This is a genomic window from Falsochrobactrum ovis (assembly GCF_003259955.1).
GTDB lineage: Bacteria > Pseudomonadota > Alphaproteobacteria > Rhizobiales > Rhizobiaceae > Brucella > Brucella ovis_A.
Genome location: NZ_QLMK01000004.1, coordinates 1 through 114401, shown reverse-complemented (window position 1 = coordinate 114401; position 114401 = coordinate 1). Strand labels below are relative to the sequence as shown.

Genomic DNA, 114401 nt, shown 5'->3' with positions numbered 1-114401 from the left:
TATGCGGTTGGTGCATATAGCTACGCAATTCTTTCGAGCTATTTCGGTTGGTCCTTTTGGGTATTGCTGCCCGTCGCCGGCTTGCTGGCTGCGACCTGGGGTGTCATTTTAGGTTTCCCAGTGCTCCGTCTTCGCGGAGACTATCTGGCAATTGTGACGCTTGCATTCGGTGAAATTATTCGGCTTGTGCTCATAAATTGGACCGATCTGACCCGCGGTACTTTCGGAATTTCAGGCATTGCAAAAGCAACGTTTTTTGGATTGCCTTTCAATGCCAGCAAGGATGGATTTGCGGCATATTTCGGACTCACATTCTCTGCTGCTCATTATAAATTCTTCCTCTATTACATCATCCTTCTGCTTGCATTGCTAACGGCGTGGGTGACGATTCGCTTGCGTCGCATGCCGGTCGGACGAGCATGGGAAGCGTTGCGTGAAGACGAAATTGCCTGTCGCTCGCTGGGAATAAACACCACCACAACAAAGCTGACTGCTTTTGCGATTGGTGCGATGTTTGGCGGATTTGCCGGGTCTTTCTTCGCAGCCCGTCAAGGGTTTGTGAGCCCTGAATCCTTCATCTTCCTTGAATCAGCGGTCATCCTGGCCATCGTGGTGCTTGGCGGTATGGGGTCGCTTGTGGGAATTGCCGTTGCCTCGGTCGTTATGATTGGGGGTACAGAAATTCTTCGCGAAATGAGCTTCCTAAAAGCTATTTTCGGGCCGAACTTCACACCGGAACTCTATCGTATGCTCATTTTCGGTCTGGCAATGGTTGTTGTCATGGTCTGGAAACCACGTGGTTTTGTCGGAAGCCGAGAGCCAAGTGCGTTTCTCAATGAGAAAAAGATGGTGTCGGGTGCCTTTACCAAGGAGGGGCACGGCTGATGGCGGAGACGAAAATAATGCCTGACAATGGTTCGAAAGACACCATTCTCGCGGTAGAACATCTATCAATGCGATTTGGAGGACTTGTCGCGATTAATGATCTCAGTTTCGAGGTCAAGCGCGGCGAGATAACAGCAATTATCGGACCGAACGGAGCCGGTAAAACAACAGTGTTCAATTGCATCACGGGTTTCTATAAACCCACCGGCGGCATGCTGACTATGCGACTGAAATCGGGTGAAAGTTTCCTTTTGGAACGTCTCCCAGATTTCAAGATAACCCAGCAGGCGAGGGTAGCAAGGACTTTCCAGAATATCCGGCTTTTTTCCGGGCTGACGGTTTTGGAAAATCTGCTTGTAGCACAGCATAATCCATTAATGCGTTCTTCTGGATATACAATAATGGGTTTGCTTGGCCTGCCAGCCTATAAAAAGGCAGCCAAAGAGGCTATTGAAAAGGCTCGATATTGGCTGGAAAAGGTCGATCTTATTGCTCGTGCTGACGATCCGGCCGGTGATCTTCCCTATGGTGATCAACGTCGTCTGGAAATTGCCCGTGCGATGTGTACCGAACCAGAAATGCTCTGTCTGGATGAGCCTGCGGCGGGGCTTAATCCGCGAGAGTCGGCGATGCTCAATAAGCTTCTGATTGATATCAGCAAGGAAACGGGAACCTCGATCCTGCTTATTGAACACGATATGTCGGTCGTTATGGAAATTTCGGATCATGTCATTGTGCTCGAATATGGTACGAAAATTTCCGATGGAACGCCTGATGAAGTGAAGAATGATCCGCGCGTTATTGCCGCCTATCTTGGGGTGGATGACGAAGAAGTTGTTGAGCTTGTCGAGGAAGTTGGCAAGCCGGGTGTTGTTGATGCTTTGGATGTTGTGACGGCTAAACTCGCTGACGAGGCGATAGAGGAAGTCGAAGCGGAAGATGACGCAACGGATCAGGGACATGCTTCGGAAGAGGTTCAACAAGACAAGAAAAAACCGACGGATGGAGGCAAGTGATGCAGGCTGAAACCGTGCAGAAAAAACAACCTCTTCTCGTCGTTGATAAGGTCGAGACCTATTACGGCAATATATGCGCGCTTAAAGGTATTGATCTAAGCGTTGATGAGGGGGAAATCGTAACGTTGATCGGTGCCAATGGTGCCGGCAAATCCACTCTTATGATGACGATTTTCGGGTCACCGCGTGCGCGCAGCGGTCGCATCATTTATGAGGGACGCGATATCACCCATATGCCGCCGCATGAAATTGCGAAACTGCGCGTGGCACAATCTCCCGAAGGGCGCCGGATTTTCCCGCGAATGACCGTGCTTGAAAATCTGCAAATGGGAGCAAGTCTCGATAATCAGAAATATTTCGAGGAAGATTCGAAACTTATGTTTGATCTGTTCCCACGATTGAAGGAACGTATCAATCAACGTGGTGGAACTCTTTCGGGAGGTGAGCAGCAGATGCTTGCGATTGCACGTGCTTTGATGGCCCGGCCTCGTTTGCTTCTGCTAGACGAACCTTCATTGGGTCTGGCTCCGCTGATCGTTAAGCAGATTTTTGACGCTATTAAAGAATTAAACCGCACGCAGGGACTGTCGGTATTTCTGGTCGAGCAGAATGCTTTTGGTGCGCTCAAGCTTGCTGATCGTGGTTATGTTATGGTCAATGGAACGATCACAATGAGCGGGTCAGGACGCGAATTGCTGGCAGACCCGGAAGTGAGAGCGGCTTATCTTGAAGGTGGAAGGCACTAGGGAGGACAATATGCAGGGAATTCTTCATGAAGAACCGTCATTTTGGCTGTTTTTCCTGATCACGTGCCTTTTGGGCGGCTGGGCTGCGTGGATGACAGGACGCGCCTGTGCGCAAACTTGGCGCTCTTATGTGCAGCTATTGCTTTATCTACTGCCATTGGCCGCTGCGGTCCGTTTTATTCATTATGCGCTGTTTGAGGGCACGTTGCTATCATTACACTACTATCTGGTAGATGCCGCAGTGCTGGTCATCATCGGATCAGTAGCTTTCCGATATACGCGCACCAAACAAATGGTAAACCAGTATGGATGGTTATACGAAAGATCGTCCCCACTGAGTTGGAAAGCAAAATAATTTAGGGCTCCGCCACCTTGTGGCGGGGCCTTTTTTCAAAGATCACGTTGGAAAATCAACGTAGATGTTGCTGATTACTCAGCGAATAACAACCGATGCAAAACATCGGTCGGGGTAACAAAACTGGGAGTTTTATGATGAAAAAGTCGCTTTTTTCAGGCGTGGCATTGGCCGCAGTCCTAGCATTTTCAGGTTCAGCCTGCGCCGATTTTCTTGTCGGCATTGGCGCGCCTTTGACCGGGCCCAATGCGGTCTATGGGGCACAGATTCAAAAAGGAGCGGAAGCTGCAATCAAGGAGATCAATGATGCCGGGGGCCTTAATGGTGAACAGATCACCATCACCCTTGGCGATGACGTATCCGATCCGAAACAGGGCATTTCTGTCGCTAACAAATTTGCCGCCGATGGTGTGAAGGTTGTCATTGGGCATTTTAACTCCGGTGTCGCCATTCCGGCTTCCGAAGTTTATGCAGAAAATGGAATTCTTGAAATCTCGCCCGGTGCCACTAATCCGGTATATACTGATCGCGGATTGTGGAACACCTTCCGTACCTGCGGTCGAGATGATCAGCAAGGCATCGTTGCGGGGCAGTATATTGCCGACAACTTCAAGGATGCCAAGATTGCTGTCATTCACGATAAGACCCCTTATGGACAGGGGCTTGCCGATGAAACCAAGAAAAAGCTCAACGAACTTGGTATCAAAGAAACAATTTATGAAGGCGTGAATGTCGGCGAGAAGGATTTCTCGGCGCTTATCGCAAAGCTTAAGCAGCAGGGTGTGAGTGTTCTATATTGGGGTGGCATGCACGCTGAGGCTGGCCTGATCATCCGTCAGCTTGCGGACCAGGGTCTTGAAGTTCAGTTCATCTCGGGCGACGGTATTGTTTCCAATGAATTGGCTTCGATAGCGGGTGATGCTGTCGAAGGAACGCTTAACACGTTCGGTCCAGACCCTCGCAATAACCCGGATAATGCTGAGCTTGTGCAGCAATTCCGTGATCAGGGTTTTGAACCGGAAGCTTACACCCTTTATTCTTATGCAGCAGTTCAGTCGCTTGCCCAAGCTGCTAAAGCAGCGGGAAGCAATGACCCTCAGGAAATTGCGACCGCGCTCAAAGAAAAGGGGCCGTTCAAGACTGTTCTTGGCGACCTCGCCTATGATGAGAAAGGTGATCCCAAGCTTCCTGGCTACGTGATATATAAGTGGGAAAAGGGCGAGGATGGGAAATATAATTACATCCAGCAGTAAATATTTTTCAGTATAGTTCAAAGCTGTTAGAAGATGCCCGGCTCAGGCTGGGCGTCTTTTTACTTGAATGCTATACGAAACATAATGTCATGCAAAAAGAAAATGAAGTCACTATTCTTTGGGGTAGACAATTTTTGCGATGCCAACTTAGGTGGTAGAGCAAATTGTCTGTTGCCTCGGTGACAAGCCCTTTGGGGGACGAGTGCGGGCTTTGGCGCGCCGATTAGCAGACTTCTGGCAGGTGTTTTTCATGGCTTAGGTCATGAGACGTCAACAGAGGTGGCGCCAGACTTAATGTCCTTACGGCCGAAGGCCTGCGGACAGCACGCAACAATAGTTGCGACGGCCAGTCGGCCTTTGATGAATGGGAGTTGATTGAAAATGAAGAAATCTTTGTTCTGCGGTGTTTGCTTCTCTGCGCTTCTTGCAATGGGCGGAACGTCCTTCGCCGATGTGCTATTGGGTGTAGGCGCGCCACTAACAGGCGGACAGGCTGCTTTTGGTGAACAGATCAAACGCGGTGTTGAAGCAGCAGTTGCAGAAGCCAATGCCAAGGGAGGTATGAACGGCGAGCAGATCACTATTGTTTATGGTGATGATGCGGCCGACCCGCGCCAGGGTATCTCGGTGGCCAACAAGTTTGTTGGTGATGGCGTCCAGTTCATTATCGGTCACTTCAATTCCGGTGTCAGTATTCCTACTTCAGAAATTTATGCTGAAAATGGCGTGTTGATGATCGCGCCGGGCACCACCAACCCCACCTATACTGAGCGCGGACTTTGGAATACGTTCCGTACCTGCCGCCGTGATGACAAGCAGGGCATTGTTGCCGGAAAATATATCGCCGACAATTATAAAGACGGCAAAGTTGCTATCCTGCATGACAAAACACCGTACGGACAGGGGCTTGCCGATGAAACGAAGAAGTCTTTGAATGAAAATGGCAAGAAAGAAGCGCTTTATGAAGGCGTCAATCAGGGCGATAAGGATTTCTCTGCACTTATTTCAAAAATGAAGGCCGCCGGTATCGACGTTGTTTACTGGGGCGGTATGCATGGCGAAGCCGGTTTGATTATTCGTCAAATGGCGGATCAAAATTTGGACGCACAATTCATTTCTGGTGATGGCATTGTTTCTAACGAATTGGCCTCAATTGCGGGTGACGCAGTAGCGGGTGTGTTGAACACTTTCGGTCCGGACCCGCGTGATGACGAAGCAAATGCAGAGTTGATCGCAGCGTTCCGCGAGAAAGGTTTTGAGCCTGAAGCCTATACATTCTACGCTTATGCTGGTGTCCAGTCACTCGTCGCTGCAGCCAATGCTGTTGGCAGCAATGACCCGCAAGAAGTTGCCATCTCGCTCAAAGAAAAAGGCCCGTTTGACACCGTTCTGGGCGAGGTTAGCTATGACGAAAATGGCGATCCTACGCTTTCTCCTTATGTCATGTTCGAATGGCGCAAGGGTGATGATGGCAAGTATAATTACTTCCAGAAATAGGCGTCTGATTACCAACCAGCCTGATAGGTCTATTGTAGCTTATGCCCGGTTAGCCGGGCATAAGTTTTTTAAACGTCTTTGAATAGTTCGTTTGCACTCGCTCTTAATGCAGGTTAATCAATTGCTCACTCAATGCAGTAAGGGAGTACTGTTTTGCCTATCAGAAAAATTCTGGTCGCCAACCGTTCAGAAATCGCCATTCGCGTATTTCGCGCCGCAAATGAACTGGGCCTCAAAACCGTGGCAATATGGGCGGAAGAGGACAAACTTTCACTGCATCGTTTTAAAGCCGATGAGAGTTATCAAGTCGGACGCGGCCCGCATTTAGAGCGCGATTTGGGGCCGATTGAAAGCTATCTTTCGATTGATGAAATTATTCGAGTGGCGAAGCTGTCTGGCGCTGACGCTATTCATCCCGGTTATGGACTTTTGGCAGAGAGTCCAGAATTTGCGGAAGCCTGCGCGCAAAATAATATAATCTTTATCGGACCAAAGCCAGAAACCATGCGTCGACTTGGCAATAAGGTGGCGGCACGCAATCTGGCAATCGAAGTTGGCGTGCCGGTTATTCCGGCAACAGAGCCTTTGCCCGATGATATTGAGCAGGTAAAAAAGCTTGCGGCTGAGGTTGGCTATCCTTTGATGCTCAAAGCCAGCTGGGGCGGTGGCGGACGTGGGATGCGCGTCATTCGCGCCGAAGAAGATTTAGAGCGGGAAGTGACCGCGGCCAAGCGTGAAGCCATGGCGGCATTTGGCAAGGATGAGGTTTATCTCGAAAAGCTTATTGAGCGTGCGCGCCATGTCGAAGTGCAGATCCTTGGAGATATGCATGGGAATGCGGTGCATCTTTATGAGCGTGATTGCTCAATTCAGCGACGCAACCAGAAAGTTGTAGAGCGTGCTCCGGCCCCCTATCTCAACGACCAGCAGCGCGAGGAATTGGCGAGTTATGCGTTAAAGATCGCGAATGCTACCGATTATATTGGTGCGGGCACCGTCGAATTTCTGATGGATGTTGATACCGGCGCGTTTTATTTCATTGAGGTTAATCCGCGCATTCAGGTTGAACATACGATCACTGAAGAAGTGACGGGCATCGACATTGTGAAAGCGCAAATTCACATTCTGGATGGTGCTGTTATTGGAACGCCGGCATCGGGCGTGCCACCGCAGTCAGAAATTCGCCTGAATGGTCATGCGCTGCAATGTCGTATCACGACCGAAGATCCTGAACAGAATTTCATTCCCGATTATGGACGTATTCAGGCCTATCGTTCAGCGTCTGGTTTTGGCATCCGGCTTGATGGCGGCACAGCCTATTCAGGAGCGGTGATTACTCGTTTTTACGATCCGTTGCTGGTCAAGGTTACAGCTTCAGGCACGACGCCGCTTGAAGCCATTCGCCGTATGGATCGGGCTTTGCGTGAGTTCCGTATTCGTGGCGTGTCGACCAATCTGACTTTTGTTGAAGCCATTATCAATCATCCGAAATTCCAATCGAATGATTACACAACCCGTTTCATCGATAGCACGCCTGAACTTTTTACACAGATGAAGCGGCAGGATCGGGCTACCAAACTGCTCACCTATATTGCTGATGTGACGGTCAACGGGCATCCAGAAACCAAGGGAAGGGCGAAGCCTTCCGCAGATGCTGCAAAGCCGCAAATACCTTGGTTTGGCGATAAGCCAATTCAGGACGGCACCAAGCAATTGCTGGATCAGCTAGGCCCGCGCAAATTCAGTGAGTGGATGCGCAATGAAAAGCGCGTTCTGGTTACCGACACCACTATGCGCGATGGGCACCAGTCGCTTTTGGCAACGCGTGTGCGCACTTATGATATTGCGCGCATTGCTAATTCCTATGCGCAGGCGCTGCCTGATCTGTTCTCGCTTGAGTGCTGGGGCGGGGCGACTTTCGACGTCTCTATGCGCTTTCTGACGGAAGACCCTTGGGAGCGTCTGGCGAAAATACGCGAAGCTGCGCCCAATATCTTATTGCAGATGCTTTTGCGCGGGGCCAATGGCGTCGGTTACAAAAGCTATCCTGACAATGTGGTGAAATATTTCGTCCGCGAAGCTGCGCGCGGTGGCATGGATCTGTTCCGTGTGTTTGACAGTCTCAACTGGGTAGAGAATATGCGCGTCTCGATGGATGCGGTGCTCGAAGAGGATAAGCTCTGCGAAGCGGCGATCTGTTATACGGGAGATATTCTCAATCCTGATCGCGCGAAATATGACCTCAAATATTATGTCAATCTGGCGAAAGAAGTCGAAAAGGCAGGCGCACATATTATCGCGGTTAAGGATATGGCCGGGTTGTTAAAACCGGCAGCGGCACGGGTGTTATTCAAAACCTTGCGCGAGGAAACCGATCTGCCGATCCACTTCCACACTCACGACACGTCGGGCATTTCGGCAGCGACTGTCTTGGCTGCGGTTGATGCTGGAGTTGACGCGGTTGATGCGGCGATGGACGCGTTTTCGGGCCATACTTCACAGCCTTGCCTAGGCTCGATTGTTGAGGCTCTGCATGGCTCTGAACGCGATCCGGGGCTTGATACGCAATCAATTCGCCGGATTTCCTTCTATTGGGAGGCGGTACGCAATCAATATGCGGCATTTGAAACCGACCTTAAAGGGCCAGCTTCTGAGGTCTATCTGCATGAAATGCCGGGCGGCCAATTCACGAATTTGAAGGAACAGGCGCGTTCGCTGGGGCTTGAAACGCGCTGGCACGAGGTTGCTCAAGCCTATGCCGATGTGAACCGCATGTTTGGTGATATCGTCAAAGTCACGCCATCTTCTAAGGTGGTGGGAGACATGGCGCTGATGATGGTTAGCCAAGATTTGACGGTGGCCGATGTCGAAAATCCGGATAAGGATATTGCATTCCCCGATTCTGTGGTTTCCATGATGCGTGGTGATCTCGGACAGCCGCCTGCGGGATGGCCGAAAGCGCTGCAGAAAAAGGTGCTTAAGGACGAAAAGCCGTTTACCGAGCGTCCGGGTGCTTTGCTCCCGCCAGCAGATCTTGATGCGGAACGCAAGTCGGTTGAGGAAATAGTGGGTCGTGAAATTTCCGATCAGGAATTTGCTTCTGCCCTGATGTATCCAAAAGTGTTCACAGACTTTGCTGCGGCACAGCAAGAATATGGTCCAACCAGTGTGCTGCCGACTCCGGTCTATTTTTATGGTCTTAAGCCGGAAGAAGAGGTTTTCGTTGATCTTGAACGCGGCAAAACGCTTGTGATCGTCAATCAGGCGATCAGTGAAACCGACGAGAAGGGCATGGTGACTGTGTTCTTCGAACTCAATGGCCAGCCGCGTCGTGTCAAGGTGCCCAACCGCGCCAAGGGCGCGTCAGGCGGGGTCAAGCGTAAGGTTGAGCATGGTAATGACCGTCAGCTTGGGGCTCCAATGCCTGGCGTTGTCTCGACCGTTGCGGTTTCCGTTGGTCAGACGGTTAAGGCTGGCGACGTGTTGCTTTCCATTGAAGCTATGAAAATGGAGACAGCGCTGCGCGCTGAACGCGATGGTGTGATTGCCGAAGTTTTGGTGCGGCCGGGCGAAGCGATCGACGCGAAGGATTTGCTCATCGTTTATGCGGAGTAATCCGTATCCAGTTTGAGAGATGGAATGGTGGAGATTACCGAACGCGGCGTGGCGCAGGAAAGTCCTGCGCCAATAATCACCAGAGAGCGTGTGGCGGTAGCGCTGCTCTTTTTGATGAACGGCTATTTGTTCGGTGGCTGGGCTCCTAAAATCCCTGAATTTGCGACGCGGCTTGGCCTAGATAGCGCCGGAATGGGATTGATGATCTTCGTGTTCGGCGTTGGATCGCTGGCTCTCATGCCGGTTGCGGGCGGTTTATCTGCAAATTACGGCTCTGGAATTGTGGTGCGGATCACAGCCGTAGCGCTGGCCCCGGTTTTACTGGTTATTTCCCTTGCTCCGAATATTCCGGTTGCGATTTTCGCAATGTTTTATTTCGGTGGTGCAATAGCGGCCATGGACGTGGCGATGAATGCCAATGCAGTGGCGGTGGAAAAGTCGATGCGGCGGGCGATTATGTCGTCCTGTCATGCATTCTGGAGTCTGGGCGGGTTGATAGGCTCGGCAAGCGGCGGCGTGATGATTGCCTATCTTGGCCCGGTTACTCATGCGGTTGTGACATTGATAGTGGCAGTGGTGCTGCTGTCTGTAGCTTGGCCCAGAATTATCCCTGACCGTCATGATCATCAAACAGGACCTAAGCCGAAATTGACATTTCCGCGGCAACCCCTGCCGTGGCTTATTGGTGTCATTGCGCTATTCTCGATGATTCCGGAAGGAGCGATTATCGATTGGGGTGCCTATTATCTCAAAGAAGAGCTGGGCGCGTCGGTGGTCGTGGCCGGATTTGGCTTTGCGGCCTTCTCATTTACGATGGCGGCGATGCGCTTTGCTGGTGATCTGGTGCGAGATCGCTTCGGAGCTATCAAAACACTGCGTATATGCACATTGATCGCGATTGGCGGATTGGTGATTGTGGGGCTCTCTTATCATCCTTATGGGGTGATTGTGGGCTTTGCTATTTGTGGTATCGGAATATCAAATATGGTGCCGATTGCATTTTCCACGGCGGGAAATATTCCCGGCGTTAATCCAAGCGTCAGCCTGTCGATTGCCACCACAATGGGTTATTCGGGAATGCTGGTTGCGCCCTCGCTGATCGGCTTCGTGGCGCGGCATAGCGGATTTGGTGTGGTTTTCCTCGCCATGCCGGTGCTGCTCTTGATTGTGTTGATGTTTTCAGGTTTAGCGCGTTATGCGGATAATAGGAATTAAGTTCGATTATGCCCTGCCATAGCCATAGTATGCGCTATGGTGAATATTAAGTTGCTTCTCTTGGCTTGATTACAGTGCCGCGGCCAGCGAATATATAAACTTAAAGCTCGCTGGCATTGACAAATGTGTTTAGTCGCGCCACCTGAATGCAGGCCCGATCAGGAGCGAGTCCGGTGAAAGCTTTTACTGCTATGAACCGGTTTGCGTCAGATAAAGAACAGAACAATATGTCTTGCGAGACCCCCAAATATTTTCCGTATCCTTTTCCCCGCCGCCAATCCGTCGGGGTAGACGTTGGCGGCGTTGTGGTGGGCGGTAGTGCGCCGGTCGTCGTGCAGTCCATGACCAATACTGATACTGCTGACGTGGATTCCACAGTCGCACAAGTGGCAGCGCTGCATAAGGCAGGCTCCGAGATTGTGCGCATCACGGTTGATCGCGACGAATCGGCTGCGGCGGTTCCTAAGATTCGGGAACGGCTGGAACGGCTCGGACTGAATGTTCCGCTGGTCGGAGATTTCCATTATATTGGACATAAATTGCTTGCCGATCATCCGGGCTGTGCGGAAGCTTTGGCCAAATATCGCATCAATCCGGGCAATGTCGGTTTTAAAGATAAGAAAGACAAACAATTTGCCGATATTGTTGAAATGGCTATCCGCCATGACAAACCGGTCCGAATTGGGGTTAATTGGGGTTCGTTAGATCAGGAACTTCTGACCACATTGATGGATCGTAATCAGGCTGAGGGGGCACCTTTGAGCGCGCAGGAAGTCATGCGCGAAGCTATTGTGCAATCAGCTTTGATTTCAGCAAATCTTGCAGAAGAGATCGGTCTTTCGCGCGATAAGATCATTCTGTCAGCAAAGGTCAGTCAGGTTCAGGATCTGATTGCGGTTTACACCATGCTGGCGCAACGTTGCGACCATGCATTGCATCTGGGTTTGACGGAAGCAGGCATGGGCACGAAAGGCGTGGTTGCATCATCGGCGGCGATGGGAATTTTGTTGCAGCAGGGAATTGGCGATACGATCCGCGTTTCGCTAACGCCAGAACCGGGCGGTGACCGGACGCGCGAAGTGCAGGTGGCGCAGGAACTGCTCCAGACTATGGGTTTTCGTCAGTTCATCCCAATTGTGGCGGCTTGCCCGGGATGCGGACGCACAACTTCTACGGTGTTTCAGGAGTTGGCGCAGACTATTCAGGAAGATATACGCCATAATATGCCGGTTTGGCGTGAGAAATATCCGGGCGTCGAAGCGCTCTCGGTCGCGGTTATGGGCTGTATTGTGAATGGACCGGGCGAATCGAAACATGCCGATATTGGCATTTCGCTTCCCGGAACCGGCGAGACGCCTTCGGCGCCTGTTTTCGTCGATGGTAAGAAAGTGGCTACATTGCGCGGCCCGGATATTGCTGAAGACTTCCAAAAGATGGTTGCTGATTATATCGAAAACCGCTTTGGCATGGGCCGCAAGGTTGCTTCCTGATTAATTCTGTCGTTCCGCAATAAAGCGGGCTGCCTGTATGAGAATTTTTGCTTCTGCCCCATAGGGCTCAAGCAGACTTTCAGCTTGATCCACTAGGCCGGAAAGCTGCTGTCTGGTCCAATCAATTCCGTGCAGGGAGACCAGAGTTGCTTTTCCAGCTGCTGCGTCCTTGCCAGTGGCTTTGCCCATAGAATCAGCATCGGATGTGACATCAAGCAGATCATCTGCAAGTTGGAAGGCGAGGCCAATGGCCGAGCCAAATTCGGCCATGCGCTCACGGTCTTCACGCGGCGCATTGGCAATGATAGCGCCAGCTTCGCAGGCAAAGCGGATCAATGCGCCGGTTTTCATGGCTTGAAGAGTAATGATACCGGCTTCGTCTGGTTTGCTGGTTTCTGCCATCAGATCCAGAGCCTGTCCGCCCACCATTCCGCCAAGTCCCGCCGCACGGGCTAAGGCTGCAACCAATTGTAAACGTATCTGTGGCGGCAGATCTGTGTCGTCTGATGCGATGATGTCAAAAGCATAGGTTAGCAAGCCGTCGCCTGCGAGAATAGCTGCAGCCTCATCAAAAGCCCGGTGCACGGTGGGTTGACCGCGACGCAGATCGTCATCATCCATTGCGGGTAAATCGTCGTGCACAAGGGAATAGCAGTGGATTGCTTCCAGAGCCGCAGCAACCCGCAATACAGCCTCGCCGGATTTGCCGAATAAAGCGGCGCTCTCAATCACGAGGAAGGGGCGTAATCTTTTGCCGCCATTTAGCGCGCCGTGACGCATTGCCGCCAGAAGCCGTTCAGGTCGCGCAATCTCGCCAGCCCGTAAACGCTGGTCCAGCAAAGTGGTCAGAACCGCTTCGATTTCGGAAGCGCGGCGGTTCAGGGTTTGAACAAAATCGATAGACAAGTTTTCCATAGAAACGGGATGGACGAAACTGGGTTCAGCGTCAACCAATGATCAAGATTGGCTTAGGCTTTTTCATAGGGGCGTAGATTATGGTTACGTGATTGTTGCTTGTATCTGATGCCAGATTATGGAATCGAGAGCTAATCTGTTAAGAAAGCCTTTAGGGTTCAGGCAATCAGGCGAAGCGGTGGCAAAGGTCATTATCAAGAAAAAGGATGGGCGTAATTATCTCGCCGAGCCGCGCCGGGGCCGAGGTGTCGCTTTTGTATTCAAATTTTTGCTGATTTTGCTTTTACTGCCGTTTTTACTAATCTTGATTTATTCGGCTAATCGGGTTCATCCCGTATCCACACTCATGATTGCTGACATGGTGCTTCTTCAGGAGGTTGATCGCCGATGGGTCAATCTTGATGAAGTCGCGCCAGTGTTGGTGAATTCAGTGATGATGGCTGAAGACGGGCAGTTTTGTAGCCATAAAGGTGTTGACTGGCATCAACTTAGCCTCGTGCTTGATGATGCACGAGACGGCGGTCCAAGCAGGGGGGCATCGACTATCACCATGCAAACGGTGAAGAATCTGTTTTTGTGGAATGGTCGCTCTTATATTCGTAAAGCGCTCGAATTTCCGCTGGCTGTGACCGCAGACATGATTCTATCCAAACGCCGTATTATGGAGATCTATCTCAATATCGCAGAATGGGGGCCAGGAATTTACGGAATCGAAGCCGCCGCTCAACATTATTTTAATAGGCCTGCATCAAAGCTCAATGCGCAGCAATCGGCGCTGCTTGCGGTGACATTGCCCAACCCTCTTTTGCGTAATCCTGCCAAACCCACCCGTAATATGCAGCGGATAGCGCGCATTATTGCAGGTCGTGCCGCCAAGGCAGGCCCCTATGTGGCTTGCATCAGCTAGGTGCGGAAAATAAAAAAATATAAGACTCCCGCTGGTCAAATGCACAGATAGCGTGTATAGGCACGGGACTTTCCGGAATTTTGTCCGCTGTGACAGGCTCCGCCGGGGCCGTGCCGGACTTTTATCGACCGATCAGTGGAGCTGAATCCATGGCTGTACCTAAACGAAAAACGTCTCCGTCGAAGCGCGGCATGCGCCGTTCGGCTGACGCACTCAAGGCCCCGACCTATGTCGAGGACAAGAACTCGGGCGAACTTCGCCGTCCTCACCATATCGATCTGAAGAGCGGTATGTATCGTGGGCGTCAGGTTCTCGAGGCTAAGGAATAAATCTGACATAGCGCCGATCTTCGGATCTGGCGTGTTGTAGATCGTTTAAAAACCGTTTTCAGAAAACTGGAAGCGGTTTTTCTTTTTATCGGGCCTATTGGGCTGGATGATATTGGGCGGTTAGGCTGGATGATAATTCGGCGGTGCAATATCATCATCGTCTGGCAGCAGGGGCGGACTCTGTTTTATAATTTTCGTAAAAATCATTGAAATAATCGCCACGAACTCTCCCCGAACTTGCCAAGCTGGGCAATTTGGTCTTTGTCTCTCGCAAGGGTTTCTAAGGAGGATGAAATGACTGTATCGGCTGGAACCGGAGCGGTGGTGATTGCCAGTGCAGCACGCACGGCAGTAGGCTCGTTTAACGGAGCTTTTGCCAATATTCCTGCACATGAGCTTGGTGCCGCAGCGATCCGTGCTGCATTGGAGCGAGCGGGTGTTGCGGCGACCGATGTCGATGAAGTCATTCTCGGGCAGGTACTGACAGCGGGTGAGGGGCAGAATCCGGCGCGTCAGGCGGCAATGGCGGCAGGATGCAGCAATGAGGCTACCGCCTTTTCCGTCAATCAGCTTTGCGGATCAGGACTTCGTGCGGTGGCGCTTGGTATGCAGCAGATTTTGGCTGGTGACGCGAAAATCATTGTAGCGGGCGGTCAGGAATCAATGTCTCTCGCGCCACATTGTGCGCATTTACGCAGCGGCGTAAAAATGGGCGATTTCAAGTTCGTCGATACGATGTTGAAAGACGGACTAACTGACGCCTTCCATGGTTATCATATGGGCACGACGGCAGAAAATATTGCAAAACAATGGAATTTATCACGCGATGAACAGGATGAATTTGCGCTTTCTTCGCAATTAAAAGCCGAAACAGCGCAAAAACTTGGCAAATTTGACGAAGAAATCGTGCCTTTTACCGTAAAAATGCGCAAAAGTGAGACGGTTGTAGCGGCAGATGAATATATCCGCCACGGCACCACGAAAGAGGGTTTGGCAAAGTTGCGCCCTGCTTTTGATAAAGAAGGTACGGTTACAGCCGGTAACGCATCCGGCATCAATGATGGCGCAGCCGCTTTGGTGTTGATGAGGGCGGACGAAGCGGACAAACGTAACATTGAGCCTTTAGGTCGTATCGTTTCTTGGGCAACGGCTGGGGTTGACCCTTCAATTATGGGGACCGGTCCTATTCCTGCGACACGGAAAGCGCTTGAGAAGGCCGGGTGGAGCGTGGATGATCTTGATCTGGTGGAGGCGAATGAGGCTTTTGCAGCGCAATCCTGCGCAGTGGTTCGGGATTTGGGACTCAATCCTGAAATCGTCAACGTTAATGGCGGTGCTATTGCTATCGGTCATCCAATTGGCGCGTCGGGTGCACGCGTACTGACCACACTGCTTTATGAAATGAAGCGACGTGATGCAAAAAGAGGTCTTGCAACGCTTTGCATTGGCGGCGGAATGGGGATCGCGCTTTGTGTGGAGCGGGATTAATCGCCGGTGGGAGGGTGGACGGCTGGCCAATCTGCCCTATCCTATACATTGAAAAGTTAACGCGCAGGGGAAACGCACAGGGGCTTTGAGGAAAAGTTAACGCACAGGGGCTTTGACGCGATTCCTTTGTATAAAAGACCAGTCTCGTTGTGGCTTGAAGGTGTGTGAGTCCCTATATGTTGTGAGAACAAACCACGAAAAACTCGATAAAAGCGATTCGTAGCTGATTCGTTCCATTTTTGAGCCAAAAGTTAATTTTGGTAGGGAAAACAGGGCCTTTTTACACTAGGTTACAGTGTTTTAGTTGCGATTTTTCTGATTCATAGTAAGCGTAGGGCGCTTCCGAAGAGGCAGGAGATTAAAAGGTTAATGGATCCGGCCTTTGATCAACTATGTAATGAGTTTGTGATATATAAAGATTCAACTTGTGGTGCCGCGGTGGAGGCGCATCTACTAGATATGGCAGTGAACAAAAGGCGAAGCCGTGAGAGTCAGTGATTCGTAGTCGATTTGTTCCAGACTCGTTCCAATTGTTAAATTGCGGGTTTGTTAAAACCAATTACTGCCGTTAAAACATGCAGTGAAACTCGATCGGAGCGCTTTCGGGCCAGATCATATAATGCTATCGCGTGATGTAGCGCATAGTATTTTGAGGAATCTAATATTTGGCATGAACCACCTCCCGGCCCATGATTTTCCACTTATTTTGAGTGGGCGCGACGTTACAGCGGTATTGGGGCCTACCAATACCGGAAAAACGCATCTCGCGATTGAGCGCATGCTTTCGCATGAAAGCGGGATTATTGGTCTGCCGTTGCGTCTCTTGGCTCGCGAGGTCTATCACCGGGTGGTCGAAAAAGTCGGTGCCGCGAATGTTTCATTGGTGACGGGTGAAGAGAAAATCGTTCCACCTCAAGCGCGCTATTCGGTTTGCACTGTTGAGGCAATGCCACGGCAAACCGATGTTGCCTTTGTTGCGATTGATGAGGTGCAACTGGCGGGTGATCTTGAGCGGGGCCATATTTTTACCGATCGGATCTTGCATTTGCGCGGACGGCAGGAAACCTTGCTGCTGGGCGCGGCAACCATGCGCGGTATTTTGGAAAAACTGTTGCGCGGCATACATGTCGTGACGCGTCCACGGCTTTCCCAGCTTCACTATGCAGGCTCTAAAAAAATTATTCGCCTTCCCAATCGTTCTGCAATTGTCGCTTTTTCTGCGGATGAAGTTTATGCCATCGCTGAACTGATCCGGCGCCAGCGCGGAGGTGCGGCGGTGGTGATGGGCGCGCTTTCTCCGCGTACACGCAATGCCCAAGTTGAGCTTTACCAGTCGGGTGATGTTGATTTTCTCGTTGCGACCGACGCCATCGGCATGGGGCTTAATCTTGATGTCGATCATGTGGCTTTTGCCCAGAATCGAAAATTCGATGGCTATCAATTTCGAGATTTGACGCCATCGGAGGTGGGGCAGATCGCTGGCCGCGCTGGGCGGCATTTGCGAGATGGGACTTTCGGCGTAACGGGTCAGGTAGATCCTTTTGATGCAGCTCTTGTGGAGCGGGTCGAGGCGCACGCATTTGATTCGGTAAAGGTCTTGCAGTGGCGAACGGCCCAGTTGGATTTTTCTTCTATCGATTCTTTGCGGCGCTCTTTAGAAAAGCCAAGTCCGGTTGAAGGTTTGGCCAAGGCGCTGCCTGCTGTCGATCAGCAGGCGCTGGAAAATCTAACAAGAGATGAGGAGATTTTGCGGCTTGCAACAGGACCCTCTCGCATCGCGCTTTTATGGGATACCTGTGCGCTTCCTGATTATCGTAAGATAGCGCCTGCACAACATGCCGAAATTATAGCAAATATTTATCAGGATCTGGTGCGCCGGGGGAGCGTTGATGAAGATTATATGAGTAAACAGGTGCGTCTCGCGGATAATATGGAGGGGGAAATTGACGCCCTCTCGCATCGCGTGGCACAAATTCGAACCTGGACATTTGTGTCGCACAGGCCCGGATGGCTTGCTGATCCGACACACTGGCAGGAAAAGACGCGCGAAATAGAGGACAGACTGTCCGATGCGCTGCATGAAAGGTTGACGAAACGCTTTGTAGACCGCAGGACAAGCGTGCTTATGAGGCGCCTGAGAGAGAATGCCATGCTAGAAGCAGAAATCAGCTCGACCGGAGACGTGATTGTCGAAGGCCATAATGTCGGGCAACTGGAAGGATTCCGTTTTACCGCTGATGTTCAGGCTGAAGGGCCGGACGCCAAAGCGGTAAAGGGTGCCGCACAAAAGGCGCTGGCCGCCGAATTCGAACGCCGCGCGGAGCGTTTCGCCGCTGCGCCTAATGGCGATTTTGCGTTGGGTTCGGATGGTATATTGCGCTGGGTGGGTGCGACGGTCGCAACCTTGGTGGCAGGTGAAGACGTTCTGAAGCCGCGTGCAGTTATTTTGGCCGATGAGCAGCTTACCGGCCCGATGCGCGATAAGGTTGCGGCACGTATCGAACGTTTTGTCGCTCATCATATTGAATCGGTTCTAAAACCGCTCACAGATCTTGCCAGTGCCGATGCCCTGACTGGGATGACGCGCGGACTTGCGTTTCAGCTGGTCGAAAAACTTGGTATTCTGCAGCGCCGTGACGTGGCTGAGGAAGTGCGCGGGCTTGACCAAGATTCACGCGCAGCCCTGCGCCGTCTCGGTGTGCGCTTTGGCGCTTATCATATTTTCATGCCCATGCTGCTTAAGCCTGCTCCGGCAGGTCTGATCACTTTACTTTGGTCATTGAAGAATGATGGTCGCGAACGTCCCGGTTATGGCGATGTGGTCAATGTTTTGGCGGCTGGCCGTACCTCGGCTGTCGTGGACCCAAATTTTGACCCGATATTTTATCGTTTGGCGGGCTATCGCGTTTTGGGCCGTCGGGCCGTTCGCATCGATATATTGGAGCGTCTAGCGGATCTTATCCGTCCAGCACTCGCATGGCGGCCCGGTGCAGGCGAGCGGCCAGACGGGGCCTATAATGGCAACCGTTTTATTGTCACGCCGGCAATGATGTCGATTTTGGGTGCTACGCCCGAAGATATGGAAGAGATTCTCAAGAGCCTGGGCTACCGACATGAGGAAGCCAATGCTGTAGAAGTGGCGGAAAAGCTTGCTGAGCTTGATGCATTTGCGGCTGAGGCGGCAGAGGCTGCGGAGCAGGAAGCGGTTTTCAAGCCAGCGGTTCCAGCCGCAGCAGTGGCGAATGAGAAACCTGCAGTGCCTGATGCGGAGCCGGTACCGGCGCCTGTCGTTGAACAGAAGGTAAGTGAAGAGCCGGCAAAAGTTGCGCTTCCTGCAGGAGAACAGCCGTCTGCCGACGAGGCTGAACAGACCGAAATTGCTGAGGCGCCAAAGCCGGTTTTGATCTGGCGTCAAGGTCGGTTTGAAGGCCGTGGTCGCACTCATGAAAACCGTGCACGCCAAAACCGACATATGCGAGGAGAAGCGCGTAAATCGGATAATGACGGGCAATCCTCTTCTGAGCATCGCGGCAAGCGCTTTGACAAGCCTAAGCGGAATGATGGCGAAGGGCAGGGCAAGCGTGAGGGCTTTAAAGGTAAGCCTCGGGAAAATGGCAACCGGCATTCTAAACGGGATGTGGGCGCACAGGGAGGCAAGCGCTTTAATGAACGGCCTGCACGGGTCGATCTTGATTCGCCATTCGCCAAGCTGTTAGCGCTTAAGGAGCAACTGAAGAAGTAAGATGAGCGGAGAAGCGATTGCAAGGCAGCGAATTGATAAGTGGCTGTTTTTTGCACGCGTGGTCAAGTCGAGAACGCTGGCGGCAAAACTCGCCGCTGGCGGTAAAGTGCGCGTTAATCGCGATAAGATCGATCAGCCGTCTTATCCGGTGAAAATAGAAGATGTTCTGACCATTACCTTGGACCGGCGGATCTTGGTTTATAAGGTTCGTGGACTTGGCGAGCGACGCGGTCCCGCGGTGGAGGCACAGCTTCTTTATGAAGATCTGTCGCCACCTGCGCCTACACGCTCCGAATCGCAACTATTCATGCAGCCTCAGCGCGAGAGCGGCAGCGGGAGACCGACGAAGAAACAACGTCGCGAAACGGATCGTTTGCGCGATATTTGAGTTTTTGGCATGCGATTGCTCAAAAGTTTCTCGTTTCAGCCGAATTTTCTGTTTTTGAAACTGTAACAAAGTTGCGAGATTTCTCAGATATGTAAAAGATATTTCTGATTGACGCTCAGCATGCGGAACGCTGTTTTAAAGGTCCAAAAGATATTCCGGTTGCGGCGATTGGGCCCTTGTCACGGGGTGATAAAATCGCTACCTCAACCGGGATGAAGAAGATGACAGTTGTTATTTCGCGGCTGTGCGTCCCCCCTCATTGAATGTTCCGAACTTCGATCAAAAGATCGAATGGCCAAATCTAGAAAAAGTCATTCCCTGACGATAAGGGTGGCAATAGGAGTTGGACGATGACTTATGTCGTGACCGATAATTGCATTCGCTGCAAATATACGGACTGCGTCGAAGTCTGTCCGGTAGACTGTTTTTATGAAGGCGAGAATATGCTCGTCATCAATCCGGACGAATGCATCGATTGCGGCGTCTGCGAGCCAGAATGCCCGGCGGAGGCAATCAGCCCCGACACTGAGCCGGGATTGGAAAAATGGCTTGAGCTTAATGCAGAATATTCAACTAAGTGGCCGAACCTGACGACCAAAAAAGAAGAGCTTCCTGAAGCCAAGGAAATGGACGGCGTGCCGGGCAAATTTGAACAATTTTTCTCGTCCGCTCCGGGAACAGGTGACTGACAGACGGGCCAGCCTCTCTACGAAAGACATCATTAAAACAGCGCGAAAAACGCTATTATCTCGTGATTGCGACATATTTGCCAATTTGTTGATTCTTTCGCGAAATTGTGTTATCTTGCAATGAGACAATTTCAATGACTGGACGTCAACTCGTGGCGCAAATGCGTTAATCTCTGAAAGGCAGCTTTTTTTACTGGGTCATATGGCGCAGGGACGTTTGATTGCGAATTCGCATCCGTTTCTAGGCAATATTTCCCAGTATATAATTTTGCGCTTTTTAGAAATGTTCCAGTTCAAATTAGAAACTGACTTCCGCACGTCTATCCTATGGTGCGGTTGATGTCATGTGTTAACCGGCTGGTCGGCCGGGCACAACAGGGAGTATTGAAGCGTATGTCATCCCAGCAGAAAAAATCCCCAGCGCGTCAGGGTTTCAAAACCGGAGAATCGATTGTTTATCCGGCGCATGGTGTGGGGCAAATTGTGGCCATTGAAGAGCAGGAAGTGGCCGGCCACAAATTGGAACTTTTTGTTATAGATTTCGATAAAGATAAGATGCGACTTAAGGTGCCCGTCGCAAAAGCAGTAAGCATCGGCATGCGCAAACTGTCAGAGACTGATTATGTCGAACGCGCGCTGAAGGTTGTACAAGGCCGTGCACGTGTGAAGCGCACTATGTGGTCACGCCGTGCGCAGGAATATGATGCAAAGATCAATTCCGGTGATTTAATTTCAATCTCAGAAGTTGTGCGTGATTTGCACCGTGCTGAAAATCAACCTGAGCAATCTTATTCGGAGCGCCAGCTTTATGAGGCTGCGCTTGAGCGGATGGCGCGCGAAATCGCAGCCGTCAATAAGCTTTCCGATACTGAAGCGGTTCGTTTGATTGAAGCGAATTTGGCTAAAGGGCCGAAGCGTGGCAAGGCGGAAGCCGAGCTCGAAGGTGAGAGCGAAGGCGAAGTCGCAGCTGCGTAAGCATCTGTTGAAACAGGTTAGATCAAAGCCCGGCTTAGTCCGGGCTTTTTCTTTTTCGGAGCTGGTGGCGGTTATTTGCCGGGTGATTGTGCGAGCTTTTGAAAGCGGGTGGAACCTCAATGCTTATCGTGCGTTGTCCAATTACTGCCAATCTCAACGAGCTTGTTCGGGCACTTTTGGCCGGAAGTTCAGGTTCATACGGAGTTGAATAGGAGTTCATAGCAGATTTAGGCAGGGGAATTTTAATAAACGTAGTCTTGGTAGCGTAGAAGTCCAGAACAGGAGAGCCAGATGAAGTCGTCATCCATGAGCAGTTCCTCCGCTCCTCCACCAGCCCGACAGGCTCTTATTCCCAACGATGATTCGACTCCCGCCGCGTCCTCTCAATCTATGATCCGAAGCGCCATGTCTGCTCCTTATTTGGAGCGGGACGAAGAGCGCGCACTGGCTGTGCGGTGGAAAGAGAAGCAAGATCCGGATGCGCTTCACAAAATCACATCGGCCCATATGCGGCTAGTGATCTCCATGGCAGGACGTTTTCGCAAGTATAAATTGCCAATGAATGATCTGATCCAAGAGGGTTATGTTGGCCTTTTGGAAGCGGCTGCGCGTTTTGAACCTGAGCGCGAAGTAAGGTTTTCTACCTATGCGTCTTGGTGGATTAGAGCATCGATGCAAGACTATATATTACGCAATTGGTCGATTGTTCGTGGAGGAACCAGTTCTGCGCAAAAAGCGCTGTTCTTCAATCTTCGCCGTTTGCGCTCGAAATTGGCGCAAGAAGACCAGGCCATGAGTAAAGCTCAGATCTATAAGGCTATCTCTGCTGAGCTCGGGGTTTCGTCACGCGATGTGGAATTCATGGATAGTCGGCTTTCAGGTCCGGACAGTTCCTTGTCGGCGTCTATGAACGGGGATGAGGTAGGAAGTTCTCAAAAGATCGACTTTCTCATAGACGAAAACCCGTTGCAGGATGAGGTTGTGGAGAGCGTTATAGATATGGAGCGCCGGGTTAGCTGGTTGCGTGTTGCGCTTGATGCGCTCAATGAACGGGAATTGCATATTATCCGGGAGCGGCGACTGGAAGACGAAGGAATCACTCTGGAAGCTCTTGGTCAAAAGCTTGGAATTTCGAAAGAACGAGTCCGGCAGATCGAAAGCCGAGCTATTGAAAAATTGAAAATCGCTCTGCTCGACCAACATGAGATGGCGGCGTATCAGGCGTAAACCTCTGGGCCGCTAGGGCTGATAGCCAAATACTAATCGCTGTTCGTTAGCCGAGCAGACCAATCTTCGACTTGGCGGTTTTTGAGGCGGCGTAGGGCGTATTTTCTCCAGCCGTCAGCAAGATGATTGATTTCGGCCATTAGAGCTAGTTCTTCATAATTGAGAGTGTCTACGTAAAGTAGATGCCACAGGCGATGGAGCGTCCACTCTGGAGAGAGGCGATCCACAAGTACCATTGCATCACCCGTTTCGGCTATCCCTTCTTCCAGAATACGATAATACCAGCCGGAGCGGCCTGTTTTCTGGACGCGGATCGCCATATCTGGCACATCGAAACGAAAGTTGAGTTTCCAGCAAGGTTGGCGACCTTGTGAGACTTCGATCAGGGCTGAGCCCAGGCGAAAGCGGTCTCCTACCGCCACATTATGTTCAGTCAGACCGGAGGTGGAAATATTTTCTCCGAAAGCTCCGGGCGCTGCGAGGACAGGAATGTCACCAATTTCCTGTTGCCAAATAGCGTAATGATCGTAGGGGTAATGATGTAGGGCTTTTTCTGGTCCACCGTGAACTTTCCGATCGCCTTGGAAATCGAATTCGAGCCCTTCGCTCAAAATACGCATTTTGCCTTCAAAGGGCTTTTTATTGATCGCGCTTGGGGCTTGCCGGGGGCCGAGCGGCTCAATCTGACCTGCGAGGAGAGCGATTATGCGCGTTTCCATTTTATGACTTTCGATGGTTATTCGCTGATTATTTTTACACGGTCGCCAACGGAAACAGCGGCACCGGCGGGCAGGGCATTAAGCAGGCGGAACAGCTCAAGTTTGCGCGTGGCGCCTTGCATGCGTGCCGCTAGGCTGCCCAGAGTATCGCCCGGCTTTACCGTGACGACGCGGATACGCAATGGCTTGATGGCGGTGCGCTCGCTTTCCGATAGTCTGCGGAAAGATTGCGTGACTGTTTGGGTTGCCGACTCTAAAGCCGGGCTTCCGTTAGGAGCGGCGATAAGGAAGCGATATACTTTATTGTCCACTCCAATCACGACGATATTAAATTGCCAACGATCTGCGCTGGCGCGGGCAGTCGCTGCCGGTAGGCCGTTGACCGTCGTGGGGCGAATGGAATTTTCTTCGAGCCCTTTAACCCAACCGGAACGGATGTAATCGGTCAGGCTTGAGCCGGCTGGTAATGATGCGCCGTCAAAGCGGATTGCGATCTCGCCCGGGCCGCTGGCCATGACTGCGTTGGCTGAATTATCGATGGTAAAGTCGTTAGGTGGACGGAAAGTCACGCCCAATTTCGGATGGATGAAACTTTGGTCGCGAACATAGCCTTCGCTTGGGCGGTCTCCATATAAAATTCCGTCAATACCATTGAGAAAAGAATCTCGATCTGCATCGCCAACGCCGGGTGCGCCGACGCGGCGGGCATGGCGCAGTGCCAATTCGATCCTTTGGGGCGTCGCTGGATGACTTGCCAGGAAATCGAGCCGTTCATCCGTTGCGCCTGAGACGGAACGGAAACTGGTATAAGCTTCCATCGACTGTAAAAAACGGGCTGAGGCAAAGGGATCATAGCCCGCTTCACCAATCATTTTTATACCGATAGCATCGGCTTGTAATTCCTGATTGCGAGAGAATTGCGCAAGCCGCAACTTACCGCGGATGGCGGCTTCACGACTTGCGGCTTCATTCTGCAGCAGTTCGCTAGCCACACGCCCGGCAATAGCAGTTTCGGCCTCTTTTTCTTGACGCAAAATTCCATGATTGGAGACGACATGACCCATCTCATGGGCAATAACTGCAGCAACTTCGGACGAATCATTTGCCAGAGCCAGTAGGCCGCGTGTCACGTAAAGGAAGCCGCCCGGCAAAGCGAAAGCGTTAATATTGGGCGAATCAAGAATTGTGATGCGATAGGTCTGATCTGGTTTGTCGGAAACCGTGGTGAGTTTACCGACAATCTTTGCGACCATACGTTCAAGCTTCGCATCTTTATATTCCCCACCATAGGTTTCCAGAATGCGCGGGTGTTGCTGGGCACCCAATTGGGCAAGCCGATCGTGGCGTGAGACATTTTCAACCGTGACCGGATTGGAGGAAGGCTGAAGCCCCAAATCACTGCTGGAATTGATAGACTGACAGGCTGGCGTAAGAGCAGCCAAGAGCAAGCCCAGGCCAATGGCTGGTTTCCGCCAATTATGCGTCTTTATTGCTCGGGTATCGGGGAGACGCAGCGTGGCCCGAAGAGAGGGCAAGTGACGGAACAGTATTTTATCCTCGCAATTGAGCTGGCTTAGGTTAGACGCAAATTTAACGACAGATGCAAGTTGGCACAAGCAGCACTTATGCATCAAATAGGCGACTTTAAACCGAATGCGAGAAATAAATTGTCCGGTGCAAGTCTATGCCGGTCTGAAAGGGCGTTCGCCAATGTAATTTTTGATCGCATCCGGCCCTGTCGGCGATAGGAGGTCGCGTGCTGCTCCCATTTCAGTGATCCGGCCATTCAGGATAAACAGCAAAAACGTGTCAAGATAAAGCGCATCTTCAGGTGAATGTGTTACCATTAAAACGCTCATGCCGGTTTCTTTGTGCAGTTGCTTGATCAGGTCTAGCATTTGAAGGCGAAGCGCCGGACCCAATGAAGCGAATGCTTCGTCCAGAAGCAGTATCGGTTTATGGCGCACCAATGCACGCGCAATCGCAACACGTTGCCGTTCTCCGCCTGACAGGGCTTCGGGCTTACGCTGTTCTTTGCCTGCTAGACCTACGCGAACAAGTGCTTGTGCAACTTCGGCCCGGTCGTCCTCGGTGAGTTTCAAATTCGGCACCCGTCCAATTCCGACATTTTGTTCGACAGTAAGATGCGCAAAAAGATTGTTTTCCTGGAACACCATCGAAACCGGCCTTTGCGCAGGAGCCAGACGGATAATGTCTTTTCCACCGATGCTGATGCTGCCGGAATCCGGGGTCTCAAACCCTGCAATGAGATTAAGCAGGGTTGTTTTACCCGAACCGCTGGGACCAATAATAGCAGCAAGGGTTCCGCTGGGAATTTTTGCGTTGAAGCGCATGAGCGTTTCGCCATAGCTGAAGCGAACGTCTGCAAGCGACATGTCTGCGGAGGAAGGTGTATTCATCACGTTTTTCTTTCCCAACCGGCGGCTCGATCGGCAATCAGCATCAAACTCAAGCAAAGCACCCCAAGAATGAGCGCAAGGCCCGCGGCATCAAAAGTGCGGTAACTTCCCATTCTCTGGAGCAATAAATAGGGAAGGGTTTGCAATGCGTCACTGCCAAATAGCGCAATTACACCGAGATCCCCCAAAGACAAGGCCATGGCAAAAGCAAAAGCCATTCCTATTGGTTTGCGTATTGAAGGCCAGTCGATCAGCCTGAAGCGATTAAATCCATCTATGCCAAGCTGTGCGCAGATGCGGTTGTGGCGGGTTGCGGCTGTGTCCCATGCCGGACGCAATAGTCTGACGGCAAAAGGCATTGCCATTGCCGCATTGACTGTAATGACCATGATCGGCGCCATATCAAAAGGATTTGTCAAATGGCGCAGCATAATGAACCAGCCAGCTCCGATAACAATCGGAGGCATGACGAGGATCAGACTGGCACCGGTATCAAACAGATTGGCCAGCCTTTGATTGCGAGTGGCTTCACGTGCCATCACCAGCGCAAGCGAAAGGATGACTGATAGCATCGCGGCGGAAAACCCAAGTTTTACGCTCGTTTTGATGGCATTCCAGACGGCGGGTTCGCGCAATAATCGGCTCAAATCGGCGGCAAGGCCGGAAAGCACAACTCCGGCAATGGGCAAAGTGACATAGAGAAAAGCAACAAGAATAAGCGCGATATTAAAGCATCGTTCTTTTTGCGAAGGCTTATTGTAGCGCCGTAGGCTGGTCGCAAGGGTAAAGCCTTCTTCCGTCGGACGATGGGTCAGTCGAAGCAAAAAGAATATAAGCAATGTTAATGCTAGCTGCGTGATTGTGAGAATAACTGCGCGACCAGGATCAAAATCAAAATGCAGGCTCTGATAAATTGCTACTTCAAGCGTTGTTGCTTTGGGCCCACCGCCCAAAGTGAGCACAGTGGTAAAACTGGTCACGCAGAGCATGAAGATCAGCCCCAACATGCCAGGCAGGCTACGGCGGATAATGGGCCATTCAATCAGCCATAGACGTGCACGATTTCCCATTCCAAGCTGGGCTGATAGCTTCCAATAATCTTCAGGAATAGATTGATAGGCTGCCAAAATCAGCCGGACCGCTAATGGCATATTGAAAAAAATATGGGCGATTAAAATGCCAGTCAGTCCATAAATATCTGGCTGATATGAAAAGCCAAAACTCTGAAGAAGTTGAGCGAAGAAACCATTGCGGCCATAAATACTGGTAACACCCAACACGGCTACAAGTGAAGGCAGAGCTAAAGGAAGCGCAAAAAGCCGTAAAATGAAGCTGCGGCCGAAAAAATCTGCTTGCGCATAGAGCGCGCGTGCAACCGGAATGGCGAATAAAACTGAAAGCAGAGCTGATAATATGGCCTGAAAAATCGTGAAACGAGCTACACGAAGCAAGTAGGCATCGAAATAAAACCCAGTTTCAAACCTAGTTGCTTCCAATGCCAGCGCCAATAAGGAGCCACCCACCAGTGAAGCCAGAGCAATAAGCGCCAAAACTCCCGCGATAGGCTTTATCGCGAGAGGTCTTGAATTCCTATGAGCTGATGTGAACCGCTTCATTTACTAGTGGCCGCTAGCCATTCATCGATCCATGCCTTGCGGTGTTCAGCCACTTCTTCAGGTGAAAATAACAACGTTTTCTCAGGCTGGGGCAGCTTACTGAAAGCTTCGTTTAGTGGCTGCGACGTTTTACCTGCCGGTAACATCCAGTTCGTTTCCGGAATTACATCCTGAAAGCCGGGCCCGGTCATGAAAGAAAGAAACTGTTGGGCGAGCGGGTTTTTGGCTCCCGTTGTGGTTTGTGCGGCCAGTTCGATTTGCAGATAATGCCCCTCAGGAAAGGCCAAAGCTTTATAGCGGTCAGTATCTTCGGCGATCATGTGGTAGGCGGGGGAAGTTGTATAAGAAAGAACCATTGGCGCCTCTCCCTTTGTGAAAAGGCCATAGGCTTCCGACCAACCTGGAGTAACGGTGAGGATTCGGCGCTGGAGCTTTTGCCATGCATCGGCTGCTTCATCCCCATAGACCGCTTTTATCCAAAGTAACATTCCCAGTCCGGGGGTAGAGGTTCGTGGGTCTTGAATTACGATTTTCTGCGAAGGATCGCCTTCGACCAGTTCTTTCAGGCTCTGCGGCGGATTGGGCAGTTTTTCGGAATCGTAGACAATGGCGAAATAACCGTAATCAAAGGGAATAAAAATATCGTCGTTAAAATCCCCGGGGATATTAATATTGGACTTATCAACCTCGCTTGGTGCGAAAAAGCCGCTCGCGCGAGCTTCTGCTGCCAGATTTGTATCAAGACCCAATACGATATCAGCTTTGGGGGTTCCGCCTTCCAGACGCAGGCGGTTGAGAAGTGCGACACCATCAGCGGATGCGACCCATTCAAGTTCACAATCGCATTCCTTCTCAAAGTTCTCTTTGATTTTTGGCCCTGGTCCCCACTCAGAGACAAAACTATCATAGGTATAAATGGTTAGTTTTTCTTTGGCCTGTGCAAAGGATGCCAGAGCAAATGTAGCACACAGAGCCACCAAAGATAAAAGCCGCATTGGGCACTTCCTTCTTATCTGCGGTGGGAGCATGCGCCGCATTCCGTCAAGAGCGGCATCTAATCCCTCCGCCGGTACAAACCGGATCAGGTTCAGCGGGTTGACCGGTTACGGTCTCTCAGCCATTCAGTTTGGATGGCACCCCGTTAGAGCATTGAAGATAATAGAGGTTTACACTTTTCTGGCAAGGGGAGTGTCGCCTGATCAAGGCTTTCGGTATTCGTTACTGCGTGATATTAGCGGCTATGAGCAGTTTTGTTATACTTTTGGGCGGCGATCTGGTCGTCACTGAACGACTAAGGCGACAGATCTCTGGTTCACGCATATTGGCAGCCGATGGGGGCATCCGCCATGCGCGGGGGCTTGGGGTTGAGCCGGAACTCTGGTTGGGTGATTTTGATTCCACCACCGAAGAATATAGCCAGCAATTTTCTCATGTGCCAAAGCAAAGCTTTCCGGCAGCCAAAGATATGACAGATGGTGAGCTCGCCCTTGAAGCAGCCTATGCGCGCGGAGCCACAAAAGTCATTATGGCGGGTGCTTTTGGTGGAGAGCGCACCGATCACACATTGCTGCATTTAACCATGGCGACCAGTCAGGCGGCAAAAGGGCGACAGCTTTTTCTTACCAGCGGAATTGAGGAAGCGTGGCCACTCGTTCCCGGTAATTTTACTTATGATTTTGATAGTGGTTGTCTGTTTAGCGTGATAAATTTCACGGCTTTAGAAGGGCTTACGATCACAAATGCTCAATGGCCGTTAAATAATGTGAGTGTGCCGTTTGGATCTTCGTGGACAGTTTCCAACGTGGTAGATGGAACCCTTCAGCTATCTATGCGTTCCGGCCTAGCAATACTTGTTGCAAGTATGAAGTTGGTATAGGCTCTCGCGGTGGATGATGACATTACCGTTTGAATTGTCTTGACGATTACACGCAATTTGTATTGTAAGGTCTAAGCGGATCGTCTACTCACGCCGAAATTGGGAACACAAAGTCGGTCAGCTCTTAACAGGAGATTGTTTCATGAAATCACGTCTTTCCATGATCGCAATTATCGGCGTCGCTGCGCTTTCGATGACAGCATGCACGACATCGGAAAAGCGGACAGCCGGTTACGGTGTTGGTGGTGCAGCCCTCGGCGCACTCGCAGGTGGTGCTATTTCAGGTAGCGGCCGTGGTGCACTTGCCGGTGCAGCTATCGGTGGCGTTGCTGGTACTTTGGTTGGTGCAGCCCAGACCCGTAATGGTGTTCAGTACTGTCGCTACCGTGATAATCGCGGTCGTATTTACGAAGCGCCATGTGACTAAGCACCATGTGACTAAGCGCCATGTGACTAAGCTAAGCGAAAACGAATTTTTGAGCAGGCTGGGATTTCCCAGCCTGTTTGTTTTTGTATCAGCATTTGACAGAATCCAAATTGTCGCCGACAAGCGGACAAATATTTATCGACAATTGCAAAGAGAACCATGGCACCACCGCTTCTTCGATTAGATGAAATTAAACTCACCTTTGGCGGCACGCCGCTGCTGGAAGAGGCCGCACTTTCTGTCGGCGAAGGCGATCGTATTGCGCTGGTCGGACGTAATGGTTCGGGCAAATCTACTTTGCTAAAAATTGCGGCTGGAATGGTAGAGCCGACATCGGGTGATATTTTTAAACATCCTGGCGCTACAATACGCTATCTCCCTCAGGTGCCGGATCTCGACAATTATGCCAATGTGCGCGCCTATGTTGAAGCAGGGCTTGGGCCTGCGGATGATCTCTATAGGGTGTCCTATCTGCTTGAACATCTGGGGCTGACCGGTGAGGAAAAGCCCGAGCACCTTTCAGGTGGGGAGGCGCGACGGGCTGCCCTTGCACGGGTGATTGCACCGCAGCCGGATGTACTATTGCTGGATGAGCCGACCAACCATTTGGATCTGACCACGATCGAATGGCTGGAAGATGAGTTACGCCAAATCCGCTCCGCGATTGTATTAATTTCGCATGACAGGCGATTTTTAGAGAATGTCAGTCGTTCGACCGTGTGGCTTGATCGTGGGGTCACCCGACGCATCGAGCAGAGTTTCGCTCATTTCGAAGAATGGCGCGATAAGGTTCTCGAAGAAGAAGAGCGGGATTTGCATAAGCTTGGTCGCCAGATCGCCCGGGAAGAACATTGGCTGCGTTATGGCGTCACCGCACGGCGTAAGCGCAATATGCGCCGGTTGGGTGAACTGCATAATATGCGCGCCGAATTTCGCAATTATCGCAAAGCGCAGGGCAGCGCGGTGATGGCCGCAAGCGATTCCAAAGAATCGGGCAAGCTTGTTATTGAGGCAAAAGGACTGTGCAAAGCCTTTGGTGAGCGCGAGCTGGTCAAGAACTTTTCCATACGTGTGCAGCGCGGTGATCGTATTGGACTTGTGGGGCCTAATGGCGCTGGCAAGACGACGCTTCTATCGCTTTTGACAGGGAAGCTGGAACCGGATGCGGGAACCCTGCGGCTCGGTGTTAATCTGGAAATTGCTGAGCTTGACCAGAAGCGCGAGGGGCTCAATCTCGACGACACATTGGCGCATTATCTCACAGATGGGCGCGGAGAGAGCTTGATTGTCAATGGCGAACAGCGTCATGTTGTATCCTATATGAAGGACTTTCTCTTTCAGCCGGAACAGGCTCGCACACCGATACGTGAGCTTTCGGGTGGCGAAAGGGCACGGCTGATGCTTGCGCGTGTGTTGGCCCGGCCAGCCAACCTGCTCATTCTTGATGAGCCGACCAATGATCTCGATATGGAAACGCTCGATCTTTTGCAGGAACTCGTGGCAGGTTTTCCGGGTACGGTAATCTTGGTGAGCCATGATCGCGATTTTCTTGATCGTACCGTGACTTCGGTGATCGCACCCGAGGGTGACGGCAACTGGCTCGAATATGCTGGCGGCTATGCTGACATGATGGCGCAGCGTAAAGAGCAAGCGCTAGCGCGGCGAAATGTGAAGGCGGGAGCTGATCGCAGCGAGGCAAAAACTGGCGCTATTGCCCAGCCAAAACGCGAGGAAAAGCGCAAGCTTTCCTATAAGCAAAAATTTGCGCTTGAAACCCTGCCGGGCAAAATGGAAACTCTGGCAGAAGAAATAGCTAAGCTTGAAGAAAGATTTGCTGACCCACAGCTTTACAGCAAAGATCCGGAGCTTTTTGCTAAGACGGCAGACCTTCTTGAGAAAAAGCGGGCTGAACATTCAGCAATGGAAGAAGAGTGGCTCGAGCTGGAATTGCTAAGGGAAGAACTGGAAGGCTAAGCCTTCCAGTTGCGCTGGCTCATCGTCTTCTTTGATTGCGTAATTATGTTTCACGCAAGATTATGGAAGAGGTGTTCCCAATTATCTCATGCCGAGTGCATCCATATAAAGCTGGAGAACGGCTTCCTCTTCCTGACGTTCATGATCCTCTTTTTTACGTAAGCGAATAATGGTCCTTACGATCTTGCTGTCAAACCCGGAACCTTTCAATTCTGCATAGACTTCCTTGATATCGTCGCCGATGGTCTTTTTTTCTTCTTCAAGACGTTCGATGCGTTCAATGAATGCGCGAAGCTGGCCAACGGCAATGGTCTGGGCTTCATTGGTGATGTCGTCGCTCACGGGTTTCTCCAATTTAAGTCGATTTATGCCGACAGTTGCGTTCAGTTAATGGATTACGGCAGGAACCGAAAGTTGCAAATGTTTGTCTGGCGAGTCGGAGGCCAATTTAAGGGCTTTTTGTCCTTCTGGCAGGTTTTGTTGATTTTGCCCCTGTGGATAGCGGGCAAAGTGAATAAATAAGTCGCAAAGTCGGCGATGAAATTCAGATGTGATCCGTGCGGGAGCCATAATGACGTATTTCATGCACCTCTGGCAGATTGTTTATCTTTAATAGCATTGGTGCCAGACGTTTCGCCCAGTGATCCGCCCCGGCGCTATCGGCTATCAGGTCTTGTCTGATTTCAATAAGGACATGGGGGAAGCCCTTGGCCGTTGCATGTCGGTAGAGAGCGTCATTACGCAAAGCGCCATCGTAGGGCTCATTATTACCGACAATCAAATCAGGGTCATCTCGGAGCATTTTAAGCAGAGGGGTAACAGCGCGCGGGTCATTATCCCAAAGCAATCCTATATGCCAAGGGCGAGTGGTGTTTTTCCAGCGTGGTGTGAAAGAGTGAATAGCGACAATGAAGGGTGCTCTGGCAGCATTTTGGTTGATTTGTTCACTGAACTGGCCAATTGTTTCATGATAGGGGCGATAGAAATTGTTAAGCTGGCGTTCTCTTTCTTTTGAACTCATGGGATAGTTGCCCGATATGACAGCACCGTCCGAAAGCTGCATGATGAGAGTTGGATCATCTTCGCCACGATTGGGATCAATCAGCAGACGTGAAAAACCCGCCATTACGGCAGGTGCGTTGATTCGGGCCGCTAGATTTTTGGTGAGTTCTTCAACGCCGATATCATAAGCTATATGTCGGTCGAACTGGTTTTTGGCGAGGCCCAGCGTTCCATATTCCGCAGGAACATCGCGCCGAGCATGGTCTGCGGTCAGAAGCAGCCCCAGCTTTGTATCGCCTTCGATTGTATGAACAGCAGAAAATGACATGAATATTTCCCGAAGATGTTTCCTGATTGACTGGAATAAGGCTTAAAATACGAAAGCTTAGTTGCGCTCTGTCATGAGAAAGTCGAGATTGCAATCATCATTCTGCTACCATCTTATAGGTTGTCTAAGGGATTGCGTTGACATCACAAGCGAAACTGCCGAAAAGAGATCGATCAAAGAGGATTTCCTTGCGTGAGACAAAAGCGATTGCAGGCTGAAGGAGTTCAGCGAATGCGACTTCCGTTGTTGTGTGGATTGTTTATCAGCGTCGTAAGTAGCGCAATAGGCATGACGTCCATGGAAGCACATGCCGATTTTCGAGTGTGTAACTCGACACAGAACCTTGTCGGTGTAGCTGTTGGTTACCGTGCGAAAGCAGGCTGGGTGACAGAGGGCTGGTGGCATATTGATGGCTCGACGTGCAAAACGCTCATTGAAGGCCCGCTAACGTCCCGTTTTTATTATTTATATGCTGAAGATTCCCAGGGCGGGGGACGCTGGGAAGGTAAAGTTAATATGTGTGTTGCAGAAAACGAATTCCGTATCACCGGCGTCAAGGACTGCTTTGCACGCGGCTTTCAGCGCAATGGTTTCCAAGAATATGATACCGGGGAACAATCGAGCTGGATGGTACAGCTCACCGATGAAACGCCGTTAGAAACCCCCACTGTTACAGGAACGAATAATCAATGAAGCGCAACCGCAAGGTCAAGATTCTCGCCACTCTGGGTCCGGCCTCTGGTGAAGAATCAGTCATCCGTCAGCTTTTCGAGGCCGGAGCAGATGTTTTTCGTATTAATATGAGCCATGCAGATCACGATCTGATGCGTACGCTCGTGCAGCGTATCCGGAACGTGGAGAAAGAAATCGGTCGGCCGATTGGCATTCTTGCGGATTTGCAAGGTCCGAAGTTGCGTGTGGGCAAGTTCAAAGACACCAAGGCTGAGCTCTCTGCCGGCCAGACATTCACCTTTGACAACAATGAAGCGCCCGGTGATGAAAATCGCGTTTTCCTTCCTCATCCGGAAATTCTTGAAGCAGTTCAGCCGGGACACCGGCTGCTGGTCGATGATGGGCGCTTGCACCTGGTCGCTGAAGAATGCGATGGCAAATCCATACGTTGTAAGGTGATTTCAGGCACCCATATTTCAGACCGTAAAGGTGTGAGCCTTCCTGACACCACGCTGGGTGTTGGTGCGTTGACGGAAAAAGATCATAAAGATCTTGAGGCCGTACTCAAAGAAGATATCGACTGGGTGGCATTATCATTTATTCAGCGCCCAGAAGATCTGGTTGAGGTGCGTAAGATTTCACGCGGCAAAGTTGGCTTGATGTCGAAGATTGAAAAGCCACAGGCGGTAACGCGATTGGATGAAATTATTGAACTGTCCGACGCTTTGATGGTTGCACGGGGTGATCTTGGCGTCGAAATGCCGCTGGAAAGCGTGCCGGGAATTCAGAAACAAATCACGCGTAAAGCACGTCGTGCTGGTAAGCCAGTCGTCGTGGCCACACAAATGCTGGAATCCATGATTTCCGCGCCTGTGCCGACACGTGCGGAAGTTTCAGACGTTGCAACAGCCGTTTTTGAGGGTGCGGATGCGATCATGCTATCGGCTGAATCCGCATCGGGCCAATATCCGGTCGAAGCGGTAGCGACCATGAACCGGATTGCGGAAAAGGTGGAGCGTGATCCAACCTATCCGAATATTATTGATGCGCAGCGCGGAATTCCAGAGCCAACCGGCGCGGATGCAATTTCACTTGCGGCGCGTCAGATTGCTGAAACACTGCGTCTGTCAGCGATTGTCACTTATACGGCATCGGGAACGACGGGCCTGCGTGCGGCGCGCGAGCGTCCGAGCACGCCAATCATCGCGCTATCGCCAGTTGTGGATACTGCGCGTCGATTGTCTTTGGTGTGGGGCCTGCATTGTGTTGTTACCCATGATGCTGACGAGCTGGAAGGCATGGTTGATCACGCCTGTAAAATTGCCTTCACGGAGAAATTCGCTGAAGCCGGTGATCGCATTATTATTACGGCGGGTGTGCCATTCGGAACACCGGGCGCAACCAATATGCTGCGCATCGCTTACATCGGTGCGGATGGCCAGTCGGCCAGCTGATAGGCTAGATTGTTATGAAATAGAAATGCGCCTTTCGGGGCGCATTTTTGTTTGTGCTTATCAGGTGCGCGTATCGGTCAGCTCTTCCGTCAACTCAATAAAGCTTTTTTGCGCGTCACGCATCATTGGATTGATTTGAAGAACTTTCTCATAGGCTTTCATAGCCTGTTCTTTGAAGCCGCGGGCGCGCAGGATTTCTGCCATTCCTGCCAGTGCACCATAATGGCGCGGTTCAAGTTCGAGCGTCTTGTTGATGTCATACATGGAGCGCGCATAATCATTGAGCAGAAAATAGACTGCGGCGCGCCGGTTCCACGCCTCGGCATAATCAGGATCAAGGCCTATTGATTCGTTGAGAAAATCAAGCGCGGCGGTATAGCGACGCTCAAGCATTGCCGCATTTGCCCATTGCATAAGCAAGTCTATGGTGGCACTCCCGGAATGTGACCAAATGCGATTGATTTGGACGGCTATGCGTTTGGCTTTAGCCTCATTGCGGGTGCGTTTGAGTTCGGAAAAAAGTAGATCCAATCGTTCATCAGATGTTGGTTCCTGAGATGATTGATCCGCACGATCGTTAGCCCCTTGAGCAATATCTCTGTCCCGATAAACCGCTGTAAGAGGTGCTTTAAATTCCGAAGATGAGGGAGATTTGGTTTGCGCATTTACTGGCGTAGCCGCTATGGCCAGCACAGCGCACGCGCTCAAAAATAGTATCTGCGCAGAAATAACTGAATAAGCAAAAACGTTTCGCAAACGCATAAGAGATATTATGCGTAGCGAAACGTTAAATGCAAATCTTATTATAAGATTAGCCCTGACGAGCCTTAAAGCGCGGGGCAGACTTATTAATGATGTAAACGCGGCCCTTGCGACGGACGAGCTGGCAGTCACGATGACGGGCCTTGAGCGCTTTAAGCGAGTTCTTGATCTTCATGTCAATCACCGGTCTTGTTGGCCCGTGGACATGGATGTCATCGGGCGCCATAAAAACAGGCGCTCATGGCGCCAATTGATTACAGACACGGTCATGTGCCTGAAGGGTTGGCTGAAATACACAAAAATCCGAGCAAATGTCAACTCTTGTACATGAGATTCACTATAGACGAGCCGGAAAATGAGGATCAAACAGACGCTAATGTTAAAAAGAAGTTGTTTCGATGCCAGCTCAGGAAAACTTTACTGGCATAACGAAAATTTGTGAGAATCGATTCTATTTAACAAAGGGCGTCTATGAAGCGCGGATCGGTCGGATACGGGTCACATGGCCCATTTTACGGCCTGAACGGACTTCTTTTTTGCCATAAAGATGCAGAACTGCGTTCGGCTCGGAAAGTATGGCTGGGATCTGTTCTACATCATCCCCGATTAGATTTTCCATTACGCAGTCAGAATGGCGGTTTGTGTTGCCTAAGGGCAGGCCAGCGACTGCGCGGATATGTTGTTCAAACTGCGAGATTGCGCATGCAGCTTCCGTCCAATGACCGGAATTATGGACGCGTGGAGCAAATTCATTTGCAAGCAGGCTTCCATCTTCAAGAACGAAGAATTCAAGCCCAAGGACGCCAACATAATCGAGAGCATGCAGTAATTTTTCTGCCGCGCCTCTGGCTGCTTCGGCAGTCTTTTCAGAAATTTTGGCCGGCACTGTAGAGGTCGCGAGGATGCCATCTTTATGGACATTCTCAGCTATATCGAAGATTGCGATATCTCCATAGCGGTCACGGGCAGCGATAACTGAAACTTCGCGTTCGAAAGCAATGAAGCCCTCTAAGATAGCGGGAGCATGATGAATAGCATCCAATGCTTCGCGGGCACGAGCTTCATCAAGTGATTGAAGGCGGACTTGTCCTTTGCCGTCATAACCGAACCGACGCGTCTTTAGGATGCCTTTTTCACCAAGCGCTCCCAAAGCAGCAATTAAAGTTTCTTCGTCATCAACCGAACGCCAGGGAGCAGTTTCAATCCCGCTTTCGTTGAGAAATTGCTTTTCGGCAAATCGATCTTGTGAAATTTCCAGTGCTGCCGGAGGGGGTAAGACAGTTACGGTTTCTGCAAGCTTGTCTGCGGCATTTACCGGCACATTTTCAAACTCATAAGTTACGACATCACAAGCAGCCGCTAGCTCAGCCAGAGCTGCGGGATCATCATAGGCAGCAACAATTTGGCGATTGGCAGTTTGAGCTGCGGGGCAATCGGCTTGAGGTTCAAGAATAATGGTCTGGTAGCCAAGCCGGGCTGCGGCAATGGCAAGCATGCGTCCCAATTGGCCGCCGCCGATAATTCCGATTACTGAACCGGCCGGTAGTGCTTTGTTTGTCATATCAGTTCTTATTCACCTCAGTTCTCATTTGCCGGGCGCTCTGCTACGCTTTCGGTCTGGGCCTGGCGCCATTCATCCAGTCGGGCAGCCAAGGCTTCATCATAAAGTGCCAGTACAGAAGCTGCGAGGAGTGCGGCATTGACAGCGCCTGCGCGGCCAATCGCCAAAGTGCCTACCGGGATTCCCGCGGGCATCTGCACAATCGACAAAAGAGAATCCTGCCCGGAAAGGGCTTTCGATTGAACGGGCACGCCAAATACGGGCAGCGGAGTCATAGAGGCGGTCATCCCGGGCAGATGAGCTGCGCCGCCTGCACCGGCAATTATTACCTTGAAACCCTCGTCGCGGGCGCCCTTAGCAAATGTGACCAGCCGATCGGGGGTGCGATGCGCAGAAACAATCCGCGTATCAAATGTGATTCCCAATGCATCCAGGGTATCGGCCGCGTGGCGCATGGTTTCCCAATCGGTCTGGCTACCCATAATGATCGCGACGTCTGCGCTACCGCTCATTTTTTGCTCCGGATTATTGGTTTGATGAAACTCATGGGGAAATAAGCCGGAAAATCCAGCCTATGCAGGCACTAAACAGCTCAGGCGATTATGTCGGGTATCACCTGATCTTCCATATCTTGAAGTTTGTCCTTGATAGCCAGCTTTTTCTTTTTCATACGCTGAATACGTAGCTGGTCGCAGCCCATCGCTATCATCGCATTAATGGCCGCATCAAAATCCGCGTGTTCCTGTTTCAGACGTGCTACGGCCAATCTTATATTGGCCTGTTCCTGATCGGACATGCGGTTTTGCCCCGTATTTTCAGTAATATGTTACTTGCTTTCTTGTCGCTTTTTTAAAACGCTGAAAGCCTACGATAAGGATGCCATAACACATTTTTTATGTCACGAAAATGCTGCCACGACAAATTCGACATTCTGTCAGACTCGTGCCAAACTGTCATTGTTCTGTCATGGAACGACAGACGCGAAGCTGTTGTTTAGGTCAGCCGTCCCGCATGGCTTGAGTGCAGCGGGGGAAAGCGGATGAGTGTGCGGTTGCGCTGCACGGTTCATCTGACGCGAAACAAGCAAAGGAGAAATGATGATGACTATTGAGTCCCATCTTGCCACGCTCGAAAAGAAGCACGGCGCTCTGGAAAAGGAAATTTCCGATGCCATGGCGTCACCGGCAACGGACAACCTTCACGTCGCATCTCTGAAGCGCAAAAAGCTCATGCTTAAAGAGCAGATTGAAAAGCTGAAATCCCAAGGAACTCGCCACTAGTAATCCGGAAAACCAGACTTAACGAGGGGCTAACAACATATTACGTTAGCACTTTTATAGATACTGGCGGCTGTCCCGCAGCCGCCTTCTATTAACTTTTGACCAAAGCAGGCTGTCTGCGCTCAGCTATCAGCCTCTGCTCTTGGATCGAGATTAAGGACCTCCTGAGTCGTGCCTCGACTTGATGGCATGCTCTTGAAATTGTCTTTTTCAGATTGCGGCACCGATGCGCGTTTGCGATAGCGAAACATGGCGAAGGCTGTAATTAAAATATGCGCTATAGCCGTGACTGCAAAAAGCGCTGAAGGCCACAAAACGCTCATAGATAGCGCGCCAAGCAGGGGGCCTAGCATGGTCCCGAACCCGTAAAGCAGAAGCAGTCCTCCGGAAACTTTTACGAAATTTTCGGATGATGCGTGGTCGTTGGCGTGGGCGACTGCAACCGGGTAAAGTGCATAAGCGAGAGCGCCATAAAAACCGGCCGTTATGATGATGAAGGTGCCACTTGTTGGTCTGACTAAAAAAGCAAACAGGCCGACAAGCGCTGCGAGCCCGCCAACTCCTGCCAAAACAAAACGCCGGTCCACCAAATCGGATATGCGCCCGACTGGAATTTGCATCAATGCGCCAGATGCGATGGTTACGCTGACCATGATTGCAATTTCAGTTGTCGAAATTCCTGATTGTGCTCCGTAAACGGCGCCCAAGGTTCCCCATGCTCCATTGGCGATCCCTATCAGCATGCAACCAATGAAAGCAGCAGGTGAATTGCGGTAAAGAACTTTTAGATCAAGCCGGACTTCTGTGAGAGGTTTAGGGCTGACGGCTGTTGAAATCGCAGTGGGAATAAGTGCCAGACAAAAGAAAATGCCGGTGATCATGAATAGGTGATCATTACGAATGTCACCCACCGAGACGAGCATTTGCCCTCCCATGGTGGCTCCATAATTGACCATCATATAGAGGCCAAAAATCCTACCGCGGGATTCGTTGGTTGCGCGCTCATTCAGCCAGCTTTCAATCACCATAAAGGCGCCAGCCATGGCAAATCCGGTGAATGCACGCAAGATAATCCAGACTGTGGCTTCAACATAGATGCCTGATAGCAAAGCGATGACCGCCGCACTGGCCGCGAAGCAGCCAAATGCGCGCACATGGCCTACGCGGCGCACTAGCCTGGGTGCAAAAATACAGCCGGCGACAAAGCCGCCAGCCCAAGTCGTGCCAAGCATGCCCAGCGAGGTTACCGAAAAACCTTCAAGGTCTCCACGTAGCGGGAGGAGCAAACCGTGCAGACCGGATGCAATCAGAAGAAATGCTGTTCCGCACAGAAGTGCGAGAACCTGAATGTAAATTCGCAAAAGTTTGATCCCGGAGTTTCGTCGTTGGTGGTGTGGAGATTATCCGTTTGGTTTAACTATAGAATAGTTTTACAAACGGAAAAGCGCCTCGGCTGCTGCTCGGCTGTCGCCTTTTTTGATTCTTTCTGCTTTCAGACGCTCTATTTCCGCCTCAAGAATGGCGATGTGTTGATCGATTTCGGGCAGGGAGAGAAGAGCTAGTTCGTCTTCGCTCAAAATCAGAGTTTCGCGGGGCTTCCCCCCTTCTTCATCAAAGCCGCTCATGTCCGTTCTCCTGAGGCGATGATTACCGCGCACCGATAACAATTACACTGGTTGAATCTTGGCATATATATTTACGAAAATCGATCATGATTTCCCTCATCGGATATTGTGCCTATATGGGTGGAAATAATACAGGAGATGGATGCTTATGGCCGCGATGCCAAACGAAATGACAGTGATAGAGATTGCTGCGCCCGGGGGAGCAAATATGCTGCGACCAGCGCAACGTGCTCTACCCGAGGTAAAAGCAGGAGAAATTCTGGTTCGTGTTCGTGCAGCAGGAATCAATCGTCCTGACATATTACAAAGGCAGGGTCATTATCCGCCGCCACCGGGTGCATCCGATATTCCGGGGTTGGAAATAGCAGGTGAAGTGGTTGCTGTGGGTGAAGGGGGCGGGCGCTTTCGTCCCGGTGACCAAGTAGTAGCCCTGTTGGCGGGCGGGGGATATGCGGAATATGCGGCGGTACATGAAAGCAATGCTTTGCCGCTTCCGGCCGGTTACGGATATATTGAAGCGGCAGCTCTTCCCGAAACTTTTTTCACCGTTTGGCACAATGTGTTCCAGCGCGGGGGCCTCAAAAGCGGTGAAACTTTGCTGATTCATGGCGGGTCGTCAGGGATTGGAACCACCGCAATTCAGCTTGGTAAGGCTTTTGGTGCAAATGTTATAGCAACAGCGGGCAGCAAAGAAAAATGCGATGCATGCCTTAAGCTTGGCGCTGATCATGTCGTTAATTATCGAGAGGATGATTATGTGACATTGGTAAAAGATGTAACCGCAGGAAAAGGCGCAGATGTCATTCTCGATATGGTTGGCGGGGACTATGTTGAGCGCAATTTGAAAGCCGCTGCGGAAGACGGGCGCATTGTGCAAATTGCGTTTTTGAACGGGATAAAAGCAACGATCAATATTGGTCGGCTTATGACGAAGCGGCTTACGCTCACCGGTTCTACGCTGAGGCCCCGACCTGTTGCTGTGAAAGCCGAGATTGCGCGGGAGTTGGAAGCGAAAGTCTGGCCACTTCTTGCCGAACGGCGCGTCGCGCCGGTTATGGATATGATTTTCTCACTCAAAGATGCATGGCGAGCGCATGAGCGCATGGAAGGTGGAAGTCACATCGGTAAAATTGTGCTTGATGTTGCGTGAATGGTATTGGCCATTCAACAATGGGGGCAAGTGAAGCTGTTTCTTGCTCTGGAAGTAAAAAAAATATATATAAGCCATAATTTCCTGGAAATTGTGGTTTTTCCCACGGCCCGCGCCACCGGAGCGGACGAACAAGAGGATTATATCTAATGGCCAACCAGCTTCTTATGCCGAAAGCAACGGCCGTCTGGCTTGTCGATAATACGGCGCTATCGTTTGATCAGATTGCAGCTTTCTGCAAATTACACCCGCTTGAGGTCAAAGCTATCGCTGATGGCGAGGCTTCTCAGGGTATTAAAGGACTTGATCCAATTATCACTGGACAGCTTTCGCGTGAAGAAATTGCGAAGGCTGAAAAGGATGTCAATCATCGCCTTAAATTGTCTGAGCCGAAAGTTCGCGTTCCCGAATCAAAGCGTAAGGGTCCGCGCTATACGCCGCTTTCCAAGCGCCAGGACCGTCCAAATGCGATTCTCTGGCTGGTTCGCAATCATCCCGAACTTAAAGACGCACAGATTTCGCGTCTGATCGGAACAACCAAGTCAACTATTGAGCAGATTCGCAACCGCACGCACTGGAATTCGGCAAATCTTACGCCGATGGATCCGGTGACATTGGGCCTTTGCTCTCAGATTGATCTGGATCTTGAAGTTGATCGTGCTGCGCGCAACCGTCCTGCCACGACTGATGACAGCACGCTTCTGCCCGCATCGGCTACCGAAAATCTTGATTTTCGCGATGAAGTTCCGTCAGAAGAAGAGGAGCTGGACGCGGATAAGGTTTTCGCGAAGCTGTCTTCCCTTCAAGGTTCACGGGACGATGAAGAAGAGCAAGAATAATCGTGATTTTCTTGTAAAAAAAGCCCGGTTCGCCGGGCTTTTTGCTATTTTAAAGAAGTGGATCAGCCTTTCAACGGAAAGCGTATCCAATACTAGTTTCATGATATTGGATGAGTGGAAAGGGCTTCATGCTCAACTATAAGCCAGCCCTATATGTCGATCACGCAAGACGAAGCTGATCTCGTCAAGGATGACGGGATCGTCAATTGTTGCTGGCATGTTCCATTCTTCGCCATCAGCAATTTTTTGGATCGTAGAGCGAAGTATTTTTCCTGATCGTGTTTTCGGCAGTCTTTTTACTGCCAAAACGTAGCGAAAAGCTGCAACGGGTCCAATCTTTTCCCGCACGAGCGCCACACACTCGGTTTCAACCTCGCTGACGGGGCGATCAATATTGGATTTCAAAACGATAAAACCACAGGGCACTTGTCCTTTAAGCTTATCAGAAATGCCCAAAACGGCACATTCCGCTACGTCGGGATGGCTTGAGAGCACTTCTTCCATAGCTCCAGTGGATAGGCGATGGCCTGCGACATTGATGATGTCGTCGGTGCGGCTCATTATATAGAGATAACCATCCTCATCCATGAAACCGGCATCCGCGGTTTTGTAATAACCGGGAAACTCAGAAAGATAAGCGCTTCGAAAGCGTTCATCTGCGTTCCACAAGGTCGGCAGACAGCCCGGCGGTAGCGGAAGTTTGATGACGATATTGCCCAGTTGCCCGCGCTCTACTTCATTTCCTTCATCATCAAGCACCTTGATATCGTAACCGGGCAGGCAGACAGTGGGCGAGCCATATTTTAGCTCTAAGAGCCCCAGACCTAAAGGATTGGCAGCGATTGGCCAGCCGCTTTCCGTTTGCCACCAGTGATCGATCACAGGGCGATGCAGCAGATCTTCTGCCCAGCGAATTGTGTCGGGATCGGCGCGCTCGCCTGCCAGAAATAATGCCCGAAGCTTGGAGAGGTCATATTGTTTGACGAATGATCCGTCGGCATCTTCTCTTTTAATGGCACGAAGGGCGGTCGGGGCGGTGAACATTACCTCTACGCCATGATCAGAAGCCACGCGCCAATAGGTTCCTGCGTCGGGTGTTCCGACCGGCTTTCCCTCAAAAAGAATGGTTGTCGCGCCAACAAGCAGTGGTGCATAGACAATATAAGAATGGCCCACCACCCAGCCGACATCAGATGCGGTCCAGAAAACCTGTCCTTCCTTAACGTCAAAAACATGCTGCATTGACCAGGTCAGAGCCACCATATGTCCGCCATTGTCGCGAACTACCCCTTTGGGTTTTCCGGTCGTTCCGGAAGTATAAAGCACATAGAGTGGATCGGTGGCTTTAACCGGCGTGCAGGGAATGTGGCGTCCGCGAGCTGCTTCTACTGCGGATTTGTAATCGATATCCCGGCCTTCCACCAATTCGCTCGTATGTTCGGGGCGCTGGAGAATGATGCAGCGAGGAACCTTGTGGGTTGCTTGGTCTAACGCCTTATCCAGCATGACTTGATAGGGCACCACACGTGATGGCTCGATACCGCAGGAGCTGGCAATAATCAGACATGGTTTAGCGTCATCAATGCGTGATGCGAGTTCATTTGCCGCAAAGCCGCCAAATACAACCGAATGTATTGCGCCAATTCGCGCACAAGCCAGCATAGATATTACGGCTTCAGGAACCATCGGCATATAAATCAAGACAAGGTCGCCAGTCTTCACGCCCTCATCAATCATGACCGCAGAGAGTGCTTCTACTTCTTCGAGCAGTTCACGATAAGTGATCTTGCGTATGCTGCTGGTGACCGGACTTTCATAGATTAGGGCGGTTAGATCACCTTTGCCTTTTGCTACATGCCGATCCAGCGCATTGTGGCAAGTATTGGTTTCAGCGCCGATAAACCAGCGGCCATAAACACCCTGATCGGGCGAAAACACCTTATCCCAGGGCCTAAACCAATCTATTGCATTTGCGGCCTCCGCCCAGAAACCTTCTGGGTCCTTTCTCCAGCCTGCATAGGTCTCGGCATATTTTGAAGTCATGCTGTCTCCTCCAGAACGCGGGCCTGGCCATCTCTTCCAGATGAAAAGGCGCGCCTAATGACCTTGAGATCAGTTTATGCAGAGCCAAGTACTCGCGTCTATCATTTTAAGTTGGAGGCTCAAAAATCATTCTTCAAATTGATGTTGCTTGCAGCTTCTGTCTGATTGCGGCACAAAGAGAGTTTGGAATTAAGGCTGGCTATGACGAAAATATTTCCCGTATTGCTTCTGACGCTGATGGGCCTGCACCTTATCAAGCCGCTCGGACTGCCTGGTTTGAAACGGCGGGGTGATTTTTGGAAAATAGCGCTTGCTGCCCTGTTGATGATGTCAATGATCGTCGGATTTCATTTTTGGGAGGCATAAATTCGCCCGACTGTCACGGCATTACCGCAGAAAGTTTTTAACGAAAGCGCGGGGCTGCGCCATTTATTGGCGGGACATAGGGAGAGAAAATGCGACGGGTTCTGATAAAACTTTCGCGGCTATTGGTCGTGTTGATGATCGTGCTATCTCCGGCCAGTATCCGTGCCGAAAGCATCAATGCCGGAAACCGAGAAGCCCGAGAAGAGCTACCATTTCATATTTCGGCAATAGCTGAATTTGATACGCCCTGGGCGATCGCGTTTTTGCCGGATGAGCGCATTCTACTCACCGAAAAAGGCGGGAAAATTTTCATTGTCACGCAAAATGGTGAAAAGACAGAAGTAAGCGGCGTTCCGGAAGTGGCGTTTAGCGGGCAGAACGGATTGCTGGATATTGCGCCTTCTCCAGATTTCAACAAAAGCAGAGCCATTTACTTCACCTTCAACGCACCGGCTCGCGGGGGAAGCCGAGTAATGCTGGTGCGGGCAATTTTGAAGGAAGAGGATGGAAAGGCATGGCTTGAAGACCGGGCTGCAATCTGGGAACAGAGTGTTGCGGCCAAAGGTGGGCAACCGGGCGGCATTATCGCTTTTTCTCCCGATGAAAAATATCTTTTTCTTTCTCTTGGCGACCGAATGGACCCTGCAACCGCGCAAGATGATAATGCGCCTATGGGAAAAATTCTGCGTATGAATCTTGATGGTTCGGCTCCAGCCGATAATCCATATGCAGAGGACGAAGGTATTAAGGCGCTCACTTGGTCCAAAGGGCACCGCAACCCATATGGTCTTGCATTTTCTGCCGATGGAAAATTATGGGAACATGAGATGGGGCCACGCGGCGGAGACGAGTTTAATCTCATTCAACCCGGCGCGAATTATGGGTGGCCGCTCGTTTCCAATGGAGATAATTATAGCGGACGGCCCATCCCACGTCATAATACGCGTCCTGAATTTGAAGCGCCGCCCTTATTCTGGACGCCGATGATCGCACCAGCTGGTTTGGCGTTCTACAAGGGTAAGATGTTTGCTGATTGGGAAGGGTCTGCGCTTATCGGCGCGCTGGCCGGTATGGCATTGGTGCGGGTTGATATCGATAGTGACGGGCAGCCGGATGAGACGGAGAGATTTACGATGGAAAATCGTATCCGCGATGTGGCAGTCGCTTCCGATGGTGCGATCTGGCTGATTGAAGATGATAATCCGGGCCGGTTGCTAAGGCTTACGCCCAAAGAATAATTACTGCGTTTTGGAAAGATAAGGCCCGGTAAAACCGGGCCATTTGTTTATTTTTTCAGAACATCCACGCCGGGAAGAGGTTTGCCTTCCATCCATTCCAAGAATGCACCGCCAGCGGTTGAGATATAAGTAAAATCATCGGCGACGCCTGCATGATTAAGTGCTGCGACTGTATCACCGCCGCCACCGACAGAGACGAGTTTTCCAGCTTTGGTACGTTGGGCCACATGTTTTGCCGTGCGAACGGTTGCTGCATCAAATGGGCGAAGCTCAAATGCACCAAGCGGACCGTTCCAGATCAGCGTTGCAGCGTCGTCGATTGCCGAGGCAATCAAATCTGTCGATAGGCTGCCTGCATCCAAAATCATGCCGTCCGCAGGAATGCCATCAATGCCGAATGTTTGATTGGGCGTATCGGCTGCAAAATGCCAGCCCACCACTGCGTCCACTGGCAAAATGATAGCGCATTTGGTTTTTTCAGCTTTAGCCATGATCTCACGCGCTGTTGGTGCAAGATCGTGTTCGCAAAGGGATTTGCCAACTGCGTGTCCTTGAGCGGCCAGGAATGTATTGGCCATGCCGCCACCAATCACCAGCGCGTCTACCTTTTCCACCAGATTGGAAAGAAGATCGAGCTTGGTTGAAACCTTTGCGCCGCCGACGATCGCCACGACAGGGCGGGCAGGTTGGCCAAGGCCTTTTTCAAGCGCTTCAAGTTCAGCCTGCATGGCGCGGCCAGCAAAGGCAGGCAGCACATGAGCCAGCCCTTCGGTTGAAGCATGCGCGCGATGAGCCGCGGAAAAAGCGTCATTGACATAGAGATCGCCATTGGCAGCCAGTGCCTTGACGAAATCGGTGTCATTTTTTTCTTCGCCTTTATGGAAGCGGGTATTTTCGAGAAGCAAGACCTCGCCATCATTGAGCGCGTCAACGGCTTCTTTGGCTTTCTCGCCAATGCAATCTTGCGCAAAATGCACGGGCTGGCCGAGCATTTCAGAAAGCGGTTCCACTACCTGGCTGAGAGAGTTTTCTTGCGTTGCCACGCCCTTTGGACGGCCAAAATGGGCGAGCAAAATAACTTTGGCGCCTTTTTTCGTTAGTTCCTCAACGGTCGGTATAATACGCTCGATGCGAGTCTGGTCGGTGACTTTACCATCGGCCATCGGCACATTGAGATCCACTCGAACCAGAACCCGTTTTGATTTGACGTCTGCATCATCCAGAGTGCGGAAATCCATCGGCATATCCTCGAATGTCATTAACAGTGAAAACGCCCCTCGTAGCGAGGGGCGTTCTTAATCAGATCAGTTTGCCGAAAGCAACGGCAGTATCGCTCATGCGGCTGGAGAAACCCCACTCATTGTCATACCATGACAGAATGCGCACCATGGTGCCGTCCATGACCTTGGTCTGGTCCATATGGAAGACCGAGGAATGCGAATCATGGTTGAAGTCGTGAGAGACAAGCGGTTCGTCTGTGTAGCCCAAAATGCCCTTCAAGCGGCCATTGGCAGCTTCACGGATCGCATTGTTGATTTCCTCAACAGAGGTTTCACGCTTGGCGATGAAAGTCAGATCAACAACGGAAACATTTGGGGTCGGAACGCGGATTGCAACGCCGTCAAGCTTGCCTTTGAGTTCTGGAAGAACCAGGCCAACAGCCTTTGCAGCACCGGTCGATGTCGGGATCATGGAAAGCGCCGCTGCGCGGGCGCGGTAGAGATCCTTGTGCATCGTGTCGAGTGTTGGTTGGTCACCCGTATAGGAGTGGATCGTGGTCATAAAGCCTTTTTCGATGCCGATGGCTTCATTGAGAACCTGCGCAACGGGAGCAAGGCAGTTAGTCGTGCAAGACGCGTTTGAAATGACCTGATGTTCGCTGCTAAGCTTGTCATGGTTGACGCCATAAACAACGGTCAGATCAGCGCCATCGGCAGGAGCTGAAACGATTACGCGCTTTGCGCCAGCTTCAAGATGGAGTGCTGCCTTATCGCGACTGGTAAAGATACCGGTGCATTCAAGGGCAATATCGACGCCTTCTTCCTTCCATGGCAGTTCTGCCGGGTTGCGCACAGCATGAACCTTGATCGGGCCATAGCCAACATCAATCGTATCGCCTTCGACCTTTACTTCCTGCGGGAAGCGACCATGGATGCTGTCATAGCGCAGCAGATGCGCATTGGTTTCCACTGGACCAAGATCGTTGATTGCGACGACCTGAATATCGGTGCGGCCAGATTCGACGATAGCGCGAAGAATATTACGGCCGATGCGGCCAAAACCATTGATAGCGACGCGGACTGCCATTTTCAAAATCTCCGGACTGGGTTTTTTCTAAATGAGATGCTTCAGCCAATTATGTGGGTAAAGCTGGCTGGAAAACAAACGCCGGCGTTGTGGTTTCGCCGGCGTTTTAACATTAAGCGGCGGAATTAAGTTTCTTTTCAGCAGCTTCGGCAGCATGTTCGGCTGTGATGCCAAAATGCTTGTAGAGATCGCTAATCTCGCCCGATGCGCCAAAGCCCTTCATTCCAATGAAGATGCCATCTTCGCCAATGAAGCGGTCCCAGCCCAGCGAAATGGCTGCTTCAATTGCAAGCTTCACAGGCGCATTGCCAAGGATAGCTTGCTTATAGCTGTCGCTCTGCTCTTCAAAAAGCTCGAAACATGGAACCGAAACAACACGGGTCGCAATGCCTTTAGCTTCAAGAAGATCACGCGCTTTCAGAGCAATTTCAACTTCGGAGCCGGTCGCAAAAATTGTGACTTTTGCTTCGCTGCTTGCGGCTGCAAGCTCATAGGCACCATAGCCACAGAGATTTTCTTCACTGTGCTCCGTGCGAACGACGGGCAAGTTCTGGCGCGTCAAAGCCAAAGTCGAAGGGGTTTTCTTCGACTTAAGGGCAAGCTGCCAGCACTCAGCCGCTTCCACTGCGTCCGCAGGGCGGAATACGTTGTGGTTGGGAATGGCACGCAATGCCGCCAGATGCTCAACGGGCTGGTGAGTTGGACCATCTTCACCAAGTCCGATGGAGTCATGGGTCATAACATAGACAACCCGAATGCCCATCAAAGATGACAGGCGCATGGCCGGGCGGGCATAATCGGAGAATGTCAGGAATGTACCGGAATAGGGGATCAGGCCGCCATGCAGTGCCATACCATTCATTGCGGCTGCCATACCGTGTTCACGAATGCCGTAATGGATGTAACGACCACCGTAATTTTCTGGCGTAACAGCGAGGGTTTGGCTGGTCTTGGTGTTGTTGGAACCGGTCAGGTCGGCTGAGCCGCCGATGGTTTCAGGTACAACGCCATTGATGACTTCCAGCGCCATTTCGGACGATTTGCGAGTAGCGACTTTCGGCTTATCGGCGGAAAGCTTCTTTTTATACTCATTGATGGCTTCATCGAAACCAACCGGAAGGTCACCGCGCATGCGGCGTTCAAATTCTGCACGGGTCTCAGGAGCGGCGGCAGCAAAGCGCTTTTCCCATTCCTGACGCTTTTTAGCGGCATTGAGGCCGGCAACGCGCCATGCGTCCAAGACTTCTGAAGGCACAACAAATGGTTCAGCCGACCAGCCAAGAGCCTTGCGGGTTGCTGCGACTTCTTCTGCTCCCAGCGGAGAGCCATGGACTTTATTGGTGCCTGCCCGGTTGGGCGAGCCGAAACCAATTGTCGTTTTGCAAGCGATTAGGGTTGGGCGATCAGAAACTTTCGCCTGTTCGATTGCTTTTGCGATTGCTTCTTGGTCGTGACCATCAACTGCCAGCGTATTCCAGCCAGAAGCTGCAAAGCGGGCCGGCTGATCGGTATTATCAGCAAGCGAGATCGGGCCATCAATGGAGATGTTGTTGTCATCCCAGAAAACGATAAGCTTGTTGAGCTTGAGATGACCGGCAAGCGCAATGGCTTCCTGGCTGATGCCTTCCATAAGGCAGCCGTCGCCTGCAATCACATAGGTGTAGTGATCAACAAGGCTGTCACCGAATTGCGCATTCAGAATGCGCTCGGAAAGCGCCATGCCTACGGCGTTGGCAATACCTTGGCCAAGGGGCCCGGTGGTTGTTTCGATGCCTGCTGCATAGCCATATTCAGGATGGCCCGCTGTGCGTGAACCGAGCTGGCGGAAATTCTTGATTTCATCAATGGTGATGTCTTCATAGCCCGAAAGGTAGAGCAGCGAATAAAGCAGCATCGACCCGTGACCGGCAGAAAGCACGAAGCGGTCGCGATCCGGCCAATGCGGATTCTGCGGATCGTGCGAAAGGAAACGGGTGAAAAGGGTTGTAGCAATATCGGCTGCACCCATGGGCAGGCCGGGATGGCCGGAATTGGCTTTCTCGACCGCATCAATCGAGAGAAAGCGGATTGCGTTAGCCATCTGGTTCTGTTTGTCGGAATTCGTCATGGTCTCAGCCGTCTTTCCATAGAGGGTTTAACGGGGTTGCGGCGATGCCTATTGTCAAACACGGTGTATCGGTTGCGCATTGCAAAGCCTTTCACGTGCGGACAAAGGGCACGGGGACACATAGCACCTGAGCATTAGGAGTCAATAAACCGATGAGTTTTGAACTATAAACGCTGTGTGATTGCTCAAAACTAAGATGTTTGAGGTGTGAGCAAGCCGTTGGAAAATGTTTTTTGAGCGGATAACAGTGTATGAACTGCCGGTTGTGCCCCTCATTTGTTGCTTATCTTGGAGCTGATTATTACAGTTCTGCGAAAGGAACCCGTTCAAGAGGCGCGATTCGCCAACTGTAATGCTGCGCGGATGGGTGGATTTTAACGGTCTTGATTTCACGCGGTGTGCTCTGGGAAAAATATCGGCATGCTTGCGGAATTCATTGGGTGATAATGTCCCTATGGGGGTGATAATATCCCTTTGGTCTGAAAGATGCTAACGGCGTTTGCTTCCAAGAGACGCAAATTCAAGACGGGCACTGGAAAGGATGTGAATGGCACCCGAAACAACCCTCAGGCAAGTCCTGGAAAGGCTGGAAAAGGCTCTCAATACGCTTGAAGAAGCGGTTGACTTGCGGCTGGACAAGGAAGGCGATTTTGCCGAAGCTGAGGAAGAGGTGCAGCGTATGAACGCTGATCGCAGCCGCCTCGCGCAAGAACTTGATCAGTCGGAAGCACGCGCCGAACGTCTGGAAGCTGCTAACCGCGAAGTGTCGCGTCGGCTTGTCACGGCAATGGAGACAATCCGCGCCGTTTTGGATCGATAGAGGGGTTTTATGGCAACTGTAACCGTTATCATTGACGGCAAATCCTACCGGATGGCATGTGATGAGGGTCAAGAAGAACATCTTGCCAGTCTTGCTGCCCGGCTTGATCAGTATGTCACCCATCTCAAATCCTCTTTCGGGGAAATAGGCGATCTTCGGTTGACTGTCATGGCGGGCATAATGATTATTGATGAGCTTAATGAGGCACATAAGCGCATCAAAAATCTGGAGAGTGAGGTGGAAACGCTACGTCGCTCGCGCGATGAAGCTGTTACCAGCGCCGACCGTAACGATGCGATGGTGACCGATATGTTATCGGAAGTCGCGCTACGGATCGAACAGGCCGCGGCGCGTATTCTGCCATCACCAAATTCGTAAATAGACTTATATATTTCTGGTAAAAAACACCTATTGTACTGGCGCAAACTCAAGACAAGCCCTATATAGGCTTTGGCGAACTGCGCTTCCCGACAGGAGTTTTAGCATCCCCGGGGCCTTATTGATCTCTAAGGGAGCTGTCCCTGTGAGGGCTCGTGGGCCTTCGCATATGGCGCCCACCTACTTTGTAGGTTCCCGGGATCAATCACATCCATCGGTCGTCGTGGTCGCCACCTTGTTCTTTTAGCGGTATTATCTGATTTTCGACTTCTTTATTGTCCGGATGGCGAAAGTGGCCGTAAAACTATTTTCACTTTTTCTGTCATGCTTTAAGAGTGGCATTGTCGGGAATTGGAGTTATCGCAATGGCGCAGGCGGATGTAAGCCGCATTAAGGATAAGCAGACGCTTAGGCGGGAAGTTTTAGCGCGACGCGATGCGCTTGACCCGCGCTATCGGTTTGAGGCATCACTCGCCGCGGCCAAGACGGCGAATGAATCAATAAATTTTCCCGATAATGCGATTATCGCAGGATATTGGCCGATCCGCTCTGAAATGGATCCTCGGCCGCTTCTCACTGCCTTACGCGATAAGGGCGCGAGACTGTGCCTGCCAGTGGTGCTTGATCGCGAAACCATAGCATTTCGTGAATGCCTGCCGGATGCAGAGCTTGTGCCGACGGGTTTTGGCACTATGGGGCCAGATGAAACGGCTCCGCTGGTTGATCCTGTGGTGATGCTGATGCCTTTGGCGGGTTTTGATAAACGCGGACATCGGCTTGGTTATGGTGCAGGGCATTATGACAGAGCCCTAGCCCGATTTGCCGAGCGGAAGCTGGAACCGCTTTTGATTGGCATGGCATTTGATTGCCAGGAGATTGATTACATTCCCAATGAGCCCCATGATATCGCACTTCACCAGTTGCTGACCGAGAGTGGCTTGCGTATTTTTAATCAAGACTGATAAAGACCAGATATGAGATTACTTTTTCTTGGCGACATGGTGGGCAGATCCGGGCGCACCGCAGTTTACAATCAGCTCCCGGGCATGATTTCTGATTTCAAGCTGGATTTCGTGATTGTTAATGGAGAAAATGCCGCTGGCGGTTTCGGTATCACGGAAGAAATTTTTCACGATACGATCCGTGCGGGAGCCGATGTGGTCACGACCGGAAACCATGTATGGGATCAACGTGAGGCGTTGGAGTTTTCCAAGCGTGAGGATCGTTTTTTGCGGCCAGCCAATTTTCCCAAGGGTACAGCCGGAAAAGGCGAGGGGCTATTTATAGCCCGGAATGGCGCGCGTATCCTTGTTTCCAATATTATGGGGCGGGTGTTTATGCATCCCGATCTCGATGATCCTTTTATGGCAGCAGAGAGGATCTTGGAAGCCTGCCCACTCGGTGAGCAAGCAGATGCGATATTTTTTGATTTCCATGCGGAAGCCACCAGCGAAAAACAGTGTTTTGCCCATTTTGTCGATGGTCGTGCCAGTGCAGTAATCGGAACGCATACCCATGTCCCCACAGCAGATAGCCAAATTTTGCGGGGTGGAACCGCCTATATGTCGGATGCAGGCATGTGCGGGGATTATGATTCTTCGCTTGGTATGGACAAGGAAGAACCTTTGAACCGTTTTCTCTCGAAGGTACCCAAACGGCGGTTTGAAGCTGCCAATGGCGAGGCGACGATTTGCGGGGTAGGGATTGAGATTTCGGACCGGACCGGACTTGCGGAAAAGGTAGCACCTTTGCGCTTAGGGCCAAGACTTGCAGAATCTATTCCTGAATTTTGGCGCTGATTTTATGTGGCTGGGGATTGAGCGCGGCTGAGGCGAGCAACTATCGAAACAACATCTCTAAATAAAACCGTCCAATCTGGGCGGTTTTTATCAATCCAAAATCACGCGAACGCCGGAGTAATTCTCATTCACCGCGATGTGTGTACAAAGCGCGGACCATTCACATCCGCCACAGGCGTCTCGCAATGTGCCATTGGCAAAGGCGGTGCGCATTTTCTTTAATAGCTCAGCCGTCAGCGAAAGCCGAGTTCCGGCTTTAAGCTCTCTTGTCAGAAGATTAGATACTGCCTCAAGCGCAAGTTGGTCGCGATTGACTACAGTTTCCTCCAGGCAATGGCAGTCAGACGCGCATAATAAGGGCTGACAAATATCATCCGGGCCATCAACCAAAAGGATGTCTGCACCCGCTGACAGTTGCCCGGCAATTGCGTCGTAATTTTCGACGAATGCCGGGCTATAGCCTTTGCCGATATAAGTCAGCATACAGAGCAGATGGTGGCCACGAAGCCGCACCGTCATAGCTTGGGCAGTTATGATTTTTTAGGTGCGGCGGCTTTCAGAATGGCTGCGCCGAGGGCGGACTTGATCAGAGCTCCGGCGAGAAATGGTGTGACGCCAAAAGCGACTGCTTTTTCCATGCCAATTAGGCCCGAAAGCCACAGTGCGCCAATTGCAAGGCAAACAAGATTGGCTAGTAAGAATGAGATGAAGGCAAGACCAACGCGATTGCCGTTCCAGCCGTGTTCGGCCAGATATCCGGTCATGGCTGCGATAATTGGAAATGCAGCCAAATAGCCGCCGGTGGGGCCTGCAAAATGCACAAATCCGCCTGCGCCGCCAGCTAGGACCGGAAGGCCGATCATAGCTTGGCCCAGCCATGCGAGCACGGTGGCGAGCCCAAGGCGCCAGCCATAAAGAGCGCCGATCAAGGGCACGATGAGCGTTTGCAGCGTGATCGGAACCGGGATCATCGGAACTTCGATCTGCGAGGACAGTGCAAGAATCAAGCTACCAAAGGCAACGGCGCCAATTTTTAACGCAGCTGACCGCGATTCAAGATGAAGTGGGCTGAAGCTGGGGCGTGTGGGGGAAATGCTCGTCATGCTGTCCTCAAATTATAGATAAAATTTAGATTCGATCTATATAATAATTAAAAGAAGCGGCATTATTTGCAAGCGGGAATTTTTATCGTTAAAAATTTCGGCTTTCCAAATGAAAATTAGCTCCTTTATCGGCCCAGAATGGTCGCATTGATGACAATTGAAAAAATGGGCTTCCGTTTGCGGAAGTATGGGACTTTTCTTGCTGGAAAGTTTGGACCAAATTCAGCTTTGGTAAGAATGCTCAGCCGACAATAGCGAAGGAATCGCGTGTCTTTCCTGATGCGGTCTTTATGGGGCGATGGCCGATCCACTGCACATGTCGGGCGAGAATAGTTGCTGCTTGATCAATATCATTTTGTCTTAAGGCCGTCAGGATTGCGCGATGATCATGATCGGTACGCGTTTCCCATTCTGATCGCCAGGTAGCGAATAAAAAGCGAGCGCTTGCAGCATGTAAATCCTCAATAGTCGCAAGCAATCGCGGCATATTGCAGGGATCGAGTATCAGACGGTGAAAACGGCGGTTGGCTTCTTCCCAGCTTCTGACGTCTCGGGACTTATCCCCCTCAAGAGTTGCTTCTTCGGCGGCATCGAGTGTAGCGCGGGTGATATGAGGGGCTGCATGTCGCAATGCCAATACTTCAAGTGCGGCGCGCATTTCTGCGACCTCGCGAATTTCGCTTATGTCAAACGAAGCAACGCGCACTCCGCGACGGGGTTCTGAGACGGCTAATCCTTGGGCTTCAAGTCTGCGAAACGCTTCACGCACAGGGACATGACTGGTTTCAAACTCGGCTGCGATATGGTCCTGCCGCAGCTTGGTGCCAGGTTCAATATCGCCGGCAATAATGCGATCCGCAAGGATGCGGCTGATACGGGCGGCTATGGTTTCGCTTTGTGGTTCATTCATGCGCTGGTTCATGGTTTGGTAGATAATCTCTTTTCGTGCTCTAGGTCGAGGGCAGTTGACATTATTGACAGGGAAAGGTGTAACTCTGTGCATATGCTGGACGAATGACGCCCAATTCCTTATAACGCGCGCATCTGCACGGAAAGCATGGTGGCCGTCAAACTGGGCCTGCCCCAATTTTATGGACGCTTCCACCGTGCGTTTATTTAAACGGAACAGGGGTGTTATGGCTGGCCATTCACAGTTTAAAAATATCATGCACCGCAAGGGACGCCAGGATGCTGTGCGTTCTAAAATGTTTTCCAAGTTGGGACGGGAGATTACCGTCGCCGCAAAGCAGGGGCTTCCCGACCCTGCGATGAACCCGCGCTTGCGCCTGGCCATTCAGAACGCCAAAGCTCAATCTATGCCTAAAGACAATATTGAGCGGGCGATTAAAAAAGCTGCGGGCAATGACAGCGAAAATTATGATGAAGTGCGTTATGAGGGCCGTGGTCCTGGTGGCGTTTCGGTTATCGTTGAAGCACTGACAGATAATCGTAACCGCACAGCTTCCAATGTTCGGGCTGCGTTTACCAAGGCGGGAGGAAGTTTGGGTGAAACCGGTTCGGTTTCCTTCATGTTCGACCGCGTCGGCGAAATTATCTACAAGGCCGATGTGGGCGACGCCGACACTGTGATGGAGGCTGCGATTGAGGCAGGCGCGGACGATGTGCAATCGGGTGAGGAAGAACATGTCATCATTTGTGCATTTGAAAGCATTGGTGATGTTTCCAAATCGCTAGAAGCCGCACTTGGCGAAGCCGAATCGATCAAGACCGTTTGGAAGCCCCAAATCAATACTGAGCTTGATGAGGAAAAAGCGCGTTCGGTGCTCAAATTACTCAATGCGCTTGAAGATGATGATGATGTTCAGAACGTCTACACCAATTTCGAGGTGAGCGACGAAATTATGGAAAAGCTCAGTTCCTGAATTCTTCTATCATATAGAAAACTCCCGGCTCACACCCGGGAGTTTTTATATGGTGTCTTGTAATAAAAAACCCTGCCGAAGCAGGGTTTTTAAATCGATGGAGCAAATCTTAGATGCCAAGATTGCCGAAACGGTTTTTGAACTTGGTGACACGGCCACCGCGGTCAACCAGAGTCTGCGAACCACCGGTCCATGCTGGGTGAGTGGTCGGGTCGATATCGAGATTCATCGTATCGCCTTCTTTGCCCCAGGTTGAACGGGTGAAATATTCGGTGCCATCGGTCATCACCACCTTGATGGTGTGGTAGTCGGGGTGGATATTGGCTTTCATCTTCTCGATCCTGAAAATCTGGGGTGAAAGTAACGGTTCTTGTAGAATAACTGCGGCACTTCCGCCCTATGGCAGATATGAAGACCCGTTACTTGCAGCAACGGCTTCCAAAAGGGTTGGCGAGCCTATACATCACGCGCAGAGTAATAACAAGGGTTCAATCTCAAGAATGGCGAGCAGGGGCGCTCAAAAACGCATGAATCTCCGCATTGAAACACAGCAAGACAGGGAAACACAGCAAGGAGTGGATGCACCGCAAGGGGTGGATGCACAGCAAGGCCGCAAGCGATCTTCTCTCAAACCGCTGAAGCGAATGATTCCGTTCCTTATCCGTTATAAGGGGCTGGTGGCAGGCTCGCTGTTTTCTTTGGTGCTCGCCGCTGTCACGACACTTGCCGTACCTGTTGCGGTGAGGCGGATGATTGATCACGGCTTTTCGGGCGATGATGCGGCTTTTGTAAATAACTATTTCGTCATGTTGGTGCTGCTGGCGCTGATGCTAGCGCTCGCATCTGGTTTGCGTTATTTTTTTGTGATCTCGTTGGGAGAGCGTGTTGTTGCCGATCTGCGCAATGCGGTTTTTTCTCACGTAACAACTTTGTCGCCAGAGTTTTTTGACCGCTCGCAATCGGGCGAAATCGTTTCGCGATTAGCTGTCGATACGACGCAAATCAAATCTGCGGTGGGGGCAACCGCATCGGTGGCTTTGCGTAATATTATTCTTGGTGTTGGTGCGCTGATTATGATGATCGTCACCAGTCCAAAACTGTCGGCTTTGGTTATTGGTGCGATTCCTTTAATTGTGATCCCATTGATTGCGTTTGGACGTTCGGTGCGGCGCCGATCACGGCGGATGCAAGATCTCATTGCTGATGCCAATGCTTATGCGGGTGAGCAGATCGGAGCGATGCGCACTTTGCAGGCATTTACCAATGAAAATATGGCGGTGGGACGGTTTAGGCGAGCAGTAGAAAAAGCCTATCAGGCGGCTCAGTCCTCGATCAAGGCGCGATCTGTTCTGACAGGTTTTGCGATTTTCCTGATTTTTTCGAGCGTCGTTGCGGTGCTATGGTTTGGCTCGCGAGATGTTCTGTCGGGTGCGATGACGCCGGGAACACTGGGGCAGTTTGTTCTTTACGCCGTTTTCGCGGCCAGCGCATTTGGTGCGCTTTCAGAAGTGGGTGGAGAGCTTGCGCAGGCGGCAGGTGCGACGGAGAGGCTTGCGGAAATTCTAGATGAATCCCCGACAATTATTATGCCGGCGAATCCAAAAGCGATGCCTGAACCTCCACGCGGCGAAGTGATATTTGACAATGTTGTTTTTTCTTACTCGTCGCGTCCGGATGCACCGTCACTCAAAGGCGTGAGTTTCAAAATTACACCGGGCGAAACTGTCGCGATTGTTGGACCTTCGGGTGCTGGTAAAAGCACGATTTTTTCCCTGTTGTTACGCTTCTACGATCCGCAATCTGGTCAAGTTCTCATTGACGGGGTCGCATTGCCTGAAGCAGACCCACAGGCTGCACGTGATCGAATTTCGATAGTTCCACAGGATGTTGAGATATTTGCGACTTCTGTGCGCGAAAACATTGCCTTTGGAAAAGCTGATGCGAGCGACGAAGAAATTGAGGCTGCCGCAAAAGCTGCTTTGGCGCATGATTTTATTATGGAGCTAGAAGCGGGATATGAAACAGAAGTCGGCGAACGCGGCGTTGTGCTTTCCGGTGGGCAGCGTCAGCGAATCGGTATAGCGCGCGCTGTTTTGCGGGGTGCACCTATCCTGCTACTTGATGAGGCCACATCGGCGCTGGATGCGGAAAGCGAAGTGTTGGTGCAGAAGGCGTTGGAGCGTTTGACGCAAGGACGAACAACGCTTGTTGTTGCGCACAGGCTTGCAACGGTGCTTAAGGCAGATCGCATATTGGTGTTGGATAAGGGCAGAATTGTTGAAGAGGGGACGCATCGCAGTCTGGTCGAAAAGCAAGGACTTTATGCCCGGCTAGCCAAGCTTCAGTTTGAAGCCGGTGCGGATGCATTTTTATAAATGTTATTGAAGGGCTTGAGTTGAATGCCCTATTGAAGAACGGTTTGGAAGACCGAAACCTATCGTTCTGTCAGCTTAAGCTCGATACGGCGGTTGCGTGCTCTTGCATCGGCACTATCTTCATTATCAAGCGGTTGATATTCGCCAAAGCCAGCCGCAACGAGCCGGTGAGCAGGCACGCCATTGGCGATCAGGTGTTTTACCACCGCTGTTGCGCGCGCCGACGATAATTCCCAATTGTCACGGAAACGCCCGGTGCCTGATAGAGGCACTGTATCCGTATGTCCGTCTACGCGCAGCACCCAATTGATATCGTCTGGTATTTCCTGATTGAGGACAATAATTGCGTCCGCCAATTTCTTCATCTCGGCCATACCTTCAGGGTTGAGTTCCGCTGACCCTGTTGGGAATAAAACTTCGGACTGGAAGACAAAACGGTCGCCTACAATGCGAATATTTTCTTTGTCGGATAGGATTGCACGAAGCCGGCCGAAGAAATCGGAGCGATAGCGATTGAGCTCCTGAACGCGTTGCGCCAAAGCCACATTGAGACGCCGACCAAGATCGGCAATTTTTGCGTTTGATTCGCGATCACGGAGCTCCGAGGCATCGAGAGCATCTTCTAATGCTGCAATTTGGCGCCTTAAGGCAGCGATTTGCTGATTGAGCAGCTCAACCTGAGAAAGAGCCTGTGCGCTTAGTTGTCTTTCGGATTCGAGATCCTGCGAAAGTTCTCCCACCCGCTTCTGGGCTGCGGCTCCGGCGCCGGTACCCTCGCTTAAAAGCGATTGTAAACGTGAGCGCTCACTTTCTGCGGTGAAAAGCGAGGCTTGAAGATTTGCGATCGTATCCTGCAAATCTTGGGCATTGCTGCGCTCCAGGGATAGAAGCTGTGTAAGTTCTTGGATCTGGCTGTTAAGCCGTGCAAGCGCAGTGTCTTTGGTGTCGACGTCGCGGCTGAGTAGAAATTGCGCTAACACAAAGACTGTCAGCAAAAACATGATTGCCAATAGCAATGTGGTCAACGCATCGACAAAACCTGGCCAATAATCAACATGGCGTTGCGGTCGGCGGTTTCGAGAGAGAGCCATGAACTATATTACTCCGAATGCGAGCGGTTATTCTTTCGCTCAGCAATGGCAGCAGTCAATCGATCAAGAGTAAGTCTGATCGCTTTTTGCTCCTCAGCTTGTTTTTCAACCCAGTCGCGCATGATTTGCTGTTCATTGCGCATGCTTTTCACGAGGCCTTGAATTCCTTCGGCAAGATTGGCGAGCGCAGCACTTGTGCGGGGGGAGGAGCCATCATTGGCCTGAAAATTCTGCAGTTTATCGGCAAGAATTCGGATGTCTTCGGAGTTGCCGAGATCAGATTGGAGATCTGAGCCGAGATCTGTAACGGAGGACAGCCAGTTTTCTAATTCTGTATAGAATCTGTTTTGGGCGCGTCCTGCTTGCAGATCCAAGAAGCCAAGAATAAGCGAGCCGGATAAGCCGAAAAGGGATGACGAAAACGCCGTTCCCATTCCGGAAAGCGGTGCATTTAGCCCGGTTTTAAGCGAATCAAGAATATCAGTGGTGCTACCAGAGCCGGGATCGAGCGACTGGATAGTGGAGCCGATTGAGCCAACGGTTTCTAGAAGCCCCCAGAAAGTTCCCAGCAGTCCTAAGAAAACCAAAAGGCCAATCAAATAGCGCGAGATATCGCGGCTTTCATCCAATCTCGTCGCGATGGAATCGAGGATTGAACGCGTTGAGGCTGGCGAAAGAGCCATAAATTGCCTGCGCCCTATCAATGCACGCATGGGAGCTAGGAGTATTGGAGCTGGGGAAGGGGTTTCCTTGTCGCCATGTCGGAATGAATTGACCCAGCGTATTTCTGGCATCAGACGTAAAACCTGACCAAAGGCGAGCAGAATACCAACCAGAAGCACACCTAAGATCAAGCCATTTAGCCCGGGATTGGTAACGAAAAATGTATGTATCTGGCGCATCAAAATCGCTGCCAGAAAAGCAATGATTATGAGAAATATCACCATAGATAGAATAACAATTCTCGGGCTTGTCAGGCGATAAGGGTCATAATCCGTTCCCCTGTCCAGTCGTTCTCCTGAAAGTCTTAAATCGCTCATCCGTTCCGCTCCATGGATATGCTTTTGGTTGGGAGCGTAACGTATTCTTTCCTGTTACGGTATGGGTTTAACTAGGTTTGACGAAACTTTGTGGAAAAACACGCCAAGGAGACGTTCCTTAATGATGAAATATGAGTTCATCCGGCGATTGCTTGAGTGTTACATTCAGGTCAGAGAACCGTAGATATGTGTTATGAATAAGTAGCGTGCAGACTTGGTGAAATTTTATCTATATAAGTCATATATTGTATTATATCATGGCGAATATTGTAATATTTCGTTTTAATAATCTCATTAATTATGAAGATACTTAATAATTGTAGGCATTAGTTTGGGATTTTAAAATTGATTCAAGTTTGCCAAAATAAGAGCGTAAAGTGAAAACAATATAGGACTTATTTTATGAGTGGTTTTTTAACAATTTTGACTTCAGTTCTGGCACCAATCGCAAAGCAGGCTGTTGTCTCTGCCGGCCATGAGCTTGTTGATTACTTGAATATGATTTTAAGCTAATAATTGCTTTGCGATAATTATAGACAAGTAAAAAGGTCATGCCAGAAATGGCATGACCTATTTTTATTGTTATTGCTTTGTTAGATGGGTTTTTTAAGTGTCTTTAGCAGGGCACGGTGGATAGGCTCGTTGCCGGCTACAATGGTTTTGGTTTCAAAAACTTTCTGGCCACCAGATTTATCTGATACGAAACCGCCACTTTCTCGAACCATGAGCATGCCCGCAGCCAGATCCCAGGGGTTCATGTCATCTTCCCAAAAACCGTCAAGGCGTCCAGCGGCAACATAGGCCAGATCCAGTGCAACTGCGCCCATACGACGGATGCCTGCCGTTTCCGCCATGACGTTGCGTAGCTCGACGAGATACTGACCGTGCTTTCCGCGACCTAAATGGGGGATGCCAGTTCCAATGACCGAATCAACCAGCTTGGTGCGCGCAGCGACGCGAAGGCGTCGGTCATTCAGGAATGCGCCTCCGCCACGTTCAGCGGTGTAAAGTTCGTCCATTGCTGGATTGAAAATAACCCCTGCAACGATCTGACCCTGGCGCTCCAGGGCAATTGACACAGCAAAAATTGGAATTCCGTGCAGGAAGTTGGTCGTACCATCTAAGGGATCGACGAGCCAACGGTGCTGACCGTCTTTTGATTCGATCTCGCCTGATTCTTCCATCAGAAACCCGTAATCCGGACGGGCGCGACTCAGCTCTGTATAGATGATCTTTTCGGCTCTTTGATCTGCCTGACTAACATAATCGCCGGGACCTTTGAGGGAAACCTGAAGATTCTGAACCTCACCAAAATCACGGGCGAGACTGCGTCCGGCCTTCATGGCGGCCTGAACCATTACATTGAGGAGGGCTGAACGAGCCATACTGAACGTCCTTCAAAACTGAGTATCTGAGAAAGAACTGTCGCAATACCCACTTATGGGAACGGACAGCGGTGTCGATAAGGACACCGCATATTTAATTATTGAGCCTTATTTACTTATTAGGCCCGGGTTTACTTATTACACTTGGCCACGCGCTTTAGGAGGCGCGGCTGACATAGGTTATTTCGTTGGTATCGACGATTATGCGCTCGCCTGCTTCGATGAATGGCGGAACAAGAATGCGGATACCGTTTTCAAGCACAGCTGGCTTGTATGAAGAAGCGGCGGTTTGTCCTTTGACGACCGGGTCTGCTTCGGTAATTTCGAGGGTAACCTGATCTGGAAGACGGATGCCAATTGGCTTTTCTTCGTATAGTTCAACGGTCACCATCATGCCGTCTTGCAGGAACGCTGAGCGATCGCCAACAAAGTCTTTTTGCAGTTCCAGCTGTTCGTAGGTTTCTGTGTCCATGAAAATCAGGGCATCACCTTGTTCGTAGAGGAACGAAAAATCCTTCTGTTCCAACCGCACACGTTCCACGGTTTCAGCCGCGCGAAAACGCTCATTGAGCTTTGTACCATTGATGAGGTTTTTGAGCTCTACCTGATTATAAGCGCCGCCCTTGCCTGGCTTGACCGCATTGGTTTTGACTGCAACCCACAAGCTGCCATCGTGTTCGATGACGTTGCCGGGGCGGATTTCGTTACCATTAATTTTCATTAGCTTCATCCGGAAATAAATGTGAAACCGCTCGCGGCCAGATGTTTTGGAACGAAGGCATCGGGTTGCGCCTGATTGTTCTGTTTACTAAGGCCACGGTAATCGGGTTTCCAAGACCACAAAACGGCTGTTTGCGCAAGCCTAGCCACTCAATCCCGTCGATTAGAGCGTAAAAACCCGCCCGAATCTAGCGCACGCGTTGGTTGTTGGCAATTTCGATCGCCTGTTTGAGCTGATCGTCGGAAAGTCCGTCCATCAAATCATTGAGATCGGCTGCACGAAAACCTGCGCGCTGTGCGATAATATACCATGCCGCAGCTTTTACTGTATCACCTTCTGTGCCGATACCATCGCGATAGAGGCGTGCAACCCAGGCCTGAGCGGCAACAGTGCCGCGATGGGCTGCTAAGTTTATCCAGCCAAATCCCTGTTCATAGTTACGCTCACCGCCGCGACCCTTGATCAGCCACTGCCCTAGGTCAAATTGGGCGGTATCGTAGCCTTTTTGTGCGGCGCGAAGCAGATATTCGCGAGCCTTTGCGTCGTCGCGCGTTATTTTGTTGCCGCCATTGGCATAAATCTGGCTCAATGCGTATTCCGCATCAGGGAGTCCTGCCTCTGCCGCTTTTTCGAACCAAGAAAATGCTGCGTCAAGTCCAGCTTTGCCCGGCGTATTGACCATAAGTAGCTGCCCATAATTGAATTGCGCCATGGCGTTGCCGCCTTCGGCGGCCTTTTTCATAAGCTCTTCAGCTTTGGTAGTATCTTTTTTGACATATTCGCCCTGAAGCAGGAGCGCTGCATAGCGAAATTGCGCTTCCGTTATACCTTGTTCAGCGGCTTTGGCGTACCAATGGGCGGCTTTGGTTTGATCTGCGGGGACACCTAGACCGCGCGCATAGATTTCCGCCACCAAGGTCTGAGCTGCTGCATCACCTCGTTCTGCCCGAGGCATAGCAAGGTTGAAAGCCGTTAGATAAAGGCCGCGTTGATAGGCTCCAAATGCTTCATCGGGGGGAGTATCGCCAAATCGAGCCGGATCAATTGCCGGCATTGGCTCGATAGAGGCTGGTTGGGGCAGCATATCAGATTTTTGCGACGGTTTGCTGCCCTTCGCACTTGCAGCTCCTTCTTGATCCATTGGCTCTGGTGCTGCTGATGCCCCAGAGAAGGATGCAGCGAAAAACAGAGTGAAAGCGAGAAGAAGTCTACTCTTCATGGGGGCAAACCTTGGGAACTTAAAGCGCAAAGCGCGGTGCATGTTCATCAAGCATCCGGTTGGCGTCGGCTACAGTCTGTGCTGGATCATCTGATTCAAAAACAGCTCGTCCCAAAGCCACAAAATCAGCCCCGGTTTTTGCAGCTTCCTTGATGCTTTCCAGACTACTACCAGCCTGTGCAATGCAGGGGATCTCAACCAGTTCCGACCACCATTCAGCTAAAGCGAGATTGCGGGGATGGGCATCGGCTTTTGTATCTGCGCCGATCTTGCCGAAGAATATATAATCTGGTTGCAACTCGCCAATTTCTAGCGAAGCATGGCGCTCGCGCAAGTTACCCGCGCCAACGATCAAACGGGGCGAGTGTTTTTCCATCGCTTCTGCTACTGTGGCAAAATTCCCTTCGATGTGAACGCCATCTGCACCGATGCGGCCCGCAATTCGGGTGTCGTTCAGTATGATCGCAGCCGCACCTTTGGCTTGAATAACAGGGATTGCTTTCTGGGCAGAAGCCTGAAATGTGGCCTCATCCAAAGTTCCTGAATCAAGAATGACGCTCGCAACATCGCCGCCTGACAGAGCGGCTGCAAGCAGTTTTGCCAGCATATCACCATCTGCAAGCGCAGGCGCGACAAGCAGAATGCGGCAATGTTCAACTTGAGGAGCGGCGGAAGCGTTCATGATACTGACCTAACGAAAAATAATGATCGAATTCGGGCATAGAGCAACTGACGATCATTGAACAGCCCTTCTGTGAGGGCATGCATTCTACCATTATGTTTTAATGTGGAACTAAAGTTGATTGGAACCAACCCAGATTTGCCAGATTTAACAGTTATATAGGCCATAATCAAAGCCGCATTTGAAGCGGTGTATGTTTAAACAGGCAGGCGAAATGACGACCGAGATGGCTAAAAACTTGCCGAGGCAACGGGACACGCGCATTGATGTATTCAGGGCGCTGGCTTTGTTGACGATCTTTATCAATCACGTCCCCGGGACGATCTATGAGCATTTCACTCATAAGAATTTGGGATTCTCTGATTCCGCAGAAGCTTTTGTACTAATTTCTGGGATGGCTGTGGCTTTGGCTTATGGCCATAGGTTCGGGCCCGGCGAACGTCTGCTGTCGTCGTTAAAAATGTGGCGCCGTGCTGGTGTGCTGTATGTAGCGCATTTAATGACGACATTGGCAACAATCGCCATATTTGCGTCTGCTGCGATTTTCCTCAAGCACCCGGAATTCCTCAATAAGATTAATATTCGTCCGCTAATTGATCAGCCAGCGGAAGCGTTGCTAGGCTTAGTGACCCTCGGACATCAACTGGGTTATAATAATATTTTATCGATGTATGCGGTGGTTTTGATTCTGACCCCGCTGATGATGCTGGTTGCGCGTATTAGCTTGCCCCTGATGGTCGGTCTGTCCGGACTGGTTTGGTTGTTATCTGGGATTTATCGTATCGCCCCCGGCAATTATCCAAATGATGGAGTGTGGTTTTTAAATCCGTTTTCCTGGCAGTTTCTGTTTGCTATCGGAATCGCTGGTACAATGCACGTCCGCCGAGGCGGCAGGATTTGCGCTCACCCGGCCTTGATTGGCGTTGCCGTGGGTTATCTCATTCTTTCTTTAGCTTGGGTGCGCATTCCGTTATGGGGAATCAATATTTCCATGGGTATGCCGGCTGTGCTTACCGGTTTCGATAAGACATTTTTGTCGGTTCCGCGTTTGCTGCATATTGTAGCGATTGCTTATCTTATTGCCGTTGTGCCGACGCTCAACAGTATTGCGCGAACCTCGCCGCATAATCCGTTAGCGATCTTGGGCAAACATTCACTTCCGGTTTTTATTGCAGGAACCTTGCTCGCTATGGTGGCGCAAGTGATGAAACTCGTTAATCCAGGGGGATTGCCTTATGATACTCTGCTCATTGCAACGGGTATCGTGATGCAATTCACACTTGCCTATTATTTAGAATGGTTGCCAAGCATTGGATGGGGGAAAAGGGCCGCAGCAAAACCAACTCCTGCTGCCGCAGTTTCAATACCTGTTCCGGCAATGTCTCCCCTTCAGGCAAAGACATCACTGTCAGCTAACCCGCCACTTCCAGTAAAGTCACCCATTCCGGTTAAATCGGGGCACGCGGCCAAAGCCAAACATGCTTGATTATTCTGCAATAAGGCTGTCAGCGCTTTCCAGCGAGTAGGCGGGTTTAGATTAACTGGAATCTTAACCCTTTGTTAATCTTAATGGCTTTAACTATTAATTATCCAGTTCGGCTGGATTCTTACCGAGTGGTTATAGCCGCTCTGTTTGACGCCTCCCTGTTAAACTCCGAGAGCCGCCAACGCGGCTCTTTTTTTGCGCAGCGTTGTGATCTCTGGGGTCATCGCTTGGGGCCATACCCTGTGACTGCCTCTAGCGACCTCCTCTTTGCGACCGCGCTTGCGCCCCACTTGTTTTTCTTCTGAAGTCAATAAGACCTATCGAATATTAACCGAACGTTAAACATAACCTTGCGCGACAGTGCATGAAGGTGCAGTTTATAGTGGATGCAATCGATCTTGCTGTTTCGCCCTTCCGGGCTTTGTGATGGAACAACAATTCGATGAAAATTTACTCCCACATCATACTGGGAGCGGTTACAATTGATCGTGAACGGTCAAGTAGGGTGGCAGAGAGTGATTAGCGAACAGGGAAATATGTCGGGAAATATGATCAGCCTCGCTGAGCGGATGGTCTTTTCCGATTCCTTTAAGCCAATTTATAGCGAAGGCATGGATATGGTCGAGGAAGCGGCAAGCTATCTTGACGGCGAGGGGCGTGACAATGCACGCAGTCTCTCGTCAGTGGCCGCTACTCTCTATGCAGCCGAATCGATGCGATTGACGACGCGTTTGATGCAAGTTGCCTCTTGGCTGCTTTTGCATCGCGCCGCCCGCAAAGGTGAAATGTCGCGACAGCAAATAGCCGCAGAAAAGGCTAAGATCCGGCTTGATACGCCATCAGCGGGCCAAATGGCGCCGGGCTGGGAAGAGCTCCCTTGGCAGTTCGTTGAACTGATCGAACGATCGCTGCGCTTGCAGGCGCGTGTGCGCCGCATGGATCGTAATGTTTATGGCCAGACAGTTTCGATGCAGGACCAAGACGGCGTAAATCCAGTGTCAGAGCAGATTGTTCTGCTAAAAACTGCGTTTGGTGCAGCATAAATATAGTTTGCACAGGTGATGTGCCTGTGCAAATGCAATGATGTTTCTCTTTTGTTCACTTTTATGGTGTCATCTTGTCCTGTCTAGGATAGGGTGCACATATGAAAGAAACGATTCGCATAATTGGTATTGATCCGGGGCTGCGCCGCACGGGGTGGGGCATTGTCGAATCGCTAGGGAATTCGTTGCATTTTATTGGGTCCGGAACGATCACTTCCGATGCCAAATTGGATCTGGCCTCGCGGCTTTGCCAGTTGCATGAAGGGTTGGCTCGTGTGCTGCATGAATATGTGCCGCATGAAGCAGCCGTTGAACATACTTTCGTCAATAAGGATGCGACCGCGACATTAAAATTGGGGCAGGCGCGTGGAATTGCTTTGCTTGCCCCCGCTCAAGCTGGTCTGCCGGTTGCTGAATATGCACCCAATGCGGTCAAAAAGGCGGTGATTGGGGTTGGACACGGCGAGAAACAACAAATTCATATGATGGTAAAAGTACTGATGCCGCGGGCTTCGTTCGATTCGAGCGATGCTGCCGATGCGCTGGCTATTGCCATTTGTCATGCCCATCACCGACAAAGCATCGTAAGCGCACGCCGTTTGCAGGCATTATTGGCAGGATAGGGAGCAAAATGATCGGTAAGCTTAAAGGCGTGGTTGATGAGATTGCTGATGACCACGTCATTATCGACATACATGGCGTGGGCTATGTCGTAATTTGTTCTATACGCACATTGAACAATATAGGGAGCGTTGGAGAGGCTGCAACGCTGTTCACAGAAACCTATATGCGTCAGGACGTCATTCGCCTTTATGGTTTTGCGACTAAGCTTGAACGGGAGTGGTTCCGTCTGCTTCAAAATGTTCAAGGGGTTGGAGCGAAAGTTGCGCTTGCCGTGTTGGGGACTTTATCGCCATCAGAGTTGGCTAATGCGATTGCGCTTCGGGATCTAGCGATGGTTTCGCGTGCGCCGGGGGTAGGCAAGAAAGTTGCAGAACGGATTGTCACCGAACTGAAAAACAAAGCACCGGCATTTGCTGGTGATGCTAGCGGGACAATTGGCCTTAAACAGGAACTCGGTGAAGGGGCCGCTTCTGCTCCGGTGGCGGATGCGGTTTCAGCTTTGGCTAATCTTGGCTATTCGCGAGATCAAGCAGCCAATGCTGTTGCTGCCGCGTTGAAGGATGCTGGCGAGGGAGCGGATTCTGCTAAGCTCATCCGGCTTGGGTTGAAAGAATTGTCGCGTTGACCTGCTTGCGTGAATGTCGGGTCCGTGCGAGGAAAATGCCATGAATGATCGCAATCCTCTTTTAGAAGCTGATAAGCGCGGAGATGACGCTGATTCGACCTTGCGGCCGCAAACGCTTGACGATTTTGTGGGGCAGGCGGCGGCGCGTGCTAATCTGAAAGTATTTATCGAAGCCGCCAAGACACGGGGCGAGGCGCTGGATCATGTGCTTTTCGTTGGGCCGCCCGGGCTTGGAAAAACCACTATGGCGCAAATTATGGCGAAAGAGTTGGGGGTGAATTTTCGCTCTACTTCTGGGCCAGTAATAGCAAAAGCCGGTGATCTTGCAGCGCTTCTGACCAATCTTGAAGATCGTGATGTGCTATTTATCGATGAAATTCATCGTTTAAGCCCAGCAGTCGAGGAAATCCTTTATCCGGCAATGGAGGATTTTCAGCTTGATCTCATCATCGGCGAAGGTCCGGCAGCGCGTTCGGTGAAGATTGATCTGGCTCGATTTACCCTTGTCGCAGCGACAACGCGTTTAGGGTTGTTGACAACACCATTGCGTGACCGTTTCGGCATTCCGGTACGCCTCAACTTTTATACGGTTGAAGAGCTTGAATATATCGTTCGGCGGGGCGCGCGCATCATGCAAATGGGAATTTCGCAGGATGGCGCGCAGGAAGTGGCGCGACGATCCCGCGGTACGCCGCGTATTGCCGGCAGATTATTGCGACGGGTGCGGGATTTTGCGCTGGTTGCCGGTGCTGATGTCATTGATCGTAAGATCGCCGATGAAGCTTTATCGCGGCTGGAAGTGGATAGTCGGGGCTTTGATCAGCTCGACCGGCGCTATCTTGATATGATCGCCAGAAATTTTGGTGGTGGTCCGGTCGGCATTGAGACAATTGCGGCAGGGCTTTCGGAGCCACGCGATGCGATTGAAGATATTATTGAACCTTATCTGATCCAGCAGGGTTTCTTACAAAGGACACCACGAGGACGGGTTTTGACGGCAATCGCCTGGCAACATATGGGATTGCCCGCACCGACTGATCTTGCGCAAACGCAGATTGGCCTTTTCCTCGAAAATGAATAACAAGCGAATGAGACGATTATGATTGAAGCGGTTTCGGGCGCGCTTAGAGATAATGCGCATTATCTATATGCGCGTATTTATTATGCTGACACGGATTTTTCCGGCTTCGTTTATCATGGCCGGTATTTAGAATTCTTTGAGCGCGGGCGTACGGATTTTCTGCGCCTTCAAGGGGTGCACCATATTGATCTTGCCGCAGGATCCCTCGGAGATGAGGTTGTATGGGTGGTGCGGCGGATGGAGATCGATTATCGCTCACCCGCTAAGATGGACGATTTAATCGAAATTGAAACGCAGGTTAGTGAAATTCGCGGCGCTAGGGTGATAATGGCGCAAAAAATCCGCTGTGAGCAACGTTTGCTTTGTGAAGCCAAAGTTGAAGCGGTGATGATTACCAAGGATGGGCAGCCTCGTCGGGTGCCCGATGCATGGCGAGATGCATTTTTGAAGAATACATAGAATTTTTGCGAATTTCGCGCTTCATTTGTTTCTATAATCGAGAAAAATGCGTCCATTTTTGCAAATGCTAACGCATCTTTAACCATAATAATCCAGAAATAAGGCTGACGGAATCGGTTGAAAGGCGGGCTTCTAGCGCAGCGCCTTCCTTTCACCAAAATTAACCGTAACAAGCCTTGGAGATTTAATGAACAATCCGGCCATGGTGGTTACGGCTTCAGGATGAGCACATATTTTAGTGAATGTGCGAGAGCCTGGTAATCAAGCTGCGCAATTTACGGCGTCTATTTCAAACGCTGTACTAATAACTTGCGATGCCGCCCGGTCATGAGGCCGGGCGTTTGGATTCGAGGACGGTGGACTGATGGAAAATGTTGCGTTAGCGGCCCCGGCCGCCGATGTTACCCTCTGGGGCCTGTTTATGCAGGCGGGCTGGGTGGTCAAGCTGGTCATGATTGGCCTGCTTGTCGCGTCGGTCTGGACCTGGGCTATCATAATAGATAAAACGATTGGGTATAACCGCACGCGGAGGTCGTTGGACCGGTTTGAACATAATTTCTGGTCCGGTCAGTCGCTAGAGGAACTTTATCGCAATTTGAGCGAGCGGCGCACCACAGGCATGGCCTCGATTTTCATGGCGGCGATGCGGGAATGGAAAAAATCCTTCGAAAAAGGTGCGCGTTCACCAATCGCCTTGCAGATGCGTATTGATAAGGCAATGGACGTGGCATTGGCACGCGAAAATGACAAGCTTGAATCTCGTTTGGGCTTTCTTGCGACCATTGGTTCTGCCGCGCCTTTTATCGGTCTTTTTGGAACGGTCGTTGGGATTATGACTTCCTTCCAAGCCATTGCCGCATCAAAAAACACCAACTTGGCGGTTGTGGCACCGGGGATTGCAGAAGCGTTGCTGGCAACGGCAATTGGTCTTCTGGCCGCGATTCCTGCGGTTATTGCTTATAACAAGCTATCCGGTGATGCGAGTAAAATCTCAGCGCGGCTCGAAGGCTTTGCCGATGAGTTTTCGGCCATATTATCGCGACAGATTGATGAGAAGCTGACGCCGCGCAGCTAAGCGGCCACTCTCGCTCCAATTAAGTTCTTGGGATGTTGCAATGGGTATGTCAGTTGGAAATCATGGAATGTCAGGCGGACGCCGCAGACGCGGGCGTAAGAAAGCGTTGATGAGCGAAATCAACGTTACGCCTTTCGTGGATGTGATGCTGGTGCTGCTGATCATTTTTATGGTTTCCGCACCGCTTCTCACCGTGGGCGTGCCGATTGATCTGCCCGATACACAAGCTAAAACAATGAATGCTGATACACAGCCGATCACTGTTTCGGTCAATAGTGAAGGCCAAGTCTATTTGCAGGAGACCGAAATCCCGATTGATGAAGTGGTTGCTAAGCTCGAGGCCATCGCCAAAACAGGGTATGAAGAGCGTATTTTCGTGCGTGGTGATAAGGCTGCCGATTATGGCACTGTGATGAAAGTCATGGCACGTATTTCCGCCGCCGGTTTCAAGAATATCGGCCTTGTGACACTCCAGGAGCAGGATAGCTGACGCCATCATGAAGGCTGGCCTGACATCTTCCGTCGTACTGCATACTGCGGTGATCGCATTGGGGCTTTTTTCGTTTTCTGCACCAAAGGCCTTTGATGTGCAGGATACGGAATCATTCCCCGTCGATATCGTGCCGATTGAATCTATCACTCAGATTCAACAGGGCGATAAAACTGCTCCGATAAGTGAAAAGGCAGCTCCTAAACCGACGACAAAGCCTGATGACGTGCCTGATGCGGAAAATGTTGGTGATCAATCCGTCGACACAAAGACGCCGCCGCGGCCCGACAATAAACCCAAGCCTGTCGAAACTGCGGAAGAGCCGAAAGCTCAGCCCGAACCGGTGAAGACGCCGGAGGTAAAACCAGAACCGAAACCAGAGCCGGCGCCAACGCCTAAGCCCGAGCCCGTTCCTGCACCGGAAGTACAGGCCAAGCCTGAGCCAAAACAGGAAGCAAAGCCTGATCCAGTTGAGGAAGCGGCAGTACAACCGGCTGAAACCGCTAAGCCTGATCTGCCAAAACTTCCTGAGAAAGTTCCAACTCCGCAGACAAAGCCGAAGCCACCACAGACTCAAACCGCGAAAACAGCTTCTGCGCAGACCAAACAGTCAAAGAATGATGCGCTTGCCGATGAGGTTGCAGCTTTGCTTAATAAGGAAAAAGCAGCAGGTGGCGGGGCGCGACGTTCTACTGATCAGGCATCGCTTGGGGGTCGACGCAATACGGGTGGCGCGAAGCTAACCCAGAGCGAGATGGATGCTTTGCGCGGGGCCATTTCCAAATGCTGGAACGTGCCAGCAGGTGTTGCAGACGCGCCTGGGCTTGTCGTGACAGTACGGATGCACCTGACAGAAACAGGTGAAATTAAGGGCGCTCCACAGGTTACGTCAGGTGGAGGCGATTCCGGCGTTGGCAGAGCGGCGGCAGAAAGCGCCAAGCGCGCAGTGTTGCGTTGTGCGCCCTATAATCTGCCGCGAGATAAATATGATTCATGGTCGGAAGTTATTGTGAACTTCGACCCAAGTAATATGTTCTGACGGCAAATGCTGATCAGTTTTAACAAATGCCCTCAAGGCCAAGGACAAAGAGGTCCCGAGAAATGAAAATCGGCATCATGAATACGAAGATCCGGACATTAATTTCGGCTTTTATCTATCTGATCGCCGCAAGCCTGGTGGCGGTTGCGCCCGCTCGGGCGGTGGTTGAAATCAATATCAATCAAGGTGTGATTGAACCTCTTCCGATTGCGATTACTGATTTCCTTTCTGCGGACCAGCTCGGCGCAAATATTTCCTCAGTAATTGCTGCGGATCTGGAGCGTTCAGGCTTGTTCGCTCCAATAGATAAGGGTGCATTTATTGAGAAAATCTCCAATCCGGATGCGTCACCTCGCTTTGAGGATTGGAAGGTCATTAATGCTCAGGCATTGGTGACTGGACGTATTACCCAGCAGCCCGATGGCAGGCTCAAGGCTGAATTTCGTTTGTGGGATACGTTTGGCAATCAGCAGCTGATTGGACAGCAATTTTTCACCACACCAGATAATTGGCGTCGTGTGGCGCACATTATTGCCGATGCTATTTATGAGCGTCTGACGGGCGAAAAAGGCTATTTCGATACACGTATTGTCTTTGTTGATGAATCGGGCCCGGCGCAAAATCGCGTGAAACGTCTGGCGATCATGGATCAGGATGGCGCAAATGTGCGCTATCTGTCTGATGGTCGCGATATGTCGCTGACACCGCGCTTTTCACCAAGCCGGCAGGAAGTTACATATATGTCCTTTGCAGGAGGGCAGCCCCGTGTTTACCTGCTTCAGTTGGAAACCGGACAGCGTGAGCTGGTTGGTAATTTCCCAGGCATGACAATTGCTCCGCGTTTCTCGCCGGACGGTCAGAAAGTTGCCATGAGCCTGCTTCAGGATGACGGCAGCGCCAATATTTACACGATGGACTTGCGTAACCGCACGACAACGCGGCTGACAAGCAGTCAGGCAATCGATACCAGCGCGTCTTATTCGCCTGATGGTTCTCAGATTGTGTTCTCGTCGGATCGTGGTGGACGTCCGCAGCTTTATGTTATGGGTGCTGACGGGTCTAATCCTCGCCGCATATCATTTGGCGATGGCAGCTATAATACGCCGGTCTGGTCGCCGCGCGGTGATATGATCGCGTTTACCAAACAGTCACAGGGTCAGTTCTCCATCGGTGTGATGAAAACCGATGGCAGTGGCGAACGTTTGCTGACGTCTGGCTTCCATAATGAAGGTCCAACTTGGGCGCCCAATGGTCGTGTGTTGATGTTCTTCCGCAAAGCTCCAGGAGCAGGCGGACCTAAATTGTTCACGATTGATCTGACCGGACGTAACGAACGTCAAATCCAAACGCCTAATTTTGCATCAGATCCCGCTTGGTCGCCTTTGCTTGAATAGAAGGTGGGTCTGGCAACCTTAAATGAGGGCGCGAAAGTTGTTTTCGCGCCTTTTTTAACAAAAAACGCCATAATTGTAGTAGTTAGGCCGTGTTTCTGCCGTATTTTGCCCTCAGGGCTAGCATTAGCATTGCTTCGGGAAAGCCCGTTGCATAGGCCCGCAACGAAGTGTTAACCATACTTCTTGAGCCTGTTTTAACTTCGATATGATTATTTGTCAGTTACGCAGGAACATTAAACTTAAGGAGCTCCGGCCCATGCGCCGTTTCCAGTCAATCGCACGCAGCCCTATCGCTATTGCCGTTTTCATGTCGCTCGCCCTTGCTGGTTGTGCGTCTAAGAAAAATCTTCCCAATAACGCCGGTGATCTTGGCCTTGCTGGCGCTGCTACGCCCGGCTCTCCGCAAGACTTTACCGTAAATGTTGGTGACCGCATCCTGTTTGATCTGGATTCTTCGCTGATCCGTGCTGATGCACAGCAGACGCTGGCCAAGCAGGCTCAGTGGTTGCAGCGCTATCCGCAATATTCGGTGATGATTGAAGGTCATGCTGACGAACGCGGTACTCGCGAATATAACCTCGCGCTAGGACAGCGCCGTGCGGCTGCTGTTCGCGATTATCTGGCAGCTCGCGGCGTGCCCACGAGCCGTATGCGGACAGTATCCTACGGTAATGAGCGCCCGGTTGCGGTTTGTGATAGCGATTCCTGCTGGTCACAGAACCGTCGCGGTGTTACAGTTCTCAACGGAGCAGGTAGCTAATAGCTGCTTCCAACTCTTCGGGATCGGATTGTCTTCTCGGAGAGATGAACGGAATTATGTTGTAAAAAAGCGGCCTTTGGCCGCTTTTTTCGTATCTAAAACAGCATTTTTCGATTCAGCCAAATTTTGGCCGAAGTCAGCTGCGTCATAAGTAGTATCTTTGCTTTTCTAAGTTTTATTCTTAAAGCTCACAGGTCGGCGGGATGTTCGGTGAGTGTTCAGCCATGCAGCACGTCTAACCTAATCACTGTTTAGTCACTTCGAAGTGCAACCAATCAGGGCAAAAGGAATGAAGAAATCAATGAGGAGAGTGACACTGGCAATTGCCATGCTGCCGCTTTTGATGAGTGTACCGGCTCTAGCCGCAAGCTCAAGCGATAGCGGAAGCGCCGAATTTGCAAAACCGGCTCAGTCCGCTTTTGCTGACGGACCGCTATCGGGATGGGGGGGCACGCGCACAGAGGCTGTGGAGCAGCCGCTACAACTCGCGCAAGCGGTTGATCCACGTGTCGGGCAGCTTCAGGAAGAAATCCGTCAGCTTTCCGGCAAAGTTGAAGAATTGAATTTCCAAATTCTTCAGCTTCAGGATCAGCTGCGCAAAACACAGGAAGACAATGAATTCCGTTTTCAGGAACTAGAGAAGGATAAGCGCTCGGATGCGGGCGGAACTGAAAATCGTTCCGTTGCGAGTGCTGCTCCCTCGACACAGGATGAGGCATCGCAAGATGCCTCTTCATCCTCCATTTCCGATGCAGGCACCGATTCCGTAGCTATTGGTTCAGATTTATCGCAGAGTGGTCCGGTCCGTGGTCAAGGTCCGCAAACACTCGGGACGATACGTTTTGATGCTAATGGCAATGTAATCGGTGAGAGCTTGAACGCGGCACCGGGTCCTGTTGAACAGGGCACATTGGGTGGCACAATCGCTGCGCTGCCTAGCGATGATAACCCCAACTCACTCTATGATGCGGCGTATCAATATTTGATGTCTGGAGATTATGGAGCGGCTGAAACAGGATTTCGCGAGCATATCAAGCGCTATCCGGCCGATCCGTCGACGGCTGAAGCGCGTTACTGGCTGGGAGAATCATTATTCGGCCAGGGGCGCTACCAAGATGCCGCAAACGTTTTTCTGGATACGCAGCGCGATTATCCCGATTCAAAACGGGCGCCAGAAAACATGCTCAAACTTGGCATAACGCTGGAAAAATTGAACAATCGTGATGTGGCTTGCGCGACCTTCAAGCAAATAGCGGAACGTTATCCTCAAGCAGCGAAAGCAGTTCTAAAACGGGTTGCCGAAGAACGTAACCGTAACAAATGCGGATGACGGAGAATTAGAGTGGGGCTCTGCCCAAATCATATTTTTGCAGCGTATGAAATTAAGCGCTGTCGAGGAATTATTGCGGCTGTATCGGGTGGCAGTGATTCTCTCGGCCTATTGTTTCTGCTCAAGGATTATCTTGCACAGCTCAACAATCCTCCGCAATTGATGGCGGTTACGGTGGACCACCAGCTGCGCAAAGAATCGCGCGATGAGGCTGAGTTAGTTGCGGCGCTGTGCAAAGCCCAGCAGATTGAGCATCGAATTTTGGCATGGGATGAGGCTAAACCCGCCAGCGGTATTTCGGCTGCTGCGCGCAGTGCGCGGTATCGGCTTTTGGTGCAGGCAGCAAAAGAGGCTGGGGCCGATATGATCCTGACCGGTCATACACGGGACGATCAAATCGAAACTTTTCTTATGCGCCAATCGCGCAGCACTCATTCGCAGGCCAGAGGGCTTGCGGCGATGGCAAGACGTTCGCGTTTGGAAAATTCCGTTGAATTAATCCGGCCGCTGCTCGAAATTTCCCGACAGTCACTTCGAGCAGAACTGCAAGCGCGGGGTATTGGTTGGGTTGATGATCCCAGCAATCATAATGCGGAATATGAACGCCCGCGAATCCGTTTACAGCAGGCGAAAGATGTCGATCCCGATCTCATTTTGGCTAAAGTGGCTTTGGCAAAGGCAGCCCGCAAGAAGGATAATTCGGCTGTGATTTCTGCTTTGGCAGATCCAGCATGTTTGAAGCTCGATTCTGCTGGAGCTTTTTTGGTGGATGCGCAGATTTATGCTCAATTGCCTGAAAATCCACGACGATTATTTGCGGGATTGCTTACTTCCCTTGCGGGAGGGCGTAGATTTTTGCCTGGTGATGCCGAACGCATGCGGATCGAAAATATGCTCACAGGACAAGAAAGCCGTACTCGGCTGACGGTCCTAGGGGCATTGATCGAACGTGGCGAAAATGGCGAGCCTCATCGCTTTTGCCGCGAAAGGCGAAATTTACCAGTTGTAAATCTGAGCTTAAAATATCCGATAATCTGGGATGGACGTTATTGCTTTTTCTATAAAGGAAATGAAAATTTTGAAATCCGAGCGCCGGGGCGGCAGGAATTGCTAGATTATATGAAGTCTCACGCTATTGAACTGAACAAAGCAGATCGGGAGGCGTTGTTGGTGCTGCCGGCTCTCTACAAAGAGGGAAAGCTTGCGCACTTAATTTTTGGGAAACCAGCCCATTTGCACAAAGAGATTCGCGATCAACTAGAGATCAAAAGACATTTTGCGCTCTATGATCATGTGCTCACGGGCTATGATTTTGGCTTGGCCGCTGCGGTGGAAAGGCGAATTGGACGAGAATGTTTCGATTTTTCTAAACCAGACAGCTAAGAATCGCTAATCTGGCAGAATGTTCGCCTTGGCAAGACCGTGCTTCGAACCTATGTTAGAGTAGAATTTCATCCCCGTTCGCGGGGTGACAGTGGTATCGATTGGACCCGTTATGAATCCGAACTATCGCAACTTCGCCCTTTGGGCGATCATTGCCCTTCTTTTGATTGCGCTGTTCAACCTGTTCCAGAGTCCTGGTCAGCGCGCAAACTCTAATGAAGTCTCCTATTCTCAATTCATCGATGATGTGACCAATGGTCGGGTGAAATCTGTCACGATCATGGGGAATAAGATTAACGGGACCTATACCGATAATAGCGCGACCTTTCAGACCTATTCGCCGGGTGATACGGGTCTGGTTTCGCGACTTGAATCTAAGGGCGTGACGATCACTGCTCGCCCCGAGAGTGATGGATCTGGCTCTTTGCTTGGCATTCTGCTTTCCTGGCTGCCGATGATCCTTATTCTGGGCGTATGGATTTTCTTCATGCGACAGATGCAGGGCGGATCACGCGGCGCGATGGGCTTTGGTAAATCCAAAGCCAAGTTGCTGACAGAAGCACATGGGCGCGTGACTTTTCAGGATGTTGCTGGTGTCGAAGAAGCCAAGCAGGATCTGGAAGAAATTGTCGAATTTTTGCGCGATCCGCAGAAATTCCAACGGCTTGGCGGTAAAATTCCTCGTGGTGTATTGCTCGTCGGACCTCCCGGAACAGGTAAGACTCTGCTCGCTCGTTCGGTTGCGGGTGAAGCGAATGTGCCTTTCTTCACCATTTCCGGTTCTGACTTTGTTGAAATGTTCGTCGGTGTGGGTGCAAGTCGCGTCCGCGACATGTTCGAACAGGCTAAGAAGAATGCGCCTTGCATCATCTTTATCGACGAAATTGACGCCGTGGGTCGGCATCGTGGTGCCGGACTTGGCGGTGGCAATGATGAACGTGAGCAGACCCTCAACCAGTTGCTGGTTGAAATGGATGGGTTTGAAGCCAATGAATCGATCATTTTGATCGCAGCCACCAACCGTCCTGACGTTCTTGATCCGGCACTGCTTCGTCCGGGTCGTTTTGACCGACAGGTCGTGGTTCCGAATCCGGATATTGTTGGTCGCGAACAGATCCTCAAGGTTCATGTGCGTAATGTGCCGCTAGCGCCGAATGTTGATCTTAAGATCGTTGCACGCGGAACTCCGGGTTTTTCGGGCGCGGATCTTGCCAATCTTGTCAACGAATCTGCCCTAATGGCTGCGCGTCGCAATAAGCGCGTCGTCACCATGCAGGAATTTGAGGACGCCAAAGACAAGATCATGATGGGTGCCGAGCGGCGCTCTGCCATGACGCCCGAAGAAAAGGCCAACACGGCCTATCATGAGGCAGGCCACGCGGTCGTTGCCATTAACGTCCCGAAAGCTGACCCTGTTCATAAAGCTACTATCATTCCACGCGGACGAGCGCTCGGCATGGTGATGCAGCTGCCCGAAGGTGACCGTTATTCGGCAACCTATACTTGGATGGTTTCGCGTCTTGCTATCATGATGGGCGGTCGGGTTGCTGAAGAGCTGAAATTCGGAAAGGAAAATATCACTTCCGGTGCATCATCAGATATTCAGCAAGCTACCAAGCTGGCTCGGGCGATGGTGACCCAGTGGGGTTATTCTGACAAGCTGGGCCGGGTCGCCTATGGCGAAAATCAGGAAGAAGTTTTCCTTGGCCATTCGGTCGCACGGACTCAGAATGTTTCGGAAGAAACAGCTCAGATCATTGATGCGGAGGTTCGCAGGCTGATCGATGAAGCCTATGCAGAAGCGACGCGAATTCTGACCGAAAAAAGAGATGACTGGATCGCGATTGCGGAAGGCTTGCTTGAGTATGAAACTCTCAGTGGCGATGAAATCAAAGAACTGATTGCCGGTAATAAGCCTTCACGTGACGGTGGCGATACGCCTTCGCGTGGATCCGGAGTGCCAAAAGCGGGAACTCCGCGTAAGAACAAGGGTGATGAACCCGGAAGTGAGCCGGGGCTGGAGCCTAATCCACAGCCCCAGTAAACGAAGTTTCTGAAATTGAAAGCCGGGCTGAGGCCCGGCTTTTTTGTGTTTAGAGAAAACTTAAACAATCGTGCAATCGACTGAAAACCCTTAGTTAAGTTTTTAATCGCATCCTAGATAGGCTGCTGGAGCGAAGCTTTGTTTGCTGACGATTGACTGACGATTGTCCGGCGATTGACTGGCGATTAATTGGCGAGTGAAATGCAGAATTGCCTTTTAAGGTGTTTTTGCGCTAATAACGCCCAATTTACTGGCAATGAATGCCCGGCTATTGACGCTGGTTCATCTCATGCGTGACAGATATTCGGGAGCTTGAAAAAGCCCAATTGCGCAAAAGGCTAAAACGATGACACGGAAATATTTTGGAACCGACGGCATAAGAGGGCAGGCAAACAGCTTTCCCATGACGCCGGATATTGCCATGAAAGTTGGCATGGCGGTGGGACATATTTTTCGTCGCCGCGGACAAGCATCTCGTGTCGTGATTGGTAAAGATACACGGCGTTCTGGCTATATGCTGGAAAATGCCTTGGTGGCGGGATTTACCGCTGCGGGGATGGATGTATTTCTGTTGGGCCCGATCCCAACCCCGGCTGTTGCCATGCTCTGCCGTTCGCTGCGTGCGGATATTGGGGTGATGATATCTGCTTCGCATAATCCGTTTTATGATAATGGCATCAAACTTTTCGGCCCCGATGGTTTTAAGCTTTCAGACGAAATTGAACTTCAGATCGAAAAGCTGATTGATAGCGATTTATCTCAACATCTGGCCAGTCATGGTGATGTGGGTAAAGCTAAGCGCGTCGACGGCGATATTTATCGCTATATTGAGTTTGCCAAGCGCACCCTGCCTCGGGATGTTTCGCTCAACGGCCTGCGGGTGGTGGTTGATTGCGCCAATGGTGCTGGATACAAGGTTGCGCCCGCGGCGCTATGGGAGCTGGGTGCGGAAGTTATCACCATTAATAATGAGCCGAATGGCCTCAATATTAATGAGGAATGTGGGTCAACCCATCCGATCGGATTGATGAAAAAAGTTCATGAAGTCCGGGCGGATGTCGGCATTGCGCTGGACGGCGATGCTGACCGCGTGTTGTTGGTGGATGAGACCGGAACCGTCATTGATGGTGATCAGCTTATGGCGGTCATTGCTGAAGCCTGGGCTAATGCCAATATGTTACATGGTGGTGGGATCGTTGCGACCATCATGTCAAATCTTGGACTGGAACGTTTCCTTGATGCTCGTAAACTGACCCTAGCGCGCACCAAAGTTGGCGATCGCTATGTGGTTGAGCATATGCGCAAGCATGGCTTTAATGTCGGTGGCGAGCAATCAGGACATATTGTTTTGTCTGATTTTGCAACTACGGGCGATGGCTTGATTGCGGCCTTACAGATACTTGCGGTAGCTCAGCAAGAGAACAAACCGTTGAGTGAACTTTGTCACAAGTTTGAGCCGGTACCTCAACTGCTCAAAAATGTGCGTATATCCGGGGGTAAGCCGCTCGAGAATAAGCATGTTAAAGGTGCAATTGACGAGGCGCGTGAACGACTTGGTGTTCAGGGACGGCTGGTTATTCGACCATCGGGGACGGAGCCACTGATCCGCGTCATGGCGGAAGGTGATGATCGTGGCCTGATTGAAAAAGTGGTCAATGATATTGTTGGGGCTATTTCGTCCCAAAGCCATGCAGCTTAAAATTTTCAAACTTGATCAAAAAAGCGCGGGCTCACCGCGCTTTTTTTATGCGAGTTACAAGGTTTCTCCCCCATTTCAATTCGATGACCTTAAAATTGTATGGTTAAAAAACAGGGTTAAGTAGCGTTTAACTTTTTTCGCATATTCTACCATTCGAACATTCATGAACGCGATTGCGGAATAATTCGATGGGGCAGAAATGAAAAGTTTTACTAAACAAATTTACGCCGGGGTTGCGGCATCAGCCATGCTAATGGTTGCAGCAATGCCTTCTCAGGCTGCGGATTTCATTGAACCTGTCCCAGAACCCGTTCCAGAAGTGGTCGTCGCTCCACCAGCCGTTAGCGGATGGTATATCCGGGGCGATCTTGGCTATTCATGGAGCAAATTCAAGAAAGCCGATTATGCAACGATTGATAATTGCGTCGGTTGCGGTGGCTCTCGGACGTTTGGTAGCAATACTTTACATGGCGATCTCAAAGGATCTTTCCTACTGGGCGGCGGCGTCGGCTATCAGGTGACGGATTATTTCCGCACAGATTTGACGCTCGATTATATGACCCGCTCCAAATTTGAAGGAAATACTTTTGGCGCGAATTGTAATGGTAATATTGACTGTGCGTCCGAAGAACGCGGCCATTATTCGGCTCTTTCCATCTTGGCTAACGTTTATGTCGATCTTGGAAATTTCAGCGGTGTTACGCCCTATGTTGGGGCGGGTATCGGTGGAACGCGAGTAAAATGGGCGGATCTAAAAGATGTGCGCTATGGCGGCACACAGGAAGGCGCGACAAATTGGCGTTTCACCTATGCTCTGATGGCTGGTGCTACGGTTGATCTTACACATAATCTGAAACTCGACGCAGGCTATCGCTATCGCCATGTCAATGGCGGCAAAATGTTTGAGGGCAATCGCTGGATTGGCGATGGTTACGACAAAGGAATGCATATTCACGATGTGCGCGTGGGTATGCGCTATCTGTTCGATCGCTAAAGCAGTCTGATACTGATGCAGAAAGCCCGGTCTGTCCGGCTTTTTCTTTTTCGCAGCCGTTTTTTCGGGAGGGGAAAACTATTCAGTCGAAACATATTGTGTAAATTTATGTTTCCGCTATCTTCATCAGCGGGCCACGCCTCCCCAACGAGGCGCGTGCTATCTGTGAGGATAGGAATAACATTATGACAACGATTGCGAAGCCGGCAGTTCGCCCGGCTAATCCTAATTTTTCTTCTGGTCCCTGTGCAAAACGTCCCGGCTGGTCGCTTCAAGCGCTGGCTGATGCACCACTTGGCCGTTCGCATCGCGCGAAGATAGGCAAGACCAAACTCAAAGAAGCCATCGATCTTACGCGCGAAATCCTGGGTGTTCCGGTCGATTACCGCATTGGTATTGTGCCAGCATCGGATACTGGTGCGGTGGAAATGGCGCTTTGGTCACTGCTCGGTGAGCGTGGCGTCGATATGGTTGCGTGGGAAAGCTTTGGCGCGGGCTGGGTGACCGATGTGGTCAAGCAGCTCAAGCTTGAGGATGTGCGCACCTTTGAAGCGCCTTATGGCGAGATAGTTGATTTCACAAAAGTCGATTTTGATCGCGATGTCGTTTTTACTTGGAACGGCACAACTTCGGGTGTGCGTGTTCCGAACGCCGATTTCATTCCTGCTCAGCGCCAAGGATTGACGATCTGTGATGCGACTTCGGCGGCATTCGCACAGCGTCTTGATTTCGCTAAGCTTGATGTGGTGACTTTCTCTTGGCAAAAAGTGCTGGGCGGCGAAGGTGCACACGGCGTTTTGATCCTTAGCCCTCGGGCTGTTGAACGTCTGGAAAGCTATAAGCCAGCTTGGCCGCTGCCGAAGATTTTCCGTCTAACCAAAGGTGGCAAGCTGATCGAAGGGATTTTCGTTGGCGAGACCATCAACACTCCCTCTATGCTTTGTGTCGAGGATTATCTTGACGCATTGAGCTGGGCTCGCTCGGTCGGAGGTCTTGAAGGGCTGATGGCACGTGCGGATGCAAATTTCGCTGCGATAGACGCGTTCGTGCAAAAAACACCATGGATTGCCAATCTGGCCGTTGATCCTCAGACGCGATCCAACACATCCGTCTGTTTGACGATTGTCGATCCAGAGGTGAAGGTACTCTCAAATGAGCAACAGGCCGCTTTTGCAAAGGGCATTGTTGCGCTCCTTGATAAGGAAGGCGTTGCCTACGATATCGGCGCATATCGTGATGCGCCATCAGGTTTGCGCATATGGACCGGTGCCACGGTTGAGACTTCTGATCTGGAAGCGCTGACCGCCTGGCTTGACTGGGCTTTTGCGACACAAAAAGCCGAGCTTCAAACAGCGGCTTGATCTGTCGGTAACAATGCCGTGGTCACGTTGGGGTGATCACGGCGCATTTCCTTATAGAGATTCAATTTGATGGAGGCCCTTATGGCACCTCGCGTTCTCGTATCCGATAAATTGTCCCCGACCGCCGTGCAGATTTTTAAAGAGCGTGGCGTTGATGTTGATTATCTGCCCGATCTTGGCAAAGATAGCGGAAAACTGCTTGAAGTCATTGATCAATATGATGGTTTGGCCATTCGTTCTGCGACTAAGGCAACCGAAAAACTGATCAACGCCGCCAAAAACCTGAAAGTTATTGGTCGGGCTGGTATTGGCGTCGATAATATTGATATCCCGGCGGCATCGCGGCGCGGTATTATTGTGATGAACACGCCGTTCGGCAATTCGATCACCACGGCAGAACACGCCATTGCGCTGATGTTTGCAGTTGCAAGACAACTTCCGGAAGCCGATTTTTCTACCCGCAACGGCAAGTGGGAAAAAAACCGCTTTATGGGTGTGGAGATTACCGGCAAGACCTTGGGCGTGATTGGTTGTGGCAATATTGGCGCAGTCGTTGCAAGCCGAGCGATCGGGCTTAAAATGCATGTGGTTGCATTTGATCCTTTCCTTTCGGAAGCGCGAGCGCAGGAGCTGGGCGTTGAAAAGGTGGAACTCGACACGCTGCTGGCCCGGGCGGATTTTATAACGCTGCATACGCCTTTAACGGATAAAACCCGCGGGATCATCAATGCCGAAGCTTTGGCTAAAACCAAAAAAGGTGTTCGGATAATCAATTGCGCCCGCGGCGGACTGATTGTTGAAAAAGATCTTGTAGAGGCGCTCAAATCTGGTCACGTAGCGGGAGCGGGTATTGACGTATTCGAGACCGAGCCAGCGACAGAAAATGAATTGTTCGATCTTCCGAATGTTGTCTGCACGCCGCATCTTGGCGCATCGACCACTGAAGCGCAGGAAAATGTTGCAGTACAAGTTGCTGAGCAGATGTCGGATTATCTGACCAAAGGCGCTGTCTCAAATGCGATTAACATGCCGTCAATTACTGCCGAAGAAGCACCGCGACTAAAGCCTTTTGTGAAATTGGCAGAAGTTCTTGGCGCATTTGTTGGGCAGGTGACGGACGAGCCAATTCAAGAAGTAGAAGTTCTGTTTGACGGCTCGACTGCGGGCATGAATACGCGTGCGCTTGTGAGTGCTGCACTTGCAGGTCTGATCCGTCCGCAAGTGGCTGATGTGAATATGGTCTCTGCACCGATCATGGTGAAGGAACGCGGGATCATTGTCTCCGAAATCAAACGAGATAAATCCGGTATTTTTGACGGCTATATCAAGCTTACCGTCAAAACCACTAAGAGAGAGCGCGCCATTGCGGGCACATGTTTCTCGGATGGTAAACCTCGTTTCATTCAGATCAAGGGTATCAATTTGGATGCCGAAGTTGGCCCGAATATGCTCTATGTTGCCAATTACGACGTGCCGGGCATGATCGGTCTATTGGGGACAATCTGCGGAAAGCATAATATCAATATTGCAAATTTTGCGCTGGGCCGGAATCGTCCTGGTGGCGATGCGATTGCAATGCTTTATGTCGATGAAAAAGTCTCTCAGGCGGCGCTCGAAGAACTGACGGCGCAAGAGTCGATCCGCGTTGCCCGCCCGCTTGTTTTCAATATTGAGGAAAGCTGATCGATATGACGCAGCGCGATGAGCAACCACAATGGCGCTTGATGCGCGAGCAGGATCTTGCCCAGGTGGATGTGGTCGCCAATATTGTCCACCCGGACTTTTTTGAAGAAGAGGCGGTCTTTCGAGACCGCTTCAATGCCTGTCCCGAAGGGTGTTTCGTGCTGGATAATGGCACTGAGATTCTTGGATATGGAATAAGCCATCCGTGGTCTCAAGATTCCATTCCCGAACTGAATAAGGTCTATGGGGATTGGCGCGACGATTCTGATGTCTTTTACATTCATGATGTCGCCCTATTGCCCAAAGCGCGTTCGGGAGGCCAGGCGTCCCGCGTGATTGCAAAAATGATTGCGCAGGCCAGCGAATTGCATTTTCCAACAATGGCGCTCGTTGCTGTTAATGGTACGCAGGGCTTTTGGGAGAAGCAGGGATTTACTCCCAAAAATGTACCTAGCCTTGCATTGAAGCTGAGAACCTATTCTGATGATGCCGTTTATATGATCAGGAAAAGTTAAAACGACAAAGTTTCGTTAAAAAGCGCAATTTTTCCGCATGAAAGAGTCGCACAACTGATTTTCAATCTGTATAGAGACGAAGGATCAGCACCCCAGTGAACAGAATAGGGCTGCTTGCGATCCTTGGACTAGTTTAAACGGCCGAGTGCCGGACCGAGGAGTTTTCTCAATGGCAAATGTAGTTGTCGTCGGGTCGCAATGGGGCGACGAGGGCAAGGGAAAGATCGTGGATTGGCTGTCTGAGCGCGCCGATGTGATCGTGCGTTATCAGGGCGGCCACAATGCCGGTCATACGCTTGTCATCGATGGCGTCAGCTATAAGCTTTCGCTGTTGCCGTCCGGCCTTGTGCGTGGAAAATTAAGCGTGATTGGGAATGGTGTGGTCGTGGATCCACATCATTTCGTAGCGGAAGTTGAAAAGCTGCGTGGCCAGGGTGTAGACATTAATCCTGAGGTTTTACGCATTGCGGAAAATGCACCGCTTATACTCTCTATTCATCGTGAACTTGATGCGATGCGTGAAGGCTCGACCACGGGCCTGAAGATCGGTACTACCAAGCGCGGCATTGGCCCCGCCTATGAAGATAAGGTTGGCCGGCGCGCGATCCGCGTTATTGATTTGACAGAACCTGAAACGCTTCAGCCTAAAGTTGAGCGCCTCTTGACGCATCACAACTTATTGCGCCGTGGTATGGGACTGGAAGAAATTTCTGTCGAAACCATTATGGACGAACTAACTTCGGTTGCTGACCAAATCCTGCCCTATATTGATCAGGTCTGGCGCGTTTTGGATGAGCGCCGCAAGGCGGGTGATCGTATCTTATTCGAAGGCGCTCAGGGCGCTCTTCTGGATAATGATCACGGCACCTATCCGTTTGTGACCTCGTCTAACACTGTTGCAGGACAAGCGGCCGCAGGTTCTGGTCTTGGCCCAACCGCCATTAATTATGTGCTTGGAATTACCAAAGCTTATACGACCCGTGTGGGCGAGGGGCCGTTTCCGACAGAATTGGATGATGAAATCGGTCAATTCCTTGGTGAAAAAGGTCATGAATTTGGCGTTGTCACCGGGCGCAAACGTCGTTGCGGTTGGTTTGATGCTGTTATTGTGCGTCAGACAGTGCGCACATCAGGCATTACCGGTATTGCGCTGACCAAGCTGGACGTTCTGGACGGTTTGGAAGAAATCAAGATCTGCGTCGCTTATGAACTTGATGGCAAGCGCATTGATTATTTACCGTCTTCCATGGGCGCTCAAGCGCGGGTGAAGCCGATCTATGAGACGCTTCCCGGCTGGTCAGAAACAACGGCTGGCGCGCGCTCGTGGAATGATCTTCCAGCGCAAGCGGTCAAATATGTCCGTCATATTGAAGAACTCATTGGCGCTCCGGTTGCAATGCTCTCTACAAGTCCAGAACGCGAAGACACGATTTTGGTAACTGATCCATTTCAGGGTTGATTGAGATCAAAATTACGGCTGGCAGCTTTGCCAGCCGTACTCAAATTTCTTGTTTTTCTGCTAATCATTTAAAAAGACGATACTTAATCGTGGTCCGATCCTTTGCTTTCCCTTGATTATTGTGATTATTGAGACATTGTTTGTATCTCATAGTCGCGGAACTGGGTAAGACAGTATGGCAGATTTTGTAGCGGTCCTGAAAAAGACAATCGATGCGCAGGCGGAAAACACGCCTGAATTGCGTCAGCGGGTCTACGCGAAAGCACGGGCGACAATTGAGCAAAAGCTGGTGATGGCAAATGCCTCCCAAGCTATGGCCGTGAGGCAGCGCGATCTTCTCGAAAAAGCAATATCGGAAACAGAGGCTTTCTACACTACGGTAAGTGAGCCTTTGCATGAAGAGCTGTTCGATCCGCTAGAGGAGTTTTTGCATGAAACGGCGCGTTCGTCGGTAGTCAATCAACCTGAAAAATCTGCATCAGCACCCGCGCCGGATGTCGACGAACCTGATCATGGCGAGGGTAGCGGGCCAAATGCGGATAATGGTGCGGTTAATGACGCACCTATTGGGCCGCAGCCAACAAGTGATGAGCGAGTTGAAGACCGTGACAGGCGCCATCGCTATTATGAAGAGCCGAGAGATCTGCGCGAAGGGCGATCTTACAAAGGGTTAATTACCGGGCTCGTTGCCGTTCTGCTACTTGCGGGCATTGGCTATGGCATCTGGTCTGCGAAAGACGAAATTACCGATTTTGCCTCATCTATCGGACGTAGCGATGCTCCTGATGATGAAACACAGCTAAGCCAGGATGAGCAAGCAACTCCGGAGAGTGCGATAGAAGAATCACCGCAAGCGCCAGCGGAAGAGCCCAAGCTCACGCAACGTCTCTTGCCCGATGGAAGCGAAGTTGATGCCGGTCCTGCTGGTGGAGAGACGACGATCGGTGAAGGCACTTCTACTTCCGCTTCAACCTCTGGCACTGCTCCATCGGCGGGTCAGAATCAGCCCGCGGCGAGTGAAGCTGTGGCGGTTGGTCAACAGGCGCTTCTTTATGAAGAGCGCGGCGGCACGCAATCAGGTTCGGTTGAACGCGGCAATGTGGTCTGGTCGGTCGTTGAAGAGAGCCCGAATGAAGGGGAGCCAGCGGAACCAGCGATTCGCGGTAACCTCACCATGCCTGACAGTAAGGTTGAGATGAAATTGACTATCCGCCGAAATACAGATCAGTCAATTCCGGCAAGTCACCTCATCGAAATTGTCTTTAATGTCCCTGAAGATTTTTCCGGTGGCGTGATTGATAATGTCCAGCGCATTACCTTCAAAGATACAGAACAGGCTCCCGGTAATCCGCTAATCGCCGTTCCGTCTAAAATCGCCGATAATTTTTTCATCATCTGGCTGAATGATGCGCGGACGGCGCAAGATACCAATCTGTCGCTCATGCGTCGCCTGCAATGGATTGATATTCCGATATCGTATCGCAATGGACGACGGGCATTGATCAGCCTTGAAAAAGGTATTCCGGGCGAGAAAGTCTTCAACGAGGTACTGGGCGCAAATTAAACTGCGCTTGGTTGCCGACGGGTTTTCCCCGCGCGACTGATTTTACGCAAATTAAAGGCCGCATAAGCGGCCTTTAATTTTTAGTGCATTATTTTATGCGTCTTCTGTTTCGACCGTCCTCAACGCTTGATGCTGTTTGAGAGCGGCTGCTTTAACAGCGGCCTGAACTTTTTCAAAAGCACGCACTTCGATTTGACGAACGCGCTCACGGCTAATGCCGAATTCACCGGAAAGCTCTTCCAAGGTGATCGGATCTTCCGCCAAACGACGCGCTCTAAAAATACGACGCTCCCGGTCATTTAGCGTTTCCATTGCCTGATCAAGCATAGAGCGGCGGCTTTCCAGTTCGTCCTGCTCAATCAGGATTTCTTCCTGATTATCGCTCGTATCGACCAGCCAGTCCTGCCATTCGCCTGATTCGCCCTCACTTGCGCGTAATGGGGCGTTTAGCGAGGTATCACCGGATAAGCGGCGATTCATTGAAACAACTTCGTCTTCGCTAACCTGTAGTTTGGTTGCGATTTGTTTGACTTGATCCGGGCTTAGATCGCCATCATCGAGCGCCTGAATCTTGCTTTTCATCTTGCGCAGGTTGAAAAACAGCCGCTTTTGGTTGGCGGTCGTTCCCATTTTGACAAGGCTCCAAGACCGCAGGACATATTCCTGAATGGAAGCCTTGATCCACCACATTGCATAAGTGGCAAGGCGGAAACCGCGCTCGGGTTCAAAGCGCTTGACCGCCTGCATGAGGCCGACATTCCCTTCGGAAATTACTTCACCGATAGGAAGGCCATATCCGCGATAACCCATGGCAATTTTTGCCACCAAGCGCAGGTGACTGGTCACGAGCTTGTGCGCGGCTTTAGGATCTGCATGTTCATGATAGCGCTTCGCCAGCATATATTCTTCTTGCGGCTGAAGCATAGGAAAACGGCGAATTTCTTCTAAGTAACGGGTAAGTCCTCCGTCACCGGTCGTAATACTTGGAAGATTCATCTGGGCCATAGAGCACCCTCCTTTACTTCTTGCAGGTCCCCATTTGGCGAACCTGTCTCATCGACTGCATTCGCACGACGATGCGAGCTTCCATATATAAGCATCAATTTGGCAAAATCACGATGCTCAAACCCTTAAGACGAAATATCTCTAGAATTTGAACATAACGATGAGCTCGCCAATTTGTGCCAAGCCACAACAAAGTAAATTACACGATTGGGAGTTCTTGTGAGCCGATAATTATTACAGTTCAACTGGAGTGAATGCGAAATTGTTCCACCAGGTCGGCCATGTCTTTTGGCAAAGGGGTCTCAAAGCGCATGGTTTTTTCCGTCACTGGATGGGTGAATGCGAGAAGCCGGGCATGGAGCGCCTGCCGTGCAAAGCCTCGCACTGTTTCCTGCAAAGGCGCTGCCAGTTTATTGGCTTTGGTTTTATAGGCGCTGCCATAATCCATGTCGCCAACCAATGGATTTCCGAGATGGGCCATATGAACGCGAATCTGATGGGTTCGTCCAGTCTCTAATCGGCATTCAACCAGCGATGCAAGTGCGGTCGCATCTTGGCGTGAACCATAGACTTCCATTGTTGCGTAATGGGTGACGGCGTGTCTTGCATCGGCGCGATTTTCGTTCACAACAGCTTGTTTGGTTCGATCGCGGTGAGATCGGGCCAAATAGGTTTCAATTGTCCCTTGCGGTCGCTCGGTCATGCCCCATATCAGCGCCAAATAGGCTCGTTCCAGATCACCGGTCCGGCCATGATCGGCAAATTGTTGACTTAAGTGCCGATGCGCATGATCATTTTTTGCCACCACCAAAACGCCGCTCGTGTCTTTGTCAAGACGGTGCACAATGCCCGGGCGCTTGATTCCGCCTATTCCTGACAAGCTATCGCCACAATGATATATAAGGGCATTGACAAGTGTTCCCGTCCAATTGCCATTGCCGGGATGAACGACAAGCCCCGCGGGTTTGTTGACCACGATAAGGTCTTCATCTTCGTAAAGGATGTCCAGAGGAATATTTTCTGCCTCGGGCTCGGCGGCTTGTGGCTCTGGCAGGCGGACGGTGATCTTCATACCTTCGCGCAGTTTCTGCTTAGTTTCATGCACGGGGGAGCCATCTAGGGTCACATGACCTTCTGTAATCAGGGACTGAACGCGACTGCGGGAGAGTTCCGGCCCCAATTCTGCGGCCAGCCATTGGTCCAGACGCTTGCCTGCGGCATTGGTGTCGGCAATTAGCTCTTTCAATCGTCTCTTCCCTTCGTTATCACGCGCCAGACGCATGCCGATATGTAAATTGGAGTCTTTTAATGCAGGATCCCCATTATCCGAGATATCAGAATCATCAGGATTCAGCACATCAAGACTATCAACATGGCCATTATACAGAGGAAATAGAAGAGGCTCCGCTCGATCCAACGATGGAACGGGTGCGCCGGAAAATGATCCGTCTATTGGCTGTATCAATCGGTGTCATGCTTATCGGTCTTATGGCTGTGCTTGTTGCGGTTGTCTACAAAATCAATCAAGCGCCAGATGTTGTCATAGAAGAGACGCCGCTAGAAACTCCAGGGACAATGGCCATTGCGTCGGAAAAGCCTGAACCTTTGCCATTGATCGAATCTCAAATTCAGATCGAACCCGGCACCCGCTTGTTATCGCAAAGCCTCTCCGGCAATCAGCTGTCACTTGAAACGCTGCTGCCAGACGGTGGCACCGAAATCTTGGTTTATGACTATCGTGAGGCACGTATCATAGGCCGGATTAAGCTGGGAAATGTCGAATAATATAGCGGTTCGGCTTTCTGTCTTGCAGTAGCTGCCCTGGTTAAGGTTTCGATTTCACTCAATTTTGTTGAGGTAAGCCCTGTCGTCTAACGATGGGGCGCGAGATCCTTTCACAATCGGCTCACAATCGGCCCACAAATCGGCCCACAAATCGGGCAGTCATCTCACGGCGGAAACAGAGATTTGCTTCCTCTCGGGCGCACCAACCCCTGCGCATGTTCGGATAGGCTTAATAGGGGTGTTTAAATAATTTCTCAGTTGCAATAAATTTGCAACTGAGGGGACGAGAGTGCATAATTCGGCTATGGATCAATCACGTAAAAAACCCGACTATGAGGGTAAGCTCCGAGAAGCTGGGGTGCGCATTACGCGCCCGCGTCGTATTATTCTTGGTATTTTGAGTGCTACCGATGATCATCCGGACGCGCTTGAAATTTTTCGTCGTGCGGTGGAAATCGATAGCAATATTTCGCTCTCCACCGTTTATCGCACCATGAAGCTTCTGGAAGAGATGGGCGCTATCCACCGCCATGCTTTCGATGGCGGCCCATCGCGTTTTGAACAGGCCGGTAAGCATCATGATCACATTATCGATATGGCCTCTGGCGAAGTCGTAGAATTTCATTCTGATAAAATTGAAAAGCTTCAGGAAGAAATCGCACGCTCGCTGGGTTATGAGATTGTCCACCATCGGCTCGAATTATATTGTAAAAAAATTGAATCCTAATGGAACCAAGAATGACAATTTGCATTTAACGATTACGAAGGCCGTGTATCGCCCCGCAAGCGGTCTTCTAGTCCGCTTCTAATCCCCCCTAAAAAGCGGATGACGAGAGCGCCGCGCAATGATTGTCCGCGTTTGAGGATGCGAAAGGCTGATTGGACCTTTTTAAAAGGTCGAGAGCTTTGAATGGCGATTGTCGCCGCAGGCGTTCCGCGCTTATAGCCGCCATGGCACCCGCCATGGCGGTTTTTCTTTGGCGAAGCGCTTTTAAATATCGAATTGTTCGGTCGGGATCGTGAGCTGATAAACCGCTCCGGTTGGACTAACCCTATATTCGGCGTGTCCTCCTACCGCTGCAGGAACGATGCGTTGAAGCACAGCACTGCCAAAGCGTGGTCCGTGTTCAATCGGCACCGATAAAGCGGAGTTTATTTCCTCCCAGCGAAAAACGAAATATTCTTCCCCCTTTTCATTGGTTGACACTTTAGCGGTGATCTCGACCCGACCATGGGGGATAGTTAATCCGCCAAATGATGTCGCATTAACAATCAATTCGTGAAGTGCGAGCCCGGTATGTAATGCCGCACCTGGAAAAAGATAAGGATTGTCGCCAACCACAGTGAGGCGTTCATCACTGGAATCGATGTATTTTTCGATCTGTGAATTAAGCAGATCACGAAACAGGGCTCCGTGCCAATTCGAATCGGTTACCAGATCTTGCGAATATGAAAGCGACTGGATGCGCCCACGCAGTTTGAGCATGAAATCATCAACCGAATCTGTAAAACGCGCCGTCTGGCTCGCAATACTTTGTACGATTGCTAGCAGGTTTTTGGATCTATGGCTTACTTCACGCAGCAGTATTTTCAGCATCTGCTCGCGCCGTTTGGATTCGCTGATCTCTAACGCGGTGGTAACGAGGCCAATAATATTGTCATCCTCATCACGATCGCAATCGATGTGAAACTCGACCCACCGCAGCACATTATCGTCGTGAATGGCGAGCTCGACATTTTGGGAAAGGCCGGTCTCTAAGGCGGCCTGCTTTGCTTGTTCAAGGCGAGACAATGAGGACGTGAAAATAAAATCGCAATCTTTTCCGCCTACTTTCCAGCTCTCTAACCAGTAAGGCGGCAGATTCTCGCTCCACTGATAGCGCATGTCTAAGCTTTGATAGAGAACACAGACATTGCTATTGCGGATCGCACGCAAAAGAGCACGCAGGCGGTTGTCGCCATCCTTTTGATCAATGGGATGGGGCGGTATCTTCATCAGACAGCTCCCTGATGACGCCAGACATTCTGTGCCAGGAAGTGATGGACGAATGTTGATTGGAACGGGTTACCCATAGTCATGCACCGTTATGTTGTGGCCAATTCGCTTAGCCTCTAAACGGTTACGGGTCCTACCAATGAAGGGAGTTTGCCCATACCACGGAACCCTTGCCACATCCCGCGGGAAAAACGGGACTTCGTCATTTATGCCTTTCGGATCGCCGAGGCGATGAGGCAGACGACAAGGAGCGCAAGAAATACAAAAAAAAGAAGCTGGGCTATTCCTGCGGAGGCGCCTGCTATACCGCCGAAACCCAGTGCACCTGCCACCAGAGCAACAACGAGAAATACAAGGGCATAATAAAGCATGTTGGTTCTCCTGTGCTTTAATTGATGAGGTAACGAGCCACCGCGATATTGGTTTCCTCTTTTCTGTCAACTGCTAGCCCCCAAGCGGATTGTTTCCTGGCCCCCAGTTAAACCGGAGTTTAACCGGGGGGAACGATGTCGGTTTTTCTAATAGATCATGCAGCAACCTGCGCAGATTCTTCGAAGAAAAGCGCCTGGCTGATTAACGCTTTAACCATATCCGGGTTGAAAGGTTTGGTTACCAAAAATGTCGGCTCCGGCCTTTCCCCGGTTAAAAGACGTTCCGGGAAAGCAGTTATAAAAATAACCGGAATAGCATCTTCTTTAAGAATCTCGTTAACGGCATCAATACCTGAACTTCCATCCGCCAACTGGATATCCGCTAAGACCATTCGAGGCTTTTCACGGGCATAAAGCTCTGTGGCCTCGGATTTTGTGCGGGCGATCCCGACAACCTCGTGACCAAGGCTTTCCACCATTTGCTCAATGTCCATAGCGATGAGCGGTTCGTCCTCAATAATCATTAGACGAGTGGCGACCTGTTGGGAGATTTCTGCGGAAGCGCTGGAAAGAAGCTTTCCGAAATCAGCTTCGTTAAGGCCTAAAATTTCTCCGGCCTCGTATTCACTAAACCCTTCCACAGCAACAAGCAAAAAAGCTTGGCGGGCGAGGGGCGAGACGTGGGCCAGGTTGCGCGCAGTGTTTTTTTCCCACGCAAATTCTGAAGCCGTTTCTGGTACCCGTATTGATGCGGTTTTATAAAGATCACAGAAAAGGCGATAGAGTGCGATACGATCCGTGGAGGCCACGGGGAATATGCTGATATCTGCTATCAAAGCTTCCAAAGTAGCTGCAACATAGGCATCGCCTGATGTTTGCGAACCGCAAAGTGCCCTTGAGAAACGGCGTAGATAGGGAAGGTGCGGCGCTATTCGCGTCGATAACGTCATGTTTGAAATCTCCTCAGCCGTTATTCGTATTCACTGCATCCCAGCAGGCATGCGTTATTCATTTTAATGCATATGAAAAGGCATTATGATGCCGAAAACGCCTCTGCCTGCAGAAAGTTCCAAATATTTGTAATGAGCAGGGAACTTTTTTAACATTTATGCATTGAAGCCATGGTTGCAATCAACAATGACTAAGGCGCAATGTTAAAATTATGACCAAACAGAATAATGTTCATGCGAGTGGCGCGGATATTTCAGTGTCACAGCGCGTCCGAAAGGATGCTCTCGGCTCTAACTGTGAAGTTGGTCTGAAATTAAAAGCTTTATATTCTTCAATTCAGGATGAAGAAATTCCTGACCGCTTCCTAGAACTTTTGGAGAAACTTGATCAGGCTGAACAGGAGGGCGCCCATGAGCATCGATCCCGATCGGCCAGCTGAAAAATCGCCGCAATTCAGGCGTGAGCTTCTGGCGGCTTTGCCGAGCTTGCGAGCGTTTGCTGTTTCTTTGATTGGGCAGCAAGATCGTGCGGATGATCTCGTGCAAGACACGATTATGAAAGCCTGGGCCAAGCAGGATTCCTTTGAGCTAGGAACGAATATCAAGGCGTGGCTTTTTACAATTCTTAGAAATGAATTTTACACTCAAATGCGCAAGCGCGGACGCGAAGTGCAGGACCATGACGGTTTGTTCAGTGAGCAACTTGCAGTGCATCCTTCGCAATATGGCTCTCTTGACTTAGCGGATTTTATGGCCGCTCTCGAACAATTGCCGAGCGATCAACGTGAAGCGATTATTCTGATTGGGGCGTCGGGATTTGCCTATGAGGAGGCCGCAGAAATTTGTGGCTGTGCTGTAGGCACCATCAAAAGCCGTGTAAGCCGGGCGAGAAGCCGACTTCAGGAAATTTTGCAGGTCAAAGGTGATGCAACAGATTATGGTCCAGATGCAAGTTCGTCCAAAGCTACTTTGCGAAGTTTTGCATAATAAAATTTCTTGGCAATTTTCCCCTTACAAGCTGTAATATAAGGTTTCCGAAGCGTATCGAACGGGATTCGATTTAGCGCGCAATGCGTTCTAAACTGAGCAAAAGCGCTTTGGTGAGCAAAAGATGTTTTTGACCCTCCTTAAATAGAGGAGAGTTTTCGACATTTGACCCTTGTCGCTATCTGTGCCCGAACGATTGCGAGTGTGTGACCAGTGCCAACACCGTTATTAAGTTTCGTATTAAGACCGTCTCTTAGGCCGATTGCGGTGATTATATCGCTCGGGTTGGTGTTGTTGTCGGCAACGACCACGCTGTTACTGTCGAGCAGTGTTAATCGACAAGTTGTCGACATGACACGAAATTTCGACTTGCGTCAAAAAGTCGAAATGGTCGCACAGCTCGCCTATAATATGGAAATAAGCCGGCGGGGTTATCTGTTGACGCTGGATGAATCCTATCTAGATCTTTATCAGCGTTCGATCCTAACTGTCGATCAGACCCTTTCTGAACTGGCTTTATTAAGCGAAGATAATCCGCAACAGGTGGCCAGGGTTAAAGAGATTAGCGCACTGGTTCATCGCGAATATGAGGATGTTAACGAGACAATTAACCTGGCAAAACAGGGGCGTGTGAACGAAGCGGTTGATATAGTGCGCGGAGCTGAAGGCAAATTGCTTTTGGAAAAACTCGCAAACACTGTGTCACAATTTGTCAGCGCCGAAGAAAGCGAGTTGTTCAAGCGCAATAATGATATCAATCGGATGCGTTCTGGGATGGCGGTTGCTTCTATTGTTGCACTGCTTTCGGCAACTATGCTCGGCATTCTTCTTTTCAGCCGTATTCAGCGTTACGCGCGTGCATTGATCGAGGGACAGACAGCGCTCTTGTCGGAAAAGGAATTGCTTGAACAGCGGGTTCGTGAGCGCACGGCAGAGCTGGAGCAAGAGCGGCGTATTGCTGAAAGAGAGCGGCGACGAGTCGAAATTCTGCTTCATGATTCCAATCACCGCATTGGAAATTCGTTGGCTACGGTTTCTTCGCTTCTCGGCCTACAATTACGCCAGACCCGCAATGAAGAGGCACGACGCGCCCTTTCTGCTGCACGGGACCGGGTGCACACAGTCTCCACTGCGCATCGTCGGCTGCGTCTTGGCGAAGATATGGAATCAACCCGGGTCGATGAATTTCTTCACACTGTGGTTGAGGATATTCGAAATGCCACAGGAAGTGAGAGAAAAATTGTTTTCAAGACAGATTTTGCGCCTCTTGATCTTAAAGCTCGCGATGTGACCACTATCGGAATTATTGTGGGGGAGTTGGTAACCAACGCAATAAAACATGCTTTTCCCGGACGTCAGGAAGGGCAAATATTTATTGCTTTCAAGATCGACGACAATATGCCCGCATTGATCGTGGAAGATAACGGCGTTGGCTGTGTGTCAACGAATGGGGAGAAACCAGAAGAGCATAATGGTTTGGGCATGTTGGTGGTTGAACAGCTATGCCTCCAATTCGGAGGTAAGCCTAGCTATATGCTGCCGGAAGATGGAATTGGAACGCGTGTGGTTGTGCGCCTTTCTCTGCTTGGCCAAAGGATGCAGAAGGAACAGGAAAGCTTGGCCGAAGAATTAGGGCTTGAAACTCAAACAATTTGAAAGGAGCGGCATTGGTGAATGCTACTCCATTTCTTTATTTCTTTTTCTGCGTCAAAAGGCTGACCAATATTATTCCCGCCAATGGCAATGCGGCCGCGAGGATGGGACGTTTGAGGATTGATGGAACGGTGGCAATGGCTGCTGTTGCCATTAATGCAGATTTGTCGGCATTTATTCGCTGTTGCCGCTTTCGTTCGTCCGCAGCACTTTGAATCTTTAAAACTGCAAGCACCAGTAAAGCCAGAATTATCGAAAGTCCGGCCATAATCAAAGCCGCAATTGGTCCACTATATTGCTGCGCAAGAGCAAGAAAGGCAGCAAGGCATAAAAACAGCAGCGTGAGAATTCCAAAAAAACCGATCACAGCACCAAAAATGGCCGTTCTCTTAATTTGAGCCGTGGTACGCTTGAGTTCGTCACCCGCAAGAGCCGCCAGTAGGGGAGTGAATAGTTTCAGCATGGCGTTCAGCGACGCGAGAGAATTGCAAGCAAATAGCCAATGCCAAGCGCTGTGGCTAGCGAAGCCAAAGGCCGTTCCCGCACCGTAGCCGTCAATTGGGCTTCGATATCTTGCGCTCTGATCTTTAGATCATCGACCATATCTTCGCCTTGCATAAACGCGCTTTGATAGGTTTGTTTTGCGGTCTGCTTAGCGTCTCTAACGGTCTGGCTTCCAAGATTGGCTAGGGTTGCGGCAATCGCTGCGATATCTTCCCGCAATTGCTCTACTTGGGACTGGAGATCTTCTGTTGTTGCGTCCGAAAGGGTTTCGTCAAGCTTGTCTTCTATTTTTTCAGTTTTATTCGGATCGCGCGCCATATGGGCCTCCTGTCAATTTGTCATTAGATAGATCGGAGAAATAACGTTTCTTCAGTGCAATGGTTGCATGCAAAGCAGCAATGCTACAAGCGCGAATTATAGCGTTTAGGCCAAAAGCAACCAAGCCACACCAATCAATGCTACACAGGCTACGCCAATAAGCGCCGCCACTGGAAACTTTGGAGTTGGCGGCAGAGGATCATCATTGCCCGCCATAGCAGTACGCGCCGCGTGTTCAAGTGTCTGTATATCCTTGAGTTGCATAGCAATTCCCTCCGCAATCATCCAAATATGATCGGTCGATCATGGTGATGCTATCACGGCTGATTTGCAGTTTTTATGCAAGTGGGATTTCTTCGAGGATATTAATAACGCTGAATCTGACGGAAACTTCGCAAGAAATATAAAACATGACTTGCAAATTCATGTTAATGAGAATTAAGACAAAGACATATAAAATTTGGGATTTCCAGCTATCCTCCCTGCTTGGGCTGGCGACAAAAGGCGATAAAATGACTGGTTTTTGGCAAAAGTCCTGCGTGGCTGCGTTTATGTGTGTGGTGCTTCTGATTTCATCAGCGCCTTCGTTTACACAAGAAGCTACGCCTGAGATGGCTAATCCAGCGGTATCCAGTCCCTTGCCAAATGTGGAAGCGCCTATGCCTCAATTGCCTGCCTCGGCTGCATCATCACAAGCATTAACAGATGTGCAGGATGGACCTATCTTGCCTCACGATCTTTCGCCGTGGGGAATGTTTATGGCTGCCGATTGGGTCGTCAAAGCAGTGATGATAGGGCTTGCGCTTGCATCTTTACTGACCTGGACCATTTGGATAGCCAAATCTATGGAGCTCGCTGGTGCTCGTAAAAGGGTTCATAAAGTTCTCAAAACCATTGGAGATTCTGCCACGCTCACTGAAGCGACCGAGTCGATCGGCAATGTTCAGGGGCCTGCGGCGATGCTGGTGCGGGCGGCGGAAGATGAAGTTCGACTTTCCGCTCCGATTTTGCCCCGGGTGAGCAGTGAAGGAGTAAAAGAACGTGTAACTTCACGCCTAGTGCGCATTGAAGCCAAAGCGGTACGTCGCCTCTCCAAAGGCACCGGGATTTTGGCTACGATAGGATCGGTCGCACCTTTTGTAGGGCTTTTTGGCACAGTCTGGGGCATCATGAATTCCTTCATAGGTATCAGCCAGACGCAAACGACAAATCTCGCAGTCGTGGCCCCCGGAATTGCCGAAGCTCTTTTGGCGACAGCAATTGGTCTGGTTGCTGCTATTCCTGCAGTGGTAATTTACAACATATTTGCCCGGGCGATCAGCGGATACCGTCAATTATTGGGCGATGCTTCGGCCAGTGTGGAAAGATTGGTGAGCCGAGAATTGGATTTCAGGACGGCAGCTATCCACGCTAAAGAATTTCGGGCGGCGGAGTAACGATTATGGCGGGCAGAATTCGTGAAAATGAGGGTGATGATCTCGAGCTCAGTCACGAGATCAATGTGACACCTTTCATTGATGTCATGCTCGTGCTGTTGATCATCTTCATGGTCGCGGCACCGTTGGCGACGGTCGATATTAATGTTGATCTTCCGGCTTCGTCTGCGACGCCTGCACCACGGCCCGATAAGCCGATCTATGTGACGCTGAAAGAAGATCTCAGTTTAAGCGTGGGCAATGATACCGTTGGGCGGGATATGCTTAGCGCTTCGCTCGATGGTGTGTCCGAGCAGAATAAGGAAGCGCGCATTTTCTTGCGTGCCGATAAAAATGTCGGATATGGCGAGCTGATGCAGGTGATGAACCTTTTGCGTGAAGCGGGCTATTTGAAAATTGCGCTGGTCGGTCTTGAAACAAGCGCGGGCGCTTCATCAGCGGCGAATGCGGAGGTTTCTGCTTCGCAAGGAGCGGCGATGGGAGTGGTCCACGGCGCGGGCGATGGAGCGGTGCAGTGATCAGGCTTGCTCCCGGCCAATTTCCTCCAAAAGTTGCAGTGGATGAGGTCCAGACTTCGTCTTTGTGGGGAGATATGGGCCGTTGGATTGCAGCGGGCATGGTTGTTCTCGCCGTTCATGCGGCCGGGGCTTATGCAATTTACGCTGCCCGGGAAGACGATCAGCCCCATGGCGGAGTGGTCGAGGCAATGTTTGTCGAGCTTGCGCCAGAGCCGATGGCGCCAGCCGAAGAGCAAGTCTCAGAAATTGCTCAGCCGGAAACGGCAGTAGAACCGCAAGAAACTTTTGAACCTGACGAAGCTCCTAAAGAAGTTGCTGAGACAGAGCCTCAATCTGAACCGGATTTGGAATCTGAACGGCCGCAGATGGAGGAGCCAGAGGAAATCATACCGGATATGGCTGAGGCATTAAAGCCAGAGGTGGCTATTCCATTGCCTGCAACCAAGCCTCAAACAAAGCCAAAGCGTGAAGTCGCCAAAATTAGAAAGCCCGAACCTGAAAGGGTGGAAACTGCAAATCGAGCAGAAAGGGTTAAATCTAAGCAAGCGGCGAAAGCCAAGGAAAATCGACAGGGGAGTGCGCCTCGTATCGATGCGGATAGCGGCCCGAAAGCTGTGGCGACGCGGCAGGGTGTTAATTCGGCATCGGCGGGGCAAAGTTCTGCGAAGTGGACATCGAAATTGCAGGCCCATATGGCCAGAAATGTCCGATTCCTTCAGCGCCGTTCTAAAAATGCTAAGGGCCTCGTTCGGGTGACTTTCGTGATCGATCCTTCCGGTAAAGTCCTCTCTGCCAGTCTGGCTGGCTCATCGGGAGATGCAACGGTTGATAAATTGGCGCTTGAAGTTGCGCGACGGGCGTCGCCCGTGCCTGCACCTCCGCCGGCAATCGCACAAAGTCGTCTGCCGATAACGTTGCCGTTGCTCTTTAAATGATGCGTTAATGCTAACTATCCAAAGCAGGGGGGCTAAAGACAGGTTTTTAATCTTGTCTTATTCAGAAGCCAGAGCCACGGCGGGAAGTAGTCGCGACGCTTTGCGGGCAGGAAGGTAGCCGAAGATTAGCCCTGTTGCGAATGCACAAGCGAAGGCTAATAAGACTGGTCCTGCGCTGAAGCTCACCGGGACACCAGCGAGTGAGAGCAGCCCAGCAGCTCCTAGGCCTAGCAATATTCCAATAAGCCCGCCGATGGCTGAAACAGTCAGTGCCTCGGTGATGAATTGAACCAGAATATCGCGCCGTCTCGCTCCTGTTGCCATTCGCACTCCGATTTCTCGGGTCCGTTCGGTGACGCTCACCAGCATGATATTCATGACACCGATGCCACCGACAAGAAGCGAGATGGCGGCAATAGAACCAAGAAACATCGTCAGCGTATTAGACATGGCAGTCGCATCTTCGCGAATCGACGACATATTATTAATCATCGTGTCACGTTGATTGTGGCGCTGGTCTAAGAGATCCTGAATTTGATCTTGTGTTACGCCAATAAGATCGGAATCTTTAACTTGTACAGTTATTGTTCGGACGAATTTCTGACCAAACAATCTTAAATTTCCGGTTGAAAGGGGAACGATTACAATATCGTCCTGATCAGCCCCGCCAAAGCCCGCGCCTTTTGGCTCTAATGTGCCAATTATCTGAAAAGGAATTTTGTCGACCAAAATATATTGACCGATCGGATACTCGCCATCGGGAAAAAGCGTTTTTACAACGGTTGCGCCCAACACGGCGGTCGGAGCGTAGGTGTCCATATCCTGCTGGCTTATGAAATCACCACTGGCGATTTTCCATGATTTGGCGTTCAAAAAGGCAGGAACCGTTCCGTTTGCCTGAGTTTGATAATCTATATTACCCCGCCTGAGCGTGACATTTGCGCCGACTTCGGGGACTGCGGTTTTAACATTGGGCAATTGAAGAATGGCTTCAGCGTCTTCAGGCACTAGGGTTGCTACCGAGCCGGTCCCGCGAAAGCCAGGCATAGACGGGCGAATCAAGATCAGGTCTGTGCCCATCGCGTTGATTCGGTCCAGAATCGAATTTTGTGCGCCCAGCCCGATTGCCAACATGGTGACGACCGAGCTTACGCCGATGATGATTCCCAATAGGGTCAGCGTGGTACGAAATATATTGGCGCGCAGGGCGCGCATAGCCATTTTGATGGCTTCCCCAACATCGGTAATGCGCGCGGCGTGGCCTGCATTGCCGGGGTGGAATTGCCGCGCTTGCGAATCTTCCGATGTCGCTTTGGTTAAATTGTCGGACAGGATGTGGCCGTCGCGAATCTCGATGATTCGGTCTGCCTGCTCGGCCACTTCGCGCGCATGGGTGATGACAATAATTGTATGGCCTTGCTGGTGCATTGCCCGCAAAAGCTCCATCACATCTTCGCCGCTTTGGCTATCTAATGCCCCGGTAGGCTCGTCTGCGAGGATGATGTTCCCGCCGTTCATTAATGCACGGGCTATGGAAACGCGCTGCTGTTGTCCGCCTGATAATTGATTTGGGCGGTGATCCAGCCGGTCGCCAAGCTTTAACGAGCTTAGAAGTTCCGCGGCCCGTTCTTGACGTTCCGCCGCAGCCATTCCTGCGTAAATTGCGGGAACTTCCACATTCTCCTGAGCGGTGGAAGTGGAAATCAGATTATAGCTTTGAAAAACGAAGCCAAAGGTGCGGCGACGCAAGGCGGCCAGAGCATCGGCATCAAGGCCGGATACATCTTCGCCATTGAGCAAATATTGTCCGCCGGTCGGGCTATCGAGACAGCCCAGAATATTCATTAAGGTCGACTTCCCCGATCCCGAAGCGCCCATGATGGCGACGAATTCGCCCGCCTGAATATCAAGCGAGATTCCATGTAAAACCTCAACGGCAAGCTCTCCGTTGTGGTAGGTTTTACGGATGTTTTCTAGCTTGATTAGCGGCTGGTCGGTCAATTCGGGCCTCATTAGAACATCCGCATGCCCGAACGACGTCCGCGGCTTTCCGAATTGTTCGGGCTGTTTGCTCCGGTCGTCACAACAACTTTGTCGCCTTCTTCAAGACCAGATTTCACTTCGGCTTCAACGCGACTGCGCACACCAATTTCCACTTCGCGTCGGCTGAGTGAGCCATCTTTGTTGACAAGCTGCACAGTTGTGATGGATTTTCCGTCCTTCATTTCGTCCTGCAGAGCGGAATTGGGCACCAAAAGCACGTCATCGGCCTGATCGATGACAAAATATACCTGTGCGCTCATGTCGATCATCAGCTCGCCGTCGGGATTTGGGACATCAAACGACGCGTCATAAAGTACCACATTATTGGTGATCTGGGGCGTTGGTTTGATCTGTCGCAAAGTTCCGGTGAAATGCTTGTCGGGACGACCCAACAGCGTAAAATAAGCGGGCATTCCGATCTTCAGACTTCCGATATCCGCCTCAGAAACTTGCGCTTCCACAGTCATTAGTTGCAAATCAGCGATCGTGACAATGGTGGGCGTGCTTTGGGCCGCGTTGAGAGTTTCGCCTTCTTTTGCAGCTTGGTCCACGACAGTGCCGGCAGTAGGGCTGTAGATTTTTGTATAACCTAGATCGACACGATAGCTATCAACTTGCGCTTCTTGCTGCCTGATCTGCGCGCTTAACGCTCTCACATCGGCATCGGCCATAGTCAATTCCGCGTCCGCTTGATCAATGATGGATTGAGAGACCGAGCGGGTCTTAAGGAGACTGCGTTGACGTGCGGCGTTCAACTTTTTAAGCTCAAGCTGGGCTTGCTTGTTGAGCAATTGCGCTTTGAGATTATCCAGTTGAGCCCGGGCCATTTCCAAGCGTTTTTCCGAAGGGGATGGGTCAATTTCGGCTAAAAGCTGGCCTTCAGTGACTGAATCACCAATCTCAACTTTCAAGCTTTGAAGTTGGCCTGAAACTTGGGCGCCAACATTGATGCTTCGAGATGGGTTTATCTTGCCGACGGCGGTAATCGCATTTTCGATATTGCCGCGCCTGACGGTTTCAGCAAGGTAGGCGTTCTTTTCGCTTACCGTGTCATGCGCGCTGGTAAAATACCAAACTGCGCCGAGCCCTAAGACTGCGGCGAACCAAAGCCAACGGTTTCGGGTCTTCCGCCGAGCTTTGCGAGTGGGATTAGCTTGCGATGCAAGTTGAGCAGTATCGTTAGGCTTATGCAATTTAAAACCTTTGGCGGTTAACTTGCGCGACACAGGGCGCTGCCGGTTATAATAAAAACTGACCAAACCCTAGCATGAGCGGCTGCATCAGCTTGCGTTATTCAAAATAACGCCTTGACCGCTCATGTAAGGGTTTTGATCCACAAATACATCTTAAATATTTGTCACCTAGTCCGTAAGTCCAATAAAGTGGATACAAATAAGTAGTTTATTATAAGTAATAATTGGTCCAAATTTGGATATTTGTATTCATTAACCGATCCCGGTAGATCCGAAACCACCCGCACCGCGCGAAGTCTCGCTGATCTCGGACCGGACCTCAATATTTACTTGTAAGACCGGCGAAACCACCGCTTGAGCGATGCGCATTCCTCGCTGAATTCGAAAGTCTTCATCGCCTAGATTTATCAAAAGAACTTTGATCTCGCCACGGAAATCAGAATCGATCGTTCCGGGCGTGTTTAAACAGGTGATGCCATGCTTGAATGCCAAACCGGAACGGGGCCGGATTTGAACTTCTAATCCGGTTGGGATCTCAAAAATGAGTCCGGTGGGTACGAGTGTGCGCCGCCCGGGAAGCAAAACAATTTCACGGTCTTCAGCTACTGCCGCGCGTAAATCCATGCCTGACGAGCCACTGGTTTCGTATGATGGAAGATCTAGGCCGTTGGCATGATCAAGCCGAATGATGCCGAGTAATGGGGCTGAAGACGAGGGAGCTGTCATTGAGGGAGCCTTTCCTAGCAGAAATAATGAGTGACGCTCATACGAAAAAACACTGACAAGGTGTACCGCCTATTTGCGGATTAATAATGAGAGACTAGGGAAATTATTTTTAAAATTAAGCTAAAGGATAGAAGTCGGAGTGCTCACCAGTAGCAATAGAGGCTTGAAGCTCAAAATTTCCACGAATGGAATGATTCCATAAATTATTGGCGCTTTCTATATCCGACGATTATTTGTCGGCATCTAAAGTGTACCGGCGGTTTTGCCGCCGATACACATAATGTTTGTTTAAGCGGATTGCTTAAGCTCAAGTCGGCGTTGATGAAGAATAGGTTCAGTATAGCCGTTGGGCTGCTCACGCCCTTTGAACACAAGATCACACGCAGCCTGGAAAGCGATGGATTTGTCAAAATCTGGCGCCATTGGTTGATAAAGAGGGTCGCCTTCATTCTGCTTGTCGACCACAGCAGCCATTCGCTTCAATGTTTCCATGACTTGCGCCTCAGAAACCACGCCGTGATGAAGCCAATTGGCAATGTGTTGCGCCGAAATGCGTAAAGTGGCACGGTCTTCCATTAGACCAACATTATTTATATCGAGTACTTTGGAGCAGCCAACGCCCTGATCAATCCAGCGAACGACATAGCCAAGAATACCTTGCGCATTATTGTCGATCTCTTTCTGGATATCTTCTGTTGTCCAGTTGGGTAAGCTTGCGACGGGAACCGAAAGAATATCATCAAGGCTTGCGCGCTTACGGGACTTGAGCTCCTCTTGAATGGCAGCAACATCAACCTTGTGATAATGGGTTGCGTGAAGCGTTGCTGCGGTTGGTGACGGAACCCATGCGGTATTGGCGCCGGCCTGCGGATGAGCAATTTTTTGCTCCAGCATTGCTGCCATTAAATCGGGCATAGCCCACATGCCCTTGCCGATTTGCGCCCGGCCGGACAGGCCGCATTCCAAGCCTATATCGACATTCCATTGCTCATAAGCGCCGATCCACGCGGCCTGTTTCATGTCGCCCTTGCGAATCATCGGGCCTGCTTCCATTGCGGTATGGATTTCATCGCCGGTGCGATCCAGAAAACCGGTATTGATGAACACAACCCGATCTTTGGCAGCGCGAATCGCCTCTTTGAGGTTTACGGTCGTGCGGCGTTCCTCATCCATAATACCCATTTTCAGAGTATTGGGCGCGAGGCCGAGTAGTTCTTCGGTGCGGGTGAAGATTTCATTTGCAAATGCGACCTCTTCTGGCCCGTGCATTTTTGGTTTGACGATATAAACCGAGCCTTCACGCGAGTTCATACGCCGACCATTGGGGCCAATGTCATGCATTGCGATCAGGCTGGTAAAGGCCGCATCCATAATCCCTTCAGGCACTTCATTGCCATCCTGATCAAGAATTGCCGGATTGGCCATCAGGTGGCCAACATTGCGCACCAGCATCAAGGAGCGGCCTTTTAAGGTGAAGCTTGAGCCATCGGGGGCATGGTAGCTGCGGTCGCCATTGAGGCGGCGCGTAAGTGGCTTGCCGTTTTTCTCAAAGGTCTCTTCGAGGTCACCCTTCATAAGGCCGAGCCAGTTGCGATAGACGGCTACCTTGTCTTGTGCATCAACGGCAGCGATCGAATCTTCGCAATCTTGAATAGTGCTGATGGCTGATTCGAGAATCACATCCGCAATATGGGCCGGGTCGTCCTTGCCGATGGGATGGTTAGCATCCACGACAATATCCACATGCATGTTGTTTTTAACAAGCAGAATATTTGTTGGGGCGTCAGGCGACCCATTATAGCCTTTAAACTGAGCTGGATCGGCCAAATGAGCGGTAGTGCCGTCTGAAAGTGTGAGTAAAAGCTGGCCAGATTGGACGGTTAGACCAACAACATTCGCCCAATTGTTTTTGGCCAATGGTGCGCTCTGATCCAGAAAGTTTTTGGCCCAGGCAATCACTTTCGCGCCACGCTTTGGATTATATCCGGTTGTTTTTTCCGCTCCATCCGATTCGGAAATAGCATCTGTTCCGTAAAGCGCGTCATAAAGCGAGCCCCACCGAGCATTTGCGGCGTTGAGCGCGTAACGGGCATTCATCACCGGCACAACGAGCTGAGGCCCAGCGATATGCGCAATTTCAGCATCAACATTGGCTGTTGAAACTTTAAAATCGTCGCCTTCGGGCAGAAGATAGCCGATCTCACGGAGGAACTCTTTATATTGTTCCTGATCATATTTTCCGCGATTTTCTTTATGCCAAGCGTCGATTTTTGCTTGTAACTCGTCGCGCCTGGCAAGAAGCGCGCGGTTTTTGGGTGCAAGGTCGCGCACTATTTGCGCAAATCCCTTCCAGAAATGAGCGGGCTCAACCCCAGTGCCCGGGGTTGCTTCCTTAACGAGAAAATCCACGAGTGCAGGCTCTACACGCAGACCTTCGATCTCAACGTATTTACTCATGAATCATCTCCTTCAAAATAGGGCTTCTGCTACTGGTAATTTAATTATTGCAGATGAAACCCTTTGCAACGCGACGTCAATTGGGCTTTTGGCATATCATTTATAACGTAACGGCATAAATGCCGGCTATATTTTCAACTCTTCGCGAATGGCTTCGGGTGTCCAGCCTTCAGCGCGCAACTCTTTAAGAGAGAGTTTTCGACGTGTTTTCGAGAGCTTGGCGCCATCTTCCTCACGCACGAGCTTGTGGTGATGATATAACGGAACGGGCAGCTCTAAGAGTTCCTGCAATAGCCGATGGATAGATGTGACATAGAAAAGATCATGACTGCGGACGATGTGCGTTACGCCTTGTAAGGCATCATCAACGACAACCGAAAGATGATAGCTGGTCGGTGTATCGTTGCGCGCAATGATCACATCACCCCACTTTTCGGGTTCGGCAGTAATGCGCCCTGTTTCGCCACGCGGTCCAACGCCCGTTTCGTTCCAATAAAGAGGCTTATTGATGGTGGCCAAAGCCTTATCCATATTTATCCGCCAGGCATAGGGAATGCCGGTTGCTATCATTTGCAACTGTTGATCTTCGGTCATGTCGCGTTCATCGATAGGATAAAGAGGCGTAGCATCAGGATCGCAGGGCCAGACTTCTCCTTTGGACTGGGCTTCTTTAATACGTGAGTGCAATTGGGCACGGGAAAGAAAAGCTGGATAAACAAGGCCCATATCGGCCAGGCGGGTGAGCGCGTTTCGATATTCCGAAAAATGTTCAGATTGGCGACGTACGGGCGTTTCCCATTCAAGGCCTAGCCAGCGCAGATCATCGTAGATCGATTTTTCGAAATCCGGGTTACAGCGAGTGGAATCAATATCTTCTATTCGCAATAGGAAGCGACCGCCCATTTCTGCGGCCATTTTTGCATTAAGCATAGCGGAGTAAGCATGGCCCAAGTGCAAATGGTCATGGGGGCTGGGCGCAAAACGGAAAACGGGCTGGTTCATTTTTTACATCGTCGGTTGTGATTTTGCTACAATTGATAGGATGGCGGGAATTAAAATTAAAGAGGGCGCCCGATGCACCGAATTAATAAGCTCGAAGATATCGCAGTCGGGCTCAGATGGCTGGTGGATGCGGATCCGCGATTGCAGAGGGTGCTAGATTTGGCTCAGCCAGTGCCGTTGCGGCGCTTTGAACCGGGTTTTCAAAGTCTGGCTTCCATCGTGGTGGGGCAACAGCTTTCAATCGCAAGTGCGAGCGCTATTTGGACGAGGCTTAATGCATATATAGATCCGCTCACGCCGGAAAACTTTATGGCTGCAGGCGAGGCCGTATGGCGGGCGGCGGGCCTTTCGCGTTCCAAGCAGGTGACATTGTCAGCTCTTAGCGCAGCAATAACTTCTAACGCCGTCGACCTTCATGCGCTTTGCGATCAGTCGACGGAAGAGGCATTGGCGCAACTTGTTGGGCTTAAAGGAATAGGGCCTTGGACCGCCGAGGTTTATTTGCTTTTTGCGGAAGGGCATCCGGATATATTCCCTGCCGGAGATGTGGCCTTACAGGCGGCTGTCGGACATGCATTTGGTTATGAAAACCGGCCCAACGCAAACGAATTGCGCGTGGTTGCAGAACAATGGGTGCCTTGGCGTGGGGTGGCAGCGCGGTTATTTTGGGCATATTACGCTCATATGAAGGGGCGAAGTGCGTTTCCCGTACAATAATTTACTATTGGGCTCACGCATTTACGTTTCTGCTTCACAATTCTGTCACCTGGGGCTTACATTATTTCAGTCGGATAGTGGCAGTGTTCGATTCGCGGAGACAAGTTATCCGCAGATTGTAATACTGCTCATGAAGTTCGAGCCTTGAGAGCGCTTGGAATGGACGCATGGAATGAACGCATGGCGATTTCAGTCCAAGGCGCGGTTCACGGAGAGTTTTTCCGTGAATTTTTCCGAAGGAGGTGCGTTATTGACAGTGCACATCTCGACAGGCAGCGTTTCGCAAAGTGGATTTCCTGCGCTGGTTTTAAACGCGGATTTTCGGCCGCTGAGCTATTATCCGCTATCCCTTTGGTCATGGCAGGATGCGATCAAAGCTGTATTTCTTGAGCGGGTGAATATTGTCGCGGAATACGAACAAACCGTATCGTCACCGTCATTTTCGATGCGGATTCCAAGCGTCATCTGCCTCAAGGATTATGTAAAACCACCCCGCTATCCAGCGTTTACGCGCTTCAATGTGTTTTTACGAGACCGTTTTGAATGCCAATATTGCGGATCTTCCCATGATCTGACCTTTGACCATGTAATACCGCGCTGCAAAGGTGGTCTAACGACATGGCAAAATGTTGTGGCGGCTTGTTCTCCGTGTAATTTACGCAAGGGGGGAATGATGCCGGATGTGGCACGGATGTGGCCCCGCCAAAAGCCGGAAATACCCACCGTACAGAAATTGCATAATAATGGCCGTTTGTTTCCGCCCAATCATCTGCATAAAAGCTGGCTCGATTTTCTTTATTGGGATATCGAACTTGAGCCTTGAAAAGCAGATTATCTGCCCGCTTTCGACAAAGCGCCGCAGATACCTATTGAGGCAAATAAAGCGCTGGCAATGACATTCCATCCGGCAAAGGATAGGCCCAGAAAATAGCCGGGCGCGGAGTCACATGCTGGCGGGCGAGTAGCGTTAAGGTCACCTAGCAAATCGTGCGCATGATGGGTAATTTTCATAGTGGCTGCGGTGCAATCTGCGGGGCCTGGCCAATATTTCAATTCAACTCCCGTATGGAAAATTGCGAGCGCCAGACCGTAAACCATAAAAAGCGCGCCGATTAGAAGAAGGGCGCGTGTTAGCGGCGGGCGCCATTTTAGAAGGGCGGCGATCCAGGCTAGGGCAAGAATTGGGATCGCAAAATAATAAGGGGTGCGTTGCTCCAGGCAGAGCTTACAAGGCATGAAGCCACCGAAATGTTCAAATGCCAGCGCAATGCCGATGGTAACAGTTAATCCGATTGTTAAAATTCCGGCAGTCCGTACCTGAACTTTGCCGATTGGGTTATGAAATAAAGACAGCATTGATGGTTCCTGAGGTAATATCGTACCTAAACTCTATGGGGCTATCTTCTACACCTAATATTTTGTCGCGGCTGTGGCGGCGGCTTAACCGTGAAGATATTTTATGGCGAAGTAGAGAGCGATAAGCAATATTGCTGCAAAAGCTGCGATCGTTCCCAGACGCTTCTCAATAAAGTGGCGAATAGGTTCGCCATAGCGGCGGAGCAGCCAGGCTAGGAAATAAAAGCGCGCGCCGCGAGCAACAATGGCGGAGGCAATGAAAAGCCAAATATTGATCCCAGCCGCGCCCGACAGGATCGTCACAACTTTGATCGGTGGCAAATGGCTAAGACCGGATGTGATCAGCAGCAACAGAATCATGTCGGTACTGGTCGATTTGCGCAGCTCTTCGAATGTGTCGAGCTTTCCATAGAGTTCAAGAACCGGCTTGGCCACCTGTGCATAGGCGTAATGGCCCAAATACCAGCCCGCTATTCCGCCAAGCACCGACGCTACTGTGGCAATGAAGGCATAGCGCCATACACGGTTGGGCCGCGCAAGCGCCATGGGCAGAAAAAGCACGTCTGCCGGTATTAAGAATACCGAACTTTCAACGAAGGCGATGATGGCTAGCCACCATTCCGCAGACTTTCTGGCGGCAAGAGAAATAGTCCAGTCGTAAAGGCGGCGTAACATTGTTTTTCCGTTGCTAGGAATAGAAAGGCTCTAGCGGTCTATAAATAAAAAGAGCGGCGCAAACAATGGCGCCGCTTTTTCGTGTCGCATTGATAGGGGATTAGTTCTTGTAAGCGCTGCAGATATATTTCGTCTCGAGATATTCCTCAATGCCGTTTTTCGAGCCTTCCCGGCCCAGTCCAGACTGTTTGACACCGCCAAATGGCGCAACTTCATTGGAAATCAACCCGGTATTATGTCCGACCATACCATATTCGAGTGCTTCGCTAACCCGGATAGCTCGGCTGAAATTATCGGTATAAAAATAGGCAGCCAAGCCGAATATGGTGTCATTGGCCATTGCAATCACTTCTTCTTCAGTATCGAAGGCAAAGAGAGGTGCGAGGGGGCCAAAAGTTTCTTCCTTGGCGATATGCATTTCGGAGGTAACTCCGGTTAAAACGCCCGGTTCAAAAAACAATCCGCCCAGACGTTTGCCCCCGGTGACAAGCTTTGCGCCTTTGGAAACCGCATCTTCAATATGCGCCTCAACTTTATCGAGCGCCTTTTCTTCAATTAAGGGCCCAATTACGACGCCTGGTTCCGTACCGTTGCCGATCTTCAATTCTTTCACCTTAGCGGCGAGTTTTTCAGCAAATTTATCGTAAATGCCACGCTGCACATAAATACGATTGGCGCAAACACAGGTTTGGCCAGCATTGCGATATTTTGAGACCATTGCGCCTTCGACCGCTGCGTCAAGATCGGCATCGTCAAAAACAATGAAGGGCGCATTACCGCCAAGCTCAAGCGACAGTCGTTTGATTGTCGGCGCGCATTGTTCCATCAGCAAGCGGCCCACTTCAGTTGAACCGGTGAAAGAAAGTTTGCGTACGATCTCGTTGCTGGTGAATTCTGCACCGATTTCTTGCGCTTTACCGGTGACGATTTGCAAAACCCCGGCGGGAATGCCCGCTCTTTCTGCGAGAACACCGAGGGCAAGAGCGCTTAGCGGGGTGAGTTCCGCAGGGCGCACAATCATGGTACAGCCAGCAGCCAAAGCCGGGGCCGCCTTGCGGGTGATCATAGCGGCGGGGAAATTCCACGGGGTAATAGCAGCAGTTACTCCGACAGGTTGACGAATAACTGTCAGCCGCTGGCCGGGCTGTGTTGCAGGAATGATGTCGCCATATGTTCGCTTGGCTTCCTCAGCAAACCATTCAATGAAAGATGCAGCGTAAAGAACCTCGCCACGAGCTTCGCCCAAAGGCTTGCCCTGTTCCGACGTCATGATGAGTGCGAGATCATCGGCATTGGCGACAATGAGCTCAAACCATTTGCGCAAAATCGCGGCGCGTTCCTTTGCCGGCATAGCTGACCATGCGGGAAGCGCGTCTGCCGATGCGGAAATAGCTTTCTTAATCGTATCGCGTGACAGCGAGGGGACGGTTCCAACAATTGAGCCATCAGCAGGGTTGGTCACCTCAATTGTCTGGTTATCGGTGGCGCTAATCCAATCGCCATTGACCAAGCAGTGTGATTTGAGCAGCGAGCCGTCTTTTAAAGCTATCATGATCTTCATCCGTAGGGCGTTGCACTTTGAAGGTCGTTCAATATACTGAACGTTGTTCAGTAAAATGAATAGAGCAGTTTCGAGTAAGTGAGTCAACGATCAAGGAAGGTTGATATGGCTATAACCAGATTGGATAGAGAGGGTTCCGTTACGCTGGTCCCGGCAGTTGTTCGGGCAGTTGCCATCCTTGATGCTATTGCTCAAACTGGCGATGGGCTGAGGCTTTCGGAACTGGTCAGAAAAACGGGTTTTCCTAAAAGCAGTGTCCATGGTCTTTGCCAGACTTTAGTGCAGACGGGGTTGCTGAAACTTAATATTGAGGGGAGCTTCACAATCGGACCCAAGGTAATGCGCTGGGCGGATGCTTTTCTGGCAAGCACCGATATTTTAAATGCGTTTCACAATGCGCTGTCCCGGGTGACAGAGTTCGATACCTATACATTGACATTGTCGCAACTCGATGGCGCCGAGGTCGTCTATTTAGACTGCCGAAATTCTAGCGCGCCTTTGGGGATTAGTTTTCGTAGGGGCATGCGAGTGCCCGCCATATTCACTGCTACTGGGAAGGCGATGTTAGCCGGCATGTCGATTGAAATGCGAACAAGCCATTTGCCGTCGGATTGGCCTGTGCCGCTTACATCAACAAGTGTTACTTCCTTTGCAGCACTGGAGCAGGAATTAAAACAAGCAAGGTTGAACGGATATTCGATCGATAATGAACAGTTGCGCGAAGGAATGTTTTGTATCGGTGCAGCTATATATGACAGTCAGTCTCGTCCGGTGGCAGGCATTGGACTTTCGATGTTGGCCGTTGAGGCAAAGCCAGAACTTATCAGCCGAGTAGGCGCCCGGTTACGTGCTTTGGCTGATGCGGTGGCCGAAGAGATGGGCTGGCAGCCAGCTGTACCGTTTCTTAAAAACTCAGAATCGGCTTAAACAAAATCGACTGGGAAAATTCCTTATAAAAGATTAAACTTTAGCCACCGTCACCTGTGGAAAAGAAATCTTTCTTTTTGCATTTTGTTTGTTGACAGTTTTGTTTGTTGGGGTCTATATGGCTTCACAACGAGGGCGGCGGCGCTGCTAGCGGCAGGTTGCTTCGTCCTTGTTTACTTTGCAT

General features: G+C 50.8%; 108 protein-coding genes, 1 other RNA gene, 2 pseudogenes and 1 riboswitch (1 of these 112 running past the window's edge). Of the genes and pseudogenes, 66 read left to right on the top strand and 45 right to left on the bottom strand.

Going from position 1 to position 114401, the window contains the following annotated elements:
* The 9 genes and pseudogenes from livM to ispG form a co-directional block, all read left to right on the top strand.
* Window positions 1-885: the 3' portion of a high-affinity branched-chain amino acid ABC transporter permease LivM gene (livM, locus tag C7374_RS07845; RefSeq protein ID WP_111575069.1), read on the top strand. The gene continues 495 nt to the left of window position 1, outside the view; only the last 885 of its 1380 coding nucleotides appear in the window; its start codon lies off the left edge, out of view; the stop codon is at window positions 883-885.
* A 17-nt stretch (window positions 886-902) separates the two neighbouring features.
* A pseudogene (locus C7374_RS07840) lies at window positions 903-1823 on the top strand (ABC transporter ATP-binding protein); the annotation flags it as partial.
* A gap of 77 nt (window positions 1824-1900) precedes the next feature.
* Window positions 1901-2647: an ABC transporter ATP-binding protein gene (locus C7374_RS07835; protein ID WP_111575068.1), complete on the top strand. Its 747-nt coding sequence runs from the start codon at window positions 1901-1903 to the stop codon at window positions 2645-2647.
* A gap of 10 nt (window positions 2648-2657) precedes the next feature.
* A complete protein-coding gene (locus C7374_RS07830; RefSeq protein WP_111575067.1) occupies window positions 2658-3002 on the top strand; it encodes a DUF6867 family protein in 345 nt (114 codons plus the stop codon).
* Between the two features lie 137 nt (window positions 3003-3139).
* Window positions 3140-4255, top strand: a complete 1116-nt coding sequence (locus tag C7374_RS07825; RefSeq protein ID WP_111575066.1) for a branched-chain amino acid ABC transporter substrate-binding protein — start codon at window positions 3140-3142, stop codon at window positions 4253-4255.
* A gap of 381 nt (window positions 4256-4636) precedes the next feature.
* Window positions 4637-5752, top strand: coding sequence for a branched-chain amino acid ABC transporter substrate-binding protein (locus tag C7374_RS07820; RefSeq protein WP_111575065.1), 1116 nt, complete (start codon window positions 4637-4639; stop codon window positions 5750-5752).
* A 153-nt stretch (window positions 5753-5905) separates the two neighbouring features.
* On the top strand, window positions 5906-9367 hold the full coding sequence (gene pyc / locus C7374_RS07815) for a pyruvate carboxylase (protein ID WP_111575064.1): 3462 nt from the start codon (window positions 5906-5908) through the stop codon (window positions 9365-9367).
* Between the two features lie 24 nt (window positions 9368-9391).
* Window positions 9392-10582, top strand: a complete 1191-nt coding sequence (locus C7374_RS07810) for an MFS transporter (protein WP_483459062.1) — start codon at window positions 9392-9394, stop codon at window positions 10580-10582.
* 227 nt (window positions 10583-10809) lie between these two features.
* Window positions 10810-12072: a flavodoxin-dependent (E)-4-hydroxy-3-methylbut-2-enyl-diphosphate synthase gene (gene ispG / locus C7374_RS07805; protein WP_111575135.1), complete on the top strand. Its 1263-nt coding sequence runs from the start codon at window positions 10810-10812 to the stop codon at window positions 12070-12072.
* On the opposite strand, the gene C7374_RS07800 is transcribed toward ispG, so the two are convergent.
* Complete coding sequence (locus tag C7374_RS07800) at window positions 12073-12987, bottom strand: polyprenyl synthetase family protein (protein ID WP_111575063.1); 915 nt, start codon at window positions 12985-12987, stop codon at window positions 12073-12075.
* Between the two features lie 118 nt (window positions 12988-13105).
* Here C7374_RS07800 and mtgA point away from each other — a divergent pair, with 118 nt between their 5' ends.
* From mtgA to C7374_RS07760, 8 genes are all read left to right on the top strand, one after another.
* A complete protein-coding gene (mtgA, locus tag C7374_RS07795) occupies window positions 13106-13894 on the top strand; it encodes a monofunctional biosynthetic peptidoglycan transglycosylase (RefSeq protein ID WP_111575062.1) in 789 nt (262 codons plus the stop codon).
* Window positions 13895-14043: 149 nt separating this feature from the next.
* Window positions 14044-14223 (top strand): 50S ribosomal protein L32, encoded by a 180-nt coding sequence (rpmF, locus tag C7374_RS07790; protein WP_006467787.1) that lies wholly within the window; start codon window positions 14044-14046, stop codon window positions 14221-14223.
* A 294-nt stretch (window positions 14224-14517) separates the two neighbouring features.
* Window positions 14518-15711 carry an acetyl-CoA C-acetyltransferase gene (locus tag C7374_RS07785; protein ID WP_111575061.1) on the top strand — a complete coding sequence of 398 codons (1194 nt, stop codon included), beginning with the start codon at window positions 14518-14520 and terminating at the stop codon, window positions 15709-15711.
* Window positions 15712-16381: 670 nt separating this feature from the next.
* Window positions 16382-19453 (top strand): helicase-related protein, encoded by a 3072-nt coding sequence (locus C7374_RS07780; RefSeq protein ID WP_111575134.1) that lies wholly within the window; start codon window positions 16382-16384, stop codon window positions 19451-19453.
* Window position 19454: 1 nt separating this feature from the next.
* Window positions 19455-19841 carry an RNA-binding S4 domain-containing protein gene (locus C7374_RS07775; RefSeq protein WP_111575060.1) on the top strand — a complete coding sequence of 129 codons (387 nt, stop codon included), beginning with the start codon at window positions 19455-19457 and terminating at the stop codon, window positions 19839-19841.
* 350 nt (window positions 19842-20191) lie between these two features.
* Window positions 20192-20530, top strand: coding sequence for a ferredoxin FdxA (gene fdxA / locus C7374_RS07770; protein ID WP_111575059.1), 339 nt, complete (start codon window positions 20192-20194; stop codon window positions 20528-20530).
* A 393-nt stretch (window positions 20531-20923) separates the two neighbouring features.
* Window positions 20924-21505: a CarD family transcriptional regulator gene (locus C7374_RS07765; protein ID WP_111575058.1), complete on the top strand. Its 582-nt coding sequence runs from the start codon at window positions 20924-20926 to the stop codon at window positions 21503-21505.
* A gap of 291 nt (window positions 21506-21796) precedes the next feature.
* On the top strand, window positions 21797-22732 hold the full coding sequence (locus tag C7374_RS07760; protein ID WP_111575057.1) for an RNA polymerase factor sigma-32: 936 nt from the start codon (window positions 21797-21799) through the stop codon (window positions 22730-22732).
* 32 nt (window positions 22733-22764) lie between these two features.
* Here C7374_RS07760 and C7374_RS07755 read toward each other — a convergent pair whose 3' ends face one another.
* The 5 genes from C7374_RS07755 to thiB all read right to left on the bottom strand — a co-directional run bounded on the left by C7374_RS07755 (window position 22765) and on the right by thiB (window position 28482).
* Window positions 22765-23451, bottom strand: coding sequence for an MOSC domain-containing protein (locus C7374_RS07755; RefSeq protein ID WP_111575056.1), 687 nt, complete (start codon window positions 23449-23451; stop codon window positions 22765-22767).
* 17 nt (window positions 23452-23468) lie between these two features.
* Window positions 23469-24941 (bottom strand): cell division protease CdlP, encoded by a 1473-nt coding sequence (cdlP, locus tag C7374_RS07750; RefSeq protein ID WP_280969592.1) that lies wholly within the window; start codon window positions 24939-24941, stop codon window positions 23469-23471.
* 192 nt (window positions 24942-25133) lie between these two features.
* A complete protein-coding gene (gene thiQ, locus C7374_RS07745; RefSeq protein WP_111575055.1) occupies window positions 25134-25871 on the bottom strand; it encodes a thiamine ABC transporter ATP-binding protein in 738 nt (245 codons plus the stop codon).
* A complete protein-coding gene (gene thiP / locus C7374_RS07740) occupies window positions 25871-27487 on the bottom strand; it encodes a thiamine/thiamine pyrophosphate ABC transporter permease (RefSeq protein WP_111575054.1) in 1617 nt (538 codons plus the stop codon). The genes thiQ and thiP overlap by 1 nt, the downstream gene beginning before the upstream one ends.
* On the bottom strand, window positions 27484-28482 hold the full coding sequence (gene thiB, locus C7374_RS07735) for a thiamine ABC transporter substrate binding subunit (RefSeq protein ID WP_111575053.1): 999 nt from the start codon (window positions 28480-28482) through the stop codon (window positions 27484-27486). The genes thiP and thiB overlap by 4 nt, the downstream gene beginning before the upstream one ends.
* 46 nt (window positions 28483-28528) lie before the next feature.
* Window positions 28529-28638: riboswitch (TPP riboswitch) on the bottom strand.
* A gap of 89 nt (window positions 28639-28727) precedes the next feature.
* Here thiB and C7374_RS07730 point away from each other — a divergent pair.
* From C7374_RS07730 to C7374_RS07720, 3 genes are all read left to right on the top strand, one after another.
* Window positions 28728-29363 (top strand): thiamine diphosphokinase, encoded by a 636-nt coding sequence (locus C7374_RS07730; protein ID WP_111575052.1) that lies wholly within the window; start codon window positions 28728-28730, stop codon window positions 29361-29363.
* Window positions 29364-29505: 142 nt separating this feature from the next.
* Window positions 29506-29790, top strand: a complete 285-nt coding sequence (locus C7374_RS07725; RefSeq protein WP_111575051.1) for a glycine zipper domain-containing protein — start codon at window positions 29506-29508, stop codon at window positions 29788-29790.
* A 159-nt stretch (window positions 29791-29949) separates the two neighbouring features.
* Window positions 29950-31764 carry an ABC-F family ATP-binding cassette domain-containing protein gene (locus tag C7374_RS07720; RefSeq protein ID WP_111575050.1) on the top strand — a complete coding sequence of 605 codons (1815 nt, stop codon included), beginning with the start codon at window positions 29950-29952 and terminating at the stop codon, window positions 31762-31764.
* A gap of 81 nt (window positions 31765-31845) precedes the next feature.
* Here the strand turns inward: C7374_RS07720 and C7374_RS07715 are convergent, their stop codons facing one another.
* Together C7374_RS07715 and C7374_RS07710 are read right to left on the bottom strand one after the other, a co-directional pair.
* Window positions 31846-32106, bottom strand: coding sequence for a DUF2312 domain-containing protein (locus C7374_RS07715; protein WP_111575049.1), 261 nt, complete (start codon window positions 32104-32106; stop codon window positions 31846-31848).
* A 202-nt stretch (window positions 32107-32308) separates the two neighbouring features.
* A complete protein-coding gene (locus tag C7374_RS07710; RefSeq protein WP_111575048.1) occupies window positions 32309-33094 on the bottom strand; it encodes an N-formylglutamate amidohydrolase in 786 nt (261 codons plus the stop codon).
* 231 nt (window positions 33095-33325) lie between these two features.
* Between C7374_RS07710 and C7374_RS07705 the strand changes: the two genes are divergently transcribed.
* Window positions 33326-33787, top strand: coding sequence for a DUF1036 domain-containing protein (locus C7374_RS07705; protein WP_111575047.1), 462 nt, complete (start codon window positions 33326-33328; stop codon window positions 33785-33787).
* The gene (gene pyk, locus C7374_RS07700; RefSeq protein WP_111575046.1) at window positions 33784-35220 is read left to right on the top strand and encodes a pyruvate kinase; all 1437 of its coding nucleotides are present in this window, start codon (window positions 33784-33786) and stop codon (window positions 35218-35220) included. The genes C7374_RS07705 and pyk overlap by 4 nt, the downstream gene beginning before the upstream one ends.
* Window positions 35221-35280: 60 nt before the next feature.
* Here the strand turns inward: pyk and C7374_RS07695 are convergent, their stop codons facing one another.
* The 5 genes from C7374_RS07695 to C7374_RS07670 all read right to left on the bottom strand — a co-directional run bounded on the left by C7374_RS07695 (window position 35281) and on the right by C7374_RS07670 (window position 38339).
* The gene (locus C7374_RS07695) at window positions 35281-35928 is read right to left on the bottom strand and encodes a tetratricopeptide repeat protein (RefSeq protein ID WP_374850329.1); all 648 of its coding nucleotides are present in this window, start codon (window positions 35926-35928) and stop codon (window positions 35281-35283) included.
* Window positions 35929-36031: 103 nt separating this feature from the next.
* Window positions 36032-36157, bottom strand: coding sequence for a type B 50S ribosomal protein L36 (gene ykgO, locus C7374_RS07690; RefSeq protein WP_111575132.1), 126 nt, complete (start codon window positions 36155-36157; stop codon window positions 36032-36034).
* A gap of 294 nt (window positions 36158-36451) precedes the next feature.
* Window positions 36452-37543, bottom strand: a complete 1092-nt coding sequence (locus tag C7374_RS07680) for a 5-(carboxyamino)imidazole ribonucleotide synthase (RefSeq protein ID WP_111575043.1) — start codon at window positions 37541-37543, stop codon at window positions 36452-36454.
* A gap of 17 nt (window positions 37544-37560) precedes the next feature.
* Complete coding sequence (purE, locus tag C7374_RS07675; RefSeq protein ID WP_111575042.1) at window positions 37561-38055, bottom strand: 5-(carboxyamino)imidazole ribonucleotide mutase; 495 nt, start codon at window positions 38053-38055, stop codon at window positions 37561-37563.
* Window positions 38056-38135: 80 nt separating this feature from the next.
* Window positions 38136-38339: a YdcH family protein gene (locus C7374_RS07670; protein ID WP_111575041.1), complete on the bottom strand. Its 204-nt coding sequence runs from the start codon at window positions 38337-38339 to the stop codon at window positions 38136-38138.
* A gap of 301 nt (window positions 38340-38640) precedes the next feature.
* Here C7374_RS07670 and C7374_RS07665 point away from each other — a divergent pair, with 301 nt between their 5' ends.
* The gene (locus tag C7374_RS07665) at window positions 38641-38823 is read left to right on the top strand and encodes a YdcH family protein (RefSeq protein ID WP_210205097.1); all 183 of its coding nucleotides are present in this window, start codon (window positions 38641-38643) and stop codon (window positions 38821-38823) included.
* 122 nt (window positions 38824-38945) lie between these two features.
* Here the strand turns inward: C7374_RS07665 and C7374_RS07660 are convergent, their stop codons facing one another.
* On the bottom strand, window positions 38946-40184 hold the full coding sequence (locus C7374_RS07660; protein WP_111575040.1) for an MFS transporter: 1239 nt from the start codon (window positions 40182-40184) through the stop codon (window positions 38946-38948).
* 69 nt (window positions 40185-40253) lie between these two features.
* Window positions 40254-40448 (bottom strand): DUF1192 family protein, encoded by a 195-nt coding sequence (locus C7374_RS07655; protein ID WP_111575039.1) that lies wholly within the window; start codon window positions 40446-40448, stop codon window positions 40254-40256.
* Window positions 40449-40590: 142 nt separating this feature from the next.
* On the opposite strand from C7374_RS07655, the gene C7374_RS07650 reads away from it, so the two are divergent.
* Both C7374_RS07650 and C7374_RS07645 read left to right on the top strand, forming a co-directional pair.
* On the top strand, window positions 40591-41598 hold the full coding sequence (locus C7374_RS07650; RefSeq protein WP_111575038.1) for an NAD(P)H-quinone oxidoreductase: 1008 nt from the start codon (window positions 40591-40593) through the stop codon (window positions 41596-41598).
* A 149-nt stretch (window positions 41599-41747) separates the two neighbouring features.
* Window positions 41748-42437, top strand: a complete 690-nt coding sequence (locus tag C7374_RS07645; protein ID WP_111575037.1) for a DUF1013 domain-containing protein — start codon at window positions 41748-41750, stop codon at window positions 42435-42437.
* A 132-nt stretch (window positions 42438-42569) separates the two neighbouring features.
* On the opposite strand, the gene C7374_RS07640 is transcribed toward C7374_RS07645, so the two are convergent.
* Window positions 42570-44480, bottom strand: coding sequence for a propionyl-CoA synthetase (locus tag C7374_RS07640; protein ID WP_111575036.1), 1911 nt, complete (start codon window positions 44478-44480; stop codon window positions 42570-42572).
* 201 nt (window positions 44481-44681) lie between these two features.
* Here C7374_RS07640 and C7374_RS16160 point away from each other — a divergent pair, with 201 nt between their 5' ends.
* Both C7374_RS16160 and C7374_RS07635 read left to right on the top strand, forming a co-directional pair.
* Window positions 44682-44846, top strand: a complete 165-nt coding sequence (locus C7374_RS16160; protein WP_170130225.1) for a hypothetical protein — start codon at window positions 44682-44684, stop codon at window positions 44844-44846.
* An 89-nt stretch (window positions 44847-44935) separates the two neighbouring features.
* Window positions 44936-46084: a PQQ-dependent sugar dehydrogenase gene (locus tag C7374_RS07635; RefSeq protein WP_111575035.1), complete on the top strand. Its 1149-nt coding sequence runs from the start codon at window positions 44936-44938 to the stop codon at window positions 46082-46084.
* Window positions 46085-46131: 47 nt separating this feature from the next.
* Here C7374_RS07635 and C7374_RS07630 read toward each other — a convergent pair whose 3' ends face one another.
* From C7374_RS07630 to tkt, 3 genes are all read right to left on the bottom strand, one after another.
* Window positions 46132-47322: a phosphoglycerate kinase gene (locus C7374_RS07630; RefSeq protein ID WP_111575034.1), complete on the bottom strand. Its 1191-nt coding sequence runs from the start codon at window positions 47320-47322 to the stop codon at window positions 46132-46134.
* Between the two features lie 61 nt (window positions 47323-47383).
* Window positions 47384-48391 carry a type I glyceraldehyde-3-phosphate dehydrogenase gene (gene gap / locus C7374_RS07625; protein WP_111575033.1) on the bottom strand — a complete coding sequence of 336 codons (1008 nt, stop codon included), beginning with the start codon at window positions 48389-48391 and terminating at the stop codon, window positions 47384-47386.
* 112 nt (window positions 48392-48503) lie between these two features.
* Complete coding sequence (gene tkt, locus C7374_RS07620; RefSeq protein WP_111575032.1) at window positions 48504-50498, bottom strand: transketolase; 1995 nt, start codon at window positions 50496-50498, stop codon at window positions 48504-48506.
* 547 nt (window positions 50499-51045) lie between these two features.
* On the opposite strand from tkt, the gene C7374_RS07615 reads away from it, so the two are divergent.
* From C7374_RS07615 to C7374_RS07595, 5 genes are all read left to right on the top strand, one after another.
* On the top strand, window positions 51046-51318 hold the full coding sequence (locus C7374_RS07615) for a DUF4164 domain-containing protein (protein ID WP_111575031.1): 273 nt from the start codon (window positions 51046-51048) through the stop codon (window positions 51316-51318).
* A 9-nt stretch (window positions 51319-51327) separates the two neighbouring features.
* The gene (locus C7374_RS07610) at window positions 51328-51696 is read left to right on the top strand and encodes a cell division protein ZapA (RefSeq protein WP_111575030.1); all 369 of its coding nucleotides are present in this window, start codon (window positions 51328-51330) and stop codon (window positions 51694-51696) included.
* A gap of 74 nt (window positions 51697-51770) precedes the next feature.
* Window positions 51771-51929, top strand: a non-coding RNA gene (gene ssrS, locus C7374_RS07605) — 6S RNA.
* Window positions 51930-52061: 132 nt separating this feature from the next.
* Window positions 52062-52658 carry a 5-formyltetrahydrofolate cyclo-ligase gene (locus tag C7374_RS07600; RefSeq protein ID WP_111575029.1) on the top strand — a complete coding sequence of 199 codons (597 nt, stop codon included), beginning with the start codon at window positions 52062-52064 and terminating at the stop codon, window positions 52656-52658.
* Window positions 52659-52670: 12 nt separating this feature from the next.
* Entirely contained in the window at window positions 52671-53495 is an 825-nt protein-coding gene (locus C7374_RS07595) for a TIGR00282 family metallophosphoesterase (RefSeq protein ID WP_111575028.1), read from the top strand.
* A 90-nt stretch (window positions 53496-53585) separates the two neighbouring features.
* Here the strand turns inward: C7374_RS07595 and C7374_RS07590 are convergent, their stop codons facing one another.
* From C7374_RS07590 to C7374_RS07580, 3 genes are all read right to left on the bottom strand, one after another.
* A complete protein-coding gene (locus tag C7374_RS07590) occupies window positions 53586-54014 on the bottom strand; it encodes a DUF1284 domain-containing protein (protein ID WP_111575027.1) in 429 nt (142 codons plus the stop codon).
* Window positions 54015-54025: 11 nt separating this feature from the next.
* Entirely contained in the window at window positions 54026-54598 is a 573-nt protein-coding gene (locus tag C7374_RS07585) for a biotin transporter BioY (protein WP_111575026.1), read from the bottom strand.
* A 241-nt stretch (window positions 54599-54839) separates the two neighbouring features.
* Window positions 54840-55520: a GntR family transcriptional regulator gene (locus C7374_RS07580; protein WP_210205096.1), complete on the bottom strand. Its 681-nt coding sequence runs from the start codon at window positions 55518-55520 to the stop codon at window positions 54840-54842.
* A gap of 214 nt (window positions 55521-55734) precedes the next feature.
* Here C7374_RS07580 and C7374_RS07575 point away from each other — a divergent pair, with 214 nt between their 5' ends.
* Window positions 55735-56481: a YebC/PmpR family DNA-binding transcriptional regulator gene (locus C7374_RS07575; RefSeq protein ID WP_111575024.1), complete on the top strand. Its 747-nt coding sequence runs from the start codon at window positions 55735-55737 to the stop codon at window positions 56479-56481.
* 109 nt (window positions 56482-56590) lie between these two features.
* Here C7374_RS07575 and rpmE read toward each other — a convergent pair whose 3' ends face one another.
* Window positions 56591-56812 (bottom strand): 50S ribosomal protein L31, encoded by a 222-nt coding sequence (gene rpmE / locus C7374_RS07570; RefSeq protein WP_111575023.1) that lies wholly within the window; start codon window positions 56810-56812, stop codon window positions 56591-56593.
* A gap of 196 nt (window positions 56813-57008) precedes the next feature.
* On the opposite strand from rpmE, the gene C7374_RS07565 reads away from it, so the two are divergent.
* Window positions 57009-58856: an ABC transporter transmembrane domain-containing protein gene (locus C7374_RS07565; RefSeq protein WP_111575022.1), complete on the top strand. Its 1848-nt coding sequence runs from the start codon at window positions 57009-57011 to the stop codon at window positions 58854-58856.
* 59 nt (window positions 58857-58915) lie between these two features.
* Here C7374_RS07565 and C7374_RS07560 read toward each other — a convergent pair whose 3' ends face one another.
* The 6 genes from C7374_RS07560 to C7374_RS07535 form a co-directional block, all read right to left on the bottom strand.
* Entirely contained in the window at window positions 58916-59947 is a 1032-nt protein-coding gene (locus C7374_RS07560; protein ID WP_111575021.1) for a peptidoglycan -binding protein, read from the bottom strand.
* An 8-nt stretch (window positions 59948-59955) separates the two neighbouring features.
* Window positions 59956-60987 carry a flagellar motor protein MotA gene (locus C7374_RS07555; protein ID WP_111575020.1) on the bottom strand — a complete coding sequence of 344 codons (1032 nt, stop codon included), beginning with the start codon at window positions 60985-60987 and terminating at the stop codon, window positions 59956-59958.
* A gap of 593 nt (window positions 60988-61580) precedes the next feature.
* Window positions 61581-62372, bottom strand: coding sequence for an inositol monophosphatase family protein (locus C7374_RS07550; RefSeq protein ID WP_111575019.1), 792 nt, complete (start codon window positions 62370-62372; stop codon window positions 61581-61583).
* Between the two features lie 157 nt (window positions 62373-62529).
* Window positions 62530-63093 carry an elongation factor P gene (gene efp, locus C7374_RS07545; RefSeq protein ID WP_111575018.1) on the bottom strand — a complete coding sequence of 188 codons (564 nt, stop codon included), beginning with the start codon at window positions 63091-63093 and terminating at the stop codon, window positions 62530-62532.
* A 187-nt stretch (window positions 63094-63280) separates the two neighbouring features.
* Complete coding sequence (locus C7374_RS07540) at window positions 63281-64234, bottom strand: tetratricopeptide repeat protein (protein ID WP_374850358.1); 954 nt, start codon at window positions 64232-64234, stop codon at window positions 63281-63283.
* Between the two features lie 97 nt (window positions 64235-64331).
* Complete coding sequence (locus C7374_RS07535; protein WP_111575016.1) at window positions 64332-64994, bottom strand: thiamine phosphate synthase; 663 nt, start codon at window positions 64992-64994, stop codon at window positions 64332-64334.
* Window positions 64995-65208: 214 nt separating this feature from the next.
* On the opposite strand from C7374_RS07535, the gene C7374_RS07530 reads away from it, so the two are divergent.
* The 21 genes and pseudogenes from C7374_RS07530 (at window position 65209) to C7374_RS07430 (ending at window position 89102) form a co-directional block, all read left to right on the top strand.
* The gene (locus tag C7374_RS07530) at window positions 65209-66480 is read left to right on the top strand and encodes an OpgC family protein (protein WP_111575130.1); all 1272 of its coding nucleotides are present in this window, start codon (window positions 65209-65211) and stop codon (window positions 66478-66480) included.
* A 536-nt stretch (window positions 66481-67016) separates the two neighbouring features.
* A complete protein-coding gene (gene rcdA, locus C7374_RS07525) occupies window positions 67017-67523 on the top strand; it encodes a protease adaptor protein RcdA (RefSeq protein WP_111575015.1) in 507 nt (168 codons plus the stop codon).
* A gap of 101 nt (window positions 67524-67624) precedes the next feature.
* Window positions 67625-68146 (top strand): crossover junction endodeoxyribonuclease RuvC, encoded by a 522-nt coding sequence (gene ruvC, locus C7374_RS07520; RefSeq protein ID WP_111575014.1) that lies wholly within the window; start codon window positions 67625-67627, stop codon window positions 68144-68146.
* Between the two features lie 8 nt (window positions 68147-68154).
* Window positions 68155-68772 (top strand): Holliday junction branch migration protein RuvA, encoded by a 618-nt coding sequence (ruvA, locus tag C7374_RS07515; protein ID WP_111575013.1) that lies wholly within the window; start codon window positions 68155-68157, stop codon window positions 68770-68772.
* 40 nt (window positions 68773-68812) lie between these two features.
* Window positions 68813-69853 (top strand): Holliday junction branch migration DNA helicase RuvB, encoded by a 1041-nt coding sequence (gene ruvB, locus C7374_RS07510; RefSeq protein ID WP_111575012.1) that lies wholly within the window; start codon window positions 68813-68815, stop codon window positions 69851-69853.
* A gap of 18 nt (window positions 69854-69871) precedes the next feature.
* Entirely contained in the window at window positions 69872-70312 is a 441-nt protein-coding gene (gene ybgC, locus C7374_RS07505; RefSeq protein ID WP_111575011.1) for a tol-pal system-associated acyl-CoA thioesterase, read from the top strand.
* A 364-nt stretch (window positions 70313-70676) separates the two neighbouring features.
* Window positions 70677-71387, top strand: a complete 711-nt coding sequence (tolQ, locus tag C7374_RS07500; RefSeq protein WP_111575010.1) for a protein TolQ — start codon at window positions 70677-70679, stop codon at window positions 71385-71387.
* Between the two features lie 40 nt (window positions 71388-71427).
* Window positions 71428-71877, top strand: a complete 450-nt coding sequence (tolR, locus tag C7374_RS07495; protein ID WP_111575009.1) for a protein TolR — start codon at window positions 71428-71430, stop codon at window positions 71875-71877.
* 7 nt (window positions 71878-71884) lie between these two features.
* Complete coding sequence (locus tag C7374_RS07490) at window positions 71885-72916, top strand: cell envelope integrity TolA family protein (RefSeq protein WP_111575008.1); 1032 nt, start codon at window positions 71885-71887, stop codon at window positions 72914-72916.
* 62 nt (window positions 72917-72978) lie between these two features.
* Window positions 72979-74310: a Tol-Pal system beta propeller repeat protein TolB gene (gene tolB / locus C7374_RS07485; protein WP_111575007.1), complete on the top strand. Its 1332-nt coding sequence runs from the start codon at window positions 72979-72981 to the stop codon at window positions 74308-74310.
* A 256-nt stretch (window positions 74311-74566) separates the two neighbouring features.
* The gene (gene pal / locus C7374_RS07480) at window positions 74567-75070 is read left to right on the top strand and encodes a peptidoglycan-associated lipoprotein Pal (RefSeq protein WP_111575006.1); all 504 of its coding nucleotides are present in this window, start codon (window positions 74567-74569) and stop codon (window positions 75068-75070) included.
* A gap of 538 nt (window positions 75071-75608) precedes the next feature.
* Window positions 75609-76400: pseudogene (gene ybgF, locus C7374_RS07475) on the top strand (tol-pal system protein YbgF); the annotation flags it as partial.
* Window positions 76401-76412: 12 nt separating this feature from the next.
* A complete protein-coding gene (gene tilS / locus C7374_RS07470; RefSeq protein WP_111575004.1) occupies window positions 76413-77783 on the top strand; it encodes a tRNA lysidine(34) synthetase TilS in 1371 nt (456 codons plus the stop codon).
* A 112-nt stretch (window positions 77784-77895) separates the two neighbouring features.
* The gene (gene ftsH, locus C7374_RS07465) at window positions 77896-79827 is read left to right on the top strand and encodes an ATP-dependent zinc metalloprotease FtsH (RefSeq protein ID WP_111575003.1); all 1932 of its coding nucleotides are present in this window, start codon (window positions 77896-77898) and stop codon (window positions 79825-79827) included.
* A 346-nt stretch (window positions 79828-80173) separates the two neighbouring features.
* Window positions 80174-81526, top strand: a complete 1353-nt coding sequence (gene glmM / locus C7374_RS07460; RefSeq protein ID WP_111575002.1) for a phosphoglucosamine mutase — start codon at window positions 80174-80176, stop codon at window positions 81524-81526.
* 199 nt (window positions 81527-81725) lie between these two features.
* A complete protein-coding gene (locus C7374_RS07455) occupies window positions 81726-82520 on the top strand; it encodes an outer membrane protein (protein ID WP_111575001.1) in 795 nt (264 codons plus the stop codon).
* A gap of 185 nt (window positions 82521-82705) precedes the next feature.
* Entirely contained in the window at window positions 82706-83881 is a 1176-nt protein-coding gene (locus C7374_RS07450; RefSeq protein ID WP_111575000.1) for a phosphoserine transaminase, read from the top strand.
* A gap of 81 nt (window positions 83882-83962) precedes the next feature.
* On the top strand, window positions 83963-85564 hold the full coding sequence (gene serA, locus C7374_RS07445) for a phosphoglycerate dehydrogenase (RefSeq protein WP_111574999.1): 1602 nt from the start codon (window positions 83963-83965) through the stop codon (window positions 85562-85564).
* 5 nt (window positions 85565-85569) lie between these two features.
* Window positions 85570-86079 (top strand): GNAT family N-acetyltransferase, encoded by a 510-nt coding sequence (locus C7374_RS07440; RefSeq protein ID WP_111574998.1) that lies wholly within the window; start codon window positions 85570-85572, stop codon window positions 86077-86079.
* Window positions 86080-86248: 169 nt separating this feature from the next.
* Window positions 86249-87538, top strand: a complete 1290-nt coding sequence (locus C7374_RS07435; RefSeq protein WP_111574997.1) for an adenylosuccinate synthase — start codon at window positions 86249-86251, stop codon at window positions 87536-87538.
* Between the two features lie 175 nt (window positions 87539-87713).
* Entirely contained in the window at window positions 87714-89102 is a 1389-nt protein-coding gene (locus tag C7374_RS07430; RefSeq protein ID WP_111574996.1) for a transcriptional regulator, read from the top strand.
* Between the two features lie 93 nt (window positions 89103-89195).
* Here the strand turns inward: C7374_RS07430 and rpoH are convergent, their stop codons facing one another.
* Both rpoH and C7374_RS07420 read right to left on the bottom strand, forming a co-directional pair.
* A complete protein-coding gene (rpoH, locus tag C7374_RS07425) occupies window positions 89196-90107 on the bottom strand; it encodes an RNA polymerase sigma factor RpoH (RefSeq protein WP_111574995.1) in 912 nt (303 codons plus the stop codon).
* Window positions 90108-90348: 241 nt separating this feature from the next.
* Window positions 90349-91389, bottom strand: coding sequence for an RluA family pseudouridine synthase (locus C7374_RS07420; protein ID WP_170130224.1), 1041 nt, complete (start codon window positions 91387-91389; stop codon window positions 90349-90351).
* Between the two features lie 26 nt (window positions 91390-91415).
* Here C7374_RS07420 and C7374_RS07415 point away from each other — a divergent pair, with 26 nt between their 5' ends.
* Entirely contained in the window at window positions 91416-91892 is a 477-nt protein-coding gene (locus C7374_RS07415) for a hypothetical protein (protein WP_111574993.1), read from the top strand.
* Between the two features lie 304 nt (window positions 91893-92196).
* Window positions 92197-92619 (top strand): ferric uptake regulation protein, encoded by a 423-nt coding sequence (locus C7374_RS07410; protein ID WP_111574992.1) that lies wholly within the window; start codon window positions 92197-92199, stop codon window positions 92617-92619.
* Between the two features lie 264 nt (window positions 92620-92883).
* On the opposite strand, the gene C7374_RS07405 is transcribed toward C7374_RS07410, so the two are convergent.
* From C7374_RS07405 to C7374_RS07395, 3 genes are all read right to left on the bottom strand, one after another.
* Window positions 92884-93888 carry a sensor histidine kinase gene (locus C7374_RS07405; protein ID WP_111574991.1) on the bottom strand — a complete coding sequence of 335 codons (1005 nt, stop codon included), beginning with the start codon at window positions 93886-93888 and terminating at the stop codon, window positions 92884-92886.
* A 206-nt stretch (window positions 93889-94094) separates the two neighbouring features.
* Window positions 94095-94259 (bottom strand): DUF1328 domain-containing protein, encoded by a 165-nt coding sequence (locus C7374_RS07400; protein WP_111574990.1) that lies wholly within the window; start codon window positions 94257-94259, stop codon window positions 94095-94097.
* A 155-nt stretch (window positions 94260-94414) separates the two neighbouring features.
* Window positions 94415-95209: a response regulator gene (locus C7374_RS07395; protein ID WP_111574989.1), complete on the bottom strand. Its 795-nt coding sequence runs from the start codon at window positions 95207-95209 to the stop codon at window positions 94415-94417.
* A gap of 212 nt (window positions 95210-95421) precedes the next feature.
* On the opposite strand from C7374_RS07395, the gene C7374_RS07390 reads away from it, so the two are divergent.
* From C7374_RS07390 to C7374_RS07380, 3 genes are all read left to right on the top strand, one after another.
* Window positions 95422-95649, top strand: a complete 228-nt coding sequence (locus C7374_RS07390) for a NepR family anti-sigma factor (RefSeq protein ID WP_111574988.1) — start codon at window positions 95422-95424, stop codon at window positions 95647-95649.
* Window positions 95621-96196: an RNA polymerase sigma factor gene (locus C7374_RS07385; protein ID WP_111574987.1), complete on the top strand. Its 576-nt coding sequence runs from the start codon at window positions 95621-95623 to the stop codon at window positions 96194-96196. Before C7374_RS07390 ends, C7374_RS07385 begins: the two co-directional genes overlap by 29 nt.
* Window positions 96197-96409: 213 nt before the next feature.
* A complete protein-coding gene (locus C7374_RS07380) occupies window positions 96410-97852 on the top strand; it encodes a sensor histidine kinase (RefSeq protein ID WP_111574986.1) in 1443 nt (480 codons plus the stop codon).
* A 34-nt stretch (window positions 97853-97886) separates the two neighbouring features.
* On the opposite strand, the gene C7374_RS07375 is transcribed toward C7374_RS07380, so the two are convergent.
* The 3 genes from C7374_RS07375 to C7374_RS16155 all read right to left on the bottom strand — a co-directional run bounded on the left by C7374_RS07375 (window position 97887) and on the right by C7374_RS16155 (window position 98935).
* Entirely contained in the window at window positions 97887-98312 is a 426-nt protein-coding gene (locus C7374_RS07375) for a phage holin family protein (protein WP_111574985.1), read from the bottom strand.
* Window positions 98313-98317: 5 nt separating this feature from the next.
* On the bottom strand, window positions 98318-98671 hold the full coding sequence (locus C7374_RS07370; protein WP_111574984.1) for an ElaB/YgaM/YqjD family protein: 354 nt from the start codon (window positions 98669-98671) through the stop codon (window positions 98318-98320).
* 105 nt (window positions 98672-98776) lie between these two features.
* On the bottom strand, window positions 98777-98935 hold the full coding sequence (locus tag C7374_RS16155; RefSeq protein WP_170130223.1) for a hypothetical protein: 159 nt from the start codon (window positions 98933-98935) through the stop codon (window positions 98777-98779).
* A gap of 248 nt (window positions 98936-99183) precedes the next feature.
* Here C7374_RS16155 and exbB point away from each other — a divergent pair, with 248 nt between their 5' ends.
* The 3 genes from exbB to C7374_RS07355 all read left to right on the top strand — a co-directional run bounded on the left by exbB (window position 99184) and on the right by C7374_RS07355 (window position 101560).
* Window positions 99184-100107, top strand: coding sequence for a tonB-system energizer ExbB (gene exbB / locus C7374_RS07365; RefSeq protein WP_111575129.1), 924 nt, complete (start codon window positions 99184-99186; stop codon window positions 100105-100107).
* A 5-nt stretch (window positions 100108-100112) separates the two neighbouring features.
* The gene (gene exbD, locus C7374_RS07360) at window positions 100113-100625 is read left to right on the top strand and encodes a TonB system transport protein ExbD (protein ID WP_111574983.1); all 513 of its coding nucleotides are present in this window, start codon (window positions 100113-100115) and stop codon (window positions 100623-100625) included.
* Between the two features lie 74 nt (window positions 100626-100699).
* Entirely contained in the window at window positions 100700-101560 is an 861-nt protein-coding gene (locus C7374_RS07355) for a TonB family protein (RefSeq protein ID WP_111575128.1), read from the top strand.
* Window positions 101561-101617: 57 nt separating this feature from the next.
* On the opposite strand, the gene C7374_RS07350 is transcribed toward C7374_RS07355, so the two are convergent.
* From C7374_RS07350 to gluQRS, 5 genes are all read right to left on the bottom strand, one after another.
* Window positions 101618-103573, bottom strand: coding sequence for a MacB family efflux pump subunit (locus C7374_RS07350; protein WP_111574982.1), 1956 nt, complete (start codon window positions 103571-103573; stop codon window positions 101618-101620).
* On the bottom strand, window positions 103573-104796 hold the full coding sequence (locus C7374_RS07345) for an efflux RND transporter periplasmic adaptor subunit (protein ID WP_111575127.1): 1224 nt from the start codon (window positions 104794-104796) through the stop codon (window positions 103573-103575). Before C7374_RS07345 ends, C7374_RS07350 begins: the two co-directional genes overlap by 1 nt.
* Window positions 104797-105048: 252 nt before the next feature.
* The gene (gene dut, locus C7374_RS07340) at window positions 105049-105522 is read right to left on the bottom strand and encodes a dUTP diphosphatase (RefSeq protein ID WP_111574981.1); all 474 of its coding nucleotides are present in this window, start codon (window positions 105520-105522) and stop codon (window positions 105049-105051) included.
* 288 nt (window positions 105523-105810) lie between these two features.
* Window positions 105811-107979 (bottom strand): malate synthase G, encoded by a 2169-nt coding sequence (locus C7374_RS07335; protein WP_111574980.1) that lies wholly within the window; start codon window positions 107977-107979, stop codon window positions 105811-105813.
* Between the two features lie 126 nt (window positions 107980-108105).
* Entirely contained in the window at window positions 108106-108981 is an 876-nt protein-coding gene (gene gluQRS / locus C7374_RS07330; protein ID WP_111574979.1) for a tRNA glutamyl-Q(34) synthetase GluQRS, read from the bottom strand.
* Between the two features lie 72 nt (window positions 108982-109053).
* Between gluQRS and C7374_RS07325 the strand changes: the two genes are divergently transcribed.
* Together C7374_RS07325 and C7374_RS07320 are read left to right on the top strand one after the other, a co-directional pair.
* A complete protein-coding gene (locus C7374_RS07325) occupies window positions 109054-109698 on the top strand; it encodes a DNA-3-methyladenine glycosylase family protein (RefSeq protein ID WP_111574978.1) in 645 nt (214 codons plus the stop codon).
* Between the two features lie 250 nt (window positions 109699-109948).
* Window positions 109949-110521 carry an HNH endonuclease gene (locus C7374_RS07320; RefSeq protein ID WP_210205095.1) on the top strand — a complete coding sequence of 191 codons (573 nt, stop codon included), beginning with the start codon at window positions 109949-109951 and terminating at the stop codon, window positions 110519-110521.
* Between the two features lie 8 nt (window positions 110522-110529).
* Here C7374_RS07320 and C7374_RS07315 read toward each other — a convergent pair whose 3' ends face one another.
* The 3 genes from C7374_RS07315 to C7374_RS07305 form a co-directional block, all read right to left on the bottom strand.
* Complete coding sequence (locus C7374_RS07315; protein ID WP_111574976.1) at window positions 110530-111054, bottom strand: disulfide bond formation protein B; 525 nt, start codon at window positions 111052-111054, stop codon at window positions 110530-110532.
* An 84-nt stretch (window positions 111055-111138) separates the two neighbouring features.
* Window positions 111139-111729, bottom strand: a complete 591-nt coding sequence (locus C7374_RS07310; RefSeq protein ID WP_111574975.1) for a YqaA family protein — start codon at window positions 111727-111729, stop codon at window positions 111139-111141.
* A gap of 100 nt (window positions 111730-111829) precedes the next feature.
* On the bottom strand, window positions 111830-113281 hold the full coding sequence (locus tag C7374_RS07305; protein WP_111574974.1) for an NAD-dependent succinate-semialdehyde dehydrogenase: 1452 nt from the start codon (window positions 113279-113281) through the stop codon (window positions 111830-111832).
* A 114-nt stretch (window positions 113282-113395) separates the two neighbouring features.
* On the opposite strand from C7374_RS07305, the gene C7374_RS07300 reads away from it, so the two are divergent.
* A complete protein-coding gene (locus C7374_RS07300; protein ID WP_111574973.1) occupies window positions 113396-114217 on the top strand; it encodes an IclR family transcriptional regulator in 822 nt (273 codons plus the stop codon).
* Window positions 114218-114401: the final 184 nt, after the last annotated feature.

What these genes read in the sequence shown, in the direction of transcription:
- ruvA (WP_111575013.1), top strand. Translation starts at nt 68,155, where the DNA reads ATGATCGGTAAGCTTAAAGGCGTGGTTGATGAGATTGCTGATGACCAC.
- ftsH (WP_111575003.1), top strand. Translation starts at nt 77,896, where the DNA reads ATGAATCCGAACTATCGCAACTTCGCCCTTTGGGCGATCATTGCCCTT.
- C7374_RS07370 (WP_111574984.1), bottom strand. Translation starts at nt 98,671, where the DNA reads ATGGCGCGCGATCCGAATAAAACTGAAAAAATAGAAGACAAGCTTGAC.
- C7374_RS07835 (WP_111575068.1), top strand. Translation starts at nt 1,901, where the DNA reads ATGCAGGCTGAAACCGTGCAGAAAAAACAACCTCTTCTCGTCGTTGAT.
- C7374_RS07630 (WP_111575034.1), bottom strand. Translation starts at nt 47,322, where the DNA reads ATGGATTTCCGCACTCTGGATGATGCAGACGTCAAATCAAAACGGGTT.
- C7374_RS07535 (WP_111575016.1), bottom strand. Translation starts at nt 64,994, where the DNA reads ATGAACGCTTCCGCCGCTCCTCAAGTTGAACATTGCCGCATTCTGCTT.
- C7374_RS07450 (WP_111575000.1), top strand. Translation starts at nt 82,706, where the DNA reads ATGACAACGATTGCGAAGCCGGCAGTTCGCCCGGCTAATCCTAATTTT.
- ruvB (WP_111575012.1), top strand. Translation starts at nt 68,813, where the DNA reads ATGAATGATCGCAATCCTCTTTTAGAAGCTGATAAGCGCGGAGATGAC.
- C7374_RS07800 (WP_111575063.1), bottom strand. Translation starts at nt 12,987, where the DNA reads ATGGAAAACTTGTCTATCGATTTTGTTCAAACCCTGAACCGCCGCGCT.
- C7374_RS07705 (WP_111575047.1), top strand. Translation starts at nt 33,326, where the DNA reads ATGCGACTTCCGTTGTTGTGTGGATTGTTTATCAGCGTCGTAAGTAGC.
- tolB (WP_111575007.1), top strand. Translation starts at nt 72,979, where the DNA reads ATGAAAATCGGCATCATGAATACGAAGATCCGGACATTAATTTCGGCT.
- C7374_RS07420 (WP_170130224.1), bottom strand. Translation starts at nt 91,389, where the DNA reads ATGCGTCTGGCGCGTGATAACGAAGGGAAGAGACGATTGAAAGAGCTA.
- ispG (WP_111575135.1), top strand. Translation starts at nt 10,810, where the DNA reads ATGTCTTGCGAGACCCCCAAATATTTTCCGTATCCTTTTCCCCGCCGC.
- C7374_RS07565 (WP_111575022.1), top strand. Translation starts at nt 57,009, where the DNA reads ATGAATCTCCGCATTGAAACACAGCAAGACAGGGAAACACAGCAAGGA.
- C7374_RS07655 (WP_111575039.1), bottom strand. Translation starts at nt 40,448, where the DNA reads ATGAGCGGCTTTGATGAAGAAGGGGGGAAGCCCCGCGAAACTCTGATT.
- C7374_RS07315 (WP_111574976.1), bottom strand. Translation starts at nt 111,054, where the DNA reads ATGCTGTCTTTATTTCATAACCCAATCGGCAAAGTTCAGGTACGGACT.
- thiB (WP_111575053.1), bottom strand. Translation starts at nt 28,482, where the DNA reads ATGCGGCTTTTATCTTTGGTGGCTCTGTGTGCTACATTTGCTCTGGCA.
- C7374_RS07430 (WP_111574996.1), top strand. Translation starts at nt 87,714, where the DNA reads ATGGCAGATTTTGTAGCGGTCCTGAAAAAGACAATCGATGCGCAGGCG.
- C7374_RS07440 (WP_111574998.1), top strand. Translation starts at nt 85,570, where the DNA reads ATGACGCAGCGCGATGAGCAACCACAATGGCGCTTGATGCGCGAGCAG.
- C7374_RS07645 (WP_111575037.1), top strand. Translation starts at nt 41,748, where the DNA reads ATGGCCAACCAGCTTCTTATGCCGAAAGCAACGGCCGTCTGGCTTGTC.
- pyk (WP_111575046.1), top strand. Translation starts at nt 33,784, where the DNA reads ATGAAGCGCAACCGCAAGGTCAAGATTCTCGCCACTCTGGGTCCGGCC.
- rpoH (WP_111574995.1), bottom strand. Translation starts at nt 90,107, where the DNA reads ATGGCCCAGATGAATCTTCCAAGTATTACGACCGGTGACGGAGGACTT.
- C7374_RS07305 (WP_111574974.1), bottom strand. Translation starts at nt 113,281, where the DNA reads ATGATAGCTTTAAAAGACGGCTCGCTGCTCAAATCACACTGCTTGGTC.
- glmM (WP_111575002.1), top strand. Translation starts at nt 80,174, where the DNA reads ATGACACGGAAATATTTTGGAACCGACGGCATAAGAGGGCAGGCAAAC.
- C7374_RS07720 (WP_111575050.1), top strand. Translation starts at nt 29,950, where the DNA reads ATGGCACCACCGCTTCTTCGATTAGATGAAATTAAACTCACCTTTGGC.
- C7374_RS07580 (WP_210205096.1), bottom strand. Translation starts at nt 55,520, where the DNA reads ATGAACCAGCGCATGAATGAACCACAAAGCGAAACCATAGCCGCCCGT.
- C7374_RS07385 (WP_111574987.1), top strand. Translation starts at nt 95,621, where the DNA reads ATGAGCATCGATCCCGATCGGCCAGCTGAAAAATCGCCGCAATTCAGG.
- dut (WP_111574981.1), bottom strand. Translation starts at nt 105,522, where the DNA reads ATGACAGCTCCCTCGTCTTCAGCCCCATTACTCGGCATCATTCGGCTT.
- C7374_RS07550 (WP_111575019.1), bottom strand. Translation starts at nt 62,372, where the DNA reads ATGGCTCGTTCAGCCCTCCTCAATGTAATGGTTCAGGCCGCCATGAAG.
- C7374_RS07590 (WP_111575027.1), bottom strand. Translation starts at nt 54,014, where the DNA reads ATGACGGTGCGGCTTCGTGGCCACCATCTGCTCTGTATGCTGACTTAT.
- C7374_RS07560 (WP_111575021.1), bottom strand. Translation starts at nt 59,947, where the DNA reads ATGGCTCTCTCTCGAAACCGCCGACCGCAACGCCATGTTGATTATTGG.
- C7374_RS07310 (WP_111574975.1), bottom strand. Translation starts at nt 111,729, where the DNA reads ATGTTACGCCGCCTTTACGACTGGACTATTTCTCTTGCCGCCAGAAAG.
- C7374_RS07405 (WP_111574991.1), bottom strand. Translation starts at nt 93,888, where the DNA reads ATGAAGATACCGCCCCATCCCATTGATCAAAAGGATGGCGACAACCGC.
- fdxA (WP_111575059.1), top strand. Translation starts at nt 20,192, where the DNA reads ATGACTTATGTCGTGACCGATAATTGCATTCGCTGCAAATATACGGAC.
- C7374_RS07785 (WP_111575061.1), top strand. Translation starts at nt 14,518, where the DNA reads ATGACTGTATCGGCTGGAACCGGAGCGGTGGTGATTGCCAGTGCAGCA.
- C7374_RS07680 (WP_111575043.1), bottom strand. Translation starts at nt 37,543, where the DNA reads ATGACAAACAAAGCACTACCGGCCGGTTCAGTAATCGGAATTATCGGC.
- ruvC (WP_111575014.1), top strand. Translation starts at nt 67,625, where the DNA reads ATGAAAGAAACGATTCGCATAATTGGTATTGATCCGGGGCTGCGCCGC.
- C7374_RS07670 (WP_111575041.1), bottom strand. Translation starts at nt 38,339, where the DNA reads ATGTCCGATCAGGAACAGGCCAATATAAGATTGGCCGTAGCACGTCTG.
- C7374_RS16155 (WP_170130223.1), bottom strand. Translation starts at nt 98,935, where the DNA reads ATGCAACTCAAGGATATACAGACACTTGAACACGCGGCGCGTACTGCT.
- C7374_RS07300 (WP_111574973.1), top strand. Translation starts at nt 113,396, where the DNA reads ATGGCTATAACCAGATTGGATAGAGAGGGTTCCGTTACGCTGGTCCCG.
- C7374_RS07410 (WP_111574992.1), top strand. Translation starts at nt 92,197, where the DNA reads ATGGATCAATCACGTAAAAAACCCGACTATGAGGGTAAGCTCCGAGAA.
- C7374_RS07725 (WP_111575051.1), top strand. Translation starts at nt 29,506, where the DNA reads ATGAAATCACGTCTTTCCATGATCGCAATTATCGGCGTCGCTGCGCTT.
- C7374_RS07730 (WP_111575052.1), top strand. Translation starts at nt 28,728, where the DNA reads ATGAGCAGTTTTGTTATACTTTTGGGCGGCGATCTGGTCGTCACTGAA.
- tolR (WP_111575009.1), top strand. Translation starts at nt 71,428, where the DNA reads ATGGGTATGTCAGTTGGAAATCATGGAATGTCAGGCGGACGCCGCAGA.
- C7374_RS07455 (WP_111575001.1), top strand. Translation starts at nt 81,726, where the DNA reads ATGAAAAGTTTTACTAAACAAATTTACGCCGGGGTTGCGGCATCAGCC.
- ykgO (WP_111575132.1), bottom strand. Translation starts at nt 36,157, where the DNA reads ATGAAGATCAAGAACTCGCTTAAAGCGCTCAAGGCCCGTCATCGTGAC.
- C7374_RS07650 (WP_111575038.1), top strand. Translation starts at nt 40,591, where the DNA reads ATGCTTATGGCCGCGATGCCAAACGAAATGACAGTGATAGAGATTGCT.
- C7374_RS07490 (WP_111575008.1), top strand. Translation starts at nt 71,885, where the DNA reads ATGAAGGCTGGCCTGACATCTTCCGTCGTACTGCATACTGCGGTGATC.
- C7374_RS07355 (WP_111575128.1), top strand. Translation starts at nt 100,700, where the DNA reads ATGGGCCGTTGGATTGCAGCGGGCATGGTTGTTCTCGCCGTTCATGCG.
- C7374_RS07375 (WP_111574985.1), bottom strand. Translation starts at nt 98,312, where the DNA reads ATGCTGAAACTATTCACTCCCCTACTGGCGGCTCTTGCGGGTGACGAA.
- C7374_RS07595 (WP_111575028.1), top strand. Translation starts at nt 52,671, where the DNA reads ATGAGATTACTTTTTCTTGGCGACATGGTGGGCAGATCCGGGCGCACC.
- C7374_RS07395 (WP_111574989.1), bottom strand. Translation starts at nt 95,209, where the DNA reads ATGACGTTATCGACGCGAATAGCGCCGCACCTTCCCTATCTACGCCGT.
- C7374_RS07540 (WP_374850358.1), bottom strand. Translation starts at nt 64,234, where the DNA reads ATGGATCAAGAAGGAGCTGCAAGTGCGAAGGGCAGCAAACCGTCGCAA.
- C7374_RS07400 (WP_111574990.1), bottom strand. Translation starts at nt 94,259, where the DNA reads ATGCTTTATTATGCCCTTGTATTTCTCGTTGTTGCTCTGGTGGCAGGT.
- rcdA (WP_111575015.1), top strand. Translation starts at nt 67,017, where the DNA reads ATGTCGGGAAATATGATCAGCCTCGCTGAGCGGATGGTCTTTTCCGAT.
- C7374_RS16160 (WP_170130225.1), top strand. Translation starts at nt 44,682, where the DNA reads ATGACGAAAATATTTCCCGTATTGCTTCTGACGCTGATGGGCCTGCAC.
- C7374_RS07820 (WP_111575065.1), top strand. Translation starts at nt 4,637, where the DNA reads ATGAAGAAATCTTTGTTCTGCGGTGTTTGCTTCTCTGCGCTTCTTGCA.
- tolQ (WP_111575010.1), top strand. Translation starts at nt 70,677, where the DNA reads ATGGAAAATGTTGCGTTAGCGGCCCCGGCCGCCGATGTTACCCTCTGG.
- efp (WP_111575018.1), bottom strand. Translation starts at nt 63,093, where the DNA reads ATGAAAATTAATGGTAACGAAATCCGCCCCGGCAACGTCATCGAACAC.
- C7374_RS07640 (WP_111575036.1), bottom strand. Translation starts at nt 44,480, where the DNA reads ATGACTTCAAAATATGCCGAGACCTATGCAGGCTGGAGAAAGGACCCA.
- rpmE (WP_111575023.1), bottom strand. Translation starts at nt 56,812, where the DNA reads ATGAAAGCCAATATCCACCCCGACTACCACACCATCAAGGTGGTGATG.
- serA (WP_111574999.1), top strand. Translation starts at nt 83,963, where the DNA reads ATGGCACCTCGCGTTCTCGTATCCGATAAATTGTCCCCGACCGCCGTG.
- C7374_RS07810 (WP_483459062.1), top strand. Translation starts at nt 9,392, where the DNA reads ATGGTGGAGATTACCGAACGCGGCGTGGCGCAGGAAAGTCCTGCGCCA.
- C7374_RS07635 (WP_111575035.1), top strand. Translation starts at nt 44,936, where the DNA reads ATGCGACGGGTTCTGATAAAACTTTCGCGGCTATTGGTCGTGTTGATG.
- C7374_RS07825 (WP_111575066.1), top strand. Translation starts at nt 3,140, where the DNA reads ATGAAAAAGTCGCTTTTTTCAGGCGTGGCATTGGCCGCAGTCCTAGCA.
- ybgC (WP_111575011.1), top strand. Translation starts at nt 69,872, where the DNA reads ATGATTGAAGCGGTTTCGGGCGCGCTTAGAGATAATGCGCATTATCTA.
- C7374_RS07780 (WP_111575134.1), top strand. Translation starts at nt 16,382, where the DNA reads ATGAACCACCTCCCGGCCCATGATTTTCCACTTATTTTGAGTGGGCGC.
- pal (WP_111575006.1), top strand. Translation starts at nt 74,567, where the DNA reads ATGCGCCGTTTCCAGTCAATCGCACGCAGCCCTATCGCTATTGCCGTT.
- rpmF (WP_006467787.1), top strand. Translation starts at nt 14,044, where the DNA reads ATGGCTGTACCTAAACGAAAAACGTCTCCGTCGAAGCGCGGCATGCGC.
- exbD (WP_111574983.1), top strand. Translation starts at nt 100,113, where the DNA reads ATGGCGGGCAGAATTCGTGAAAATGAGGGTGATGATCTCGAGCTCAGT.
- C7374_RS07335 (WP_111574980.1), bottom strand. Translation starts at nt 107,979, where the DNA reads ATGAGTAAATACGTTGAGATCGAAGGTCTGCGTGTAGAGCCTGCACTC.
- C7374_RS07415 (WP_111574993.1), top strand. Translation starts at nt 91,416, where the DNA reads ATGCAGGATCCCCATTATCCGAGATATCAGAATCATCAGGATTCAGCA.
- C7374_RS07575 (WP_111575024.1), top strand. Translation starts at nt 55,735, where the DNA reads ATGGCTGGCCATTCACAGTTTAAAAATATCATGCACCGCAAGGGACGC.
- C7374_RS07760 (WP_111575057.1), top strand. Translation starts at nt 21,797, where the DNA reads ATGAAGTCGTCATCCATGAGCAGTTCCTCCGCTCCTCCACCAGCCCGA.
- C7374_RS07555 (WP_111575020.1), bottom strand. Translation starts at nt 60,987, where the DNA reads ATGAGCGATTTAAGACTTTCAGGAGAACGACTGGACAGGGGAACGGAT.
- C7374_RS07830 (WP_111575067.1), top strand. Translation starts at nt 2,658, where the DNA reads ATGCAGGGAATTCTTCATGAAGAACCGTCATTTTGGCTGTTTTTCCTG.
- purE (WP_111575042.1), bottom strand. Translation starts at nt 38,055, where the DNA reads ATGAGCGGTAGCGCAGACGTCGCGATCATTATGGGTAGCCAGACCGAT.
- C7374_RS07765 (WP_111575058.1), top strand. Translation starts at nt 20,924, where the DNA reads ATGTCATCCCAGCAGAAAAAATCCCCAGCGCGTCAGGGTTTCAAAACC.
- C7374_RS07665 (WP_210205097.1), top strand. Translation starts at nt 38,641, where the DNA reads ATGATGACTATTGAGTCCCATCTTGCCACGCTCGAAAAGAAGCACGGC.
- C7374_RS07435 (WP_111574997.1), top strand. Translation starts at nt 86,249, where the DNA reads ATGGCAAATGTAGTTGTCGTCGGGTCGCAATGGGGCGACGAGGGCAAG.
- tkt (WP_111575032.1), bottom strand. Translation starts at nt 50,498, where the DNA reads ATGACGAATTCCGACAAACAGAACCAGATGGCTAACGCAATCCGCTTT.
- gap (WP_111575033.1), bottom strand. Translation starts at nt 48,391, where the DNA reads ATGGCAGTCCGCGTCGCTATCAATGGTTTTGGCCGCATCGGCCGTAAT.
- C7374_RS07775 (WP_111575060.1), top strand. Translation starts at nt 19,455, where the DNA reads ATGAGCGGAGAAGCGATTGCAAGGCAGCGAATTGATAAGTGGCTGTTT.
- gluQRS (WP_111574979.1), bottom strand. Translation starts at nt 108,981, where the DNA reads ATGAACCAGCCCGTTTTCCGTTTTGCGCCCAGCCCCCATGACCATTTG.
- C7374_RS07350 (WP_111574982.1), bottom strand. Translation starts at nt 103,573, where the DNA reads ATGAGGCCCGAATTGACCGACCAGCCGCTAATCAAGCTAGAAAACATC.
- C7374_RS07530 (WP_111575130.1), top strand. Translation starts at nt 65,209, where the DNA reads ATGACGACCGAGATGGCTAAAAACTTGCCGAGGCAACGGGACACGCGC.
- thiP (WP_111575054.1), bottom strand. Translation starts at nt 27,487, where the DNA reads ATGAAGCGGTTCACATCAGCTCATAGGAATTCAAGACCTCTCGCGATA.
- C7374_RS07615 (WP_111575031.1), top strand. Translation starts at nt 51,046, where the DNA reads ATGGCACCCGAAACAACCCTCAGGCAAGTCCTGGAAAGGCTGGAAAAG.
- C7374_RS07610 (WP_111575030.1), top strand. Translation starts at nt 51,328, where the DNA reads ATGGCAACTGTAACCGTTATCATTGACGGCAAATCCTACCGGATGGCA.
- mtgA (WP_111575062.1), top strand. Translation starts at nt 13,106, where the DNA reads ATGGAATCGAGAGCTAATCTGTTAAGAAAGCCTTTAGGGTTCAGGCAA.
- C7374_RS07390 (WP_111574988.1), top strand. Translation starts at nt 95,422, where the DNA reads ATGACCAAACAGAATAATGTTCATGCGAGTGGCGCGGATATTTCAGTG.
- C7374_RS07325 (WP_111574978.1), top strand. Translation starts at nt 109,054, where the DNA reads ATGCACCGAATTAATAAGCTCGAAGATATCGCAGTCGGGCTCAGATGG.
- C7374_RS07585 (WP_111575026.1), bottom strand. Translation starts at nt 54,598, where the DNA reads ATGACGAGCATTTCCCCCACACGCCCCAGCTTCAGCCCACTTCATCTT.
- C7374_RS07710 (WP_111575048.1), bottom strand. Translation starts at nt 33,094, where the DNA reads ATGTCATTTTCTGCTGTTCATACAATCGAAGGCGATACAAAGCTGGGG.
- C7374_RS07755 (WP_111575056.1), bottom strand. Translation starts at nt 23,451, where the DNA reads ATGGAAACGCGCATAATCGCTCTCCTCGCAGGTCAGATTGAGCCGCTC.
- thiQ (WP_111575055.1), bottom strand. Translation starts at nt 25,871, where the DNA reads ATGAATACACCTTCCTCCGCAGACATGTCGCTTGCAGACGTTCGCTTC.
- C7374_RS07600 (WP_111575029.1), top strand. Translation starts at nt 52,062, where the DNA reads ATGGCGCAGGCGGATGTAAGCCGCATTAAGGATAAGCAGACGCTTAGG.
- exbB (WP_111575129.1), top strand. Translation starts at nt 99,184, where the DNA reads ATGACTGGTTTTTGGCAAAAGTCCTGCGTGGCTGCGTTTATGTGTGTG.